86 protein-coding genes and 2 pseudogenes (2 of these 88 cut by a window edge) are annotated in these 115,343 nt (G+C 68.1%); 55 read left to right on the top strand and 33 right to left on the bottom strand.

What is annotated here, in order from left to right:
- Together CRT60_RS04565 and CRT60_RS04560 are read left to right on the top strand one after the other, a co-directional pair.
- A protein-coding gene (locus tag CRT60_RS04565) for an OmpA family protein (protein ID WP_244592266.1) crosses the window boundary here: on the top strand, nucleotides 1-904 show its 3' portion. The gene continues 134 nt to the left of window position 1, outside the view; the window shows 904 of its 1,038 coding nt (coding positions 135-1,038); the start codon falls outside the window, past its left edge; the stop codon is at nucleotides 902-904.
- Between the two features lie 168 nt (nucleotides 905-1,072).
- Nucleotides 1,073-1,741, top strand: a complete 669-nt coding sequence (locus CRT60_RS04560) for a response regulator transcription factor (RefSeq protein WP_098735273.1) — start codon at nucleotides 1,073-1,075, stop codon at nucleotides 1,739-1,741.
- Nucleotides 1,742-1,753: 12 nt separating this feature from the next.
- Here CRT60_RS04560 and CRT60_RS04555 read toward each other — a convergent pair whose 3' ends face one another.
- Both CRT60_RS04555 and CRT60_RS04550 read right to left on the bottom strand, forming a co-directional pair.
- Entirely contained in the window at nucleotides 1,754-2,473 is a 720-nt protein-coding gene (locus CRT60_RS04555; protein ID WP_098735272.1) for a hypothetical protein, read from the bottom strand.
- A gap of 197 nt (nucleotides 2,474-2,670) precedes the next feature.
- Nucleotides 2,671-4,077, bottom strand: a complete 1,407-nt coding sequence (locus CRT60_RS04550; protein ID WP_098735271.1) for an aminotransferase-like domain-containing protein — start codon at nucleotides 4,075-4,077, stop codon at nucleotides 2,671-2,673.
- A 204-nt stretch (nucleotides 4,078-4,281) separates the two neighbouring features.
- Between CRT60_RS04550 and CRT60_RS04545 the strand changes: the two genes are divergently transcribed.
- Nucleotides 4,282-4,977, top strand: coding sequence for a response regulator (locus tag CRT60_RS04545; RefSeq protein ID WP_098735270.1), 696 nt, complete (start codon nucleotides 4,282-4,284; stop codon nucleotides 4,975-4,977).
- Here CRT60_RS04545 and CRT60_RS04540 read toward each other — a convergent pair whose 3' ends face one another.
- The 4 genes from CRT60_RS04540 to msrB form a co-directional block, all read right to left on the bottom strand.
- On the bottom strand, nucleotides 4,978-5,871 hold the full coding sequence (locus CRT60_RS04540) for an alpha/beta hydrolase (RefSeq protein ID WP_098735269.1): 894 nt from the start codon (nucleotides 5,869-5,871) through the stop codon (nucleotides 4,978-4,980). It lies immediately after the preceding gene.
- Between the two features lie 76 nt (nucleotides 5,872-5,947).
- Complete coding sequence (locus CRT60_RS04535) at nucleotides 5,948-6,577, bottom strand: hypothetical protein (protein ID WP_098735268.1); 630 nt, start codon at nucleotides 6,575-6,577, stop codon at nucleotides 5,948-5,950.
- A 28-nt stretch (nucleotides 6,578-6,605) separates the two neighbouring features.
- Complete coding sequence (locus CRT60_RS04530) at nucleotides 6,606-7,169, bottom strand: hypothetical protein (protein WP_098735267.1); 564 nt, start codon at nucleotides 7,167-7,169, stop codon at nucleotides 6,606-6,608.
- A 241-nt stretch (nucleotides 7,170-7,410) separates the two neighbouring features.
- On the bottom strand, nucleotides 7,411-7,827 hold the full coding sequence (msrB, locus tag CRT60_RS04525) for a peptide-methionine (R)-S-oxide reductase MsrB (RefSeq protein WP_098735266.1): 417 nt from the start codon (nucleotides 7,825-7,827) through the stop codon (nucleotides 7,411-7,413).
- A 280-nt stretch (nucleotides 7,828-8,107) separates the two neighbouring features.
- Between msrB and CRT60_RS04520 the strand changes: the two genes are divergently transcribed.
- Nucleotides 8,108-9,301 carry a pentapeptide repeat-containing protein gene (locus CRT60_RS04520; RefSeq protein ID WP_098735265.1) on the top strand — a complete coding sequence of 398 codons (1,194 nt, stop codon included), beginning with the start codon at nucleotides 8,108-8,110 and terminating at the stop codon, nucleotides 9,299-9,301.
- Nucleotides 9,302-9,308: 7 nt separating this feature from the next.
- On the opposite strand, the gene CRT60_RS04515 is transcribed toward CRT60_RS04520, so the two are convergent.
- Entirely contained in the window at nucleotides 9,309-10,316 is a 1,008-nt protein-coding gene (locus tag CRT60_RS04515; protein WP_098735264.1) for a BMP family lipoprotein, read from the bottom strand.
- A 272-nt stretch (nucleotides 10,317-10,588) separates the two neighbouring features.
- Here CRT60_RS04515 and CRT60_RS04510 point away from each other — a divergent pair, with 272 nt between their 5' ends.
- From CRT60_RS04510 to CRT60_RS04500, 3 genes are all read left to right on the top strand, one after another.
- On the top strand, nucleotides 10,589-11,815 hold the full coding sequence (locus tag CRT60_RS04510) for a Bcr/CflA family multidrug efflux MFS transporter (protein WP_098735263.1): 1,227 nt from the start codon (nucleotides 10,589-10,591) through the stop codon (nucleotides 11,813-11,815).
- 110 nt (nucleotides 11,816-11,925) lie between these two features.
- Entirely contained in the window at nucleotides 11,926-13,008 is a 1,083-nt protein-coding gene (locus CRT60_RS04505; protein WP_098735262.1) for an ABC transporter substrate-binding protein, read from the top strand.
- Nucleotides 13,009-13,028: 20 nt separating this feature from the next.
- Nucleotides 13,029-13,331: a DsrE family protein gene (locus tag CRT60_RS04500; protein ID WP_098735261.1), complete on the top strand. Its 303-nt coding sequence runs from the start codon at nucleotides 13,029-13,031 to the stop codon at nucleotides 13,329-13,331.
- Nucleotides 13,332-13,348: 17 nt separating this feature from the next.
- On the opposite strand, the gene CRT60_RS04495 is transcribed toward CRT60_RS04500, so the two are convergent.
- Nucleotides 13,349-14,389 carry a 4-(cytidine 5'-diphospho)-2-C-methyl-D-erythritol kinase gene (locus CRT60_RS04495; protein WP_098735260.1) on the bottom strand — a complete coding sequence of 347 codons (1,041 nt, stop codon included), beginning with the start codon at nucleotides 14,387-14,389 and terminating at the stop codon, nucleotides 13,349-13,351.
- A 74-nt stretch (nucleotides 14,390-14,463) separates the two neighbouring features.
- Nucleotides 14,464-15,012: an RBBP9/YdeN family alpha/beta hydrolase gene (locus CRT60_RS04490; RefSeq protein WP_098735259.1), complete on the bottom strand. Its 549-nt coding sequence runs from the start codon at nucleotides 15,010-15,012 to the stop codon at nucleotides 14,464-14,466.
- Between the two features lie 167 nt (nucleotides 15,013-15,179).
- Here CRT60_RS04490 and CRT60_RS04485 point away from each other — a divergent pair, with 167 nt between their 5' ends.
- Nucleotides 15,180-16,406: a methyl-accepting chemotaxis protein gene (locus CRT60_RS04485; protein ID WP_098735258.1), complete on the top strand. Its 1,227-nt coding sequence runs from the start codon at nucleotides 15,180-15,182 to the stop codon at nucleotides 16,404-16,406.
- On the opposite strand, the gene CRT60_RS04480 is transcribed toward CRT60_RS04485, so the two are convergent.
- Nucleotides 16,391-17,200 carry a methyltransferase domain-containing protein gene (locus CRT60_RS04480; protein ID WP_098735257.1) on the bottom strand — a complete coding sequence of 270 codons (810 nt, stop codon included), beginning with the start codon at nucleotides 17,198-17,200 and terminating at the stop codon, nucleotides 16,391-16,393. The two genes, CRT60_RS04485 and CRT60_RS04480, sit on opposite strands and share 16 nt — an antisense overlap.
- 54 nt (nucleotides 17,201-17,254) lie before the next feature.
- Between CRT60_RS04480 and gloB the strand changes: the two genes are divergently transcribed.
- The 8 genes and pseudogenes from gloB to CRT60_RS04440 all read left to right on the top strand — a co-directional run.
- Nucleotides 17,255-18,022 carry a hydroxyacylglutathione hydrolase gene (gene gloB, locus CRT60_RS04475; RefSeq protein WP_098735256.1) on the top strand — a complete coding sequence of 256 codons (768 nt, stop codon included), beginning with the start codon at nucleotides 17,255-17,257 and terminating at the stop codon, nucleotides 18,020-18,022.
- A 38-nt stretch (nucleotides 18,023-18,060) separates the two neighbouring features.
- A complete protein-coding gene (locus CRT60_RS04470; RefSeq protein WP_098735255.1) occupies nucleotides 18,061-18,666 on the top strand; it encodes a glutathione S-transferase N-terminal domain-containing protein in 606 nt (201 codons plus the stop codon).
- Nucleotides 18,667-18,949: 283 nt separating this feature from the next.
- Nucleotides 18,950-21,559, top strand: coding sequence for a methyl-accepting chemotaxis protein (locus CRT60_RS04465; RefSeq protein ID WP_244592265.1), 2,610 nt, complete (start codon nucleotides 18,950-18,952; stop codon nucleotides 21,557-21,559).
- A gap of 200 nt (nucleotides 21,560-21,759) precedes the next feature.
- Nucleotides 21,760-22,827 (top strand): annotated as a pseudogene (gene pstS / locus CRT60_RS37730) (phosphate ABC transporter substrate-binding protein PstS).
- Between the two features lie 108 nt (nucleotides 22,828-22,935).
- Nucleotides 22,936-23,919: a phosphate ABC transporter permease subunit PstC gene (pstC, locus tag CRT60_RS04455; protein WP_098735253.1), complete on the top strand. Its 984-nt coding sequence runs from the start codon at nucleotides 22,936-22,938 to the stop codon at nucleotides 23,917-23,919.
- 5 nt (nucleotides 23,920-23,924) lie between these two features.
- Complete coding sequence (gene pstA / locus CRT60_RS04450) at nucleotides 23,925-24,806, top strand: phosphate ABC transporter permease PstA (protein ID WP_098735252.1); 882 nt, start codon at nucleotides 23,925-23,927, stop codon at nucleotides 24,804-24,806.
- Between the two features lie 2 nt (nucleotides 24,807-24,808).
- Nucleotides 24,809-25,672 (top strand): phosphate ABC transporter ATP-binding protein PstB, encoded by an 864-nt coding sequence (gene pstB, locus CRT60_RS04445; RefSeq protein ID WP_280177197.1) that lies wholly within the window; start codon nucleotides 24,809-24,811, stop codon nucleotides 25,670-25,672.
- A 186-nt stretch (nucleotides 25,673-25,858) separates the two neighbouring features.
- Nucleotides 25,859-26,845: pseudogene (locus CRT60_RS04440) on the top strand (IS30 family transposase); the annotation flags it as partial.
- A 159-nt stretch (nucleotides 26,846-27,004) separates the two neighbouring features.
- Here the strand turns inward: CRT60_RS04440 and CRT60_RS04435 are convergent.
- Entirely contained in the window at nucleotides 27,005-28,444 is a 1,440-nt protein-coding gene (locus tag CRT60_RS04435; RefSeq protein ID WP_244592263.1) for a ferredoxin reductase family protein, read from the bottom strand.
- On the opposite strand from CRT60_RS04435, the gene CRT60_RS35490 reads away from it, so the two are divergent.
- The 4 genes from CRT60_RS35490 (at nucleotide 28,412) to CRT60_RS04420 (ending at nucleotide 34,337) form a co-directional block, all read left to right on the top strand.
- Entirely contained in the window at nucleotides 28,412-28,678 is a 267-nt protein-coding gene (locus CRT60_RS35490) for a hypothetical protein (RefSeq protein ID WP_143273085.1), read from the top strand. The two genes, CRT60_RS04435 and CRT60_RS35490, sit on opposite strands and share 33 nt — an antisense overlap.
- A 15-nt stretch (nucleotides 28,679-28,693) precedes the next feature.
- Nucleotides 28,694-29,938 (top strand): TCR/Tet family MFS transporter, encoded by a 1,245-nt coding sequence (locus tag CRT60_RS04430; RefSeq protein WP_098735250.1) that lies wholly within the window; start codon nucleotides 28,694-28,696, stop codon nucleotides 29,936-29,938.
- Nucleotides 29,939-30,153: 215 nt separating this feature from the next.
- On the top strand, nucleotides 30,154-32,268 hold the full coding sequence (locus tag CRT60_RS04425; RefSeq protein WP_098735249.1) for a YgiQ family radical SAM protein: 2,115 nt from the start codon (nucleotides 30,154-30,156) through the stop codon (nucleotides 32,266-32,268).
- Between the two features lie 260 nt (nucleotides 32,269-32,528).
- Nucleotides 32,529-34,337: an ABC transporter ATP-binding protein gene (locus CRT60_RS04420; protein WP_098735248.1), complete on the top strand. Its 1,809-nt coding sequence runs from the start codon at nucleotides 32,529-32,531 to the stop codon at nucleotides 34,335-34,337.
- A gap of 22 nt (nucleotides 34,338-34,359) precedes the next feature.
- Here CRT60_RS04420 and CRT60_RS04415 read toward each other — a convergent pair whose 3' ends face one another.
- From CRT60_RS04415 to CRT60_RS04405, 3 genes are read right to left on the bottom strand one after another with little or no spacing between them, the layout of a single operon-like run.
- Nucleotides 34,360-34,761: a response regulator gene (locus CRT60_RS04415; protein WP_098735247.1), complete on the bottom strand. Its 402-nt coding sequence runs from the start codon at nucleotides 34,759-34,761 to the stop codon at nucleotides 34,360-34,362.
- Complete coding sequence (locus CRT60_RS04410; RefSeq protein ID WP_244592262.1) at nucleotides 34,758-36,641, bottom strand: sensor histidine kinase; 1,884 nt, start codon at nucleotides 36,639-36,641, stop codon at nucleotides 34,758-34,760. Before CRT60_RS04410 ends, CRT60_RS04415 begins: the two co-directional genes overlap by 4 nt.
- Entirely contained in the window at nucleotides 36,634-37,314 is a 681-nt protein-coding gene (locus tag CRT60_RS04405; RefSeq protein WP_244592261.1) for a chemotaxis protein CheC, read from the bottom strand. Before CRT60_RS04405 ends, CRT60_RS04410 begins: the two co-directional genes overlap by 8 nt.
- Before the next feature lie 377 nt (nucleotides 37,315-37,691).
- On the opposite strand from CRT60_RS04405, the gene CRT60_RS04400 reads away from it, so the two are divergent.
- A complete protein-coding gene (locus tag CRT60_RS04400) occupies nucleotides 37,692-38,492 on the top strand; it encodes a DUF2076 domain-containing protein (protein WP_098735244.1) in 801 nt (266 codons plus the stop codon).
- A 282-nt stretch (nucleotides 38,493-38,774) separates the two neighbouring features.
- Nucleotides 38,775-38,972 (top strand): hypothetical protein, encoded by a 198-nt coding sequence (locus CRT60_RS04395; protein WP_098735243.1) that lies wholly within the window; start codon nucleotides 38,775-38,777, stop codon nucleotides 38,970-38,972.
- A gap of 27 nt (nucleotides 38,973-38,999) precedes the next feature.
- Here the strand turns inward: CRT60_RS04395 and CRT60_RS04390 are convergent, their stop codons facing one another.
- From CRT60_RS04390 to CRT60_RS04380, 3 genes are read right to left on the bottom strand one after another with little or no spacing between them, the layout of a single operon-like run.
- Entirely contained in the window at nucleotides 39,000-40,130 is a 1,131-nt protein-coding gene (locus CRT60_RS04390) for an HD-GYP domain-containing protein (protein ID WP_098735242.1), read from the bottom strand.
- The gene (locus CRT60_RS04385; protein ID WP_098735241.1) at nucleotides 40,127-44,059 is read right to left on the bottom strand and encodes a PAS domain S-box protein; all 3,933 of its coding nucleotides are present in this window, start codon (nucleotides 44,057-44,059) and stop codon (nucleotides 40,127-40,129) included. The genes CRT60_RS04390 and CRT60_RS04385 overlap by 4 nt, the downstream gene beginning before the upstream one ends.
- A 4-nt stretch (nucleotides 44,060-44,063) precedes the next feature.
- The gene (locus CRT60_RS04380; protein WP_098735240.1) at nucleotides 44,064-45,224 is read right to left on the bottom strand and encodes an FIST signal transduction protein; all 1,161 of its coding nucleotides are present in this window, start codon (nucleotides 45,222-45,224) and stop codon (nucleotides 44,064-44,066) included.
- A 334-nt stretch (nucleotides 45,225-45,558) separates the two neighbouring features.
- Here CRT60_RS04380 and CRT60_RS04375 point away from each other — a divergent pair, with 334 nt between their 5' ends.
- Nucleotides 45,559-48,195, top strand: a complete 2,637-nt coding sequence (locus CRT60_RS04375) for a methyl-accepting chemotaxis protein (protein ID WP_098735239.1) — start codon at nucleotides 45,559-45,561, stop codon at nucleotides 48,193-48,195.
- Between the two features lie 587 nt (nucleotides 48,196-48,782).
- Here CRT60_RS04375 and ppc read toward each other — a convergent pair.
- Nucleotides 48,783-51,554 (bottom strand): phosphoenolpyruvate carboxylase, encoded by a 2,772-nt coding sequence (gene ppc, locus CRT60_RS04365; protein ID WP_098735238.1) that lies wholly within the window; start codon nucleotides 51,552-51,554, stop codon nucleotides 48,783-48,785.
- Between the two features lie 442 nt (nucleotides 51,555-51,996).
- On the opposite strand from ppc, the gene CRT60_RS04360 reads away from it, so the two are divergent.
- The 11 genes from CRT60_RS04360 (at nucleotide 51,997) to uxuA (ending at nucleotide 64,105) form a co-directional block, all read left to right on the top strand.
- Nucleotides 51,997-53,187 carry an extracellular solute-binding protein gene (locus CRT60_RS04360; RefSeq protein WP_098735237.1) on the top strand — a complete coding sequence of 397 codons (1,191 nt, stop codon included), beginning with the start codon at nucleotides 51,997-51,999 and terminating at the stop codon, nucleotides 53,185-53,187.
- A 112-nt stretch (nucleotides 53,188-53,299) separates the two neighbouring features.
- The gene (locus CRT60_RS04355; protein WP_098735236.1) at nucleotides 53,300-54,367 is read left to right on the top strand and encodes an ABC transporter ATP-binding protein; all 1,068 of its coding nucleotides are present in this window, start codon (nucleotides 53,300-53,302) and stop codon (nucleotides 54,365-54,367) included.
- A complete protein-coding gene (locus CRT60_RS04350; RefSeq protein ID WP_098735235.1) occupies nucleotides 54,364-55,266 on the top strand; it encodes an ABC transporter permease in 903 nt (300 codons plus the stop codon). The genes CRT60_RS04355 and CRT60_RS04350 overlap by 4 nt, the downstream gene beginning before the upstream one ends.
- 12 nt (nucleotides 55,267-55,278) lie before the next feature.
- A complete protein-coding gene (locus CRT60_RS04345; protein ID WP_098735234.1) occupies nucleotides 55,279-56,112 on the top strand; it encodes an ABC transporter permease in 834 nt (277 codons plus the stop codon).
- Nucleotides 56,113-56,395: 283 nt separating this feature from the next.
- A complete protein-coding gene (locus tag CRT60_RS04340; protein ID WP_098735233.1) occupies nucleotides 56,396-57,154 on the top strand; it encodes a GntR family transcriptional regulator in 759 nt (252 codons plus the stop codon).
- Nucleotides 57,155-57,312: 158 nt separating this feature from the next.
- Nucleotides 57,313-58,827, top strand: coding sequence for a mannitol dehydrogenase family protein (locus CRT60_RS04335; RefSeq protein ID WP_098735232.1), 1,515 nt, complete (start codon nucleotides 57,313-57,315; stop codon nucleotides 58,825-58,827).
- A 39-nt stretch (nucleotides 58,828-58,866) separates the two neighbouring features.
- Nucleotides 58,867-59,895: a Zn-dependent oxidoreductase gene (locus tag CRT60_RS04330; protein WP_098735231.1), complete on the top strand. Its 1,029-nt coding sequence runs from the start codon at nucleotides 58,867-58,869 to the stop codon at nucleotides 59,893-59,895.
- Between the two features lie 89 nt (nucleotides 59,896-59,984).
- Nucleotides 59,985-61,010 (top strand): TRAP transporter substrate-binding protein, encoded by a 1,026-nt coding sequence (locus tag CRT60_RS04325; protein WP_098735230.1) that lies wholly within the window; start codon nucleotides 59,985-59,987, stop codon nucleotides 61,008-61,010.
- Nucleotides 61,011-61,081: 71 nt separating this feature from the next.
- Nucleotides 61,082-61,585, top strand: coding sequence for a TRAP transporter small permease (locus CRT60_RS04320; RefSeq protein ID WP_098735229.1), 504 nt, complete (start codon nucleotides 61,082-61,084; stop codon nucleotides 61,583-61,585).
- Complete coding sequence (locus tag CRT60_RS04315; RefSeq protein WP_098735228.1) at nucleotides 61,585-62,859, top strand: TRAP transporter large permease; 1,275 nt, start codon at nucleotides 61,585-61,587, stop codon at nucleotides 62,857-62,859. Before CRT60_RS04320 ends, CRT60_RS04315 begins: the two co-directional genes overlap by 1 nt.
- A gap of 49 nt (nucleotides 62,860-62,908) precedes the next feature.
- Nucleotides 62,909-64,105 (top strand): mannonate dehydratase, encoded by a 1,197-nt coding sequence (gene uxuA, locus CRT60_RS04310; RefSeq protein ID WP_098735227.1) that lies wholly within the window; start codon nucleotides 62,909-62,911, stop codon nucleotides 64,103-64,105.
- A gap of 46 nt (nucleotides 64,106-64,151) precedes the next feature.
- Here uxuA and CRT60_RS04305 read toward each other — a convergent pair whose 3' ends face one another.
- Nucleotides 64,152-65,657, bottom strand: a complete 1,506-nt coding sequence (locus CRT60_RS04305; RefSeq protein WP_098735226.1) for a sigma-54 interaction domain-containing protein — start codon at nucleotides 65,655-65,657, stop codon at nucleotides 64,152-64,154.
- Nucleotides 65,658-65,876: 219 nt separating this feature from the next.
- Here CRT60_RS04305 and CRT60_RS04300 point away from each other — a divergent pair, with 219 nt between their 5' ends.
- The 4 genes from CRT60_RS04300 (at nucleotide 65,877) to CRT60_RS04285 (ending at nucleotide 70,035) form a co-directional block, all read left to right on the top strand.
- Nucleotides 65,877-66,080, top strand: a complete 204-nt coding sequence (locus CRT60_RS04300) for a con-10 family general stress protein (protein WP_098735225.1) — start codon at nucleotides 65,877-65,879, stop codon at nucleotides 66,078-66,080.
- Between the two features lie 196 nt (nucleotides 66,081-66,276).
- On the top strand, nucleotides 66,277-68,136 hold the full coding sequence (locus CRT60_RS04295; protein WP_244592260.1) for a sensor histidine kinase: 1,860 nt from the start codon (nucleotides 66,277-66,279) through the stop codon (nucleotides 68,134-68,136).
- A 79-nt stretch (nucleotides 68,137-68,215) separates the two neighbouring features.
- On the top strand, nucleotides 68,216-68,755 hold the full coding sequence (locus CRT60_RS04290) for a TRAP transporter small permease (protein WP_098735223.1): 540 nt from the start codon (nucleotides 68,216-68,218) through the stop codon (nucleotides 68,753-68,755).
- Complete coding sequence (locus CRT60_RS04285) at nucleotides 68,752-70,035, top strand: TRAP transporter large permease (protein ID WP_098735222.1); 1,284 nt, start codon at nucleotides 68,752-68,754, stop codon at nucleotides 70,033-70,035. Before CRT60_RS04290 ends, CRT60_RS04285 begins: the two co-directional genes overlap by 4 nt.
- Here CRT60_RS04285 and CRT60_RS04280 read toward each other — a convergent pair.
- Nucleotides 70,032-70,298: a DUF1488 family protein gene (locus tag CRT60_RS04280; protein ID WP_098735221.1), complete on the bottom strand. Its 267-nt coding sequence runs from the start codon at nucleotides 70,296-70,298 to the stop codon at nucleotides 70,032-70,034. The two genes, CRT60_RS04285 and CRT60_RS04280, sit on opposite strands and share 4 nt — an antisense overlap.
- Nucleotides 70,295-71,887, bottom strand: a complete 1,593-nt coding sequence (gene norR, locus CRT60_RS04275) for a nitric oxide reductase transcriptional regulator NorR (RefSeq protein WP_098735220.1) — start codon at nucleotides 71,885-71,887, stop codon at nucleotides 70,295-70,297. The genes CRT60_RS04280 and norR overlap by 4 nt, the downstream gene beginning before the upstream one ends.
- A gap of 134 nt (nucleotides 71,888-72,021) precedes the next feature.
- Here norR and hmpA point away from each other — a divergent pair, with 134 nt between their 5' ends.
- Together hmpA and CRT60_RS04265 are read left to right on the top strand one after the other, a co-directional pair.
- On the top strand, nucleotides 72,022-73,197 hold the full coding sequence (gene hmpA / locus CRT60_RS04270; protein WP_098735219.1) for an NO-inducible flavohemoprotein: 1,176 nt from the start codon (nucleotides 72,022-72,024) through the stop codon (nucleotides 73,195-73,197).
- Nucleotides 73,198-73,690: 493 nt separating this feature from the next.
- On the top strand, nucleotides 73,691-75,868 hold the full coding sequence (locus tag CRT60_RS04265) for a methyl-accepting chemotaxis protein (RefSeq protein WP_244592259.1): 2,178 nt from the start codon (nucleotides 73,691-73,693) through the stop codon (nucleotides 75,866-75,868).
- Between the two features lie 48 nt (nucleotides 75,869-75,916).
- Here CRT60_RS04265 and CRT60_RS04260 read toward each other — a convergent pair whose 3' ends face one another.
- Complete coding sequence (locus CRT60_RS04260; RefSeq protein ID WP_098735217.1) at nucleotides 75,917-76,759, bottom strand: fumarylacetoacetate hydrolase family protein; 843 nt, start codon at nucleotides 76,757-76,759, stop codon at nucleotides 75,917-75,919.
- A 211-nt stretch (nucleotides 76,760-76,970) separates the two neighbouring features.
- Between CRT60_RS04260 and CRT60_RS04255 the strand changes: the two genes are divergently transcribed.
- Entirely contained in the window at nucleotides 76,971-77,897 is a 927-nt protein-coding gene (locus tag CRT60_RS04255) for a MurR/RpiR family transcriptional regulator (RefSeq protein ID WP_098735216.1), read from the top strand.
- Nucleotides 77,897-78,550: a bifunctional 4-hydroxy-2-oxoglutarate aldolase/2-dehydro-3-deoxy-phosphogluconate aldolase gene (locus tag CRT60_RS04250; protein WP_098735215.1), complete on the top strand. Its 654-nt coding sequence runs from the start codon at nucleotides 77,897-77,899 to the stop codon at nucleotides 78,548-78,550. The genes CRT60_RS04255 and CRT60_RS04250 overlap by 1 nt, the downstream gene beginning before the upstream one ends.
- A 35-nt stretch (nucleotides 78,551-78,585) precedes the next feature.
- On the opposite strand, the gene CRT60_RS04245 is transcribed toward CRT60_RS04250, so the two are convergent.
- Entirely contained in the window at nucleotides 78,586-82,104 is a 3,519-nt protein-coding gene (locus tag CRT60_RS04245) for an ATP-binding protein (protein ID WP_098735214.1), read from the bottom strand.
- Between the two features lie 88 nt (nucleotides 82,105-82,192).
- Between CRT60_RS04245 and CRT60_RS04240 the strand changes: the two genes are divergently transcribed.
- Together CRT60_RS04240 and CRT60_RS04235 are read left to right on the top strand one after the other, a co-directional pair.
- Nucleotides 82,193-83,260, top strand: a complete 1,068-nt coding sequence (locus CRT60_RS04240; RefSeq protein ID WP_098735213.1) for a transporter substrate-binding domain-containing protein — start codon at nucleotides 82,193-82,195, stop codon at nucleotides 83,258-83,260.
- 212 nt (nucleotides 83,261-83,472) lie between these two features.
- A complete protein-coding gene (locus tag CRT60_RS04235) occupies nucleotides 83,473-85,188 on the top strand; it encodes an MFS transporter (RefSeq protein WP_098735212.1) in 1,716 nt (571 codons plus the stop codon).
- Between the two features lie 87 nt (nucleotides 85,189-85,275).
- Here CRT60_RS04235 and CRT60_RS04230 read toward each other — a convergent pair whose 3' ends face one another.
- Nucleotides 85,276-86,457, bottom strand: a complete 1,182-nt coding sequence (locus tag CRT60_RS04230; protein WP_098735211.1) for a calcium-binding protein — start codon at nucleotides 86,455-86,457, stop codon at nucleotides 85,276-85,278.
- Nucleotides 86,458-86,725: 268 nt separating this feature from the next.
- Between CRT60_RS04230 and CRT60_RS04225 the strand changes: the two genes are divergently transcribed.
- The 3 genes from CRT60_RS04225 to CRT60_RS04215 all read left to right on the top strand — a co-directional run bounded on the left by CRT60_RS04225 (nucleotide 86,726) and on the right by CRT60_RS04215 (nucleotide 92,205).
- Complete coding sequence (locus CRT60_RS04225) at nucleotides 86,726-90,241, top strand: hybrid sensor histidine kinase/response regulator (RefSeq protein ID WP_098735210.1); 3,516 nt, start codon at nucleotides 86,726-86,728, stop codon at nucleotides 90,239-90,241.
- A 279-nt stretch (nucleotides 90,242-90,520) separates the two neighbouring features.
- Complete coding sequence (locus CRT60_RS04220) at nucleotides 90,521-91,360, top strand: amino acid kinase family protein (RefSeq protein WP_098735209.1); 840 nt, start codon at nucleotides 90,521-90,523, stop codon at nucleotides 91,358-91,360.
- Between the two features lie 11 nt (nucleotides 91,361-91,371).
- A complete protein-coding gene (locus CRT60_RS04215) occupies nucleotides 91,372-92,205 on the top strand; it encodes an amino acid kinase family protein (protein WP_098735208.1) in 834 nt (277 codons plus the stop codon).
- A gap of 59 nt (nucleotides 92,206-92,264) precedes the next feature.
- Here CRT60_RS04215 and CRT60_RS04210 read toward each other — a convergent pair whose 3' ends face one another.
- From CRT60_RS04210 to gltA, 3 genes are all read right to left on the bottom strand, one after another.
- Nucleotides 92,265-92,915, bottom strand: a complete 651-nt coding sequence (locus CRT60_RS04210) for a response regulator (protein ID WP_098735207.1) — start codon at nucleotides 92,913-92,915, stop codon at nucleotides 92,265-92,267.
- Nucleotides 92,916-93,047: 132 nt separating this feature from the next.
- Nucleotides 93,048-94,061: an NUDIX hydrolase gene (locus tag CRT60_RS04205; protein ID WP_098735206.1), complete on the bottom strand. Its 1,014-nt coding sequence runs from the start codon at nucleotides 94,059-94,061 to the stop codon at nucleotides 93,048-93,050.
- A 46-nt stretch (nucleotides 94,062-94,107) separates the two neighbouring features.
- The gene (gene gltA / locus CRT60_RS04200; RefSeq protein WP_098735205.1) at nucleotides 94,108-95,439 is read right to left on the bottom strand and encodes a citrate synthase; all 1,332 of its coding nucleotides are present in this window, start codon (nucleotides 95,437-95,439) and stop codon (nucleotides 94,108-94,110) included.
- Nucleotides 95,440-95,703: 264 nt separating this feature from the next.
- Between gltA and CRT60_RS04195 the strand changes: the two genes are divergently transcribed.
- On the top strand, nucleotides 95,704-95,949 hold the full coding sequence (locus tag CRT60_RS04195; RefSeq protein WP_098735204.1) for a hypothetical protein: 246 nt from the start codon (nucleotides 95,704-95,706) through the stop codon (nucleotides 95,947-95,949).
- 46 nt (nucleotides 95,950-95,995) lie between these two features.
- Here the strand turns inward: CRT60_RS04195 and CRT60_RS04190 are convergent, their stop codons facing one another.
- The 3 genes from CRT60_RS04190 to CRT60_RS04180 all read right to left on the bottom strand — a co-directional run bounded on the left by CRT60_RS04190 (nucleotide 95,996) and on the right by CRT60_RS04180 (nucleotide 102,189).
- Nucleotides 95,996-99,805 (bottom strand): response regulator, encoded by a 3,810-nt coding sequence (locus CRT60_RS04190; protein ID WP_244592258.1) that lies wholly within the window; start codon nucleotides 99,803-99,805, stop codon nucleotides 95,996-95,998.
- Nucleotides 99,802-101,244, bottom strand: a complete 1,443-nt coding sequence (locus CRT60_RS04185) for a sigma-54-dependent transcriptional regulator (RefSeq protein WP_098735202.1) — start codon at nucleotides 101,242-101,244, stop codon at nucleotides 99,802-99,804. The genes CRT60_RS04190 and CRT60_RS04185 overlap by 4 nt, the downstream gene beginning before the upstream one ends.
- A 174-nt stretch (nucleotides 101,245-101,418) precedes the next feature.
- Complete coding sequence (locus CRT60_RS04180; protein ID WP_098735201.1) at nucleotides 101,419-102,189, bottom strand: FCD domain-containing protein; 771 nt, start codon at nucleotides 102,187-102,189, stop codon at nucleotides 101,419-101,421.
- Between the two features lie 478 nt (nucleotides 102,190-102,667).
- On the opposite strand from CRT60_RS04180, the gene CRT60_RS04175 reads away from it, so the two are divergent.
- The 6 genes from CRT60_RS04175 (at nucleotide 102,668) to CRT60_RS35485 (ending at nucleotide 110,412) form a co-directional block, all read left to right on the top strand.
- Nucleotides 102,668-104,344 carry an L-lactate permease gene (locus CRT60_RS04175; RefSeq protein WP_098735200.1) on the top strand — a complete coding sequence of 559 codons (1,677 nt, stop codon included), beginning with the start codon at nucleotides 102,668-102,670 and terminating at the stop codon, nucleotides 104,342-104,344.
- A 78-nt stretch (nucleotides 104,345-104,422) separates the two neighbouring features.
- On the top strand, nucleotides 104,423-107,284 hold the full coding sequence (locus CRT60_RS04170) for an FAD-binding and (Fe-S)-binding domain-containing protein (RefSeq protein ID WP_098735199.1): 2,862 nt from the start codon (nucleotides 104,423-104,425) through the stop codon (nucleotides 107,282-107,284).
- A gap of 40 nt (nucleotides 107,285-107,324) precedes the next feature.
- A complete protein-coding gene (locus CRT60_RS04165; protein WP_098735198.1) occupies nucleotides 107,325-108,074 on the top strand; it encodes a (Fe-S)-binding protein in 750 nt (249 codons plus the stop codon).
- Entirely contained in the window at nucleotides 108,064-109,488 is a 1,425-nt protein-coding gene (locus CRT60_RS04160; protein WP_098735197.1) for a LutB/LldF family L-lactate oxidation iron-sulfur protein, read from the top strand. Before CRT60_RS04165 ends, CRT60_RS04160 begins: the two co-directional genes overlap by 11 nt.
- Nucleotides 109,481-110,143: a LutC/YkgG family protein gene (locus CRT60_RS04155; protein ID WP_098735196.1), complete on the top strand. Its 663-nt coding sequence runs from the start codon at nucleotides 109,481-109,483 to the stop codon at nucleotides 110,141-110,143. The genes CRT60_RS04160 and CRT60_RS04155 overlap by 8 nt, the downstream gene beginning before the upstream one ends.
- Nucleotides 110,140-110,412, top strand: a complete 273-nt coding sequence (locus tag CRT60_RS35485) for a hypothetical protein (RefSeq protein WP_143273083.1) — start codon at nucleotides 110,140-110,142, stop codon at nucleotides 110,410-110,412. The genes CRT60_RS04155 and CRT60_RS35485 overlap by 4 nt, the downstream gene beginning before the upstream one ends.
- Here the strand turns inward: CRT60_RS35485 and CRT60_RS04150 are convergent.
- Nucleotides 110,355-111,656, bottom strand: coding sequence for a D-amino acid dehydrogenase (locus CRT60_RS04150; protein ID WP_098735195.1), 1,302 nt, complete (start codon nucleotides 111,654-111,656; stop codon nucleotides 110,355-110,357). The genes CRT60_RS35485 and CRT60_RS04150 overlap by 58 nt on opposite strands.
- A 260-nt stretch (nucleotides 111,657-111,916) precedes the next feature.
- Between CRT60_RS04150 and CRT60_RS04145 the strand changes: the two genes are divergently transcribed.
- Entirely contained in the window at nucleotides 111,917-113,446 is a 1,530-nt protein-coding gene (locus CRT60_RS04145; protein WP_098735559.1) for a sigma 54-interacting transcriptional regulator, read from the top strand.
- A 21-nt stretch (nucleotides 113,447-113,467) separates the two neighbouring features.
- On the opposite strand, the gene CRT60_RS04140 is transcribed toward CRT60_RS04145, so the two are convergent.
- Complete coding sequence (locus tag CRT60_RS04140; RefSeq protein ID WP_098735194.1) at nucleotides 113,468-114,262, bottom strand: zinc-ribbon domain-containing protein; 795 nt, start codon at nucleotides 114,260-114,262, stop codon at nucleotides 113,468-113,470.
- 168 nt (nucleotides 114,263-114,430) lie between these two features.
- A protein-coding gene (locus tag CRT60_RS04135) for an electron transfer flavoprotein-ubiquinone oxidoreductase (protein ID WP_098735193.1) crosses the window boundary here: on the bottom strand, nucleotides 114,431-115,343 show its 3' portion. The gene runs 737 nt beyond the window's last position; the window shows 913 of its 1,650 coding nt (coding positions 738-1,650); its start codon lies off the right edge, out of view; it ends in the stop codon at nucleotides 114,431-114,433.

The raw sequence follows: 115,343 nt of genomic DNA, 5'->3' as shown, positions 1-115,343 counted from the left end.
CCTCAGCAGCTATCCGGCTCCCGGCCTGGGCCTGAAGGAGGAATTCAAGATCGGCGGCATCGGCGACCTGTCGGTCGGCTATGCCACCGCGATGGGCCTGCGCGCCGAGCTGGAGGCCGCCTGGCGGTGGCGCAACAGCGTCGACGGCACCAGCAGCGCCACCCCCGGCCTGAACAATCTGGGCGGCAAGATGAGCTCGGTCGCCTTCATGGGCAACCTGCTGTACGACATCGACATCGGCCTGCCGATCACCCCCTATATCGGTGCCGGTGCCGGTATCGCCGGCGTCAAGCAGTCGCTGAACGGTGCCAGCGACCGTGACTGGGTCTTCGCCTATCAGGGCATCGTCGGCGCCTCCTATGCGATCAACAACAATGTCGCGCTGACGCTGGATTACCGGTATTTCGCCACCGTCGATCCGGAGTTCGAGCTGGGTCCGGTGACCTCGAAGGGCGAGTACCGCAACCATACGATCCTCGCCGGCCTGCGCTACACCTTCGGCGGGCCGGAGCGTGCGGCGCCCATCGCCGCCCCGGCGCCGGCAGCCCCGCCGATGGCCGCCCAGCCGCAGAGCGAGTATCAGGTGTTCTTCGATTGGGACAAGGCGGTCATCACGCCGAATTCCGACAAGATCATCGGCGATGCCGCCGACGGCGCCAGCCGTGCCCGCGCCGTCCGCATACAGGTGATCGGCCACACCGACACCTCTGGCGCACCGTCCTACAACCAGAAGCTCTCGCTCCGCCGTGCCGAGGCGGTGCGGCAGGCCATGATCAAGCATGGCACGCCGGCCAACATCATCACCATTGAAGGCGTCGGCGAGAACCAGCTGATGGTCCCGACCGGTCCGAACGTGCGCGAGCCGTCGAACCGCCGTGCCCAAATCATGATCAAGATCTCCTGAACGGCAAAGGGTGGGAGGGGCGACCGCCTCTCCCCGCAGGCCCCTGTAAGCCTTCCCTACGTCGCGGCAGTGGAACCAAGGTGCCGGACGTGCGAAGGAGGTAGCGCGGACCGTTGCGTCAGCGTATGACCATACGGTACCCAAGGCATCTTCGGTCCGAGACGTTACATGCAGGTTCTGATCGCCGACGATCATTCCATCGTCCGCAGCGGCTTGACCCATCTGGTGGGTGAACTGGACGAGCAGGCCACTGTGGTGGCCGCCACCAGCTTCAGCCAATTGAACGCCATCCTCGACGGCGCGATGCAGGACGGCGGGACCGCGTTCGACCTCATCGTGATGGACCTGCGCATGCCGGGGCTCGGCGGGCTGGAGGATGTCGAGGCGCTGGTCAAGCGCGTCGCGCCGGTTCCGGTCGCCATCTTCTCGATGATCGAGTCGCCCGACGAAATGCGCGCGGTGCTGTCGCGCGGCGTCCGTGCCTTCATTCCGAAATCGACCGACGACGTCCTGGTGGTGAACATCCTGCGGCTGGTGATGGCGGGCGGATCCTATGTGCCGCCGGTGCTGGGCATGCCGGGCGCATCGTCCCACGCGGCCGCCGGGACCCCGCGCGCCGTGCCCCCCAGCATCTTCGACGGGTTGACCCGCCGCCAGCTGGAGGTTCTGGACCTGCTGGCCCAGGGCCTGTCCAACCAGGAGATCGGCGAGCGGCTGGGCCTGAACCTGTCCACCGTGAAGACCCACGTCACCGGCGTGCTCAAGGCGCTGGGCGTCGGCAGCCGCACCCAGGCGGTTCTGCTGGTCAAGGAATCCGGCCGCGACCGTCTGGTCTGACGGGCGCGGCGATCACAGGAGCGCGTTCAGCAGCGATCCGCGTCCGCCATAGCTGCCGCCGGACCCGCCCAGCAGCATCGCCGAGGGGTTGAGCGAGGCGCTGCCCGCGCCCAGGATCGAGGCCAGACCCTGAAGCTTGGTGTTGCCGCCGAAGGGGTTGTCGCCCTTGGCCGGCTGCTTTGCGATGGTGTCGTAGTCCTTGCTGTAATTGCCCATGCGCAGCTGGACGCCGTAGCTCTTGGCATCCTTGACCGGGACATCCTTGTCGCGGGCGACGCGCAGGGTGTAGTCGCCCTTGTCCAGCGTCATCTGGCCGGATTTCAGCTTCTGGAAGGCGTCATAGCTGGCGCCGGCATCCTTGTTGCTGTCGGCGACGACCTTGCCGCCACGGTCCATCAGCTGAAGCCGCACGCCGGCATCGCCGACCGTTCCCAGCGTCACGGCGCCGGATGTGGGCACGTTGAATTTATAGAAATCGGCCGGATCGTTGGAGGCCAGCGAGCTGAAGACGTTCAGCCGGCTGGTGTCCTTCACCAGGGTGCCGATGCTCGTCGCGAAAGGGGCGGCGTTCATCGCCGACTTGTTGACGGTCTGCTCGTATTCCTGGACCTTGCCGGTCGCGCCACCATTGCCTGCCGCCTGCTGCTGCACGCGCTTGACCGCGGCGTCGATCGACTGCTGCAGGCTCTGGGCCATGCTGCCGACATCGGCGTAACTGGACAGGCTGACCATGGTGCGTTCCCCTCGTTCCACATTCCCGTCAGGAAATGACAATCAAGGGGTGTGCAGGATGCGGGCCAGAGCTAAGCCATTGACTTGACAGGGACTGTCGCAGAACCATCGGTGCCGGGCGGCAGGTTTGGACCGGCGGGGCGGCAGGATTTACCCAGCGGCGCTCCCATATCGCCGCCGCCGTGCCCGCACTCCGGTCAGACGATGGACAGCATCGCCGCCGCCGGCGCGTCGATCGCATCGGCGAGGGCGCGCAGGCCGCGGGCGGCCTCGTCTCGGCTGCGCGGCATGCACAGGCCGACACGCACCGCATGGGGCGCACTGGCGCGGCCGACGGCGAAGGCGTCGGCACCGGTGACGATCACCCCGCGGCGGCGCGCTTCTCCGATGAAGTCCTCGCGCCGCCAGGGTTCGGGCAGGACCAGCCACAGATGCTGCGCCGCCGGGTGGCCATAGACGGTCTCGGCCGGCAGGATGGAGCGGGCGAGCCGCTGTCGCGCCAGATCCTCTTCCCGCTGGGTGGCGACGATGCGGTCGGCGGTGCCGTCCTGGATCCAGCGCGTGGCCACCTCCGCCGGCAGGGCGGGAGCGGAATATTGCAGGGCCCGGATGGCGGTTTCCACACGGGTGCGCAGCTCCGCCGGGGCGACGACGAAGCCCAGCCGCAGGCCGGCGGCGAGGCTTTTCGACACGCTGGACACATAGAGCGTGATGTCGGGGGCCATGGTCTGGATCGGCACGGCATCCGGCACCATGAAGCCGAACACGTCGTCCTCGATCAGGATCACGCCATAGCGGCGGGCGATCTCGACGATCTCGCGCCGGCGGGCGGCGGGCATGACGACCGCCGTCGGATTTTGCAGGGTCGGCACCAGATAGGCTGCCTTCGGCCCCAGCCGGCGGCAGGCGCTGTCGAAGGCGTCGGGCACCAGACCATGCTCGTCGATGGCGACGCCTTCCAGATGATAACCCTGGGTGGCGGCCAGCGCCTTGGTGCCGATGTTGGTCAGCCGTTCCGCCAGGATCACGTCGCCGGGGCGGGCCACGGCGGCCAGCGCCACCGCCAGTGCGTTCTGCGCCCCGGTGGTCAGCAGCACCGACTCAGGCGTCGCCTTCACCCGGTGCTGGCGCTCCAGCCAGGACGCCGCGGCGGCACGATGGTCGGGCAGGCCGGCATGCGGGCCGTAGCCGATCAGTTTCGCCGCATGTCCCGATGCCGCGATGGCGGACAGCGTCTGCCCGAAACTCTGTACCGCCACGGCATGTTCGGGATGGACCGTCGTCATGTTGACGATGGCCGGACCCGCCGAGATCTCCCCGGCCGGCGGCCAGCCGAGCGGCAGGGGGGTGGTTGGCGGACGCTGTCCCTGGACGAAGGTCCCGCGGCCGACCTCGCCGCCGATCAGTCCACGCTTCTCAGCCTCCGTATAGGCGCGCGTCACCGTTCCCACCGTCACGCCGAGGCGGAAAGCGAGGTCGCGGTGCGTCGGCAGCCGCGTGCCGGTGGGCAGCACGCCCTCCGCGATGTCGTCGGCCAGCGCGTCGGCGATGACGCGATAGAGCGGGCCGGGGCGGCCCTCCAGGTTCGGGGTCCAGTTTGTCATGGGGACAAATGTGGCATTGTCCCGACCTGCTGGCAAGATCGCCTGCGATTGTCCCTATCGGCCACTGTGGCGGGACGGAACAATCTGCCAATGCCTGTCGCGGTTCCGTTACACTCCAGCTTGTGTCAAATTGCCGGAACCGATAGTTTCGGTGCTGGGTGTGGCAGACAATCCGCCACCCGTCTCAATCCGGTACGGGGGACAATGCACACCATCGCGGTGGTCGACGACGATCCCATCACCCGCGAGACCCTGAAGGCCTACCTGGAAGGGGAGGGCTATCGGGTGATGCTGGCGCGGGACGGCGACCAGCTGTCGGCACTGCTGGCGCGGGGGCGCATCGACCTGCTGCTGCTGGACATCCGGCTGCCTGGCAAGGACGGTCTGGCTGTGACGCGGGAACTGCGGGCAGCCTCCAACATCGGCATCATCCTGATCACCGGACGGTCCGACCGCATGGACCGGCTGATCGGGCTGGAGCTGGGCGCCGACGACTACATCACCAAGCCGTTCGAACCCCGCGAAATCCTGGCGCGCACCCGCAGCCTGCTGCGCCGCATCGTCAAGCCGACCAGGCCGGCGGGCGGGCGGGTGAAGCGGTTCGACGGGTGGGAACTGCATCTGGACAAGCGCCGGCTGCGCGGTCCCGATGGGGAGGACGCGCGGCTGACCTCCGCCGAATTCGAACTGCTCGCCGCCTTCGTCGAGAATCCGGGGCGAGTGCTGAGCCGCGACGATCTCCTCGACCTGACCTTGCGCGGCGATTCGGTGCCGTACGACCGCTCCATCGACCGGCTGGTCCGCCGCCTGCGCCGGGTGGTGGAGCAGGACCCGGCCGACCCCACCCGCATCGTCACCGTCCATGGCATGGGGTACATGTTCCAGGCTGCGGTGGATTGATCAGCTTCCGAGTTGCGACAGCGATTTCAGGAAACCATCGACATCGTCCAGCACCGGGTTCAGCCAGCGCAGGGGCGCGGCGAGGGCGGCGACGATGCGGGTGTGGCCGATATCGTCATACTCCACCATGCGCACGCTTCCGCCGACCTCGCGGGCCTTGGCCGCCAGGTTGCGGCTGTTGCGGGGCAGGACCGTCTCGTCGGCGGTGCCGGTGGCGAGGAACAGGGGCGGCAGCGGGGCGGCGACATGGGCGATCGGCTGGGTGTCCGGCCGCGTCTTCTCCGGGCCGAACAGATCCTTCAGCATGTCGCTCTGCAGGGGCAGGAAGTCGTAGGGACCGGCCAGTCCCACCGCGGCGCGCAGGTCGCGGGCGGGGTCGAGCCCCTGTTCGGCGAGCCAGCGGCGATCCATCGCCAGCATCAGGGCGTTGTAGGCTCCGGCCGAGTGGCCCATCACCGCCACCGGCCCGGGCTGCGCGCCGTGTTCGGCACCGTGGCGCCGGACCCAGGCCACCGCGGTGGCGGAATCGCGCAGGAACTCCGGATAGCGCACCTGCGGATAAAGCCGGTAGTCGGGGATGGCGACGCTGTAGCCGCGGCTGGTCAGCGCCTGGGCGACGAAGCGGTACATGCCCTTGTCGCCGGTCTCCCAATTGCCGCCATAGAAGAACACCACCGTCGGCGCCCCCGGCGCCGGCCGGTCGGGCCGGTAGAGATCCAGCCGCAGGCGCGGATCGTCGGAGAAGGGCAGGTCGGTAGTGACGGTGTAGCCTGACCGAGGGGTGAGCGCATCGACGATCTGCGGGCCGGAACAGGCACCCAGAAGCGGCAGGAGCAGGAGAGGGGCGAAAACCCAGGGGTTCGGTCCTGGTCGTTTCGGGGCACGTCTTGGCATGGCCCGACAGCAGATAGGGCGCGACCGGCGATGGGAAAGGGGACTGGAAAAGGGAAGGCTGGAAAGGGGATCGGACTCAGGACTGCGCGGGTGAGGTCCGGCGTTGCGGACGGGGGGCGGCTGCGCCGTCCTCCTCCGGCTTGGTCGGCTTGCGGAAGGTGCTGAGTTCGGAAATGCGATTGACGGTCAGGCCATTGATGCGGCAGCCGGCGACCTCGACGATTTCGAAACCGGCCTTGCGGGGATAGCGGGCGGCGACCCGCTCGCGGGCCTCGCGCTCACCATCGGCGATCAGCAGGAAGCGGCGCACGCCGGTCCAGCCGCGATATCCGTGCTGGTCGGACAGGCTGACGCCGATGGGGTGGCAGCGCACCGCGATCTCCCAGAAACGGCCGGGGCGCGGCTCGTTCCGGTCGAAGACGACGTAGCGCTGCATCGGGGCCGACTTCTTCTGGTCCAGTTCCAGAATGGCGGCCTGCATGTCGATCTCCGCCTTCTGGACGCGCTTTTCCATGTCCGCATAGTGGTGCGCCAGTTGGGCATAGTCGGAGGCGACGTCGGCGACCTCCTTGGTCACGTCCTCCACCTTCTCCTTCAGCTTGGACATGGCGATCCGCGTCACGACCAGCTGGCGGCGCCAGTAGCGGTTGGACAGGACGGTCAGCACCATCAGGCCCAGCGCGAAATACAGCATCATTCCGGTCATGGCGCCGTCCCCCTCATGAATCCCTCGATCATGCCGCGTCAGCCTCGACCTCGGGGTCGGGGGCGAGCGCCAGGGGGACCACGGGAGAGCAGATCACGCCGTTGCGCTGGGAAAAACTGGCCCGCACCGTGCCATGGGCCTGTTCGGTGGACGGAGCGGTGATGTGGGCGACGTTGCGGTATTCCCAAATCTGGCGCGAGAAGACGATGTCCTTGCGGTCCAGCTCGTTGAAATTGGGACCGACCGCCAGCTGCGACCAATAGATGTCGCCGTCGCTGTCCTGGTCGCCTAGCTCGTGGACCAGTTCGATCTTGGAGAATTCCAGGGCGCGCAGCTCGGTCAACGCCTTCTGGCGCCTGCCGTTGAATTCGGTCAGGCGGGCTTGCAGGGTCGTCAGATCGACGCGCTTGCGCTCCGTCTTCTGGCGCCATTCGGCGAGTGCGGCGCGTTTCTTGTCGTACTGGCGCTGGTTCATCGCCTCGCGGGTCTTTTCCGCGCTGACGCGGCCGACATCGACGACGATGGAGAGTCCGAGCGCGGCGGCGCTGGCGATCAGAAGCAGCATCCCCAGGAATTCGGCCGAAATGACCATTCGCCCTCCGCCAGCCGCACCCAATGCCTGCGCCGGTCCATCGACGCATGGTGCCACGACCGGCGAAGGGCGGCGATGCCCTCGCGACAACCCGTCGCACGGGGCGGATCATACCATCGCGCTCCGTGCCGGGGTTGTCATTTTTAGCCGAAATAAGGGCAAACCCGCCTTTTTTATTAGGGTTTATGACTGGACGCCGAACAGGCGAAGGAAAGCCGGCGGCCGGTCATAGTTCTGCCGGTCAGTCGGACTTTCCCTCCGGCTCGAAGCTCATGGCGACGCCATTCATGCAATAGCGCTTGCCTGTCGGCCGCGGCCCGTCGTCGAAGACATGGCCGAGATGGCCTTTGCAGGATGCGCAATGGACCTCGGTGCGCGGATAGGCCAGCTTGTAGTCGGTGGAGGTTTCGACCGCTCCCGGCAGCGGGTCCCAGAAGCTGGGCCAGCCCGAACCGCTTTCGTATTTGGTGTCGCTGGCGTATAGCGGCTGGCCGCAGCCGGCACAGCGGTAGACTCCGTGCCGCTTCTCGTCGTTCAGCGGGCTGGTGCCGGGATATTCGGTGGCGTGCTCGCGCAGAACCTTGAACTGGTTGGGCGACAGGTCCTGCTTCCACTCCTGTTCGCTTTTGGCCGATGCTGTCTTGTCCGATTCGGGCATGCCGCCGGTCTCCCATGCAGATGGTTGGTGTTCTGAGCCCACTATATTGGGTCGCCATTCCCCCTGCCCAAGCCGGAGGAGGCATCGATCACGCGGTCGTGACCGGCGGGCCGGCCTATGTCGGACCGGAAACGTCACCGCAACCAAAGATTCTTGCCCATCCGTCGAAGGTTCGACGGCTGGCATCTTCCGGAATTGAACCGATTTCGGTAACATCCAGCACGCCAACAGTCCTGGATAGCGTGTCCGGGACGGAAATGCCGGGGCAACGACGCGCCGCATGATGGATGAACGCTACCTCCGGGCGGTTCGCGATGCGCTGGTGCGCCACCAGCAGTGGCTTCTGCGCGACCCGGCAGGGAACGGGCGGCGCGCCAACCTCAGCTTCTACGATCTGGCCGGGCTCGGCCTCAACCGCGTCAACCTGTCGGGCGCCAAGCTGACCGGCGCCAGCCTGACACGGGCGCGGCTGGTCGGCACCCTGCTGTCCAAGGCGGACCTGTATGGCGCCGACCTGTCGAAGGCCGACCTGACCGGGGCGCAGTTGCAGGAGGCGGATTTGCGCGGCGCCAGGGTGGACGGCGCCCGGTTGCAGAATGCCAACCTCCAGGGCGCCGACCTCCGTCGCGGCATGGTTCTGGACAGCGGCGAGTTCCGGGCCGCCGGCAATACGGACGGCACCACCACCTTCGTCGGCTGCACCCTGTCCGAGGCGGTGCTGACCGATTGCCGGATGGCGCAGTGCGATTTCAGCGGCAGCGACCTGTCCGGCGCCGACCTCAGCGGCAGCGACCTCAGCGGCGCCATCCTGATCGGGGCCGACCTGACCGGGGCGACCATGCGCAAGACGACGCTGGATGGCGTGCTGATGTGCGGCGCCCGGCTGAACGACGAGCTGCGCACGGCGCTGGAGCGGCACGGCATCGACGTCGACGGCACCGGCCTGACCACCACCGCGGCGCGGATGAGCGAACTGATCGCCGAACATCAGATCTGGGTCGACAAGCTCGGCAAGGGCGGCGACCGCATCCAGCTCCAGCGGGTCGATCTGCGCGGCTACAATTTCGCCAACCAACTGCTGTGCGGGGCGGTGATGCGGTTCTGCGGGCTGCGCGGGGCCGATTTCTCGGGCGCCAAGCTGATGATGGCCGATTTGTCCTACAGCGACCTGCGCGATGCCGACTTCACCAGCGCCGACCTGTCAGGCTGCAATCTGGAAGGCGCCAATCTGGCCGGAGCGAAGCTGTGGCGGGCCAAATTCCGCAAGGTGGACCTCAGCGGCGACGGCAGCCGGCTGTGGCCGACCAGCTTCGCCAAGGCGCGGCTGAACGGCGCCGACCTGCGCGACGCCAGCCTTGCCGGCGTGGTGCTGCGCGGCACCGACCTGACCGCGATCAAGACCAGCTTCGCCACATTGAAGGGCGCCGACCTGACCGGTGCCCGCGGCTGGCAGCCGTTCGAGGCGCCGGCATAACCGTGGCTCAGCTTCCGTCGGCCACCGGGATGCGGCCGGAGACGATGCCGCGACGGGCGGCCTCCACCGCCTCCACCATCGCGGTCGTCACCAGATCGCGGTTGTTTTCGTCGAGCGCGTAATCGACCGCGGACTCGGCAAGGCCGAGCGCCACCGTGCCGGCGGTCCAGCGGCCCTGGCGGGCCGCCTCGAAGCTCGATTCAACGGCCAGATCGACCCGCTTCAGCATCGAGGTCAGGATGGAGCCGGGGTAAAGGTAGTTCTGGTTGCTGTCGACGCCGATGGCCAGCCGCCTTGCCTCGTTCGCCGCGGCGAAGATGCCGAAGTTGGAGACGCCGGCCCCGGCGAACACCACGTCTGCGCCGCGCTGGAACTGGCTGCGCGCCACCTCGGACCCGCTGGCCGGATCGTTGAAGGCGGCCGGCGTGGTGCCGACGAAATTCACCAGCACCTTGATGTCGCCGCGGGCATGGCGGGCGCCCTGCTCGTAACCGGCGATGAATTTGCGGATCAGGGGGATGTCGAGCGCGCCGATGAACCCGACGGTCCCGCTTTTCGACGCCAGCGCCGCCAGCACGCCGACCAGGAAGGATCCCTCCTGCTCCTTGAAGGTGACGCAGCGGATGTTCGGCCCCTCCGCCACCGCATCGATCAGCGTGAAGCGGACCGCCGGGTGCGCCGGGGCCAGCCGCGCCAGCGGTGTGGCGTAATAGAAGCCGATGGCGACCAGATCGGTCACCCCGCGCCGCAGCAGCGAGGCCGCCGCCTGATCGAACTGCACGGGCGTGGAGGGCAGATATTCGGTGACGGCGATGCCGGTGGCGTTCCTGAACCGCTCCGCCCCGGTGAAGGCGCCCTCGTTGAAGCTCTTGTCGAATTTCTGCCCGGCGGCATAGACGAGTCCGGGGACCAGACCGGGCTGGATGGCTGCCGCATGCGCGTGGTGCGGAAGCAGCGCCAGGGCGGTGCCGGCGGCACCGAGGGACAGGACCGACCGGCGGGTGGGGTGCGGCATGGCGCGGCCTCTGGCTGGGTGGAAGCCTGTGATCCGGGTTCAATTTTAGGCATGGATCATGGGAGCGAACCAGAATTTTGTTGCGCTGTGACCACGGTGATCTGGGCGGTGATTTGACCGGATCCCAGATTGTCGCGGCGGCGTTACGTCGCGGCCTGCTCAGGGCTGCCATGCCGAGACAGGACTTTGCGTCCAGCAGCGAAGGGATCAGCTTGAAGGCTGCGGATTCCGTCCGGCCGACTCCCCCCATTCATTCATATCCGGATTTCCCGATGCTCGCGCGCCTTGCCGCCGTCCGTTCCCGTTCGCCTGCCGAAAGCCCGTTCTTCATCGCAGCGCTGGGCGTGCTGATGTCGTTCGGGCCGATGGGCACCGACATGTATCTGCCCGGCATGCCGGCCATCGGCCGGGATCTGCATGCGGCGCAGGATCAGGTGCAGTGGACGCTGTCGGCCTTCTTCCTGGGCTTCGGAGTCGGGCAGTTGCTGTGGGGGGCGTTGAGCGACCGGTTCGGCCGGCGGATTCCGGTGGCGACCGGCATCCTGCTTTACGCCATCGGTTGCGTCGGCTGTTCGATGACCGTCGATGTCGGCCATCTGGCGGCATGGCGCTTCGTGCAGGCGGTGGGGGCCTGTGCCGGCCCGGTGCTGGTCCGCGCCATGATCCGCGATGTCTTCGAGCGCGACCGGGCCGCCAGCGTGCTGTCGATGATGATGCTGGTGATGGGCGCCGCCCCGATCATCGCGCCGCTGATCGGCGGCCAGATCCTGGTGTGGGCGAACTGGCGCTGGATCTTCTGGGCCCAGGCCGCCTTCGGCATCGTCGCCTTGCTGGCGCTTGCCAGCCTGCCGGAAACCCATCCCGACTCGCGGCGCACCAGCCTGCGCCCGATGGTGCTGGGAGAAGCCTACCGCAAGCTGCTGACCGACCGCCGTTACCTGGGCTATGCGGTGGGATCGTCCTTCATCTATGCGGGGATGTTCGCCTTCATCTCCGGCTCGCCCTTCGTCTACATCGAGCTGTTCGGCGTGCGGCCGGAGAATTACGGCTTCCTGTTCGGGCTGAACATCGTCGGCATGATCATCGTCAACACGCTGAACAGCCGCGCCGTGATGCGCTTCGGCTCTGACGTGATGCTCCGGATCGGCGTCTGGCTGGCCGCCGCCACCGGCATCCTGCTCGTCGCCTGCGTGCTGGGCGGCTGGGGCGGGCTGTGGGGCCTGGTCGGCTGCCTGTTCCTGTTCATGTCGGTGACCGGATTCTGCTTCGCCAATTCCATGGCCGGGGCGTTGCAGTCCTTCCCGCAGATGGCCGGCACCGCGTCGGCGCTTGCCGGCATGCTGCAATTCAGCACCGGTGCGCTGTCGGGCTGGGCGGTCGGGTTGATGGCCGACGGCACCGCCATGCCGATGGCAGGGGTGATCGGCGGTGCGGCGCTGGTCAGTCTGGCGCTGAACCTCTGGCTGATCCGCCCGGTCCGCCGCCGGTTGCTGGCCTGACGGTAAAACAGATGTGCAGTGTTGAATCGGGGTTCCTCCTGTCGGGACCGGCCGTGAATTGAAATTTGCGGCCGGCCCCACTAGGTTGGCGCGGCAAGAGGAGACCCGTGATGCCGCAGACCCCGTCGAGCCCGTTCATCGATTCCGACCGTCCGACCGGCCCCGACGTCAGCCGGCGCGAGCTTCTGCTGGGCGCGGCGGCCTTGGGCATCGCCGCAGCTGTGGCGTCGCTGCCGCTGCCGGCCTTCGCGGCGACCGGCCTGCGGGTCGGCTACATCCCGATCATCCCGATGACTCAGCTTTATGTGCTGACGGGCGAGGGCTGGGCCGCGGATGCCGGGCTGACGCTGCAAACCACCAGCTTCCAGTCGGGGCCGGCGATGATCCAGGCGCTCGCGTCCGGGACGCTGGACGTCGCCTATGTCGGCATCGGCCCGGCGATGATCGCCCGCTCGAAAGGGGTGAAGCTCAAGGTCGTCGCCGCCAACGTCATCGATCAGGTGGCGCTGATCGGCCGTGGCCCGCTGGTGAAGGCGATGGCCGGCGCCGCCAGCCCGGCCGAGGGGGTCAAGGCCTTCCGCGCCGCCAACGGCCGGCGGCCGAAGATCGGCTCGCTGCCCGCCGGATCGGTGCCGGACACGGTGCTGCGCTATTGGATGGCAGAGATCGCCCGCATCCCGTCGGAGGACATCGAGATCGTCGGCATGGGCGAACAGCCCTTGCAGCAGGCGCTGCTGACCGGTGCCATCGACGGCGCGTCGATCCTGGAGCCGATCCTGACGCTGGTGCAGTCGCGTCTTCAGGATGCCGCGATCATCGCCAAGGCCGGCAGCATGTTCCCCAAGCAGCCGGGTGCGGTGCTGGTTGTGACGGAGGACGCCATCGCCAAAAACCGCGACGCGGTGGCCGAGCTGGTCAAGCTGCACATCCGCGCCACCGCCTTCGCCAAATCCAACCCGGACCGCACGGCGGAACTGGTGACCGACATCATCGGCAAGGGGCTGGTCGAACGCGACGTGATGCGGGCGGCGCTGACCTCGGACGCGACGACCTTCATCGACGATCCGCGGGTGATCCTGGATTCCACCAAGCAGATGCAGGCCTTCCAGCAGACGCTGGCCCAGATCACCGAGCCGGTGGATGTCGACGCGCTGTTCGACTTCACCTTCCATGACGCGGCGAAGAGGCAGTGACGGACATGGCGTCTCCGCACATGGCATCTCCCCTGCGGCTGGTCATCCATGCCCCCACCCCGGCCGCGCTGGAGCGGGCGCGGAACAATGCCCGCAACCTGCTGAAGGCGCGGCCCGATGCGGAGGTGCGCATCGTCGTCAATGCCGGTGCGGTCGCCGCAGCCCTCGACAGCCCGGATGATGAGACCGACCGGCTCCTGCGGGTCTGCGGCAACACGCTGGCGAAGACCGGCCGGAGCGCCGAGGGGCTGACGGTGGTCGCCGCCGGCGTCCTCGACATCGCCGAGGCGCAGGCGGACGGCTGGGGCTACATGCGGGCGTAAGTTTTCGTCAGCCCTTCTTAGCCGACCCCCCAGCCGCCGGTGTCCGGAAAGGGGACCGGCGGCGGCGGGACGGCTGCCGCCGGATCGGCGACGATGCCGCGCGGCAGGGCGGGGGCGCCGGCGGGGGTGGGGAGCAGGCGGGTCGGCCTGACCCACCAGCCGGGCGATGCCGCGGCGATGGATTTGGCCGCGGAGTCGGCGGCTTCCGCTGTGGCGTAGAGGCCGAAGCAGGTGGCGCCGCTGCCGGACAGGCGGGGCAGCAGGCAGCCGGCGCTGCGCTCCAGCGCCGCCAGCACATCGGCGATCACCGGCGCCACCGTCAGGGCCGGGGCGGTCAGGTCGTTGCTGCGCTCCAGCAGCAGGGCCGCGAGGTCGGCCGCGTCGGCCGGCTTGCGGGTGAAGCGGGCCGGGGCGGAGAAGGCGCTGCCGCTTTCGGCGCGGGCGGCGGCCATCGCCTTGAACACCGCCGGGGTCGGCACCGGGACATTCGGGTTGACCAGGACCACATGGGTTTCCGGCAGGTCTGGCGCCTCGTCCAGCTCATCGCCGATGCCGCCGAAATAGCAGCTTCGCCCGGCGACGCAGACCGGCACGTCGGCGCCCAGCCCGGCGGCCACCGCGAACAGCGCCGCGTCGTCCGGCGCCACTCCCCACAGCCGGGCGAGCGCCCGCAGGCAGGCAGCGGCGTCCGCCGATCCGCCGCCGATCCCCGATGCGACCGGCAGCGCCTTGGTCAGGGCGATCATCACGTCGGCCTCGCGCCCCAGCCGGACGGCCAGGGCATGGGCGGCGCGCATCACCAGATTGCTGGCGGGACTCTCGCCCATCAGGGCCGGGCCGAAGGGGCCGGCGATGGCCAGGCGCGGGCCGGCCTGCGGCAGGCCGGCACCGCGCAGGGCCACCCGTGCCGCAGCCGGCGTCAGGGCGATGCTGTCGCCGAACTCGGCGAAGGCGACGAGACTGTCCAGCTCGTGATAGCCATCGGCGCGCCGGCCGATGACATGCAGGTAGAGGTTCAGCTTGGCCGGGGCGGCCTCGACGATGGGAAGACCGGTCATAAGCTCCAATCCGCTGGCGGGCGCGCGACGACGCTCCTGTGTCGCACCCTTTCGCCCGCAGCGGCAAGGGGAGGTTAGAGCTGGGCCAGCATGTCCTTCAGCAGCGTTTCTCCCATCGGCCAGGGACCGTGGCCGCTTGCGCCGTTGATGTGGCCGACCTCGCCCGCGTCGATGAAGTCGGCGCCCCACAGCGCGGCGAAGCCGCAGGCGCGGGCGGCGGTGCAGTAGGGGTCGTTGCGGCTGCCGACCACCACCGCCGGGAAGGGCAGGGGATCGGTCGGCACCGGGGCGAAGCGGCAGGCCTCGGCCGGCACGGTCCGGGGAGATTCGACATCCGGCGGGGCGACCAGCAAAGCGGCGGCGACCGTCTCAGTCCTGTCGCTGGCCGCGGCCCAGCGGGCGACGAGGATGCAGGCAAGGCTGTGCGCGACCAGAACCACCGGACCGGGGGCGGCACGGACCGCGGCGTCGAGCCGCTCCACCCAGCGGTCCGGCTCCGGCGCGTCCCAATCGCCCAGATCGACGCGGTTCAGAGCCGGCAGACGGCCTTCCAGCCAGCTTTGCCAGTGATCGGGGCCGGAGTTGCCAAGGCCGGGAAGCACCAGAACGGTCGGCTGCGTCATTCTTTCAACTCTTCGTTCGTAAATGTTGTGTGTACTGTCTGACAATTGCGTGCGGACGGAGCGATGCTCTCCACGCGGTAGTTGGACGGCCGGCATATCCCGTCATGGCGGGGCGTGCCGTAAGACTTCAATTGAAAACCATAATCGGGAAGAAGGGGAGAAGCGTCTTGGACATCAGCGCCACCATCGCACAGGATCTCTGCGATTCCATCGGCCGGGAACTGGACTCCGTCGTCTCCATCGCCGGCAAGAGCGGTGCCGTCATCGCCTCCACCGCGCGGGAGCGGATCGGCACCGGCCATCCGGTCGCCGGCGACATCGTAGCCCGCCGGCTGGATGAGCGCGCCGTCACCCGCGATGAGGCCGCCAAGTCGGGCGGCACGATGCGCGAAGGCTATGCCATTGCCATCGAGCTGGATGGAGAGCGGATTGGCGCCCTTGCCATCGCGGCGCCGGCCGATCAGGCCCGCCGGTTCGCCCGCCTCGCCCGCCATTGGGTGCTGGCGACCCTGCGGGCCGAAACGGCGGAAACCCGCCGGGTCGCCCTGATGCGTGAGTTGACGGAGCGGGTCGAGCGTGAAGTCGGCGGGTTCGCCACCGAGCTGGCCGATGCCGGGCGCAAACTGGAAACGGCGGTCGCGGCCGTCCGCTCCGCCGGGACGGATGGGTTGCGGCAGGCCGCCGATGCCGCGGGGGCGGCGCGTGCCGTGGATGGCTCGGTCAGCGCCATCGCCGGCATGCTCGACAGGCTGGCCTCGACCTCCGACCAGATTTCCGGCGACACCAGCAAGGCGCGGGAGATCAGCCTTGCCGCGGCATCGGACAGCGACCGCGCCACCACGGTGATGAACTCGCTGCGCTCCGCCGCGGAGCAGATCGCCAGCGTGGTGAAGCTGATCAATGCCATCGCCAGCCAGACCAACCTGCTGGCGCTCAACGCCACCATCGAGGCGGCGCGGGCGGGGGAGGCGGGGCGGGGCTTCGCCGTCGTCGCCAACGAGGTGAAGGCGCTGTCGCGCCAGACCGCCGACGCCACCAAGCAGATCGCCGATCAGGTCGCCAATCTGCAAAAGGAAACCGCCGCTGTGGACGAGGCGCTGGGCCGCATCCATTCCACCATCGGCTCGATCCAGGCGATCAACGGCACCGTCGCCGCCGCCATCGACGAGCAGGCGACCCTGACCTCGGACGTCGCGCGGTCGCTCGACCGCTCGCGTCAGGACGCCATGGCGGCGGAACAGCGGATCGGCGATGCCGAACAGACGCTGGGGGGCGTGACCCGCAATCTGGAGGAACTGACGGCGTTGAGCCGCAGCATCGCGGAGCGGGCGGGCAGCCTGGGCAGCGGTCTCGCCGGCCGCGTCACCGACGCGCTGCGTCAGGTGCGCGGATAAGGCTGCTGGCAATCGACGGAGTCGCCGCCGACAATGGTGGTGCGGGGACTGCCGCTTCGGGCGGCGGGGGCCGCACCGCCCGGCAGCGGCACGATCAGCCGGCGCTTCACCGGCTGTTGCGCCGCCCGGCGCGACACGCCGGCGAAGATCTGTTTCGACGCCTCGATCATCGTCACCCCGGCAAAGGCCTTGAACCAGCGCCCGCCGACCTCTTCCCAGGCAGGTGCCGTCTTTTGCAGGAAGTGCGAGCGCAGGGGCGGCATGAACAGGGCATGGCGGGTGCGTTCCGGCACGAACATGGTGTCGCGCAGCACCTGCTTCAGCTGCGAGGCGGAATAGGGGAAACCGTGGCCGAAGGGCGTCCAGTCGGCGCGCGCCCACAGGCCGCGGCGGTTCGGCACCACCGCCAGCACCCGGCCGCCGCCGGCCAGCACGCGCCAGATCTCGCGCATCATCGGGCGCAGCTGCTCGGTGCCTTCGAGCCCATGGACCAGAAGCACGCGGTCGATTGTGTTGTCGCCGAAGGGCAGGTCGGCCTCGTCGCCCAGCGCCACCATGCCCGGCCCCTCCGCCGGCCAGAAGCTGACGCCCTGGCTGGCCGGCATCACCGCCACCACCCGGTCAGCCTCGCCCATGAAGGGGCGCAGGTAGGGCGTGGTGTAGCCGACGCCGAGAACGATCTGGTCGCGCACGTCCGGCCAGATGGTTCGGATGCGTCGGCGGATCATCCGCTGGGCCGTCTGCCCCAATCCGGACTCGTAGAACTCCCTCAGATCGACGATATCTGTGTACATGGTATCCCAAGCGTAACACGGGTTTCGTATCGCAACAGCAGGGAGTCCGCTGCCGTGGAGGTCATTCTCGTTCCGGCTTTCGCCGACAACTATATCTATGTGCTGCGCGACGCGGCATCCGGCAAGGTCGGTGTGGTCGATCCCGGCGACGCAGCCCCGGTGCAGGCCGAGCTGGACCGGCGCGGCTGGTCCCTGACCCACATTTTCCTGACCCATCATCACGACGACCATATCGGCGGGGCGGCGGCGCTCAAGGAGCGCTATCGCGCCAGCGTGGTCGGCGCCCGCGCCGACGCCCACCGCATTCCCGGCATGGACGTGGCGCTCAGCGACGGCGACCGGATAGTGTTCGGCGAGCAGACCGCCCGCGTCTTTGCCGTGCCCGGCCATACCAGCGGCCATATCGCCTTCTGGTTCGAGGCGGCGGAAACCCTGTTCAGCGGCGACACGCTGTTCTCGCTGGGCTGCGGCCGGCTTTTCGAAGGCACGCCGGCGCAGATGTGGGATTCGCTGCAAAGCCTGCGGGCGCTGACCGACCGGACCCTGGTCTATTGCGGTCACGAATACACCCAGTCGAATGGCCGCTTCGCCCTGACCGTCGATCCCGCCAACGCCGCCCTGCATCAGCGGATGGAGGAGGTTGCGGAGTTGCGCGAGCGGAATCGGCCGACGCTTCCCACCACCATCGGCATGGAACGGCGCACCAACCCCTTCCTGCGCGCCGACGATCCCGGTGTCCAGGCCGCCATCGGCATGGCCGGCGCCCCGTCGGTGGAGGTGTTCGCCGAACTGCGCCGGCGCAAGGACCATTTCCGCGGGTGAAGCTTGCCGACAAACAATCGAATGCGGAAGGAGCATCCATGTTGACGCTGCGCTGGAGCCCCACCTCGCCCTATGTGCGCAAGGTGATGATGGTCCTGATCGAACGCGGGCTGGAGGACCGGATGGAGCGGGTGACGACCGATCCCTGGTCGGCCGAAACCGACCTGCCGACGGACAACCCGCTGGGCAAGGTGCCGGCATTGACGCTGGAGGACGGCACCACGCTGTTCGACAGCCCGGTGATCGTCGAGTATCTCGATTCGCTGGACGGCCGGGCGCCGCTGTTCCCGCCTGCCGGCCCGGCGCGCTGGACGGCGCTGCGCCAGCAGGCCATCGCCGACGGCATCTGCGACGCCGCCATCCTGCGCCGGCTGGAATCCATGCGTCCGGATGGCGAGAAATCGGCCAACTGGATGGAGCGCCAGCGCAAGGCGGTCGCCCGTTCGCTCGACCTGCTGGAGGCGGAGGCCGCGTCGCTGGAGGGGGAGCCCACCATCGGCAGCCTGTCGGTGCTGGTGGCGCTCGGTTACCTCGATTTCCGCTTCGGGCACGAGGATTGGCGCGAGGGTCGTCCGGCGCTGACCGGCTGGTTCACCAAGGCCTCTGACCGTGACAGCCTGCGGCGGACGGCGCCGCCGGTGTAACGTCGGCGCTCCTTCCAGATTTTACGCGGTATGCGTGCAGTAACGCGGCGCCCGGCCCAGTCGGGCGCCGCTATTCGTTTCACGCGCTGTTTACATTCGATTCACCATGACCGCCCGCAAGACCGATGATTTCCGGCCTCCGGCAATCTTTCGATTGTGCGTAGCGAAAACTTCATCCAACCGTCACCGATTCATCCAACCAGAAGGGCTACCCATGGCACCGGCCGGCTTGCGGAGAACCGCGGGCGCGGTACGGACAACCTCCAAGCCACGGGTGGCCCATATGGCAAAGCCTATCGACCAGCGCCGGCGGTCCGGCATCAAGTCGAAGATGCTGATCGCCTTCGGAACCGTGGCGGCACTGCCCTGCATCGCGGCGGTGGTCGGCTGGATGTCCTACGGCGCCGTCCGCGGCCATGTCGCCGACATCACCGGCACCCAGGTGCCGGTGCTCAGCGCCGCCCACGGCCTTGCCACCACCACGGCGCGGGTGCTGGCGCTGGGGCCGCTGATCGACGCCGCATCCTCCGAAGAGGATCTGCTCCGGCTGCGCAACGCGGCGGGCGAGCAGCGCCGGGCGCTGGACGGTCAGCTCGCCCGGCTGGCCGGCGGGCATGGCCATACTGGTGGCGATGCGGCCCACGTCGCCGAACTGACCGGAACCGCGCGTTCTCTGCTGGGCACCATCGATGCGCTGGGGACGGCGACCGGACGGCGGCTGACCCTGCAAGAGCAGCGCAGCGGCCGGTTGGCGGAGTTGAGCGACGCGCACGCCCGGCTGCTCGCCGCGCTGAAGCCGGACATGCAGGCCTCGCGAGAGCAGCTGGCCCAGGCGATTTCCGCGATGGTGCAGGCGACCTCCGAGTCCTCCGCGGTGATCGGCGCCGAGCTGGGGCAGACGGTGATCCCGCTGTTCCAGTTGCGCGGTGCCGAGGCGGCCCTTGCCAAATCGCTGCTGATCGGCGCCTTCGAGACCAACCGGTCCAAGGTGATGTCGCTCTCGACCGACTTCGACTCCGCCCTGTCCGACCTTCAGGGCGCGCTGCGTCCCCTGGCCAAGAGCGAGGCGGCGGCCCCGGTGGTGGCGACGATCAACGAGCTTGCCGCCTTCGGCGACGGCGATGCCAGCGTCTACACCCGCCGCGTCCGCCAGCTGACCCCCGGCATTCCGGAGGCGGAGGCGCAGAAGCTGGCCGAATCGCTGGCGGCCGGTGTCGACGACATCGTCCGGCTGGACCGCGACGCCAACGCCCGCATGCTGCCGCTGATGCTGAATTCGCGTGGCCGCATCGCCGAGGCCGGCAACGCGATCGCCGAGCGGATGCAGGATTTGTCCACCAACACGGTCCCGGCGGCGCAGCAGCGCTACACCGTGCTGAGCGGCCTGATGGCCGACGCCAATCTGCTGGCCGGCAAGCTGGCGGAAGCCGGCAACGCCGAGACGCCGGCCCGTCTGGCCGCCGCCCGCCGCATGCTGGACCCGCTGGCCGCGACGATCCGCGGCACCTTGACCGCCTCCGGCGACGATCTGGGCGCGGAGGTCCGCCGGCTGGCGGACCGGCTGCTGGAACTCGGCTTCGGCACCGACGGCATCCTGGCGCTGCGGGCCGGCGAACTGGCGGCCTATGCCGAGAATGCCACGCTGATCGACAGCAACCGCAGCACCGGCGCCACCCTGACCGCCATGGTCGACGGGCTGGTCCAGGCGGCGGAAAAGGCGACCGCCGACGGCGCCGCCGCCGCCCACGAGGCGCTGGAGCGCACCAATCAGGTTCAGATCCTGCTGGCGACCGCCGGCGTGCTGCTGGCCGGGCTGATCGTCTCGCTCTATGTCGGGCGCCGCGTCGTCGGCCGGATGGAGACGCTCGCCGACGCCATGCGCCGGGTTGCCGACGGCGACCTGACGGTGGAGCAGAAGGCCGACGGCAATGACGAGATCACCGACATGGCCCGCGCGCTGTTCGTCTTCATCGCCAACGCCCGCGCCATGGAAGAGGCGCACGAGAAGGTGGAGATCGAGCGCCGCAACGCCGCGTCGGCCCGCCGCACCAGCATGCTGGAGATCGCCGACCAGTTCGAGCGCAACGTGCTGAGCAGCGTCGAAACGCTGGCGGAGGCCGCGCGCCAGATGGCCGCCCGCGCCCGTTCGCTGACCGACATCGCCGCCAACGCCAACGACCGCGCCGATGCCGCGATGCAGCTGTCCGGGGAAATGGCGGCGGGGATCCAGCAGGTGGCGACCGCCGCATCGGAAATCTCCCAGTCCATCGCCGAGATCAGCAAGCGCACCGGCGAATCGGCCCGCATCATCGGCGACACCGCCGCAGGCGCGGAGCAGGTGAAAGCCACCGTCGCCGACCTGTCGAGCACGGCGGGAGAGATCGGCACCGTCGTCGGTCTGATCGACGAGATCGCCGGCCAGACCAACCTGCTGGCGCTGAACGCCACCATCGAGGCGGCGAGGGCAGGGGAGATGGGCCGTGGCTTCGCCGTGGTCGCCGGAGAGGTGAAGGCCCTTGCCGGTCAGACCGCCCAGGCCACCGCCGAGATCGCCCGCCAGATCGCCGCGACCCAGGCGGCCAGCCGCGAGACGGCGGAGGTGGTGGCGGCCATGGCCGGCAGCGTCCAGCGCATCGAATCCAACGCCTCGGCCATCGCCGCGGCGGTTGAGGAGCAGGCGACCATCACGTCGAGCATCGTCGACAGCTCCCACCGCGTTGCGGTCGGCACCCAGGCGGCGTCGGACCATGTCGCCGGCCTGTCGGAGGCCGCGGCCAAGGTGCGGACCCAGGCCGGCGACGTGCTGCTGGTGGCGGAAGGCCTGTCGCACGAGGCGACCAGCCTCGGCTCCGCCGTGCATCTGTTCCTCCAGGAAATCCGGGCCGCGCGATGAGCCTTCCCAGGACTTCGCGTTCCCGGCCTCGAACGGGTCGGTTTCATAAAACTGACACGTAAACAAAACAAACCCGTCACCGGCGGCGGCTATGGTCACCGCGACGAAGAAGGCGGGTTCCGACATCCGGCCAAGGCCGGGCTTTTCCGAAAAACCCAACCAAACCGTCCAAACCTATCGGGAGTTTAGCCGTGAAAACCATGACCTCGGCGTTCGTTCGCTGCGCCGCCTTCGGTGCCCTGGCCGTCCTGTCCGTGTCGGTCGCGCCGATTTCGGTCGCTTCGGCCGCCGACATCTCCGGCGCCGGCGCCACCTTCCCGTACCCGATCTATGCCAAGTGGGCCGACGCCTACAAGAAGGAGACGGGCACGGGCCTGAACTACCAGTCGATCGGTTCGGGCGGCGGCATCAAGCAGATCAAGGCCAAGACGGTCACCTTCGGCGCGTCGGACATGCCGCTGAAGCCGGAAGAGCTGGAGCAGGCCGGTCTGATCCAGTTCCCGATGATCATGGGCGGCGTGGTTCCGGTCGTGAACCTGAAGGGCATCAAGGCCGGCGAGGTCAAGCTGTCGGGCACCGTTCTCGCCAACATCTACATGGGCGAGATCACCAAGTGGAACGACGCGCAGATCAAGGCGCTGAACCCCAACGTCAACCTGCCGAACACCGCCATCGCCCCGGTCTACCGCTCTGACGGGTCGGGCACCAACTTCCTGTTCACCGACTACCTGTCGAAGACCAGCCCGAAGTTCAAGACCCAGATCGGCGCCAACACCTCCGTCCAGTGACCGGCCGGCATCGGCGCCAAGGGCAACGAGGGCGTTGCCAACATGGTCAAGCAGACGGACGGCTCGATCGGCTACGTCGAATACGCCTACGCCAAGCAGAACAACATCACCCACCTCGACCTGCAGAACAAGGACGGCAAGACCGTCTCGCCGAAGATCGAGGCCTTCCAGGCTGCCGCCGCCAACGCCGACTGGGCGAACAGCAAGGGCTACTACGTCCTGCTGACCGACGAGCCGGGTGCGGAGAGCTGGCCGATCACCGGCGCCAGCTTCATCCTGATGTACAAGGCTCCGCAGGACGCTGCGTCTTCGGCCGAAGCGCTGAAGTTCTTCGACTGGGCTTACAAGAGCGGCGGCAAGATGGCGACCGATCTGGACTATGTCCCGATGCCGGAAGCCGTGGTGTCGCTGGTCCAGAAGACCTGGTCGCAGACCATCCAGGCCGACGGCAAGCCGGTCTGGACCGCGTCGGCCAAGTAACGACGGCCAACCGACCTCGGGCGGGCCGCCGGCCGGCTCGCCCGAGGGCATGATCGCCGGAGGGGACGGAAATTGCGCCGTCCCCTCCGCACGCCTCACGGAGCGGCCATGACCGAGATCGCGCTGACCTTGACCGACGCACACGCCTCCACCGCCCGACGGGCCCGCCGCCAGCGCCTGCAGGATGCGGCTTTCCGCAACGCCACCCTCGCATTCGCGCTGCTCGTCCTGCTGATCCTGGGCGGCGTCACGGTTTCCCTGATTGACGGCGCGCTGCCGGCACTCCGCGCGTTCGGCTTCGGATTCGTCGCAACCGAAGTCTGGAACCCGGTGTCGGAGGAATTCGGCGCGCTCGCCCCCATTTACGGCACGCTGATAACGTCGGTCATCGCCATGGCTGTCGGCATTCCCGTCAGCTTCGGCATCGCCCTGTTCATCACCGAGATGTGCCCCGCCTGGCTGAAGCGCCCGCTCGGCGTCGCCATCGAGCTGCTCGCCGGCATCCCCAGCATCATCTATGGCATCTGGGGCCTGTTCGTCTTCGCCCCCTTCATGCAGTCGACCATCCAGCCCTTCCTGATCAATACGCTGGGCCAGATCCCCGGCATCGGCAACCTGTTCATGGGCCCGCCCTACGGCATCGGCATCCTGACCGCCGGCCTGATCCTGGGCATCATGGTTCTGCCCTTCATCACCTCCATCACCCGCGACGTCTTCGAGACGGTGCCGCCGATGGTGCGTGAATCCGCCTACGGGCTGGGCGCCACCACCTGGGAGGTGGTGTGGAACGTGGTGCTGCCCTACACCCGCACCGGCGTCGTCGGCGGCGTGATGCTGGGGCTGGGCCGCGCGCTGGGCGAGACGATGGCGGTGACCTTCGTCATCGGCAACGCGCACCGCATCAGCTCCTCGATCATGGCACCGGGCACGACGATCTCGGCCTCCATCGCCAACGAGTTCACCGAGGCGGTGGGCGACGTCTACACCTCCTCGCTGGTGGCGCTCGGCCTGATCCTGTTCCTGATCACCTTCGCCGTCCTGTCGATCGCCAAGCTGATGCTGCTGCGCCTGCAGCGCAAGGCCGGAGTCTGAGGCCCATGACGATGTCCAATTCCGCGACGCTGGCGACGCCCATCGGCGGGCTCTATCACCGCCGGCGCATCGCCAACAAGCTGGCGCTGTCCCTGGCGCTCGGAGCCGCCGGCTTCGGCCTTTTCTGGCTGGTCGCCATCCTGTGGACGCTGCTCTACAACGGGCTGTCGGCCATCAACCTCAGCCTGTTCACCGAGAACACCCCGCCGCCGGGCGGCGAGGGCGGCCTGCTGAACGCCATCTTCGGCAGCGTCGTCATGACCGCGGTCGCCACCGCGGTCGGCACCCCGGTCGGCGTCATGGCCGGAACCTACCTGGCCGAGTTCGGGCGCAACACGAAGCTGGCCGAGGTGGTGCGCTTCATCAACGACGTGCTGCTGAGCGCGCCGTCGATCATGGTCGGCCTGTTCGTCTACGAGGTTCTGGTCGTCCGCATGGGCCATTTCTCGGCCTGGGCGGGCGCCATGGCCCTGGCGGTTCTGGTGATCCCGGTCGTCGTCCGCACGACCGAGGACATGCTGAAGCTGGTGCCCAACAGCCTGCGCGAGGCCGCCGCCGCGCTCGGCGCTCCGCAATGGAAGGTGATCACGATGGTCGCCTACCGTGCCGCCCGCAACGGCATGATCACCGGCATGCTGCTGGCCGTCGCCCGCATCAGCGGCGAAACCGCACCGCTGCTGTTCACCGCCCTGAACAACCAGTTCTGGAGCGCGGACATGAACGCGCCGATGGCCAACCTGCCGGTGGTCATCTTCCAGTACGCGATGTCGCCCTATGAGGACTGGCGCCAGCTGGCCTGGGGCGGCGCGCTGCTGATCACGGTCGCCATCCTGCTCCTCAACATCGGCGCCCGGCTGCTGGCCGGTCTCGGCACGACGAGAAAGTAACCATGACGATGACCCACATGGACGCCAACAGCCACGCCCACGGCAGCCACCCGATGCCCCCCGGCATGATGGCCGGAGCCGCCGCCGAGCGTGCCATCGCCGGTGCCGGCCTGCCCGAGAAGATCACCGTCCGCAACCTGGACTTCTTCTATGACGGCTATCGCGCGCTGAAGAGCATCTCGCTGCCGCTGTACGACCGTCAGGTCACCGCCTTCATCGGCCCGTCGGGCTGCGGCAAGTCGACCCTGCTGCGCATCCTGAACCGGATGTACGACCTCTATCCCAAGCAGGTCGCCACCGGCGAGGTCATGCTGGACGGCGTCAACATCCTGTCGCCCAAGCAGGACCTGAACCTGCTGCGCGCCCGCGTCGGCATGGTGTTCCAGAAGCCGACGCCGTTCCCGATGTCGATCTACGACAACATCGCCTTCGGCGTGAAGCTGTACGAGAAGCTGTCCCGCGCCGACATGGACGAGCGGGTGGAGTTCTCGCTGCGCCGCGCCGCCTTGTGGGACGAGGTGAAGGACAAGCTGCGCCAGAACGGCATGAGCCTGTCCGGCGGCCAGCAGCAGCGCCTGTGCATCGCCCGCGCCATCGCGGTGAAGCCGTCGGTCCTGCTGCTCGACGAGCCGACCTCGGCGCTCGACCCGATCTCCACCGCCAAGTGCGAGGAGCTGATCGACGAGCTGCGCTCCGACTACTGCATCGCCATCGTGACCCACAACATGCAGCAGGCGGCCCGCATCTCCAACTTCACCGCCTTCATGTATCTGGGCGAGCTGATCGAATTCGGGAACACGGAAGAGATCTTCACCAACCCGACCAAGGAAAAGACCTCCGAATACATCACCGGCCGTTTCGGCTGAGGTGGTTTGTGCCGCCGGTCTTTCCCGCAATGGGGAGGGCCGGCGGCATTTTGTCTTGTCGGCGTTGAAAGCGCCCAAATGATTTCCATAATCATTATTATGTGTTTTTATTCGTGAGCGGGGGTGGGTTCTATCCTGAAGTGCAACTCTTGTTTTAGAACAGGAACTTAGGCTTTGGGGGCGGGCATGGGCGAACATTATTCCCACATCAGTTTTGCGGAACGGCGCCGGATCCATGATATGCGCGACGCCCAGGTTCCAGTAGCGGCGATCGCCGAGGCGCTTGGCCGGCATCGCTCGACGATCCACCGGGAAATCCGGCGCAATTTCTACCACGATCCGTTTCGTGACCGCTGGGGCAAGGAATACAAGGGCTACTACTGCACCAGTGCCCAGAAATATGCCCGAGATCGTCGCGCCCGCCGTCGGCTAAAGCTGACCTTGCACCCGACGTTGCGCGACCACGTCATCGCCAAGCTTCAGGAAGGCTGATCTCCTCAGCAGATCGCGGGCCGGCTCAAACGCGACGCCCTACCCGCCGGGACCGTGTCTCATGAGACGATCTACCGGTTCATCTATGGCCCCGAAGGGCGTGAGCAAAAGCTGTATGCGTTTCTGGCGGCCCGGCGTCGGCGCCGACAGCGCATGGGACGCAAACCGCGCAGCAGCCCGATCCCCGCGGAGCGCTCGATCGTCCGCCGCCCGGCCGACATCGCCACACGGCAGAGCTTTGGGCATTGGGAATGCGACCTGGTGATTTTCGCCCGCCAGTTCGGCAAAGCCAACGTCACCTCCTTGCAGGAACGCCAAAGCCGCTTCCACATCCTGCTCGCCAACGAGGATCGCCGCTCCGCGCGAGTGATCGGCCGGGTCGCCGAAGCCCTCGCCCCGCTTCCCCGTCAGGCGCGCCAGACCATCACTTTCGATCGCGGGACAGAATTCTTTGCCTACAAGGCCTTGCCCATGGACAGCTACTTCTGTGATCCGCACAGCCCTTGGCAAAAGGGAGGGGTCGAGAACGCCAATGGCCGTCTGCGCCGACATCTGCCGCGGGCCTCTCCAGAAGCTGACCGGTCTGCTCCAGCCCTCGCAGCCCTCGCCCAACACTTGAACAACATCCCACGGCGATGCCTGGATTATCGCACGCCGGCCGAAGTCTTCGCCGCAAACTTGGCCGCCCTCTCCAACTCAGCCTAGATGGCACCTCCCCCGCCCGGTCGTCCCGGTGGGTCCACAGGCTTGATCCGCCTTCGGCTATGGAGGCCCGTCGGATCAAGCCTGGCAGGTTCACGCGCCGTGAGGGTCTCGCTTCCCCCGTCTCCGCTGCGACGCTCATCGCATATCGAAAAGCTCCTGGTGGAAGCGCTGTTCCACCGGCATTCCTTGAGCCGCAAAATCCTGCCGCAGCGCCTGCCCGAATCCTGTCGGGCCGCAGAACCAGACGCTGGCGTCGCGCCATCCTGGCACGGCTGCGCGGATGCGCTCCCCGGTCAGTTGGCCATCGCGGCCATCGATCAGCAGGTGCAGGCACACGCCCGCGGCAGCGGCGTCGGCGGTCAGCTTGGCGATGGCGACCTCGTCATAATCGCGTGTGGTGTGGAAGAAGTGGATGGCTTGCGGATGCCGCTCCGGACGTATCGCCAGATACTTCATGCGGGCGATGAAGGGCGTCACGCCGATGCCGCCGCCCACCCAGATTTGGTGAGGGCATTGGTCGTCGAAGGTGAAACAGCCGTACGGCCCCTCGACCGTCACCGCCTGACCGACCTGCAGCGTGCTCGGCAGGCGCTGCGTATGGTCCCCCAGTTCCTTGATGATGAAGACGATGCGGTGCTCGGCCTCGTTCCAGGCGGAGGCAATGGTATAGGGATGTGCACCTTCCGCGGCGTCCGACACGGCGAAGGCGAACTGGCCCGCCTTGTGACCGGGCCATCCCTGCGGCACGTCGATTTCCGCCTCCAGCACGCGCAGGTCAGGATAGGTGTGGAGGGCGCGGATGGTGCCCGGAACCCGCCGTCCGGCACCGACGCGGCCTAGCAGGGACAGGACGGCGGCCCATGTGCCGCTGGCGAGCAACGCCCCGAGAACCCAGCCGATGGGCGCGGTCCAGTAAGCGAATTTGGTGAGGATGACCGTGTGGAAGACCAGCGCCAGATAGGCGATCGGCAGCAGGCGGTGAGTCCGAAGGAACAGCCGGTATGGAAAGCTCTTGATCAGTGCGAGCACGATCAGCAGCAGGATGGCATAGAACGCCCATTCGCCGACCGCTTCCGCAATGCCGCGCAGGTCGATGAATGTCTGGGCGACCGGGTTGTCCGGCGTTGCACCCGATGCCGCGCCCGGCGCTGCACGCGGGCCCCGCCGCGGCCGGTCCAGCCAGCCCCACCCCACCGCCCATTTCGTTCCCTGTGTCCAAAGCCAGTGGACGTCCGCAAATGCGAGGGCGCCGATACCCAGCCATTTGTGCAGGCGGTACATCTTGTCCAGACCGCCGAACCATGGTTCGGGCCAGCGTGGACGCAAAGCCAGGATCATGGCGACGCTCATGCAGCCGACGGCGATCACGCCGCTGTGCTGGACCATGGCGGCGCGGAATGCGAAGTAGCCGGTCCATTGCAGGATCGAGGGGTCGGCGGCAAGCCACAGCACGCTCGACAGCGCCAGAAGCCCCCAAAAGGACAGCTTGATCCTCTGCATGGCGACCTTCCTCCTGCTGTGCCGCCGAGGAAGCGGCAGTGCATGAATGATTTTACCGATGGCGACGGCGAACAAGTCGATTTCATGAAATGCAGCCATCCTCAGCCGGAGCAGGTGCAGAGTCCGTCGTGGTTCATGATGGATAAGGGCGCACGCTCACCCGGCAAAACATATCCGCCATCGGAAATATTTCGCTTCACAACAGGCCGCATGCAGCCTATGATCCGCCCCAACTTCGCGATGCCGCCCGGCCCGTCCATTCCGGCCGGGGCACGCCCGCGTCCCTTTTTGGGCGCTTACACCTTTTGAGTCCAAAGGCTTTCCATGTCGTCCGTTCGTCCGCGCAAGGCCGCGATAGCCTTCATTCTCGTCACCGCCGCGCTCGACATCGTGGCGATGGGCATCGTCATTCCGGTGCTGCCGGCGCTGATCGAGGAGTTCGCCGGGGCCGATGCGCAGGCCGGCACCATCAATGGCGCGCTGGTGGCGCTGTGGGCGCTGATGCAATTCTTCTCCTCGCCGGTGATCGGGTCGCTGTCCGACCGTTTTGGCCGGCGTCCGGTGATCCTGCTGTCGGCACTGGGGCTGGCGGCGGACTATGTGCTGATGGCGGTGGCGCCGAATTTGTGGTGGCTGGTGGTCGGCCGTGCCGTTGCCGGCATCACCTCCTCCAGCTTCACCACTGTCTTCGCCTATATGGCCGACGTGACGCCGCCGGAGCAGCGGGCGCGCGCCTATGGCCTGATCGGCGCCGCCTTCAGCGCCGGCTTCATCGCCGGACCGCTGCTGGGCGGAGTGCTGGGCGAGATCTCGCCGCGGGCACCCTTCTGGGGTGCCGGCCTGCTCAGCGGGCTTGCCTTCCTCTATGGTCTGGCGGTGCTGCCGGAATCGCTTCCGCAGGAAAGCCGCATGGCCTTTTCCTGGCGCCGCGCCAACCCGTTCGGAGCGTTCCAGCTGCTGCGCTCGCACCCGGAACTGTCGGGCCTGTCGATGGTCAATTTCATGCTGCATGTCTCCCATCAGGTCTTCCCCGCCGTCTTCGTGCTTTATGCCGCGCACCGCTATGGCTGGAGTGCCTGGGACGTTGGGCTTCTGCTGTCGATGGTCGGTGCACTCGACATGCTCATGCAGGGGCTGGTGGTGTCGCGCGTGGTGAAATGGCTGGGCGACCGCGGCACGATGATCGTCGGCCTGTTCGGCGGGGCGGTCGGGCTGGCCTGCATGGGGCTGGCGCCGGACGGCGGCTGGTTCGCCTTCGCCATCGTGCCGAATGCGCTGTGGGGGCTGGCGATGCCGACCATCCAGTCGCTGATGACGCAACGGGTCAGCCCGTCCGAACAGGGCCAGCTGCAGGGCGCCAACATGAGCGTGGCAAGCGTCGCCGGCATCCTGTCGCCGGTCTTCTTCGGCACGGTCTATTCCGCCTCGGTGGGCAGCGATCCGCTGTTCCCGCATCCGGGCGCCGCCTTCCTGATCGCGGCCCTGGTGATGCTGGTGGGCGCGCTGATCGGCTGGGTGGTGGCGCGGCGCAACGGCCGGGCGGGAGAAGCGGGCGGCGTTGCGGCCTGACTTCTCCACCGCCCTGCCCTCTCCCGTGGCTTGCTCCCTGGCGGCCCCCATGGCCGGCCCTTGCACCGGCTGTGGGGCGTCCCACATAGCTGTCGCGCCACGCCGCACAATGTCCCATTGCTCCGCTGCGTTATCAGCGGTGGGAATTTGCCGGCTGACAAGGTAAGACTGTCGGCTTATCCATCCGCATTGTTGATTGAGACCCGGAGAACGCGATGCTCGCGGCCCCCAACCTGTTCGCCCACCGCCCGGACCGGAGCGTGCGCCCCAAGGCGGCGCCCTTCCTGCCGATGTCGCGCGCAGAAATGGACCGGCTGGGCTGGGACCAGTGCGACGTCATCGTCGTCACCGGCGACGCCTACATCGACCATCCCAGCTTCGGCATGGCGATCATCGGTCGTCTGCTGGAATCGCAGGGCCTGCGCGTCGGCATCATCGCCCAGCCGGACTGGAGCAGTGCGGAGCCGTTCAAGATCCTGGGCAAGCCGCGGCTGTTCTGGGGCGTGACCGGCGGCAACATGGATTCGATGGTCAACCACTACACGGCTGACCGCCGCCTGCGCCACAACGACAGCTACACGCCGAACGACGAGGGCGGAAAGCGGCCGGACCGCGCCGTGATCGTCTATTCCCAGCGCTGCCGCGAAGCCTTCAAGGACGTGCCCATCGTGCTGGGCGGCATCGAGGCCAGCTTGCGCCGCATCGCCCAGTACGATCATTGGAGCGAGAAGATCCGCCGCTCCGTCCTGGTCGATTCCAAGGCGGACATGCTGGTCTACGGCAATGCCGAACGTGCGATCATCGAGATCGCCCAGCGTGCGCTGAAGGGGGAATCGCCCAAGGCGATGACCGACATCCGCGGCACCGCCATCATGCGCTCGTCCCTGCCGGACGGCTGGACGGTGGTGGACAGCAGCTCCATCGACGATCCGTCCGCCCCGGTCTCGCCGCGCGCCGCCGGTGCCGACCGCATGGCGGTGCGGCTGCCCAGCTTCGAGCAGGTGACGGCCGACAAGGTGCTCTATGCCCATGCCAGCCGCGTGCTGCACCAGGAGAGCAATCCCGGCAACGCCCGCGCACTGGTCCAGCGCCACGGCGACCGCGATGTCTGGCTGAACCCGCCGCCGATTCCGCTCGAAACCAACGAGATGGACGGCGTCTACGACCTGTCCTATGCCCGCGCGCCGCATCCGTCCTACGGCGATGCGCGCATCCCGGCGTGGGAAATGATCCGCTTCTCGGTCAACATCATGCGCGGCTGCTTCGGCGGCTGTTCCTTCTGCTCGATCACCGAGCATGAGGGGCGCATCATCCAGAGCCGGTCGGAAGGGTCGATCCTGCGCGAGATCGAGCACATCCGCGACAAGACCAAGGGCTTCACCGGCGTCATCTCCGACATGGGCGGGCCGACCGCCAACATGTATCGCCTCGCCTGCAAGGACAAGGAGACGGAGTCGGTCTGCCGGCGCCCGTCCTGCGTCTTCCCCGACATCTGCAAGAACCTCAACACCGACCATTCCTCGCTGGTCCAGCTCTACCGCAAGGCCCGTGCGGTGCCGGGGGTGAAGAAGATCCACATAGCGTCCGGCCTGCGCTACGACCTCGCCGTCCGCAATCCGGAATATGTGAAGGAACTGGTGACCCACCATGTCGGCGGTTACCTGAAGATCGCGCCGGAACACACCGAGCCGGGACCGCTGGGCAAGATGATGAAGCCCGGCATGGGGGCCTACGACGAGTTCAAGCGGATGTTCGACAAGGCTGCGAAGGAGGCCGGGAAGAAGCTCTACCTGATCCCCTACTTCATCGCCGCCCACCCCGGCACCACGGACGAGGACATGATGAACCTCGCCTTGTGGCTGAAGCGGAACGGCTTCAAGGCGGATCAGGTGCAGACCTTCCTGCCCTCGCCGATGTCGCTGGCGACCGCGATGTACCACAGCGAGCGCAACCCGCTGCGGCCGGTCCGCCGCGTCGGATCGGAAATCGTTTCGTCGGCGAAGGGGTTGAAGCAGCGCCGCCTGCACAAGGCCTTCCTGCGCTACCACGACCCGGAGAACTGGCCGATCCTGCGCGAGGCGCTGAAGCGCATGGGCCGCGAGGACCTGATCGGTCCGGGCGAGGAGCATCTGATCCCAGGCTGGCAGCCGGTCGGCGCCACCGCCAAGCCGCGCGAGAAGGGGGGCAAGACCTTCCTGACCCAGCAGGCCGGCCAGGGCCGCCGTGTGGTGCCGCCGGTGGGCAAGGCGCCGGGGGCGAAGCCGACCGCCGGGGCTGGCGGCAAGCCGTCCGGCATGAAGCCGCGCCAGACCAATTTGAAGGGCCGGTGACGCTAACGTAAGCCTCCGAACTGCCCTCTCCCGCCCCGGGAGAGGGAGGGGACCCGCCGCGAAGCGGTGGGGAGGGTGAGGGGTAACCCAAGACTCCCAAAGCGCATGGTTTCGTGCCTGCCCCCTCACCCTTCCCATGGCAATGCCATGGGCCCCTTCCCTCTCCCGGGGCGGGAGAGGGAATTCAACATCGCATTCCCCAATGGCTCCTTTGACGGCACCGCCGCCCGCATGGCCGGCCCTGCCCCGGTTGGATTCCCATGGCACAGTCGAAACGCACCCCGCGCCCGAACGCCATCCGCAGCGTCCTGGCCTTTACCTTCCGTCACTGGCGCCGCCAGACCCCGCTGGCCGTCGGCATCGCCGGCGCCATCGCCCTGTCGACGCTGGCCGACGTCTTCATGCCGCTGTTCGCCGGCCGGCTGGTCGATGCCCTCACCCTGCTGCCGGGCGACCGCGACGCGGCGCTGCATGCGGCGCTGACCGCCTTCGGCGCCATGGTGGCGCTCGGCGTCGGCATGGTGGTGATGCGCCACATCGCCTGGAGCAGCGTCATCCCCTTCACCCTGCGCATCATGGCGGATGTCGGCCAGGACAGTTTCCACCGCATCCAGCGCTTCTCCACCGACTGGCACGCCAACAGCTTCGCCGGATCGGTGGTGCGCAAGATCACCCGCGGCATGTGGGCGCTCGATACGCTGGACGACACGCTGCTGCTGGCGCTGTGGCCGTCGCTGGTCGTGCTGATCGGCACGATGGTGACGCTGGGGCTGCATTGGCCGGCGATGGGGCTGGTCATCGCGCTCGGCACCGCGGTCTACGTCGCGATGACGGTGCTGTTCTCCACCCTCTACATCGCGCCGGCCGCCCGGCTGTCGAACGCCTGGGACACCAAGCTCGGCGGGACGCTGGCCGATGCCGTCGGCTGCAACGCCGTGGTCAAGGCCTTCGGTGCCGAGCCGCGCGAGGACGACCGGCTGGCCGGCATCGTTGGCAAATGGAGCCGCCGCACCCATCGCACCTGGACCCGCCACACCCGCCACAGCACCGTCCAGCTGGTGGTGCTGCTGCTGATCCGCAGTGCCGTGGTCGCCACCGCGCTCTGGCTGTGGTGGCGCGGGCAGGCGACGCCGGGCGACGTCGCCTATGTGCTGACCACCTACTTCGTCGTGCATGGCTATCTGCGCGACATCGGCATGCACATCAACCACCTCCAGCGCTCCGTCAACGAGATGGAGGAGCTGGTGGCGATCCATGCCGAGCCGCTGGGGGTTGAGGACCGGCCGGACGCCACCCCGATCCGCATCCAGGCGGGCGAGGTGCGCTTCGACCGCGTCACCTTCCAGTATGGCGGCCACACCACGCCGCTCTACCGCGACCTGTCGCTGACCATCGAGGCGGGCGAACGGGTCGGGCTGGTCGGGCCGTCGGGGTCGGGCAAGACCACCTTCGTCAAGCTGATCCAGCGCCTCTATGACGTGACCGACGGCCGGGTGCTGATCGATGGGCAGGAGGTGGCGGAGGCGACGCAGCACTCCCTGCGCTCCCAGATCGCCATCGTCCCGCAGGAGCCGATCCTGTTCCACCGCACGCTCGCGGAGAACATCGCCTATGGCCGTCCCGGCGCGTCGATGGCGGAGATCGAGCGGGCGGCCAAGCTCGCCAACGCCCACGATTTCATCGCCCGCCTGCCCAAGGGCTATGCGACGCTGGTCGGCGAGCGCGGCGTCAAGCTGTCGGGCGGCGAGCGGCAGCGGGTGGCGCTGGCCCGCGCCTTCCTGGCCGACGCGCCGATCCTGATCCTGGACGAGGCGACCTCCAGCCTGGATTCGGAATCGGAGGCGCTGATCCAGGAAGCCATCGAGCGGCTGATGCAGGGGCGCACGGCGATCATCATCGCCCACCGCCTGTCCACCGTGCGTACGCTGGACCGCATCCTGGTCTTCAACCAGGGCCGGGTGGTGGAGGAAGGCAGCCACGCCGCCCTGCTCCACCGGCCGGGCGGGCTCTATCGCCGCCTGTTCGAGCAGCAATCGGCGCCGGAGCCGGTCCGGCGGATCGGGGGCTGAGGCGAGGGAAAGCCCCCTCCCCTCACACGAACAGTTCCATCGTCTGCGGCACGTTGCGCGGCGTCTCCCCCGCCAGGATGGCACGGGCGACGTCGACGGCGGCGAGCAGGCCGCTTTCGGTGAAGGGCTTGGGCAGGCAGCCGATGCCGGTCAGCGGGCCATCCTTCTTCAGCTCGTCGCGGAAGGAGGTGATGAACAGGCAGGGCACACCCAGCCTGGTCAGTCCCCGTGCGGCGTCGATGCCGTTGGTGCCCATGCCCAGATGCACGTCGACCAGGGCGAGATCCGGCTTGTCGTCCGCGGCGATTTCCACCGCCTCCACGGCAGTGACCGCCGGGCCGATGACGCTGTGGCCGACATTCTCCAGATAGAGCTGCTGTTCGAGCGCGATCAGCACCTCGTCTTCAACCAGCAGGATCTTCATCCCGAGATCTCCTCTGGCGAAGAGGTTTCCAGCAGCGGCACCTCGTCCGGCACCGGCAGCTCGATGCGGAAGGTGGTGCCCTGCGTGGTGGTGTCGATGTCGACGCTGGCCCGGATCTGGCCGGCGAGGCTGGAGATCAGGCGCATGCCCAGGCTGCGGCTCTTGCGGATGTCGAAGTTGGACGGCAGGCCCGGCCCGCGGTCCGAGACGGTCAGGCCGAGCTTTTCGCCTTCTCGACGGAAGTTCACCGTCACCCGCGCCGGGCCGTTGCCGCGATGTTTGACCGCGTTGGTGATCAGTTCGTTGGCGATCAGGCCGAGCGGGGCGGCATGGTCGATCGGCAGGTCGATCACGTCCGACCGCACGACGATGTCGCACATGCTGTCGCCGCCGGATGCCCGCGCCAGATCCTCGCACAGCTCGTTCAGGTAGGTGCCGAACTCAATGGTCTGGAACTGGTCGGCCTGATAGAGCCGGTTGTGGACGCGGGCAATCGCCTCGATGCGGCTGCGGGCATCCTGGAAATGCACCCGCACCCCCTCGTCGGGCAGGCTCAGCGTCTGCAGGGTCAGCAGGCTGGACACCAGCTGCAGGCTGTTCTTGACGCGGTGGTTGACCTCGCGAAGCAGGGTCGATTTCTGGCCGACCAGCTTGCGCAGCGCCGCCTCCATCGACTTGATCTCCGTCACGTCGATGTGCATCAGCACAGTGCCGCCGAAGGGGCCTGCCGGCATCGGGGCGGCGAGGCAGCGGAACCAGTGCTGGTTGTTGGTGACATATTCCGCGGACACCGGCGGTCCGCCTTCGCTCAACAGCCGGCGCAGGTTGTCCATCACGGGGTCGGCGCGCGGGTCGGCGGTCTCGCCCCGGCCGCAATGGTCGAGATAATCGTCGCCGACGATGCAGCCCTGGCCGAGGAAGGTCGTTTCCGGCCCGGCTTCGGCCCAGGCGCGGTTGACCGAGACGATGTGGCCGGAGCGGTCGAGCACCGCGATGAAGGCCGGCAGCGCGTCCAGCGTCGCCTTGGTCTGCTCGGCCAGCTGTCGCATGGCAAGCGCGCTGGTCCGCAGCTCCTCCCGGGTGCGGCGACGTTCGGTGATGTCGCGCAGGATGCCGGTGATGAAGCTGCGCCCTTCCGATTCCCAGCGCGCCATCGACAGTTCCAGGTCGATGTGGCTGCCGTCGCGGCGCCGGCCGGACAGCTCCACCGGCTGGGCTGCGGTATCCATGCCGACAGCCCCCGGCCCGCTGCCCTCCGCCATGGCAATCCAGTCGGGAGCATCCCCGCCCAGCAGCACCGCGACGCTCTGTCCGATCAGCTCGTCCGGGCGATAGTCGAACTGACGCGTGGCGGTGCCGTTCATCCACTGAACCATGCCGCGGGTGTCGGTGGTGATGATGGCGTCGGGCGCGGTGTCGACGATGGCGCGATAGCGCGCGTCGCGCTGTTCGCGCAGAACCCGTTCGCGGTTCACCGACGCGGTGACATCGGTCACCTGGATCAGGCAGCGCGCCTCGTTGCCCGCGGATTGCGCATGGGGCGAGGGTGCGTGCGACGGCAGCGGACGGATCACCACATTGTGGACCATCCGCCGCCCGTCCGGCAGGCGCAGCGGAAACAGCATCGGGTTCAGCGTGTGCGACAGGACGCCGGGCGCGCCGGTGGCCAGCGTGTCGCGCACGGCGATGTGCAGGCGCGATTCCCGCAGGTTGGGCAGGGCGTCGAACAGATCATGCCCGAGGATCTCCCTGGCCGTCAGGGTGGAGGCCTGCTCCATCCAGCCGTTCCAGTAGAGAACGCGGCAATGGCGGTCCAGAAGCAGGACGCCGGCATCCAGCGCGCCGAGGACATCCAGTGCCCAGGTGGGTTGTTCAGGCAATCTGGGAGCCATGAGGCGACGTTCCAGCGGATGTGGGTTCTTCGGCGGCGATGCCTTCGATGAAGGCGTGGATCAGTTGCTTCAGAGACTGCAGGGACGAAACCCCCATCAGCAGGGCGATGTAGCCGCGGATGCTGCGGCTGCGGATGGTGAAATCGATATAGAGGAACAGCACCAGCTCATCGCCGCCGCCGACCTTGTCCTTGAGGATGTTGGCGCCGTCGCCGCGCAGCACCGCCGGCAACGAGATGGTCAGCCGGTCCTTCAGCGCGTTGGCGACGACCACCAGGCAACCGTTCAGGATGATGTTGCCGATCTCAGCCAGGGCGTCCTGCTCCAGATCGACGATTTCCGCCAGGGTCAGGTCGCCGCCCAGGACCGCGCGGGCCAGTTCCAGGCTGTTGGCCTCCGGAAAGATCAGCATGGCGCGGCCGTCGAAGGAGCCCTGGAACTGCTGCTCCACCGCCACCAGCCCGCTGCGCTCGCGCGCAGACAGGAAATCCGACGCCTCCTGCCGGCTGACGATGTCCACGGTCGGCACGGACAGCAGAACCTGGTCGTTGACCATGCGGCTGAGATGGGTGGCGGCGCGGCCGACCCCCATATTCACCAACTCGGTCAGCGCATCGCGCTCCAGGTCGGTCAGTTCCACCATCTCTCGGCGCCTGTTCATCTTGGTCTCGGCTTCTCAACCGGCGCCGCCGGGCGGTCGCATCACAAATGTGGCCTATCGATGGGAAAAAAGGCACCCCCGTCAATGTCATATGTTAATTCCGGTACGCCATAGCCGATATAGCCGCCCACGTCCCACAATGGTCAGCCCGACGATCCACCATCCAAAGACCCAAGTTCGGAACCTTTGGCAAGTCTCTGGAATTTTTGCGCAATATTGCTTAAGACGCGAAACTAACTGACCGGCGCGGTGTTGTGGGGCGGGACAGTCTCTCAAGGCGGGGACACCTCACAAGGGACTTGTCCTGCGGGGGATGGCGACTCCACATGTAGGGGCGGTGTCCCCTTGCGATGGGCGCCATGTCTTAGGAGACGTCGATGACCCCCGAGGAACGCACGCTTCTGTCCGACCTGTTCCGCCGCCTGCGCGATGTGGAGTCCCAGCAGACCTCCCAGCCGCGCGACGCCGAAGCGGAGGACTTCATCCGCCGGTCGGTGCAGGACCAGCCGCTGTCGTCCTACTACATGGCGCAGACCGTCCTGGTGCAGCAGCAGGCGCTGACCGCGGCACAGACCCGGATCGAGGAGCTGGAGCGCCAGCTGCGCGAGCGTCCGGCCCAGCCGGCCCAGTCCGGCGGCAGCTTCCTGTCCAACGCGCTCGGCATCGGACGCAGCCCGTGGGGCCGTGGCGCCGAACCTCCCCCTGCCCCCTCCTATCCGCAGGCGCCCCAGGGACAGCCGCCCCAACAGCCCGCCGCCGGCCGCAGCCCGTGGGGGGCGGCGCCCGGTGCCGCCTATCCGCAGCAGCAATACAGCCCCTCGCCTTTCCCGCAGCCGGGCATGGCCCCGCGCGGCGGCGGATTCTTCGCCGGTGCGGCGCAGACCGCAGCCGGCGTGGCCGGTGGCATGCTGGCGGCGAGCGCCATTTCCTCGCTGCTGCACCATTCGCCCGGTCCCTTCGGCACGGCGATGGCCCAGCCCATGGCCGGCGAGACGATCAACGAGACGGTGATCACCAACAACTACTACGGCGAAGACCAGGGCCCGCAAAGCGATGCGGGCGGCGACACGGCGCAGGATGCCGCCTATGCGCCCGACCCGCCGCCGGCCGACGACGCATCGTACGACGATCCGTCCTTCGACGATGGCGGCAGCGGCGGGGACGATTCCTGGGTCTGAGCCCACGGTTACGGGCAGGTCCGGTCAGGCTCGCGATTCCGCATTCTGCGATTGCCTGCTGCGTCGCAGAATGCAGCGTCGGGCGACGGTTTCCGTCCGACGATCCCGGTCATGGTTAACAGGCGCGCGACCCGTGACGGGTGGAGGGGGCCGGTCACGACGGCGTGCCGCTCCAATCTTTCGTGCGCATAAGGTCTTTCCCTGATCGAGAGCTTTACCGCCCTACTTTGGTATGAGCCTTGCTCCCTTGGTCGCGGTTCAGTTCAAACGGAAACACCCTCCATGGCCATCACCGTCACCATCGCCCCCTGCCGCGCCGACCGGTTGCCGAATGGCCGGATGCGGCTGCCGATTCAACTGATTGAGATCGCCCAGGCGATGTCGGACGATTGCGATGGGGATCCGATCCACATTCTGGATTCGGACGGCCAGGAGGCTGCGGTGATCGGCCGGCGCGACGTCGAGATCGAACTGTTCTGAGGATGGGCGCCACATGGCGCGCGATCCTCACTCCTCGTCTTTATAACGGCTGGCGATGTCCGTGAACTCGTCTTCCAGAGCGTTGAAGGCGGCGACGATGGCGGGATCGAAATGGCTGCCGCTGCCGTCGCGGATGATGGAGGCCGCCTTTTCGTGCGGGAAGGGCGGCTTGTAGCAGCGGCGGCTGATCAGCGCATCGTAGACGTCGGCGACCGCCATCAGGCGGGCCGACAGCGGGATCGCCTCCCCCGCCAAGCCTTGGGGATAACCGGTGCCGTCCCAGCGCTCGTGATGGCCGTGGGCGATCTCCCGCGCGATGCGCAGGAACGAGCTTTCGCCGGCGATGGCGAGGTCGGCCTGCCCTTCGGCGGCGAAGATGGCGTCGTGCCCCAGCGCCGCGTGGGTCTTCATCACATGGAACTCGTCGTCGCTGAGCTTGCCCGGTTTCAGCAGGATCGAATCCGGGATGCCGACCTTGCCGACATCGTGCAGCGGCGCCGATTTGTAGAGCAGCTCGATGGTTTCCTCGTCCAACTGGCCGGCATAGCGCGGGTCGCGGCTGAGATGGAGGGCGAGCGCCAGCACATAGTTCTGGGTCCGGCGGATGTGGTTGCCGGTTTCGTTGTCCCGGGTTTCCGCCAGCGAGGCCATGGCGCGGATGGTGGCGTCCTGGGCGCGCAGCAGGTCGCGGGTGCGTTCCGCCACACGATCCTCCAACTGCCGGTTCTGGTCGGCGAGCGCGCGCTGCGCCTCGCGGAGCGCGATGTGGGTGCGGACGCGCGCCAGCATCACCGGCGGGGAGATCGGCTTGGTGATGTAATCGACGGCCCCCACCTCGAACCCGCGGGTCTCGTCATGGACCTGCCCCATGGCGGTGATGAAGATCACCGGCACGCCGCGGGTGCGGGCGTCGCCCTTCAGCCTCCGGCAAACCTCGACCCCGTCCATGCCCGGCATCATCACGTCCAGCAGAATCAGGTCGGGCAGCGGGTCGCCGGCCAGACGGGCAAGCGCCTGCGGGCCGTCCTTCGCCACGATCAGGCCGTAGCTGTCGCGCAACAGATCGGCCATGACCTTCAGGTTGATCGGCTCGTCGTCGACGATCAGGATGCGCGGCTTGTCGCCGTTCGACTGTCCAACCGGGTGCGGCAGGCTCATGTCGCGGTCTCTCTCAAATCGCGCAGGCGGTCGCGCAGTTCGGTCAGGGCAGTGGAGGCGTCGTCGAAATCGAAGGCCCCGGCATGGCGGTTCACCCGCTCGGCCAGGGACGTCACCGGGCTGCCGGCCAGCAGGCGGGCAAGAGCATCGGCCAGATCGCCCGCTTCCGGATCTCCGGCGATCAGCAGGCCGCCCAACCGGTCGGACAGCGACTGCGCGGCGCGCAGCATGTCGCGCGGAAGGCCGGCCGATGTCGGCGGTTCGGGCTGCGGGGTGATGTCCGCAACCGGCCGGGCGAGGGTGCCGATCCCCTCGACCACCCGCGCAAGAGCGTCGGCAAGCCGGTCGAGCAGGCCGTCCCCGATGGCCGGCGGCACCGTCATCGCGCCGGCCTCCACCCGACCGGCCAGACCGGACAGCTCCATGGCGCCGATGGTGGCCGCGGTGCCCTTCAAGGTGTGGGACAGCCGCAGCACGTCCTTCCAGCGGCCCTCGCAAACGGCGGTGGACAGCCGCACCGCCTCCCCCTCGTGGGTGGCGGCGAAATCGATCAGGATCCGGCGCAGCAGGGCAAGGTTGCCGTTCACATTGCGCCGGGCGACCGCGAGGTCGAGCGCCGGCAGGCTGTCGGGCAGCGCCTGGGCGGCCGATACCGGGGAGACCGCCGGCATTGCAGCAGTTCCGGTGGTCGCCGCGCCGCCGCCGAGTCCGCGCACCGGCTTCAGCCAGCGTGCGAGCGCGGCATAGAGCGTTTCCGGGTCGATCGGCTTGGAGACGTGGTCGTTCATGCCGGAATCGAGGCAGCGCTCGCGGTCGCCGGCCATGGCGTGGGCGGTCATGGCGACGATCGGCAGGCTCGACAGCTCCAGCTCGCGCCGGATCAGCCGCGTCGTCTCATAGCCGTCGAGGCCCGGCATCTGCACATCCATCAGCACGAGGTCGAACTTCACCTCGCGCAGGCATTGCAGGGCCTCCTCGCCGCTGCCGACGACGGTGGCCTCGATGCCGACCAGCTCCAACAGGCCGCAGGCGACCTGCTGGTTGACCAGATTGTCCTCCACCAGCAGCACGCTGCGGCCGACCAGTGCCGACAGCTCGGTCGACTGGGCCGGATCATGCACCCGGCGCGCGGACTCGGCGGGCCGGGCCGCAGCCCCGCCCAAGGCCATCATCACCGAATCGAACATGGCGGACGGCGTCACCGGCTTTTCCAGCACGGCGGTGACCGGCCGGTCGGGACCGGCAGTGCCATCGTTCTCCAGCGCGCAGTCCAGCGCCCCCTGAACCCCGTCGGCGCCGTAGGCGGTGGTCATCACCACCGGCGGCTGGGCGCCCGGCAGCGCGCGCAGGCGGCGCAGCGTCTCCACCCCGTCCAGGTCCGGCATGCGCCAGTCCAGCACCACCAGCTCCACCGGCGGCCTGATGCCGGCCTGCCCGTCCTCCAGCCGGCGCAGCGCCGACAGGCCGTCGCCGACCGCTTCGACGGTCAGGCCGAAGCGTTCCAGCATGTCGGTTAGAATCGAGCGGACGGCGTCGCTGTCGTCGACCACCAGCACGCGGCGGTCCATCAGGTCGCGCGGCAGCCGGTCGTCGGTGGTGTCGCCGGCTGCGACCCGGCAGCGGATGGAGAAGCGGAAGATGCTGCCCTCGCCCGGCCGGCTTTCCACCGACACGGTGCCGCCCATCAGCTCCACCAGCTGCCGGCAGATCGCCAGCCCCAGCCCGGTGCCGCCGAAACGCCGCGTCGTGGAGCTGTCGGCCTGGGTGAAGGGGCGGAACAGGGCGGCGGCCTGTTCCGGCGACATGCCGATGCCGGTGTCGCAGACCTCCACCTCCAGCCGGTAATCGTCGGCGGTGCCGATGCGCCCGCCGACCGTCACCGCCACCTCGCCCCGTTCGGTGAACTTCACGGCGTTGGAGACGAGGTTCAGGATGACCTGACCCAGCCGCAGCGGGTCGCCGACCAGCGTGCCCGGCACGCCGCCATGCAGGTCGACGATCAGTTCCAGCCCCTTTTCCCGCACCTTGGGCAGGACGACGGTCGCCACCTCCTGCAACACGTCGCCGATGTGGAAGGGGATCGTCTCGATCGTCAGCTTGCCGGCCTCGACCTTCGAGAAGTCGAGGATGTCGTTGATGATGCCGAGCAGGCTGCGCGAGGAGGCGTGGATCTTGTCGAGGTAATCGCGCTGGCGCGGCGTCAGCTCCGTCTTCGTCATCAGGTGGCTGAGGCCGATCACCGCGTTCATCGGCGTGCGGATCTCGTGGCTCATGTTGGCCAGGAAATCGCTCTTCTGCCGGTTGGCGCGGTCGGCCTCCTCCTTGGCGCGGGCAAGCTCATCCTCGGTCCGCTTGCGGTCGGTCACATCCTTGTGGATGCCGGTGATGCGGGTCGGCAGCCCGTCGGCGCCGCGGTCCGTCACCTTGCCGGCCGACAGGATCCAGACCCAGGCGCCCGACTTGTGGCGCATGCGGAACTCGACCTCATAGACCGGGGCGCGGCCGGCCACATGATCCTCCAGCGTCGCCAGCACGCGGTCGCGGTCGCCCTCGTGCAACAGCGCCAGCCAGGTGGCGCCCCTGCCCGGCAGTTCGCCGGGCGCATAGCCGAGCATGCCGAGCCAGAGGTCGGAGAAATAGGCATGGTCCGTCACCGGGTTCCAGTCCCACAGCCCGGTGATGGAGGCGTCCAGCGCCACCGTCAGCCGCTCCTCGCTTTCCTGCAAGGCGGTCAGCATGCGCTGGCGCTCGGTGATGTCCTGGAAGACGGTGACCGAGCCGACGATGCGGCCATCCTCGCGCAGCGGCACCGCGGTGATCGCGATGGGGAAGATCGTACCGTCGCGCCGGACGAAATGATCGGTTTCCGAGCGGTGGATCTCACCGCGCCGGACGGTGTTGAGGACGGTGCAGTCCTTGCCGGCGACCGGCCGCCCCTGCCCATCCTTGTAATGCACGGCGTCATGCAGGGTGATGCCGCGCAGCTCCTCCAGCGACCAGCCGAGCAGCCGTTCGGCTTCCGGATTCAGGAAGGTGCAGAAGCCGTTGCGGTCCAGCGAGAAGACGCCCTCGCCCATGCTGTCGGTGATGCTCTGCAGGAAGCGGCGGCTGTCCTCAAGCTCCGCCTCCATCCGCTTGCGCTCGGTGATGTCGGTGCGGATGGCGATGTACTGGTGCGGCTGGCCGTCGGCGGTCAGCTGCGGGACGATGGTCGCCGCCACCCAATACTCCTCGCCCGCCTTGGTGCGGTTGCAGATCTCGCCATGCCAGACCTGCCCATCCATGATGGTGTGCCACATCTCCGCAAAGAATCCGGAAGGGTGGCGAGCGGAATTGACGATGCGATGCGACCGGCCCAGCAGCTCCTCGCGGGGGAAGCCGCTGATCTGGCAGAACTTGTCGTTTGCGTAGGTGATGATGCCGCGGTGGTCGGTGATGCTGACGATGGCATGCTGGTCGAGCGCGAATTTCTGCTGTTCCAGCGCCCGCTGCGCAGCGGAGCGTTCCTCCACCAGCCCCGCCATCAGCTGGCTCAGCCGTTCCAGGCTGTCGGTCGGGCTGCTGTCGGCCGCATCCGGCAGTTCGGGGCGGCCGTCCGCCCGCAGCAGGCTGTTGGCAATGCCGCGCAGCCGGCGGATAGCATGGGCCTGCGCCGCCGCCTCGCGCCGAAGGCGCTCGTTGGTATCGGCCAACTCCTCCGAACTCAGCTGCAGGCTGCGCGCCCGGAGCGTCAGGTCGCGGTCGGCCTGCTCATAGCTCTGGCCGATGCGGTTGAACAGCGCCGGCAGCGTCTCCAGCATCCGCGCCGCCTCCGCCGACAGGCCGGCGGTGCCGGCGAGCGCCTTCAGCTCCGCCAGGACGGAGTCCGCCGCCTCGGCGGTCGGCAGGCCCAGCACCCGCTTGAACTGGCTTTGCAGCAGGCGATGCATGCGGTCAGCGTTCCGTCAGCAGGGCGACCGTCATCGTCTGGTTGTGCAGCCGGCAATCGACCAGATCGCGCATCGGACCGATCTCTCCATAGGAATAGAAGCCGGCAAGCACGGTGCCGGGCCCCATCCGGTCGGCCACCGCCTGCACCTCCTCCTCCACCCGGTCGCCCATCACCAGCTTGCGCCCGACGCAGCTGGTCAGCAGGGCGAGCCGGTCTCCCGCCGTTTCGTCGGTGGTATCGTTTCCCATGGTGCCGGCACTGGCGGCGGCGGCGATGGCGCCGGCCTGTTCCGCCCCGTCGACCAGCCCGTCGGTGCTGGCATGCATCAGCCGCAGATAGAAGCCTTCCTCCACCGTACCGGCCAGGATCAGCCCGCCGGCCGTCTCGTCGATGCCGAGGATGGTGCGGATCAACCCGACCGAATCGTGGTTGCCGTTCAGCAGCTCGAAGGGGAACAGCAGGCCGGATGCCGGCAGGTCGCAGGCATAATCGCCGAGATAACGCTTGTAGACGTTCAGCGCCGGCTCGCCGTCCAGCTGGAGCAGCAGGTTGCCGACCGCCTTTGTCACCTTGCGCGCCGGCCCGAACGGCTCCCAGCCGCCGACGGACCCGAGGCCCAGATGCACGGCATCGCCATACAGCCCGACCGCCACCGCCCGCCCGTCGGACACGCCGGACGGCCCCAGCACCAGCGTGCGGACGAAAGCACCGCCGTCGCCGGCCAGCCCGCCCGATACCGGCACGCCGGACGGCAGGCGCGAAGACAGCCCGTCGATCAGCGCACTGCCGTTGACCCCGACGCCGCGAGCGAACAGCAGCACCCCCGACAGGCCCGGCCGGGCGGTCAGCGCGTCCCCGAGCGCCTCGCCCGCGCGCTGGCTGTCGTCCGCGGATGCGATGCCGGCCTCCGTGGCGGTGACGGCGGTGCCCTTGCCGAAACGGATGGCGGTGGCGATGCAGGAACCGTCGAGGACGCTGTCCCCGGCGATCTCGCCCGCCGTGCTGCATCCAACCGCTATCGCGTCGGGATAGGCGGCGGTCAGCCGGGTGGCGAAGCCTGGACTGTCGAAGATGTCGACGGAGCCGAAAACCAGGACGAGATCGGCGGACTGCGGAGACAGTTCCACCCCCGGAGGTGCAAACGCCGACTGCCAGACCCGCATGCCTCTCCCCATCGTCGATGACTTCCGGTCTGAGACTATCATGCGGCCGGGAACGGGAAGAGGCCCTATAACGTTCGTGGGCTGCGGATGGTCATAATGACGCACACCGAGTCACCATCCGAACAGGGCGTGACGATTGGATTATGACCGATGCAGGCAGAAAATGCGAGTTCCCCCGTAAGGATCTGTCAACCACACTGCGGTATGGTTGGTCTGCCAAGCAGTGTGGATCGGGACAGTCCCTGGGAGCAGGGGAGCGGTTTGCAGCCGGCAGCAACGAACAAAGCGGGCAAAAAGCCCAGAGCGGACGCACATTCCGGGGAGCAGGACGCATATGACGATGAACGCGCGCGACGACACCTCGATGCCCCACCACCCAGCCGGTGCCACAGGCGGCCGCAGGCTGGGCGTGCGCGGCAAGCTTCTGCTCGCCTTCGCCGGCATGGCCGGCATGACGGTCGCCGCCAGCATGGTCGGGCTGACCTCCTTCTCGGCGGTGGAGCGGCCGCTGACGCAGATTGTCGGCACCGGCCTGCCGGAGATGGAACTGGCGAAGCGCCTGTCCGGTGAGAGCAGCGGCATCGCCGCCGCCGCTCCGGTGCTCGCCGCCGCCGAAAGCCAGAGCGAGCGCGAGCGCGTCTATGGCGAGATCATGGGCAACGGCAAGGCGCTGGGCGCCCTGGTGGAGGAGCTGGCGAGCCACCGGTCCGGCGATCCGCGGATCGGCGAATTGCGCGCCAAGACCCAGGGGCTGATCGCGACACTGGAACGCGGCAACGCCGCCGCCAACCTGCGCCTGTCCGTCCGCGGCACGCGCGAGACGATAGCGGTCGATCTGGCCAAGGCCTACGACGCCTTCCTCGCCAACCTCGCCCCGCTGACCGAGCGGGCCGGCGCCACGCTGCGCGGCAAGGGCGAGGCGCTGGACAGCAGCACCGAGCGCGACATGAATTCGCAGGGCGACGCCATCCGCTCGCTGATCACCATGTACGAGGTGCGCGGCGACCTGGGGCTCGCCTCGGAGGCGCTGACGCGCGCCGGGGGCGCCGAAACCGCCTTCGCCGTCACCCAGTTCCAGCAGAATTATCTGGAGGCGGCCGCCCGCATGGTCAGCGCCACCGCCCAGGTCGGCAGCCGGCTGAGCAAGGAGACCTCAGACGGGCTGGACGCCTTCTTCCTGCTGGGCGACGGCGCCGACGGTGTCTTCGACATGCGCCGCAAGGCGCTGGAATCGCCGGCCGGCAGCGCCGAGCGCGACGCCATCCGCCAGAAGACGACCGAGGTCCTGGCCGATGCCGCCCGCCGGCAGGCCGCCCTGCTGGACCAGATGGAATCGCCGCTGATGCGGTTGAAGGCCGAGATCAAGCTGTCGAGCGTCAACATCCGTTCGCAGACCCGTGACTCGATGCAGGATCTGCTGGGCGACGGTCTGGCCCGCTTCCGCACATATCTGGAACTGTCGACCTACGCCGCCGCCACCGTCGGCGCGCTGAACGAGGCGACGCAGGCGCCCAGCGCCGACCGGCTGGCCATGCTGGAAACCCGCTTCACCACCGCCGCCAAGGCGATGGAGGAGCGGTTGAAAGCGCTCCAGGCCGCCGGCGACGACGGGCTGCCGAAGCTGGTGAAGAGTGCCGAGCTGCTGGCCGGCTTCGGCAAGGGCGACAACAGCCTGTTCAAGCTGCGCCGCTCCGAACTCGGCGCCGCCGCCGAGAACGAGAAGGTGCTGGCGGAGAACCGCCAGATCGCCCAGCAGTTCGCCGGCATGGTCGACGGCCAGATCGCCGCGATGAAGCAGGAGGCGGACACCGCCGCCGCCGGGGCCACCGAGGCGCTGTCGGCCGGGCGCAAGATGCTGATCCTGTTCGCGGCCGGCAGCCTGATCGGCGCCGCGGCGCTGGCCTGGTTCGTGGTCGGCCGCAACATCGTCGCGCGCCTCAGCCAGCTGTCCGACGCCATGCGGGCGATTGCCGCCGGCAACCTGAACGCGCCGATCCCCGCCGCCGGCTCCGACGAGATCGGCGACATGACCCGCGCCCTGATGGTCTTCCGCGACACCGCCAACGAGGCCAGTGCCGCCAATGCGCGGGCCGAGACCGAACGCAGCCGTGCCGCCGGCGAACGCCGCCGCGCCATGGTCGAGATGGCGGAGAATTTCGAAAGCAGCGTGCGCGGCGTGCTGGACCGCGTCGCCCGCGCCGCCGGCGAGATGCAGGACATGGCCCAGCGGATGAGCCGCAATGCCGAGGCCACCACCGGCGAGGCGGCGACCGCCGCCAGCACGTCCCAGCAGGCCGAAGGCAGCGTCAAGGCGGTCGCCGCTGCGACGGAGGAGCTGTCGGCCTCGATCCAGGAGATCGGCAGCCAGGTTCACGCCTCCAGCCAGATCGCCCGCAAGGCGGCGACCGAGGCGGAGCGTACCGACCGCACGGTGGAGGGGCTGTCGCAGTCGGCCAACAAGATCGGCGAGGTGGTGCAGCTGATCAACGACATCGCCAGCCAGACCAATCTGCTGGCGCTGAACGCCACCATCGAGGCGGCAAGGGCCGGTGAAGCCGGCAAGGGCTTTGCCGTGGTGGCAAGCGAGGTGAAGAGCCTCGCCAACCAGACCGGCAAGGCGACGGAGGAGATCTCCAGCCAGATCCAGGCGATGCAGGCGGTGACCCAGGATGCGGTGGACGCCATCCGCTCCATCGCCGGCACCATCCGCGAGATCAACGAGATCGCTGCCACCGTCGCCGCCGCGGTCGAACAGCAGAGTGCGGCCACCCGCGAGATCGCCCGCAATGTCGGCGAGGCGGCGGACGGCACCCAGCATGTCCGGCGCAACATCGACAGCGTCGCCCGCGCCGCCGCGGAGTCGGGCGAGTCCGCCACCCGCGTGCTGACCGCCTCCTCCACCGTCGCGGACGAGGTGCGCTCGCTGGGCTCTCAGGTCGACAGTCTGGTCAACCGCATGCGGGCGGGCTGACCGGGCCGCCGGGTCCGCCGAAAACCACAAACGGAACCGAAAGAAAAAAGCCCCTCTCCCGTCAGCGGAGGGGGGCTTTTCTCATGCGGAGACCGTCGCTGGTCAGCGCCGGGTTTCGACCGTGATCGGGCGCCAGATCACCGCGGCGCCGGCACCGGCACCGCAGGCGCCGCCGCAGAATTCCTCATGGGTGTCGGTGGCGCCGCTTTGGGTGTTGCGGTTGCCCTGGGTGCCGGTGGCCGCACGCTATTGAGGCGGCTGGGCCATTTGCTGCTGCTGGGACTGAGTGGTCATACCATTTCTCCTCTCGGGGAGGCATGAGGTATCAAAATACTCATCGACGATCAACTGTGATTTTCGGCAGATCTGTCGTGACTTATTTTGGCCTCAACACCAACGACCGAGCTTTGTTTTGCGATGCCGAAGAGTTGATCGTGCATCGCACAAGAAAAGGACAAGACGGACCAAGCCGTTCGTCCGCAAACATAAAACGCCCTTCCTCGCAGCGGAGGAAGGGCGTTTTTGTCGGCAACCATGCGGCGGAACGTCGCCCGCCGCTGCGCTGCGGCAAGAAAACGGCAGGGATATCAGCCGCTGTTGCGCAGGCCGGCGGCGATGCCGTTAATGGTCAGATGGATGCCGCGGGCGATCTGCTCGCCGCTGTCGCTGGTGCGGTGACGCTTCAGCAGCTCGACCTGGACGTGATTCAGCGGGTCCAGATAGGGGAAGCGGTTGCGGATCGACCGCGCCAGCAGCGGGTTCTTCTCCAGCAGGGCCGATTGCTCGGTGATCGCCAGCAGGGCATCGATGCTGTCCTGCCATTCCGCCCGGATGCGGGTGAAGATGGCGTCGCGGAGAGCCGGATCAGACACCAGACCGGCATAGCGCGATGCGATGGCGATGTTCGACTTGGACAGCACCATGTCCATGTTGGACAGCAGCGTGCTGAAGAAGCCCCAGTCGCGATGCATGGCGCGCAGCCGCTCCATCCCGTCGGGATGCTGGGCCAGATAGGCCTTCACCGCCGACCCGAAGCCGTACCAGCCCGGCAGCATCAGGCGGCACTGCGCCCAGCTGAACACCCAGGGAATGGCGCGCAGATCCTCGATGCTGGTCGATTTCTTGCGCGAGGCCGGGCGGCTGCCGATGTTGAGGTTGGCGATCTCGCCGATCACCGTCGATTCCCAGAAATACTTCTCGAATCCCTCGGTCTCGTAGACCAGCCCGCGATAGGCCTTGAAGGCGTGCTCCGACAGCTCTTCCATGGTCTGGAGGAACAGGTCGGTGCAGGGAGCGGCCGATTCCGGATGCAGCAGCGTTGCTTCCAGCGTCGCCGCGGCCAGCGTTTCCAGGTTGCGGCGGCCGACCTCCGGGTTGGAGTATTTGCCGGCGATGACCTCGCCCTGCTCGGTGATGCGGATGGCGCCCTGCACCGCGCCGGCCGGCTGGGCCAGGATCGCCTGATAGCTGGGGCCGCCGCCGCGGCCGACCGAACCGCCGCGGCCGTGGAACAGCCGCAGACGCACGCCATGCTTGGCGAACACCTCGACCAGCGCGATCTCGGCCTTGTAAAGCTCCCAGCCGGAGGTGAGGAACCCGCCGTCCTTGTTGCTGTCCGAATAGCCGAGCATCACCTCCTGCAGATTGCCGCGGCTCTCCAGGAAGCGCCGGTAGGCCGGAATCGACAGCAGCCGGTCCATGGTGGCGGCGCAGTTGCGCAGGTCGCCGATGGTCTCGAACAGCGGGGCGATGTTCAGGTCCAGCGCCTTGTCCTTCGGGCGCAGCAACCCGGCTTCCTTCAGCAGGACGGCAACCTCCAGGATGTCGGACACGCCGTCGGTCTTGGAGATGACGCAGTTCACCACCGCATCGGTGCCGAAGCGGACGCGGGCTTCGGCGGCGGTGCGCAGGATGTCCAGTTCGGAACTGGTCTCTTCGGAATAGTCGGCGTAGCCGGAGGCCAGCGGGCGGTTGGTGTCCAGCTCGCGCACCAGGACCTCGATCCGCTCGTCCTCCGACAGCGCCGTGTAATCGACGCCGGCGTCGGCGAAGGACAGCAGCTCCGCCACCGAACGCTCATGCACGTCGGAGTTCTGGCGCAGGTCGATGCTGGCGAGATGGAAGCCGAACAGGTCGACGGCGCGGCGCAGGTGACGCAGCCGGCCCTTCGCCAGTGCCGCCGAGCCGTTGACGGTCAGCGAGCGGTCGATGATGTCGAGGTCGGCGCGGAATTCCGCCGGGGTCTGATAGGCCGGCGCGTCGCCCACGGCGTGGCGCGGCGCCTCCAGCCCGTCCAGCGTCCGCAGCGTCGCGGCGACCCGCGCATAGATGCCGGAAATCGCGCGGCGGTAGGGCTCCATCTTGCGGTGCGGCGACGGGTCGGGCGAACGCTCGGCCAGCTGGCGCAGCGGTTCCGACACGTCGATGACGCGGGTGCTGAGTGACAGCTCCGACCCCAGCGTGTGCAGCTCGTCCAGATAGAATTGCAGGGCGCGGGTGCTCTGCATTCGCATCGCCTGACGCAGCACGGGGGCGGTGACGAAGGGGTTGCCGTCGCGGTCGCCGCCGATCCAGCTGCCCATCCGCAGGAAGGACGGCAGCTCCGTCGTCGTCCAGGACGGGTCGGTCTTGCGCAGATGGTCTTCCAGCTGGGCATAGAAGCGCGGCATCTCGCGCAGGAAGGTATAGTCGTAGAAGGTCAGGCCGTTGGCCACCTCGTCCGTCACCGCCAGCTTGGTGGCGCGCAGGATCGCGGTCTGCCACAGGGTCAGCACGGCGCGCTGGAGCGATTCGAGGTTGGTGTCCTCCTCCTCCGGCGTCATCGGCCCATGGTCGCGCTCGGCCAGCAGCTTGGCGACCAGCATCTGCACGGTCAGGATGCTCTTGCGCTGCACCTCGGTCGGGTGGGCGGTCAGAACCGGGCTGACCAGCGCGCCGTCGAAGAACTCCTTCAGCTGCTGGGTGGTGATGCCGGCCTTCGCCGCCTCGTCCAGCGCATGGGCCATGGTGCCGTCGCGCGCCGCCGACCCGGCAAGCGCATGGGCGCGGGTGCGGCGGATGTGGTGCTGGTCCTCCGCGATGTTGGCGAGGTGCGAGAAGAAGCTGTAGGCCCGCACCACCCGCGCCGTCTGCGGCGGCGACAGGCTGTTCAGGATCGCCTCCAGCTCCTTGCGGGCGCCCTGGTCCTCTTCACGGTGAAAGCGGATCGAAGTCTGGCGGATGCGCTCGACGATGTCGAACACCGCCTCCCCTTCCTGGCTGCGGACGGTGTCGCCCAGGATGCGCCCCAGCAGGCGGATGTCTTCGCGGAGCGGCTGGTCCTTCGTCTCGGAACTTTCCTGCAGCAGGATGGCGGACATGGGCGACGGTTTCCTGGTCGAGGATGGACGGATAGAGGCGACGCGCGAACGGGGATGATCATTTTCCGTGCAGGGGACCTCCTTGCACGCGAAGTGGTCAGACCATCGGCGACAGCATGCCGATTCTGTCGGAAGTTTCAACCGTCCGTGTGCTGGTGCGAGATGATTTCCATAAGTCGCAGCGCTGAGAAATGCGACGTCGCATAACGACCTGTGCAAAGCCCGTCCGCTCTTCCGCCTCCTGCGCAAAATTGCATGCGCGGGGGACTACCATACAAGTTTCGGCTTGCGGGCACTCGGCTACCATACTAGCATTCGGATACACGAATCATCCGTATCATCAGCGACATCGATTGCAGTCCGGCCGGCACCTTTGGTGCACCGGCCGCTTCCAACCTGCCGGCCACACCCAAAAAATGCCTTGAAGGGGAGGGACCTCCAGATGATCGACCTCGGGATTTCAAGACGCGGTTTCCTTGCGGCATCCGCCGGCACTGCCGGTCTGCTGGCCGCTGGCCGGCCGGTATTCGCCGCTTTGCCGAAGCCGGCGAGCCCGGTCACGCTGAATGTGGTGGACGTTGCCGGCAATCTGGCGCTGACCCAGAAGGCCATCGAGAATTACCGCAAGGCCAAGCCCGACTGGGCATCGCGCATCGTCTTCTCCAAGGCGCCGGCGCCGGAACTCCCCGGCAAGCTGAAGGCGCAGCAGGACGCCAACCGGGTCGACATCGATCTGGTGCTGACCGGCACCGACGTGCTGTCCGCCGGCATCGACCAGAAGCTGTGGGTCAATCTGCTGCCGGACCGCGCCGGCGACCTGCCGAAACTGTCCGACATCTATCTGGAGCCGGCCGCCCGCATGCAGGGCCTTGCCGAAGGCCAGGGCGTGGTCGTCACCTATTACCCGTCGGGCCCGCTGTTCGAATATGCGCCGGAACGGGTGAAGCAGGTGCCGAAGACGGCGGCGGAGCTGCTGGCCTGGGCGAAGGCCAATCCGAAGCGCTTCGCCTATGCCCGCCCGGCCAACTCCGGTCCCGGCCGCACCTTCCTGATGGGGCTGCCCTACATCCTGGGTGACAAGGATCCCAAGGATCCGGTCAATGGCTGGGAAAAGACCTGGGCTTACCTGCGCGAACTGGGTGAAACCATCGAGGCCTATCCGGGCGGCACCACGCCGACCATGAAGGCGCTGGGCGAAGGGTCGCTCGACATCATCGTGTCGACCACCGGCTGGGACATCAATCCGCGGGTGCTCGGCGTGGTGCCGAAGTCGGCCGAGGTCTTCGCGGTGGAGAATTTCCGCTGGGTCGCCGACGCCCATTACATGTGCATCCCCAAGGGCGTGTCGGCGGAAAAGCTCGCCGTCCTCCTGGACCTGATGAACCATCTGCTGACCCCGGCGCAGCAGGCCTACACCTATGACGAGGGCTATTTCTATCCGGGCCCGGCGGTGAAGGGCGTGACGCTCGCCATGGCGCCGAAGGAGAGCCAGGACGCCATCGCCGAGTTCGGCCGCCCGACTTACGACAAGCTGATCGCCGACCACCCCATCGAACTGCCGCTCGCCGCCGACAAGCTGGTGCAGGCCTTCCGCCGCTGGGACGAGGAGATCGGCGCGCGCAAGGGCAAGTGACGGGCAAGTGACCGAGCACCCGCCGACGATGTGAAACGGAGGGTCCCGCCGCCCGGCCCCGGGCGACGGGACCCTCCGAAGACAGCGCCCCATCCAGCCACAGGACCCCGGAATGACCGTCGGAGCCACCACCTTCAAGCAACTGCATCTTCAGGGAGTGAGGCGGGAGTTCGACGCCTTCACGGCGCTGAAAGGGCTGGACCTCACCATCGAGCGGGGCGAGTTCATCGCCCTGCTCGGCCCGTCGGGATGCGGCAAGACAACCGCGTTGAACTGCATCGCCGGCCTGCTGCCGGTCAGCGGTGGACGCATCATGCTGGACGACCGGCGGGTCGACGTGCTGCGGCCGGAAGAGCGCGGTTTCGGCATGGTCTTCCAGAATTACGCCCTGTTCCCGCACATGACCGTGCGCAAGAACATCGGTTTCGGCCTGCGCATGCGCGGCGTGCCGAAGCCGGAACTGGAAAAGCGGGTCGACGCCGCCCTGGCGGCGGTGCGGCTGGAATCGCAGGCGGAGAAGCTGCCGGGCCAGCTGTCGGGCGGCCAGCAGCAGCGCGTCGCCATCGCCCGCGCCATCGTGGTCGAGCCGCCGCTGGTGCTGATGGACGAACCGCTGTCCAACCTCGACGCCAAGCTGCGGCTGGAGATGCGCCAGGAAATCCGCCGCATCCACCAGTCTCTCGGCTCCACCACCATCTACGTCACCCACGACCAGGAAGAGGCGCTGTCGCTGGCCGATCGCATCGTCGTCCTGCGCGACGGCGCCATCCGGCAGGTCGGCACCCCGGCGGAGCTTTACGCCCTGCCCGCCCATCTCGACGTCGCCGACTTCATGGGCTTCCGCAACCGCGTCAACGGCGAGCTGGTCGGAATGGAGGGCGAGGACGCCCTGCTGAACATCGAAGGCACGGTGATCCGCGGCCGGATGCGTGCCGCTTCCGCGAGCAAGGTGGCCGTCGCCGCGATCCGCCCCGACGATCTGGAGCCGACCGGCACCGACAGCGGCATCCCGGTGCGGGTGGAGGCGGTGGAGTATCGCGGGCGCGGCTTCCACGGCGTCGGCGTTACCGCGTCGGGCACCGAGCTGCATTTCGCCTCCCCCTATCCGTTGCAGCGAGGCGCCGCCGTCCGGCTCGGCGCCGATGCCGGCCGCGTGCTGGTGTTCGGAGACGCGCGATGAGCGCCGTCCTCGAAGGCCGCGCCGAGGGTCCGACTCTGCGCCAGCGATTGGCCGCCCGCGGCATCGACGGGGCGACCCTGCTGGTGCTGCCCTGCGTGGCGCTGATCCTGGGGCTGTTCATCTACCCGTTCCTCTACGGGCTGATGCTGTCCTTCGAGCCCAAGGACGGATCGCTGTTCGGCAATTATGCCCGGTTCTTCAGCGATCCCTTCCTTTACGGCACCATCTTCAAGACGCTGCGGCTGGCTTTCCCGGTCACCCTGCTGAATTTGCTGATCGCCATCCCCATCGCCTTCCGCGTGCGGCTGATGCGGCGCCAGCGTCTGCTGACCACCCTGCTGGTGCTGCCGATCACGCTGGGCACCGTTCTGGTGGCCGAAGGCATGCTGTTCTATTTCGGGCCGCAGGGCTGGTTCAACCGGGCCCTGATGGCGGTCGGGCTGCTGTCCACCCCGATCTCCGTGCTGAACGGCTATTGGGGGGTCTTCATCTCGCTGGTGCTGACCGGCTTCCCCTTCACCTTCCTGCTGACGCTGTCCTACGTCACCGGTATCGACCCGTCGCTGGAGAACGCGGCGGCGACGCTGGGCGCCGGCCCGGCCGCCCGCTTCCGCGAGGTCTTCCTGCCGTTGCTGATCCCCGGCCTCGCCATCACCTTCTGCCTGTCCTTCGTCCAGGCCTATTCGGTGCTGCCGTCGGCGGTATTGGTCGGCGATCCAGCCGGCGCCACGCGCGTCATCTCCATCGCCGCCTATCAGGCCGCGTTCGAGGAGTACGACTACTCCATGGCCTCGGCCATCGCGATGATCATGGGGGCGGTCCAATTGCTGGTGGTCGTCGCGGTTCTCGGCTGCCGCTCGCTGTTCTACCGCGGCCCCGCCGCGGGCGCCAAAGGCTGAGGAGAGGCGGCAATGCAGAAATCCATCATGTCCCGCCTGTGGGTCTTCGCCGTCTGGGCGGTGATCGGGCTGTTTCTGATCAATCTGTTGGGGCTGATCGCCTCGGTGGTGACCTCGTCGGTGGCGACGCGCTGGCTCGGCACCTGGCTGCCGGTGGGCTTCACCACCCGCTGGTACTTCGCCGCCTGGGACGAGTTCCAGTTGGGCGACGTGCTGTGGGTCACCTTCCAGGCGGTCGGGGCGGTGGTCCTGCTGTCCGGCCTGCTCGGCGTCCCGGCCGCCTATGCGCTGGCGCGGCGCGAGTTTCCGGCCAAGCGGGCGGTGATGCTGTTGCTGCTGCTGCCCCTGCTGGTTCCGCCGATCACCTACGGCATCCCGCTGGCGACGGTGTTGTATAAGGCGGGGCTGGGCGGCACGCTGACCGGCGTCATCCTGGCCAATCTGGTGCCCACCGTACCCTTCGTGGTGCTGGTGATGATCCCCTTCATCGAGCAGATCGACCCGCGGACAGAGGCGGCGGCCCGCGTGTTCGGCGCCAACATCTTCCAGATGTTCGTCCATGTGCTGGTGCCGATGCTGATGCCGGGCGTGCTGGCGGCGCTGCTGCTGGTGCTGGTCCGCACCATCGGCATGTTCGAGCTGACCTTCCTGGTCTCCGGACCCGGCAGCCAGACCCTGGTGGTGGCGCTCTACTACGCTGTGTTCGCCTCCGGCGTCCGGGCGGTGCAGTCGATCGACGCCATGGCGGTCATTTATATGGTGACCACGCTGGTCTGGCTGATCGTCGCCTTGCGCTTCGTCAATCCGACCCAGATCGTCGGCCGCGGCAAGCGTCCGGCGGCATAAGTCCGCCGTCCAGGCCTGCCCCGTTCAAGGCTGTGATGCCAACATCATGATCCTGAACGGGGTTCCCGTAATTTCCGCCGGCACAGGCCGGTATTTTGTTTGTGGAACTCTGACGAGGTCTCTTTGATCCGGACGAGCTTTCGTTGAGAAATCCGCATCGTATCAAGTGGGATCGGCGGGAAATACTCTTGCCGACCGCTTGGTATGGTAGTATCCTGATAGACCAATCATTCGCTCCGGCCCTTCGGGCAGGTTTCGAGGCGCCATAAACCATGACGTGCCGATGCTGAACAAGATCGACGTGGAATCCGGCGAGCCGATCGCGCGGCGCGTGTATCGGGTGCTGCGCCAAGCCATCGTGACGATGCAGTTCAGCCCCGGCCAGGCCCTGTCGGAGCAGGAGATCGCCGACCAGCTCGGCGTCAGCCGCCAGCCGGTGCGCGAGGCCTTCATCAAGCTGAGCGAAGCCGGCCTTCTCACCATCCGGCCGCAGCGCGGCAGCTTCGTCGTCAAGATCTCGGTCAAGCAGGTGCTCGACGCCCGCTTCGTGCGCGAAGCGGTGGAAACCGCCGTGGTGCGCAAGGCCTGTGAGACCATCACGCCGGCCGGCATCGCCGAACTGCGCGACCTTTTGAAGGCCCAGTGGGACATCGCCGACGAACCGGTGCCGGTGCGCTTCCTGGAACTGGACGAGGCCTTTCACCGCGCCATCGCCATCGGGGCGGAGTGCGACTATGCCTGGCGCATCGTCGAGGAGACGAAGGCGCAGATGGACCGCGTCCGCTATCTCAGCGTTCCCTACGCCACGCCGATCCGCCGGCTGATCTCGCAGCATCAGGCGGTGCTGGAGGCGATTGTCGCCCGCGACCCGGTCAAGGCGGAAGCGGCGATGGGATTGCATCTGCGCGAGATCCTGACCTCACTGCCCGAACTGGAAGGCAAGTTCCCCGACCTGTTCACCCTTGAGGAGGCCGGAACTCCGCCGGCATCGAAGGCGACCTCCAGAAGCAGCGGCCGGTCACGGGTTGCCGCCCTGCGCTGATCGGCACGGCATTTCCGAAGCCAGCTGCATGAACAGATGGCAGTAGCAGGACTATATGGTTCGCCAGGATGACAATCCGGGTTGCCCTTCTCCGCGCTTCTTGACATACTACCATACAAGAATGTGAGCCAACCGCTCGCCTGGAAGGAAATGCTCCCATGCAATCGTCCGCGTCCACCGTCCCTCCTTCCGGCGCCCCGTCGCGGCGCCTCGGCGCCTCCAGCCTGTCCACCCTGCCGGCGACGGTGGCCCGCCCCAGCTATGACCGCAAGGCGCTCGACATCGGGATCGTCCATCTCGGCGTCGGTGCCTTCCAGCGCGCCCATCAGGCGGCCTACACCGACGCCCTGCTGGAAAAACAGTTCGGGCCATGGGGCATCGCCGGTGTCAGCCTGCGCAGCCCCGACACCCGCGATGCGCTGGAACCGCAGGACGGGCTCTACACCGTCGCGGTGCGCGATGCGGAGGGGGAGCGGCTGCGGGTGATCGGCTGCCTGCTGGACCTGCTGGTCGCCCATGAGGATCCGGACGCGGTGTTGGAGCGGATGTGCCGCCCGTCGGTGCGCATCGTCACCCTGACGGTGACCGAGAAGGGCTATTGCCACGATCCGGCGACCGGCGCGCTGAACGAAAGCCATCCCGACATCCGCCACGACCTGGACAACCCGGACAAGCCGCGCACCGCCATCGGCTTCCTGGCCGAGGCGCTGGCCCGCCGCCGCGCTGCCGGACTGCCGCCCTTCACCGTGCTGAGCTGCGACAACCTGCCGAGCAACGGCGACACCGTCGCCCGCATCCTGCGCCGCTTCGCCGACCTGCGAGATGCCAGGTTCGGCGCCTGGGTGGCAGAGACGGTCGCCTGTCCCAACAGCATGGTCGACCGCATCGTCCCCGCCACCACGGAAGCCGACCGCGCCCGCGTCTCGCAGGCGCTCGGCATGCAGGATTCCTGGCCGGTGGTGACCGAGCCCTTTACCCAGTGGGTTGTCGAGGACCGCTTCCCCGCTGGCCGCCCGTCTTGGGAGACGGTCGGGGTCGAACTGGTCGCCGATGTCCATCCCTATGAGACGATGAAGCTGCGGCTGCTGAACGGCAGCCACTCCACCATCGCCTATCTCGGCTATCTGGCGGGCTACGAGACAGTGTCGGACACCATGGCCGATCCCGCCTTCGCCACGCTGGTGCGCAACCTGATGGACCGGGAGACGGGGCCGACGCTCCACATGCCGCCCGGTGCGGACATGGAGCAGTACAAGGACGCGCTGATCGCCCGGTTCCGCAATCCGGCGCTGCGCCACCGCACTTGGCAGATCGCCATGGACGGCACGCAGAAGCTGCCGCAGCGCCTGCTGAACCCGATCCGCGACCGACTGGCCGCCGGCTTGCCCATCGACCGGCTGACCCTGGCCGTCGCCGCCTGGATGCGCTACGTCGCCGGCACCGACGAGAAGGGCCAGCCCATCGACGTGCGCGATCCGTTGGCATCCCGTCTGGCGGAGATCGCCGCCGCCGCCGCCGGCAATCCCGACCGGCTGGCCGAGGCGCTGTTCGGCCTGACCGCCGTGTTCGGCGAGGATCTGCCGCGCGACCCGCGCTTCACCGTCCCGGTGACCACCGCACTCAAGCGCCTGCTCGCCGAAGGCGCCCGCGCCGTCGTCGCGGCGTCTGCCTGATCCCGTTTCACCGCATTCTCTTCAGTAGGGAGTAGTCCCGTGGTTGCCCTGACCGTCGAAAAGCCGCATGTGCTGGCGCTCCGTCCCGAGAACACCCCGTCTGCCGGGCCGGTCAAGGCCGGCGAGGTGCTGGTCCGCGTCCAGCGTGCCGGCATCTGTGGGTCGGACCTGCACATCTACCACGGCTCCAACCCCTTCGCGGTCTATCCGCGCGTGATCGGCCACGAGTTCGCCGGTACGGTCGAATCGGTCGGCGACGGCGTGACCAACGTCGCGGTCGGCGACCATGTGGTGGTGGATCCGGTGGTGTCCTGTGGCCGCTGCTATGCCTGCCGGGCCGGGCGCACCAATGTCTGCGCCAATCTGGAGGTGTTCGGCGTCCACCGCGACGGCGGGTTCCGCAACCATGTCGTCGTGCCGGCCGCCAATGCGGTCAAGGTGCGTTCCGATCTGCCGATCTCGATTGCGGCCTTGGCGGAGCCTCTGTCCATCGCCGCCAACGTGCTGTCGCGCACCGGCATCGGCGCCGACGACACGCTGCTGGTCTATGGCGCCGGCACGGTCGGGCTGACGATTGTGCAGGTCGCCAAGCTGCATGGCGCCCGCTGCATCGTCGCCGACCTCGACGAGAAGCGGCTGGAGCGGGCGAAGGAGTTCGGTGCCGATGTCGTCCTCAACTCGTCGCGGGTGTCGGTTCCCGATGCGGTGCGCGACGAGAATGACGGGCTCGGCCCCACGGTGGTGATCGACGGCGCCGGCGTGCCGGCCCTGCTGGAGGAGGCCTGCCGCCTCGCCAGCCCGGCGGCGCGCATCGGCCTGCTCGGCTTCTCGCCGGCCCCCTGCAACATCAGCCAGCAGGAGATCGTGAAGAAGGAGCTGACGCTGGTCGGCTCGCGCCTGAACCGCCGCCTGCTGCCGCAGGTCATCGAGTGGCTGGAAAGCGGCAAGCTGAAGCCGGCGGCGATGATCACCCAGGTCTTCCCGATCGCCGACGCGGCGAGCGCCTTCTCGCTGATCGAGACCGACCCGTCCAGCACCATCAAGGTTCAGCTCGACTTCGAAAGCTGATCGCCTGCCGGACGGCAGCCACCAGTCAAAGCAATGGCGGGCATGATCCGCTCAAAACGCCCGAGCAAAACAAACGGAGGGACACCAGCATGAACAGCAAGACCCCGATTTCGCGCCGCACGCTGGCCAAGAGCATCGGCCTCGGCGCCGGCATCGCCGCCGGTGCGACGCTGCTGGGCGGCATTGCCGCCCCGGCCATCGTCCGCGCCCAGGCCAAGACGACGCTGAAGCTCGGCCACCTCGCCAACGAGGACAATGTCTGGCACAAGGCCTCGCTGGTCTTCGCCGAGGAAGTGGCGAAGCGCACCAACGGCGCGGTCGAGGTCAAGGTGTTCCCCAACGAGCAGCTCGGCAAGGAAACCGACCTGATCAAGGGCATCCAGCTCGGCACCATCGACTTCACCATCACGGGTGAGTCCCTGCAGAACTGGGCGCCGGCCGCCGCACTGCTGGCTGTCCCCTACGCCATCCGCGACCTCGATCACCTCGACAAGGTCGTCACCGGCGAGCCGGGCAGGAAGATCGCCGAGGCCATCGAGCAGAAAACCCAGCTGGTCCCGCTGACCTACTTCGCCCGCGGCCCGCGCAACCTGACCAGCAAGCGCCCGATCAAGTCGCCGGACGAGCTGAACGGCCTGAAGATGCGCGTTCCCAACGTGCCGCTGTTCGTGTCCTTCTGGCAGGGGCTGGGCGCCAAGCCGACGCCGATGGCCTTCTCCGAGGTGTTCACCGGCCTGCAGAACGACACCATCGAGGCGCAGGAGAACCCGCTGGCGCTGATCAAGTCGGCGAGCTTCTACGAGGTCCAGAAATACGTGAACCAGACGGAGCACGTCATCAGCTGGATTTATCTGGTCGGCGGCTCGAAGAAGCTGAACAAGCTGCCGGCCGAACAGCGCGCCGCCATCATGGAGGCCGCCAAGTCTGCCCAGGCCGCCGAGCGCAAGCTGTTCATCGAGGACGAGGCCAAGCTGGCGGCCGACCTGAAGGCCAAGGGCATGGAGTTCATCGCCGTCGACAAGGCGGCCTTCGCCGAGAAGGGTCGTCCGGCCGTCGTCGCGGCTCTGTCGCCGGAGATCAAGCCGATCTACGACGAAATCCTCGCGGTGAAGTGAGCGGAGACTCTCCCTCTCCCCCCTGGGGGAGAGGGAGATAAATCCTCCCCCCAACCGCAAGAGCCATTCCAATGCGCAACCTCTTTGCCGCCCTGGTGTCGGCCGTCTCCGCCCTTTGCCGTTGGGGAACCCTGGCGGCCATCGGCGTCCTCATCGTCGTCGTGACCATCCAGGTTCTGGGCCGGATACCGGGCTTCCCCTCGCCGCCTTGGACGGAAGAGGTGGCCCGCTTCGCGCTGGTCCATCTCGTCGCCTTCTCCTGCGGGCTGGCGCTGTTGCGCGGCGAGCTGGTGAATGTCGACATGTTCATCCTGCTGCTGCCCAAGCCCCTGCAAACCGCCGTCGCCCGTCTGGTCGACGTGGCCATCCTGGTCTTCGCCATCGCGATCATTCCCGGTGCCTGGGACTATGTCGTCGGCAGCCTGGGTGAGCGCGCACGCTCCATCAACGTCCCGATGATCTGGGTCTATGTCGTAACGCTGATCATCCCGGTCTCGCTCGCCTTCTTCTCGATTGCCCGGCTGGCCGGGCTCGGGCGCGACTCCGCGCCGCCCAGCCATGGGGAAACCGTCTGATGGTCACCGCACTGTTCGTCACCTTCGCCGTCCTGCTGATCCTGGGCGCGCCGGTGGGCATCGCCTTGGGCGGCGCGTCGGCGGTCTATCTGGTCGGCAGCGACATCGACCTCGCGGTGGTTCCGCAGTTCATGTATGCGGGCATGGACAGCTTCGTCCTGCTCTGCATCCCCGGCTTCGTGCTGGCCGGCAACCTGATGAACGGCGGCGGCATCACCGACCAGATCGTGCTGTTCAGCAACCGGCTGGTCGGACATATCCGCGGCGGCCTCGGCCTTGCCAACGTCACCGGGTCGATGGTGTTCGCCGGCATCTCCGGCACCGCGGTGGCGGAAACCGCCTCCATCGGCGCCGTGATGATCCCGGCGATGCGCAAGTCCGGCTACGACGCGCCCTTCGCCGCCGCCGTGACCGCCGCCGCCTCCACCGTCGGCCCGATCATCCCGCCCAGCGTGCCGATGATCATCGTCGGCACCCTGACCGGCCTGTCCGTCGGCAAGATGTTCATGGCCGGCGCCATTCCGGGCCTGCTGCTGGGCATCGGCATGATGCTGACGGTCTGGATCCTGGCACGGGCGCGCAACTACCCGCGTGAGCCGTGGCAGGGCTTCGGCGCGCTGGTCCGCGCCAGCCGAGGCGCCTTCTGGGCGCTGCTGATGACGGCGATCATCCTGTTCGGCATCGTCGGTGGCTATTTCACCCCGACCGAGGCCTCCATCGTCGCGGCGCTCTATGCCTTCGTCATCGGTCTGTTCGTCTACAAGGGCTTCAAGCTGCGCCAGCTGCCGGCGATCCTGCTGGAAAGCGCCATCGGAGCGGGCGGTCTGATCCTGCTGGTCGGCCTCGCCAACGTCTTCGGCTGGATCCTGACCAGCGAGCAGATTCCGCAGGCCATCGCCGCCTCGATGCTGGCGCTGACCACCAACAAATATCTGATCATCCTGCTGATCAACATCCTGCTGCTGATCGTCGGCACCTTCATGGAGACGATTGCGGCGCTGATCATCCTGTTCCCGCCACTGCTGGCGGTGGCGACCCAGGTCGGCATCGATCCGATCCATTTCGCCACCTTCGCCGTGCTGAACCTGATGATCGGCCTGACCACCCCGCCGGTCGGCGTCTGCCTGTTCGTCGCGGCCAACATCGCGAAGATCTCGCTGGGCGCGATCACCAAGGCGATCTGGCCCTTCCTGCTCTGCAACATCCTGATCCTGTTCATGGTCTCCTACATCCCGGCCCTGTCGCTGTGGCTGCCGAGCCTGCTTTTCCGCTGATTTCTCCAGATTTCCAAAGCCCCCTCTCTATTCCAAGGAGTTCGCAGCCATGGAACAATCCTGGCGCTGGTTCGGTCCCGAAGACGCGATCAAGCTGAACCACATCCGCCAAGCCGGCGCCACCGGCGTGGTCACCGCCCTGCACCACATCCCCTACGGCGTGGTCTGGTCGGTCGAGGAAATCCAGAAGCGCAAGGCGATGATCGAGTCCGACAAGGAACTCGGCCTCAGTTGGACGGTCACCGAAAGCCTGCCGGTGCATGAGGCGATCAAGATCGGCGAAGGCGACCTGACCGAGCTGTTCGACAATTACCGCCAGTCGATGCGCAACCTCGCCGCCTGCGGCGTGACGACCATCTGCTACAACTTCATGCCGGTGCTGGACTGGACGCGGACCGAACTGGCGGCGGCGCTGCCGGGCGGCGGCACCTCGCTGCGCTTCAACGCCCATGAGCATGCCGCCTTCGACGTCTATATGCTGGAGCGTCCGGGCGCGGAGGAGGACCATTCGCCGGAGGTTCTCACCAAGGCCAAGGAGTGGTTCGACCGCTCGTCGGAAAGCGACCGCGCCAAGCTGCTTACCAACATCATGGCCGGCCTGCCGGGTGCGTACGACCGCTACGACATCCCCGGCCTGCGCAAGATGATCGCGCGCTTCAACGGCATGTCCGCCGACGGCCTGCGCGAGACGCTGGCCCGCTTCCTGCGCGAGGTCATCCCGACCGCGGAAGAAGTCGGCATCCGCATGGCGATCCATCCCGACGACCCGCCCCGCCCGCTGTTCGGCCTGCCCCGCATCGTCAGCACCGAGGACGACCTCGCCCACCTGATTAACGCGGTGAAGTCGCCCAACAACGGCCTGACCTTCTGCACCGGCTCGCTGGGGGCGGGACAGACGAACAATGTGCCGGCGATGGCGAAGCGCTTCGTCGAGGACATCCACTTCGTCCATCTGCGCAACGTCGCCAAGGATCCGGACGGGTCCTTCGAGGAAGCCGACCATCTGGGCGGCGACGTCGACATGGTGTCGGTCGTCACCACCCTGCTGGAGGAGCAGAAGCGCCGCCAGGACGCAGGCAACGACAACTGGCGCCTGCCCTTCCGCCCCGACCATGGCCACGAACTGCTGGACGACGTCGGCAAGCCGACCCACCCCGGCTATCCGATGATCGGCCGCCTGCGCGGTCTGGCCGAGATCCGCGGCGTGATGACCGCCGTCGCGGCGATGAAGCAGCTGCCGGTCTGAGCAGGCTGGCGTGAGCTGGCCGGTCTGGGCTGAATGTGCGCCGACCTCACCCGCCGGCGCGCATCCCCAGGCGGGCGAGCTTCTTGTAGAAGGCGGCGCGGGAGATGCCGAGCGCCTGTGCCGCCTCCGTCGCCCGGCCGCCGCTGGCCGCGAGCGCCCGGCCGAGCAGCCCGCGCTCGAACTCGTCGTAGGCTTGGTCATAGCCCGGCAGAGGCAGCGATTGCGGCCCCTGGTCCCTTCGGGCAGCCGACGGAACCGGGACGGCAAGCGCGTCGGCGGCGTTCGCCTCGCCCAGATCAGGCAAGGCCTCCGCGAGGTCCACGGCTGTCAGGCGGCGGTTGTCGGTCAGCAGGCAGGTGCGCTCCAGCACGTTGCGCAGTTCGCGCACATTGCCCGGCCAGCGGTGGCGGCCCAGCGCCTCGACCGCCTCCGGGGTCAGGCCGCGCAGGGGAAGTCCGGTGCGGGCGGCAATCTCCTGCAGGATGGATTCGGCGATGGCCTCCAGCCCGCCGCCCATTTCCGCCAGGGCCGGCAGGCGGATCGGCAGCACGTTCAGGCGGTAATAAAGGTCGGAGCGGAAGCGGCCGTCACGGATCCGCCGTTCCAGATCGACGTTGGTCGCCGCGATCACCCGCACATCCACCTTCACCGGCCGGTCGGACCCCAGCGGCTCGATCTCCTGCTCCTGCAAGGCGCGCAGCAGCTTGGCCTGAAGCCCGAGCGGCATGTCGCCGATCTCGTCCAGGAACAGGGTTCCGCCGTCGGCGGTCTTGAAGCGCCCCTCCCGCCCACGGCGGTCCAGCCCGGTGTAGGCGCCGGGCACCGCACCGAAGAACTCCGCCTCCAGCAGCGTTTCCGGGATCGCCGCCACATTGACGCCGACGAAGGACCGGCCGCTGCGTGCCGACAGGCCGTGGATGGCCTGGGCGATCAGTTCCTTCCCCGTGCCGGTCTCCCCCAGCAGCAGGATCGGCGCGTCGGTGCGGGCGGCGAGACGGGCCTTGCGCTTGACCTCCAGGCAGACCGGGCTGTCGCCGACATAGCTTTGAAGCGTGTAGCGCGGCTGCCGCCCCTCGTCGAGCCGGCGCTTGGTCGCCGCCAGCTCCGCCTCCAGCCGCGACAGTTCAGCAAGCAGCGGCTTCAGCCGGTGCAGGCTGTCATAGAGCACGAAGCCGACGGCGCCGATGATCGCGCCGCGGTCGTCGGTCAGCGGAAAACGCGTCACCACCAGCCGCTGGGTGCCGAACAGCATCAGGTCGAGCAGGATCGGCTGGCCGGTCGCCAGCACCTGGCGCATCTGCGAATGGGGGATGATCTCCTCCACCTCGCGGCCGATGGCGTCGGCAGGATCGGAGATGCCGAGCATGCGGGCGTATTTGGCGTTGATCCACACCACCCGGGCGTCGCGGTCGACCGCCACCGTGCCCTCGGACTGGGTTTCCAGCGCCTCGAACAGCGATGGCATCGCCCGGCTGCGCAGCAGCGCCGCCCCGCCGGGCAGCGCGTCGAGGAAGCGCCCGTCAACCTGGCGTCCGTCATCCCGATCCGTCACGCCATCGCTCCCGTCAGTCCCGTCACAGGCCCGTTATCGGACGGCAGGGCCGAAACCGCAACAGCACCGGCCCGTCCGGCGCCGGGCTTTGCTGGCGCCACTTGCGGACATGCCGGCTGTACCGATGGTAGACCCTGCGCAACCTGTCGGGGCAAGGCCTGTTGGGCTGGACGTGGTTGCGTTTTCAACAACCGCATCCAACAAAGGGAATCGAACATCATGGCGAACCAGAGCGACGGCCGCAGCGCAGGCGGCCAGCATTCCGGCGGCAACTTCAAGAATGATCCGGAGCGTGCGGCCGAGGCAGGCAAGAAGGGTGGCGATGCATCGGGCGGCAACTTCAAGAACGACCCGGAACGCGCCGCCGAGGCCGGCAAGAAGGGCGGCGAGCACAGCCATGGCGGCCAGGGCCAGAAGGGCTGAGGGCAGGGACCGGCCGCCCGTCCGCGGCCGGTCCATCCCATCCCGGAAAAGCGCGCCCTCGCGGCGCGCTTTTTCTTTTTGTCATGCGGTCTTGCGCCGGTTCGGCCGGAGGGTCCATTCTTCATCCGCTCCCGCCACCCGTGCCACCGCACACCTGACATTGTCCATTTGAGCGCACCGCCATGATTTCCCCGTGATGACCCTGCCGTCATTCCTCCTTCTGGCTGCGGTCATGGCAACCCTGTGGATCGCGGCGCGCAGCTGGACCCTGCCCGCCTTTCCCGGCCGCACCGATTTCGTGCTGATGCAGCTGTCGGCCGCCTGGTGGTCGACAGCCGTCGCCGTCGAGAGCATGGTCCCGGCCCCGGCCGACAAGCTGTTCTGGGCCGAGATGGCCTGGATGGGCATCGTCTGCACACCCAGCCTGTGGGCCTTCTTCCTATGGTCCTACACGCGGGGCGAACTGCCGGCACGCTGGCGGCTGGTGCTGGTGACCATCGGATTGGCGACCTGGGCGGTGGCCCTGACCAACGACGCCCACCACCTGTTCTACACCGCCGTCCGGCCGATCAACTCGGAGCCGGGGGCCGCCCTGGTATACAGCCACGGGCTGCTCTTCTACGCCGTCACCATCTACATCTACGCCTTCATGGTGATGAGCATCGTCGTTACCGCCAGCGGCATCCATCGGGCGACACCGGCCTACCGCACCCACTATCTCGGGTTCCTGGTGGTCATGGCGGTGCCGTGGGCCGCCAATGCCGGCTATGTCTTCGGCACCCTGACTCTGTTCGATCTGGATCCGACCGCCTTCAGCTTCCTGCTGATGGATGGGGTCTTCTATTGGCTGATCACCCGGCGCCGCCTGTTCGACCTGTTGCCGGTCGCCCGCGACGCCCTGCTGGACGCTGTGCCGGATCCGGTGCTGGTGCTGGATGGGGACGGCACCGTGGTGGAGGCCAATCCGGCGGCGCAGGCGCTCGCCGGTGCCCCTGCGGCGATCGGGCGGCGGCTGGCCGACCTGCCCGGCCTGTCGGCCCTGTCGGCCACCGCCGACGCCATGCCGATCTGGGGGCCGGCGAAAGGGCCCGGATCGCTGCCTGGGCCGGTGCCGCTGACGCTGGACTGCGACGGCGCCCTGCGCAGCTTCGAGGTGACGCGGGTGCCGCTGGCGGTGGGCGGCGGCGGGCGCGAGGTCGGCTGCCTGCTGATGCTGCGCGACGTCACCCACCGCCGCCGGGCGGAAGCGCGGCTGGAGGATACCGTGCGCCGCCTCGACCTCGCCCGGCTGGAGGCGGAAGAGCGGCTGGTGGCGGAGCAGGAGGCGAAGCGGGCGCTGAACGGCTTCCTGTCGATGGCGGCGCACGAGTTCAAGACGCCGCTCGCCATCATCGACGGGGCGGCACAGCTTCTGCTGATGGATGCGGAGGTGAAGGCCCCCGGCATGCTGCCGCGGCTGGAGAAGATCCGCCGCGCCGTGCGCCGGCAGATCAACATCCTGGAAACCTGCCTTGCCGACGACCGGCTGAACGATCCGGCCTTTGCGTTGCGCCGGGACCGGCTGGCGCTGCCGGCCCTGCTGCGCGCTGCCGCCTCGGCCCAGGGCGACGCCGCGCCCGGCCGGCGCATCGAGCTGGATCTGGACGGCTGCCCGCACTGGGTGGTGGGCGACGGCCCGATGCTGGAGCTGTGCGTCCACAACCTGCTGAACAACGCGCTGAAATACTCCCCCTCCGGCACTCCGGTCGGGCTGCGGGCCCGGGAAGAGGCGGCGGCGGATGGACCGTGGCTGGCGCTGTCGGTCGCCGACCAGGGCATCGGCATCCCGGACAGCGAGCGGAACCGGGTGTTCGACCGCTTCTTCCGCGCGTCCAACACCGGGACGGCGGCGGGGAGCGGCGTCGGGCTGAACATGGTCCGCCGCATCGCAGCACTGCATGGCGGAACCGTGACGGTGGACAGCCGGCTGGGCGAAGGCAGCATCTTCACCCTGCGGATCCCGCTGTCCCAGGAGACGCTCTGCAAAGACGGGATGGCCGAAATGCCGGCGGAGTAATCCGGCCGGGAGATCGTTTCTTGCATTGATTGCCCGGTGAAGGGAATAATCCCGCTCCCTCCCTCTGGACCCTGGCAATATGAGCGATCACGACCCCACCGTCGTCCGGCCGGTGCCGAAACCCCGCGTCCCCCTGGGCATCGAAGAAGTGCTGGTCGCCATCACCATGGCGGCGGTGGCCCTGATCACCTTCGCCAACGTCGTGGTGCGCTACCTGACCGACGTCTCCTTCGCCTTCACCGAGGAGTATTCGATTGCGCTGATGGTCATCCTGACCTTCCTCGGCGCGTCGGCCGCGGTGGTGAAGGACCGGCATATCCGCATCACCTTCGTCACCGACAAGATGTCGCCCGTCAACCGCCGCCGGGCCGAGCTGTTCGCCATGGCCTGCGTCGCGCTGATGTACGGGCTGCTGGTGGTCTATGGCGCCTGGGCGACCTGGGACGATTACCGGTTCGAGGTGACCTCGCCGGCGCTGGGGCTGCCGCAGTGGATCTACACGATCTGCCTGCCGGTCCTGTCGCTGGGAGTGCTGGCCCGCACTGTCGGCCGCATGGTGCGCATCCACAAGGGCACGGAGCCGCTTGAGACCGGACATATCCCGGAGGGCGAGCCGTGATCACCACCCTGCTCTTCGGATCTTTCCTGGTGATGATGGTGCTGGGCGTGCCGATCGCCGCCGCCCTCGGGCTGGCCGGCACCGCCGCCATCGCCTTCGCCCAGCTCGGCGTCATCTCGGTACCGACCAGCGTCTATACCGGCATCGCCAAGTATCCGCTGCTGACCATCCCGATGTTCGTGCTGGCCGGCACCATCTTCGACCGGTCGGGCGTGGCGCAGAAGCTCGTCCGCTTTGCAACCGCCATCGTCGGCCAGGGCAAGGGTGCGCTGGCGGTCATCGCCGTCGTGGTCGCGATGATGATGGGCGGCATTTCGGGTTCCGGTCCGGCCATCGCCGCGGCGGTCTGCGGCGTCATGGCGCCCAGCATGATCCGCGCCGGCTATCCCCGCCCCTACATCGCCAGCGTCATCGCCGCCGCGGCGGCCACCGACATCCTGATCCCGCCGTCGGTCGCACTGATCATCTACAGCGTGCTCGTGCCGGCCGCCCCGACCACCTCGATGTTCGCCGCCGGCATCATTCCCGGCACGCTGGCAGGCCTTGCCCTGATCATCCCGGTCTTCTGGCTGGCACGGAAACACAATCTGGGATCCAAGCTGTCGCACGAGCCGCGCCCGCCCTTCTGGCGCAGCCTGTGGGACGCGTCGCTGGGCCTGTTCGCCAAGGTCATCATCCTGGGCGGCCTGCGTCTCGGCATCTTCACCCCGACGGAAGCGGCGGTGATCGCCGTGGCCTACGGCCTGCTGCTGGGCATGGTGGTCTACCGCACCATCCGCTTCCGCGATCTCTATTCCATGCTGGTCGAGGCGGCGGAGATCTCCGCCATCATCCTGACGGTGATCGCGCTTGCCAGCGTGTTCGGCTGGGCATTGAGCACCCTGTCGGTGATCGACCCCATCGCCGACGCCATCATCCATTCGGGGCTCGGCGAATATGGCGTGATGGCGCTGCTGGTGGTGCTGCTGACCGTCGTCGGGACTTTTCTGGACGGCATCTCCATCTTCATCATCCTGCTGCCGCTGCTGATCCCCATCGCCACCGCCTACAAGTGGGACCTGACCTGGTTCGGCGTCATCCTGACCCTGATGATCGCGGTCGGCCAGTTCACCCCGCCGATGGCCGTCAACCTGATGGTGGCTTGCCGGATGACAGGCTGCACGATGGAAAGCACCCTGCGCTGGGTGATGTGGCCGCTGATCACCATGCTGCTGGTTGTGGCCGCGGTGATCGTCTGGCCGGAACTGGCACTGTGGATGCCGCGGCAGATGGGGTTCTAGAGGAGACGGGCGACGTCGCGGCTGGTCAGATGCAGGTTGGCCGCGGCGCCGTAGCCCCGCTCTGCGATCTTGCCGGCCGCCGCGGCCTCGAACGAGGCGCGGTGGCCAGCGGCGAAGGCGAGACAGTCCTCCGGCATCGGCTCCCGCCGATCCAGCAAGGCCCGGAAGGCCAGCCGGTGGACGGCGCACCAGCCGCCATGCCCGTCCGGTTGGAAGACCAGCGCGTCGATCTCCGCCCGCCAGGACAGCCCCTCCTTGCTCATTCCCGCAGCCCCAATCGCCGGGCAAGGCGGAACAGGTTGCTGCGGTCGAGCCCGAGCGACCGCGCCGCCTGCGCCCAATTGCCGTCATGGCGGTCCAGATGCTCGCGGATCATCCGGCGTTCCAGATCCTCCACCGCGTCGCGCAGCGGCAACTCGGGTAGGTCAGCCGGGCGGGGTTGCGGCACCGGGACGGTCGCTGGCAGGGTGCTCCCCTCTCCCTCGTCCAGCCCAAGATCGGCGGGCGTCAGGGTCAGCACGCCGCCGTCCGGCGGGCGGGCGACGCGGGCGCGGATGGCGCCGCGGCCGATGGCGTGCTCCAGTTCGCGCACATTGCCGGGCCAGGGATAGGCCAGCATGCGCCGCTCCGCCGCCGCCGACAGGCGCAGGTTGCGCAGGCCGAGCCGCGCCCGGTTGCGCTCCAGGAACAGGCCGGCCAACCGCAGAACGTCTGTGCCGCGGTCGCGCAGCGGCGGCACCCGAAGCGGATAGACGCTGAGCCGGTGATAGACGTCGGCGCGGAAGCGGCCCTCCCGCACCTCCGCGGCAAGATCGCGGTTGGTGGCGGCGATCACCCGCACATCGACGGTGATGTGGCGGTCGGAGCCGACGCGCTGGATCTCGCCATTCTGCAAGGCCCGCAGCATCTTCGCCTGCGCCGCCAGCGGCAGTTCGCCGACTTCGTCCAGGAACAGGGTGCCGCCGTCGGCCAGCTCGAACTTGCCGCGCCGGTCGGCCACCGCGCCGGAAAAGGCACCGCGCACATGGCCGAACAGTTCGCTTTCCACCAACGCGTCCGGCAGGGCGGCACAGTTGACGTGGACCAGCGGCCCGGCGGCACGAGGAGAACGGGTATGCAGCCGTCGCGCCACCAGTTCCTTGCCCACCCCGGTTTCGCCCAGCACCAGCACGACGAGGTTGCTGGCCGCCACGGTGTCGATCTCCGCCAGCAGGCTCGCCATCGCCGGGCTGGCGCCGATGGGGTCGAAGTCGAGCCCCTGCGGCGGATCGTCGAGGATCCGCAGGGCGGTGCCGCCATCGCCGACCAGGGCGGCACGCCGCTCCATTGCCGCCGCAAGGTCGGCGGCGAGACGGGCCCAGGCGGCAATCGCCCCTTCCCACCCTTCGAAACGACCCTCGTTCAGCGCATCCAGGGTCAGCATGCCCCACGGCCGCCCATCGACGCTGAGCGGCGCACCGACGCAGTCATGGACATGCAGCCGCTGGCGCAGGTCGGGGATCAGCCCGTCATAGGGATCGGGAAGCTCGCAGCCGGCGGGGAAGCGCAACGGTCCGTCCCCGGCCTCGGCAATCGCCTTCAGACGGGGATGCCCGTCCAGTTCGAAGCGCCGCCCCAGCGTGTCGGGACTGAGGCCGCGGGTGGCGAGCGGCACCAGCACCCCCTCCCCCGCCCGCCCGGTTCCGGCGCGGTCGTCCCGCCGCAGCAGCGCGCAGGCATCGCAAGGCAGGTGACGCGCCATCAGATCGAGCAGCAACGGCCACAGCCGTGCCGGATCGTTCAGCGCCTGCACCAGCGCCCCGGCCTCTTCCAGCGGGAGCCATGGTGTCGAAATGACCGCATCGTTGTCCATCCGACATCATACCGCGCGCGGTCACTTTGACAACGCGGCTTCTGTGCAGCGCGGATTCCCACGCTGCGTCGCTTTGGCACAGGGCTTGCGCTCTGGTTGCGACATCGTGACGCGCAAAAGGATTGCTCCCTCCCATGCTGACGCCTGCCCAGATCGCCGTCATCAAGGCCACCGCTCCCGTCGTCGCCGCCAACGCCAACAAGATCACCGGCACCTTCTATCCGCTGATGTTCGAGCGCTTCCCCGAGGTGCGCGCCGTCTTCAACCAGAGCCACCAGCGCAGCAGCGCCCAGCCGGAAGCGCTGGCCAATGCCATCATCGCCTATGCCTCCAACATCGACCGGCTTGAGGTGCTGGGTCCGGCGGTGGACGGGATCGTGCAGAAACACGTCTCGCTGAACATCACGCCGGATCAGTACAAGATCGTCGGCACCTGCCTGATGGACGCCATCGGCAAGGTTCTGGGCGACGCGGTGACCGCCGAGGTCGCCGACGCCTGGGGTGCCGCCTATTGGCAGTTGGCGGAGCTGCTGATCGCGGCGGAAGAGAAGGAATATGCCCGCAAGGCGGCATTGACCGGCGGCTGGCGTGGCCCCCGCCGCTTCCGCATCGCGGAGAAGACGCCGGAGAGTGCCGTCATCACCTCCTTCCGGCTGGCGCCGGTCGATGGCGGCAGGGTGATGGACTTCCATCCCGGCCAGTATCTCGGCCTGCGGCTGACCATCGACGGCGAGACCGTCCATCGCAACTACAGCCTGTCGGCTTCGCCGAACGGCAAGGACTACCGCATCTCGGTGAAGCGGGAACAGCAGGGGCTGGTTTCCGGCTTCCTTCATGACCGCGTGCAGGTCGGCGACGAGATCGACGTCTATCCGCCTGCCGGCGAGTTCGTGCTGCGCGAAGGCGCCGGTCCGCTGCTGCTGATCACCGGCGGCGTCGGCCAGACCCCCGCCCTGCCGTTGGCCGAACAGGCGCTGGCCGCCGGCCGCAAGGTCATCTACGTCCATGCGGCGCTCAACGGCTCGGTCCATGCCTTCCGCCGGCAGGTCGACGAACTGGCCGCTCTGCATGACGCGCTGAAGCCGGTCTATTGCTATGCCGACCCGCAGCCGGGCGACGAGCCGCACATGGTCGGCCTGCTGGACGAGGAGCGGCTGGGCAAGCTGTTGCCGCAGGAGCCGGGGGTCGCCGCCTATGTCGTCGGTCCCAAACCGTTCATGGCTGCGGTGGTCAAGGCGCTGACCGGGCTCGGCCTGCCGGAGTCGGCCATCGTGCATGAGTTCTTCGGCCCGCGCGAAGCGCTCGCCTGACGCGACGTCGGCACCACCTTGCCTCCGACTGGATGGGCCGGCCTTTTCGAAGGCCGGCCTTCTTTCTGCCGGTCCAGCGGAGCGCAAGGCCGTTTCGCCCGCCGGTTGTGAGTAAATCTGTTATATCACCAGTTTTATATATGCTGACGACCGACCTGGATCATCATTCCGGCTTGCGGCGGCCAAGCCATGCGCGCTTTTAGTGAAATCGAAACCGGGGCCGACTGGCCGATCATTGCGCTGCGGCACGATTCGCACGCCGTCACGGAAGAATCGTGGATTCTCCTTATTTCTTTCTTAAGCGATTTGGCGCTTTGCTAGTCACGGAACGGTCAAATTATTTGCAATTGTTCCTTTTCTGCGACATCGCCTGCGACCCGCCCGCGACCGTCGCAGGCAGGTTCGGTGGAATGAAGGTGCGGCGAGAGCCGGAACGGCCAGCCGCAATGACTTGTGGAGCGTCGGTGTCCGAGCACCGAAGGGGGAGGATGGGATGTCGAAGGATAGCCAGAGCATGATGCGCCATGGCGCACCCGCCAAGGGCGGTGCATGGTATTCCGGGCTGCGCGCCAAGCTGATGATGGCCATCGGCGTGGTGCTGTCCGGCACGCTGGTCGCCGCCGCGGTGGCGCTGATCGGCTATGCGAACGTTCGCACCACCATCGATGCCATCGTCGGCGAAGCGGTGCCTGCGATGACCGAGGGCATGGCGGTGGCGCAGCAGGCCGAACGGCTGGTGGCGCTGGCCCCGGCCCTGACCTCCGCCGACACCGCAGCCGCGCGCGAGGCGGTCTCCGCCCGCATCGCCACCGCGAAGGAGGAGTTCAACGCACGCCTGTCCCGGCTGCGGGCCACCGGTTCCGCCGGCGCTCAGCTCGCCGCGATCGAGGAGGCATCGCAGGGGCTGCTCGGCAATCTGGCGCAGCTCGATCAGGCCGCGGCCGAACGGGTGGCGCTCGGCGCCGAACGCATGGCGATGATGCCGAAGGTGATGGCGGCCGAAGCGGAAATCCAGAAATTCGCCGCCCCCTGGACCTCCGTCCTCAACAATGACGAGGAGCAGGCCCGATCGACCCTGGCGGAGCCGGATGCCGCCCCTACGGCGATGCGCGAGGCGGCGGCCACCCTGAACAAGGTGATGGCGCAGAAGAAGCCGCTGGCCATCGTGACGGCGGAAGCCGCCAACATCCGCAACATGCTGATGGAAGCGTCGACCACCAGGGACGACCAGCGGCTGGCGATCATCGAGACGCGGGTGGGCGTGGCGCTCGCCGGGCTTTCCAACAACGCGGAGACACTGCCGGAACGGCTGGCCGCCGTGGCCACCAAGCAGGCGGAACTGCTGAACGGCTTTTCCATCGGTGAAAACTCCATGGTCACCCTGCGCCAGAAGGAACTGACCATCGAGGGCTATTTCACCCAGCTGCTGGAGAGCAACCACGCCCTGACCACCACGCTGGCCAAGGGCATCTCCACCCTGGTGGACGGGCAGAAGAGCAGCATCGCGGAGGCCAGCGCCGCCACCACCCATATGCTGGACAACAGCCGCCTGACGCAGATCGCCGTCGCGGGGATCAGCATCCTGGTGTCGATCCTGGTGGTCTGGCTCTATATCGGCCGGATCGTCATCCGCCGCATGATGGATCTGAAGACCGGCATGGACCGCATCGCCGCCGGCGATTTGGATGCCGAGATCGCGCTGACCGGCAAGGATGAGATCGCGGAGATGGGTGCCGCACTGCTGGTCTTCCGCGACACCGCGCGCGAGGTGGAGACCGCCCGCACCGCTGCCGAGGCCGAACGCCAGCGGGCCGCCGGCGAACGCCGCCAGACCATGCTGTCGCTGGCCGACCAGTTCGAGAATGGCGTCAAGACGGTGGTGGAAACGGTGTCCGCCGCCGCCACCCAGATGCACCAGACCGCCGCCGGCATGGTGGCGACCGCCGACGACACCTCGCGCCAGGCCGGCAGCGCGGCAGAGGCGGCGGAAACCGCGTCCGTCAACGTGGATGGCGCCGCTTCGGCCGCGCATGAGCTGTCGCAGTCGATCAGCGAGATCGCCCGGCAGGTCACCGAATCGGCGACCATCGCCGCCAAGGCCGCCAATGAGGCGGAGCGCACCGACAGCACCATGCGCGACCTGAATGAGGCGGCCAGCCGAATCGGCGCCGTGCTGGACCTGATCTCCGACATCGCCGGACAGACCAACCTGCTGGCGCTCAACGCCACCATCGAAGCGGCGCGCGCCGGGGAAGCCGGCAAGGGCTTTGCCGTGGTGGCGAGCGAGGTGAAGCAGCTGGCCAGCCAGACGGCGAAGGCCACCGAGCAGATCGCCGGCCAGATCGGCGCCATGCAGCAGGCGACCGGCGAGGCGGTCGGCGCCATCCGCAGCATCGGCCTGACCATCGGCCGCCTGAACGACATCGCCGCCAGCATCGCCGCGGCGGTGGAGGAGCAGGGTGCCGCCACTTCGGAGATCGCCCGCAACGTCCAGCAGGCGGCGGGCGGCACCGCCCAGGCTTCCCAGAACATCGGCCAGGTGCGGACCGCCGCCGGCCAGACCGGCCAGTCGGCCCAGGAAGTCCTGTCGGTCGCCCAGGAGGTCTCCAGCCAGACCGGCCGCCTCCAGCAGCAGATCGACCGCTTCCTCAGTCAGGTGCGGTCGGCATGATGCCAATGAAGGGCCCCTCCTCCACGCAGGAAGAGGGGCCCTTCGTTTTTAACCCTGAACCACCGTCTGGCGCTGGATGCCCAGCCCTTCGACACCCAGCTCCACCACGTCGCCGGCCTTCAGGAAGACCTGCGGCTTCTGGCCCATGCCGACGCCGGGCGGCGTTCCGGTGGAGACGATGTCGCCCGGCTGCAGGCTCATGAAGCGCGACAGGTAGGACACCAGATAGCGCACGCCATAGACCATGGTGGCGCTGCTGCCGTCCTGATAGCGGTGGCCGTTGACCTCCAGCCACATCTTCAGCGCCTGCGGATCCTCGATTTCGTCGCGGGTGACCAGCCACGGACCGGTCGGGCCGAAGCTGTCGCAGCTCTTGCCCTTGGTCCACTGGCCCTGCCGTTCGATCTGGAAGGCACGCTCTGACACGTCGTTGACGATGCAATAGCCGGCGACATGGTCCATCGCCTCGTCTTCCGAGACGTATTTGGCGGTCTTGCCGATGACGAAGGCCAGTTCGACCTCCCAGTCGGTCTTTTCCGAGCCGCGCGGCAGTTCGATCGGATCGTTCGGGCCGACGATGGCGCTGGTCGCCTTCATGAAGATGATCGGCTCCGGCGGAACCGCCATGCCCGTCTCCGCCGCATGGTCGGAGAAGTTCAGGCCGATGCAGACCATCTTGCCCACCTGCCCGACGCAGGGGCCAAGGCGCGGGTTGCCCTCCACCAGCGGCAGCGAGGCCGGGTCGATGGCCCGCAGGCGGTCCAGCCCGTCCGGCAGCAGAGCCGTGCCGGCGATGTCGTCGACATGGACGGACAGATCGCGGATGCGGCCATCGGCATCCAGCAGGCCCGGCTTTTCCTGGCCCGGCGGGCCGTAGCGCAGCAGTTTCATGAAAAACCCTTCCAGATAAGGAGGTTGCCTCCGACAGGACGGCGGTGCCGGCCGATCCTGCCCGGACGGCGCGGAAAGTAAAGGGGGGAGCGAACGAATTGTAGCATTGCTTCACAGACGGGTCGACAAAGCGGTCCGTCTGTAGTAAAACTACATTCGGTTCCGATACGCCTCCATCCGCTGCCCATCCGGCAGCCACTCCGGTCCTCCCATGCTGGACAGCATCGCCTCCTCCCTCGACAGCCTGCGCCGCGCGGAAGCCGCGGTGGCTCGCAGCGTTCTGGCCGATCCCGGGGCGGCGGTGCGCGACAGCCTGGCCCAGCTTGCCGGCAAGTCGGGGGTCAGCGAACCGTCGGTCCTGCGCTTCTGCCGCTCCGCCGGTTTCGGCGGTTTCCAGGAATTCAAGATCGCGCTGGCCCAGCATCTGGCCGCCTCGGCCGCCCGGGAAGAGGCGGGCGACCGCCCGACCCCGCTGGTGCGCGACCTCTCTCCCGGCGACAGCGTCGCCAGTGCGGCGGAAAAGGTGCTGAACCGCTCCATCGACGCGCTGGTCCGCCTGCGCGGCCGGCTCGACAGCATGGCGCTGGAAAAGGCCGCCGGGGTGCTGGCACGGGCGCGGCGGGTGCAGATCGTCGGCGTCGGTGCGTCCGGTGCCGTGGCGCTGGACGCCCATCACAAGCTGTTCCGCCTGCTGCCGCAGGTCACCGCCAGCACCGACGCCCATCTCCAGGCGATGGCCGCCGCGACGCTCGGCCCCGGCGACGCGCTGCTGGCGATCTCCAAGACCGGCACCAGCGACGAGATCTTCGATGTCGCCGCCATCGCCCGCGATGGCGGGGCGACGGTGATCGCCATCACCGCATCGGCGACCCCGCTGGCCGAACGGGCCGACATCCGCCTGACCGTCGATGTGGACGAGGACACCGCGGTCCATACCCCGATGGCCTCCCGTCTGGCACAGCTGGCGCTGATCGACGTGCTGACCGTCGCCGTCGGCTTGCAGGCCCCGCCCGGCCTCGACCGCCGTCTCGCCCGCATCAAGGCCGTCCTGGCCGGGCACCACCGCGCACCGGAGCGGCCGGCTTCCGTTTCAAACTCCGCGTCTTCCCTCACCCGAAAAAAAAACGAGGAATCCTGATGTCCACCACGCAAACCCCGAACGAAATCCTGGATCAGCTCGTCGCGTACGGCGTCGTTCCGGTCATCCGCAACAGCTCCGCCGATCTGGCGCGCACTGCCGTGACCTGGCTGCGCGAGGCCGGTTACGGCACCTTCGAGATCACCATGACGACCCCCGGCGCCGTCGGCCTGATCGAGGAGCTGTCGGCGGAGGGCGGCGCCCTGATCGGCGCCGGCACCGTCCTGACCCCCGCCGCCGTCGCCGACGTGGTGAAGGCCGGCGCCAAGTATGTGGTGTCGCCCTGCGTCGTGCCGAAGGTGGCCGCCGCCTGCCGCGACCATGGCGTGGCCTGCCTGATGGGCGCCCTGACCCCGACCGAGGTGCATGCCGCCATCTCCGCCGGTGCCGACGCCATCAAGATCTTCCCGGCCTCCACCGTCGGCCCGGCGCACATCAAGGCGCTGAAGTCGGTCTTCCCCGGCGTCCGCTTCGTCCCCACCGGCGGCATCGACGCCACCACCGTGGCCTCCTACGTCGCGGCCGGTGTCGCCTGCGTCGGCGCCGGTGGCAAGCTGGTCGATGAAACGCTGGTCAAGAAGGGCGACCGCGAGAGCATCCTCGCCGCCGGCCGCCAGCTGATGGACGCCTATCGCGCCGCCAAGGGTGCCTGAGCGAACCAGCCTGAGGCGGGGGCCGCCCCTCCGCCTCAAACCCCTTCCAGCACCCCGCGCACGGCGTCCATGGCCGCGAGGCCGCGGCTGAAGGCCGATTCCGCGGTGGCGGCCAGCTCCTGTGCCTCCACCCGGCGGCCTTCGCGCATGCCGTCCTCCACCGCCCGCATCAGCCCGACGAAGGCGGTCAGGCCGAAATGGCTGGCGGCCCCGGCAAGCCGGTGGGCGATGTCCTCGATCTCGTCATCGGGGGTGTCGGCTGCGGTCAGGCGGGGCAGCCCTTCCCGGGCCGATTCCAGCAGCAGGCCGCGGATGGTGGCGAAGCGCGCGGGACCGAGGGAGCGGATGTAGCGTTCCAGAATCTCCTCGTTCACATCGTCCTCGACCACCCGCGGGCGGGGCGATGCTTCCGCCGGGAGCATTCCCGCTCCCGCCTCCTCATCGTCGTCGTCACGCGGGGCGACGGCGTTCGACAGCAGGTGCATCAGCCGCTCCGGGAAGATCGGCTTCTCGATCACCGCATCGATGCCGGCGGCGATGTAGCGGGCACGGTCGGCGGCGAAGACGTTGGCGGTCACCGCGACGATGGGCACCGCCGCACGGTCGGCATCCTCCAGGGCACGGATGCGGCGCGCCACCTCCGGCCCATCGATGTCGGGCAGGCGGATGTCCAGCAGAATGGCGTCGAAGTGCCGCCGGGTCGCCAGCTCCAGCGCGCTTTCGCCGGTTTCCGCGACGGTGATGCGGTGGCCGGCGTCGGACAGCAGCCCCAGCGCCACCTCCCGGTTGATCGCGTCGTCCTCCACCAGCAGCAGAGCCAGCGACCGCACCCGGCTGATCGGCAGCAGCCGTCCGGGCCGCGCCGGGAGCGCCGGCTCCTCCACCCGCAGCAAGGGGATGGTGACGGTGAAGACGCTGCCCAGCCCCTCCACACTGTCGACACGGATGCTGCCCTGCATGGCGTCCAGCAGATGGCGGACGATGGCGAGCCCCAGCCCGCTGCCGCCGAACCGCCGGGCAATGGTCGGATCGGCCTGCTCCAGCTTTTCGAAGATGGCGGCGCGGCGGTCGGCCGGCACACCGATCCCGGTGTCGCGCACGGCCAGTCGCAGCATCTCTCCGGCACCGGAACGTTCCGGATCCGGTTCGATGTCGACGCGCAGGTCCACTCCGCCGCGCTCGGTGAACTTCACCGCATTGCCGACGAGGTTCACCAGGATCTGCCGCAGCCGCTGACGGTCGATGACCACCTGTTCCGGAACCTCCGGCGCGATGTCGAGGTCGAGGTAGATCCCTTTCTCGTTCGCCAATCCTTCCACGGTCGCAACGACTTCCTCCAGCACCGGCAGCAGAGCGCAGGGAGCCGGGTCGAGGTCCAGCTTGCCGTCCTCGATCTTGCGCAGGTCGAGGATGTCGTTGACCTGATCGAGCAGCCCGTGGCCGCAGCGCATGATCGACATGGCATAGCGGCGCTCCCCGGCATGCAGCTGCCCGGTCAGCAGCAGCCGGCACAGGCCGAGGATGCCGTTCAGCGGCGTGCGCATCTCGTGGCTGACGGTGGCGAGGAACTCCGTCTTGGCGGCGTCGGCGCGCTCCGCCCGGTCCTTGGCCTGCCGCAGTTCCTCACGCGCCCGGCGCGACGCGGTGATGTCGTTGGCGACGCAGATGATGCGGCAACGCCCGTCGCCCGACCATTCGAAGGGATGGCGCTGCAACGCGAAGACGGTGTTCTCGCCGTTGCGGGGAAGAACCAGCTCCTCCACCCCCAGCGAGCGCATGGATCCCGGATCGCCGCCGGCGAGCGCCCGGCCGGTCTCCGGCCCCAGCACATCGGCCAGCGTGCGGTTCTCGATGTCGGCGCGGCGGGTGCCGAAGCAATCCTCCGCCGCCCGGTTCCACAGCAGGACGCGGCCGCTGTCGCCGTCCAGCACATAGAGGACGCTCGGCACATTGTCGATGACGGCGTCCAGGAAGGCCTGGGTCCGGCGCAGCAGCTCCTCCGCCTCGCGGCGGCGGGTGATGTCGACCACCGAACTGAGCAGCACCTCCTCGCCCTGGAATTCGAAGGCGATGCCGGACAGCAGGCCCCACAGCCGGCGGCCGGAGCGGGTCACCAGTTCGGTCTCCACATCCAGTGCCAGCCCGCTGGTGAAGACGTCGCGGACGAACTCGTCGCGCACCTGCGGGACGTACCAGACACTGGCGGCGGGGCGGCCCAGCAACTCGCCGGCCTCGTCCACCTCGAACAGGTCGGCGGCGCGGCGGTTGACGAAGCGGATCTGGCCGTCGGCGCGGCCGGAGATCACCAGCGGAACCGGGGCGGCCTCCAGCACCGTGCGCAGCCACTGCTCGTTGCGGCGCAGCGCCTCGCTCTTGTCCTCCGTTTCCTGGATGTAGAAGCGCAGGGCACGGGCAAGCTCGCCGATCTCGTCGGCGCCGGTCACCGGCACCTCCGCCCGGCCGCCGCCGGTGCGGTCGCGGATCGCTTCGCTGACCGCCCACAGCCGGGCCAGCACCTTGCGCCGCACATACAGCACCGACAGAACCATTCCCACCACCACGACGCCGACCGAGGCGAAGAACAGGCGGGTGTAGGTGGTCGACACCTCGATCACCTGCTGGCGGCTTTCCTCCGCCGCCTTGGTCTGCTCGACGAAGATGCCGGTGTTGAGTCCGGTGTTGACCAGCGACACCTGATTGGCGCGGTCGACCAGCCCGTTCAGCATCTCAGAGGCCTGCAACTCCGCCTGCCGCTGGCGGAAGACAGAGCGGTCGCCCTCCACCACCGAGCGCATGCCCTCCGCCAGCCGGGCAAGCCGGTCCGCCACATTGTCGCCTGAGCCGTCCGCCGGACCGACCGGGGCGGACCCGTCCAGCGCCGACAGTTGCGCCACCGCACTGTCGGCCAGCCGGGTGAGCGCGAAGCTGTTCTCCGCCTGATGGACCGAGGCGATCAGGAACAGCAGCCGCTCCGCCATCGCCAGCCAGCGCTGCACGCCTGCATCCTCCACCCCGCGCAGGGCCGGTTCGGCCAGGGCGTCGGCCATCCGCCGCACGTCGCGGTTGCGCTCGGCGAGGGCGCGGCGGGCGGTGATGCGGGCGGTCACGCCGCGGTCGATGGCGTCCCGCAGCCGCAGGATCTCGTCGCGCTGACTTTTCAGCCCGCTGATCCGCTGGGTCTGCCGGCCGTCGGAGGAGTCCATCTCCGCCAGCAGCCGGTCATAGCCGTCCAATTGGTCGGCCAACCCTTGCTTGATCGTTTCGCGTCCGAAATTCTCTTGCGACAGCGCCAATTGTTCCAGGGTCCGCATGATCCGCTGGTGCTGGCGCTCCAGCTTGGCAGAGGCGACGACCGCCGGGAACTGCTCCGACGTGACCTTGGTAATGCCGGCATGCAGCCCGTCGAAGGCGATATAGGCGCCAAGCCCGATCAGGAAGGCGACCAGACCGTTGAAGGCGAGCGCACCGAACAATCGCGCGCCGACACCGATCCTGACCACCCCGGCCTTCCCCGATCCAGAAGCGCCCGGCCCCGCCTTGCTGTCGCCCGCCATTCCCGTTCCCGCTTCCCTCGCCCGCACATCGTTTGCGTGGCGGCGCCGGCAGCGTATCATAGCGCGGCCGTCGGATAAGGGGAGAAGGATGGGGTCGAAGCCTGTTGCCGCCACAGTCGGACTGCTGCTGGCGCTGCAACCGTTCCTGTCCGCCGGAACCGTCGCGGCACAGCCGGACGCCGCCGGACGCAACGGCGACCGCCCGGTCCTCGCCGAGATCGAACGGCGCGGGGTCGTGCGCTGCGGGGTGTCCTTCAATCCCGGCTTCGCCGCCAACGACGATGGCGGGCGGCCGGTCGGCTTCATGGTCGATCTGTGCCGGGCGCTGGCCGCAACGGTTTTGGGCAAGGCCGACGCCATCGAAATCCGCCGTCTGTCCAAGCCGCAGGAGTTCGCCGCGGTCGCCACCGGCGAGGTCGACGTCTCCTTCGCCCAGACATCCTGGACGCTGACGCGCGACGCCACCTATGCCGTCGATTTCGGGCCGCCGATCTTCTACGACGTGCAGGGGATCGCCGCATGGCGGCTGCCCGACGGCCATTCGGCGCTGGATGGCGACCTCACGGTCTGCGTCCCGGCCGGAACCACCACCCAGGCCGAACTGGAAACCCTGATCGGCGGCGGCAAGCGGCCCTGGAAGCTGCGCAGCTTCCCCGGCTGGCCCGACACGCTGGAAGCCTTTCTCAGCCGCGACTGCGCGGCGATCAGCGCCGACCGCGCGCTGCTAACCACGGCGCTGCACATGCTGGAAACACCTCAGGACGCGGTGGAGATCGCCGACATTCCATCGTCCCTGGCCTCGCGCGAGCCGCTGGCCCCGCTGACGCCGAACAGCGACCGCAACTGGATGGCGGCGGTGCGCTGGACCATGTTCGCCCTGTTCCTGACCGACGATGCCGGGGTGTCCGGCGCCAACGCCAATTTCCAGCGCATCACAGGCACCAGCGAGATGCGCCGCCTGCTGTCCGGCATGCCGGAGGTAGCGGCGAAAGCGGGATTGCGGCCGGACTGGGCCTATCAGGCGGTGGTGCAGGTCGGCAATTACGGCGAGATCTTCGAACGCAATCTCGGGAACCGGTCGCCCTTCAAGCTCGACCGCGGCCTGAACCGGCCCTGGACTCAAGGGGGCCTGCTCTACGCCCCCGTGTTCCAGTAGGAACCGGTATCCGCCCAAAAGATTAGCGTAACCCATTACCGCGCCCCCGATACCCCCGACCATGGTCGGGGGTGACGCACACTGTTCGTGCACGCAACTATCAGTGACATAACCAAGACTTGGGCTCGGTCATCGAATCACGTGACCGACAAGCCCTGCACGCCAAAAAACCAACCAAAGTTGTGGATTATTCACTTGGGAGGGTGAAGACCATGGCCTATGCGGCTTCGACATCGGACGCCGTCCGACCGATGACGGGCGAGGAGAAGAAAGTCATCTTCGCATCCTCGCTCGGGACCGTCTTCGAATGGTATGACTTCTATCTTTACGGATCGCTCAGCGCGGTCATCGCCGCGCAGTTCTTCTCCGGCGTCAACCCGACCGCCGGCTTCATCTTCGCATTGATGGCGTTCGCCGCCGGCTTTGCGGTCCGTCCCTTCGGCGCCCTGGTCTTCGGCCGTCTTGGCGACATGATCGGCCGCAAATACACCTTCCTGGTCACCATCCTGATCATGGGCCTGTCGACCTTCATCGTCGGCATCCTGCCCAACTACGCCTCCATCGGCATCGCCGCCCCGATCATCCTGATCGGGCTGCGCCTGCTGCAGGGGCTGGCGCTGGGCGGCGAGTATGGCGGTGCCGCGACCTATGTCGCCGAGCATGCACCGCACGGCCGCCGCGGCAACTACACCTCCTGGATTCAGACCACCGCAACGCTCGGCCTGTTCCTGTCGCTCCTGGTCATCCTGGGCTGCCGCGTCGCCATGTCGCCGGAGGACTTCAACGCCTGGGGCTGGCGCATCCCGTTCCTGATCTCCATCGTGCTGCTCGGCATCTCGGTGTGGATCCGGTTGATGCTGAACGAATCGCCCGCCTTCAAGAAGATGAAGGAGGAAGGCAAGCATTCGAAGGCGCCGCTGACCGAATCCTTCGGTGAGTGGAAGAACCTGAAGATCGTCCTGCTCGCCCTGTTCGGCCTCGTCGCCGGCCAGGCGGTGGTCTGGTACACCGGCCAGTTCTATGCCCTGTTCTTCCTGACCCAGACGCTGAAGGTCGATGCCCAGGCGGCTAACCTGATGATTGCGGCGGCCCTGCTGATCGGCACTCCCTTCTTCGTGATCTTCGGCACGCTGGCCGACCGGATCGGCCGCAAGCCGATCATCATGGCCGGGCTGCTGCTGGCCTGCCTGACCTACTTCCCGCTGTTCAAGGGCATCACCCACTACGCCAACCCGGCGCTGGAGGAAGCCATCGCCACCTCGCCGGTCGTCGTCCTCGCCGATCCGAACGAGTGCTCGTTCCAGTTCAATCCGGTCGGCACCAGCCAGTTCACCAGCTCCTGCGACATCGCCAAGAGCGCCCTGGTGAAGCGCGGCATCCCCTACACCAACGAAGTCGCGCCCGCCGGCACCGTGGCGTCGATCAAGGTCGGCAGCACGGTCATCCCAAGCTACACGGCCGTGCCGCAGGCCAACACCACCGTGTCGCTGAGCCACGGCCCGGCCACCGCCGCCACCCCGACCGACGCGAAGGCCGCCGGCGCCGCCTTCGACAAGGGGCTGGGCGATGCGCTGAAGACCGCCAACTACCCGGCCAAGGCCGATCCGGCCCGCATCGACACGGTGATGGTCATCGCCCTGCTGACGGTGCTGGTCCTCTACGTGACGATGGTCTACGGCCCGATCGCCGCGATGCTGGTGGAGATGTTCCCGACCCGCATCCGCTACACTTCGATGTCGCTGCCCTACCACATCGGCAACGGCTGGTTCGGCGGCTTCCTGCCGACCACCTCCTTCGCCATCGTGGCGGCCACCGGCGACATCTACTCCGGCCTCTGGTACCCGATCGTCATCGCCGCGGCGACCCTGGTGATCGGCCTGCTGTTCGTCCGCGAAACCAAGGACGTGGACATCTACCAGCACGACTGACCGCGGACGCATGAACGCCTGACAAGGCAAACGGGCGGAGGGGATGACCCTCCGCCCGTTTGCCGTTCAGCCTCCGCCCGTTCGCCGTCAGGCGATGGTCAGCGTCGCGTTGCGCTGGGCGGCATCGTCCACGGCGAAGGCGGCGCCGGTGGCGGGGGCGAGCGGTGCGGCGACGCGGCCCTCCTCATAGCCCGCGGCGACATAATGGGCGGTCGCCGCCTGCAGGTCGCTGCCGAAGGCCGCCTGCAGATCCGGATAGCGCGCCAGATAGGACTGCGCGTCGAAGCCCAGGCTCCGTCCCTCGGTCCGGCCGATGGTGGCGTAATGCAGCGCCGCCGCCGTCGGGTCGTTGCCGAAGGCCTGGATCAGGTCGGGATTGGCGGCCAGATAGGACTCCGCATCGAAATCGAACCGGCGATTCTCGTTGCGGCCGGTCTCGATGTAATGGCGGGTGGCGTCGGCCGTGTTGGTGCCGAAGGCCGCGGCCAGATCGGGGTTGTCGGCCAGATAGCCGGCGGCGTTGAAGGTCAGCGTCCGCCCCTCGCTCCAGCCGAAGGACCGGTAATGGTCGAAGGCGGCCTCGCTGTCCGTCCCATAGGCGGCGGCAAGGTCCGTGTTGGCGGCGAGATAGGACAGGCCGTCGAACACCGGCGCCGAGGCCCCGGCCACCGTCTGGTCGGTGTACTGGATGAATTCGACGTTGGTCAGCCGGTCATAGCCGTTGGCGTCGATCACATAGATCTCGCCGTTGTGCTTGACGGCGCCGCTGTCGGCCAGCGAGGCGTGGCGGACGACCGTGTCGATGCCGTCGCTGCCGTCGATGACATTGACGCCGCTGCCGCCATCCAGCAGGTCGTCGCCCATGCCGCCCTTGATGGTGTCGTCGCCGGCATAGCCGCGCAGCGTGTCGTTGAGCTCCGACCCGGACAGGCTGTCATTGCCTCCCAGCAGGGCGGCGCGGATCGCCTCAGGGCTGGTGCCGTTGCTCGCCCAGTTCAGAGCCGTCGCCACCGGCAGGTTCAGATCCGACACCGCCACGTCGAGAACGCCGTTGCTCGCGTTGGTGACGCTGGTGATGGTGCCCCCGGTCAGGGCCTTGGTGAGGGGATCGTAGGTGAAATTGCCGCGCAAATCGGTGAACCGGTTGCCGGGATAAGTGATGACGAGCTGGTCGGGCGTGGCACCGGTGATCGTGCCGCCCTGGATGTTCGTCACATCAAGCGCGTCGGTGTTGAGGCTGGACTGGGAACCGGCACTGACCGAAACCATTCGGACTCTCCTTCACCTTTTCGTGTTCGACCAAAGGCTTTGCAGCCTTGCAGGAAGAACACCAAAGGAGGGGAAGTGTCCCGACGGGACCGGGCGGGCGGTCGGGCGGCTCCCTTTGCTCCCCGCGCCACCGGCCGCACCCCTTTGCGCTCGGCCGAAAGTGGAAACCGCAAGCGGATGCCGATTGCGGGCGCGGCGACAATGACGGGTTTGTGATAGGCTGCTGCCCGCAGGGAGCGAAAATCAAGAACCGGAGGCGCAAAGCCCCATGGAAAGCTGGTTCATCCTGGCCGCGTCGCTGGCCTATCTGCTGTCGCTGTTCGCCATCGCATGGTACGGCGACCGGACCGGCCCCCATGGCAGCGAGCGGCGCACGCCCTGGCTCTACGCGCTGAGTTTCGGCGTCTATTGCACCTCCTGGACCTTCTACGGCGCGGTCGGACGGGCGGCGACCGGGGGCTTCTACTTCCTGCCGATCTATATCGGGCCGATCCTGATGATCGGGCTGGGCTGGCCGGTGCTGGCCCGCATCGTCCGGGTGGCGAAGTCGGAGAATGTCGTCTCGATCTCGGACTTCCTGTCGGCGCGCTATGGCAAGAGCCGCAGCCTGGCGGCACTCGTCACCGTCGCCGCGGTGATCGGGCTGCTGCCCTACATCGCCCTGCAATTGAAGGCGATCAGCGTCAGCTTCGAAATCCTGGCCGGGGCGTCGCTGGGCACCGACCTCAGCCAGATGCCGGGCGGGACGGCGCTGATGGCAGCGCTGCTGATGGCGGCCTTCGCCATCCTGTTCGGCGTGCGCAGCGTGTCGGCCAACGAACATCACCGCGGCTTGATGATGGCCATCGCCGCGGAGTCGGTGGTGAAGCTGGCCGCGGCACTGGGCGTGGGCGGGGCCATCGCCTTCTCCGTCTTCGGCGACCCGGCGACCTTCTTCGACGCCGCCGTCCGCCATCCGGGCTTTCTGGAACTGATCCGGATGGACAGCATCGGCACCGACTGGTGGGTGGCCTGCCTGCTGTCGGGGCTGGCGATCCTGTGCCTGCCGCGCCAGTTCCACGTCGCCGTGGTGGAGAACACCCATGGCGGCGACGTGCGGTCGTCGGCGAAGCTGTTCCCGGCCTATCTGGTCGCCATCAACATCTTCGTCCTGCCGGTGGCGCTGGCCGGGCTGATGCTGTTCCCGGACGGCACGACGAACGCCGACACCTTCATGGTGTCGATCCCCTTGAGCCAGGGCTGGCCGTGGCTGGCGCTGGCTGCCTTCATCGGCGGTCTGTCGGCCGCCACCAGCATGATCCTGGTGGAGATGGTGGCGCTCAGCACCATGATCTGCAACGATGTCGCCGTCCCGCTGCTGATGGCGCTGCGCCCGGACGACCGGCGGCTGCGCGACGATCCGGCGGGGATCCTGCTGCTGGTGCGGCGGTCGGCGGTGATCGTGCTGGTGCTGCTGTCCTACGGCTGCTACCGGCTGATCGGTCCGGCCTTTCCGCTGGCAACCATCGGGATGATGAGCTTCACCGCGGTGGCGCAGTTCGCCCCGGCCCTGCTGGGCGGGCTGATCTGGAGCCGCGCCAGTCGCAGCGGCGCCTTCGCCGGCATCTGCGCCGGATTCATCGGCTGGGCCTACACCATGCTGCTGCCGTCCTTCGCCGACGCCGGATGGCTGGCCTCCAGCGCCCTGCGCGAGGGGCCGTTCGGCCTGACCGGCCTCAGCCCGGTGGCGCTGGCCGGCATCGCCGGCATCGACCCGCTGACCAATGCCGCCCTGTGGAGCCTGGGGCCGAACCTCCTGCTGTTCGTCGTGGTCTCGCTGCTGACCCGTCCGTCGACGCTGGAGCGCCAGCAGGCCGCCCGCTTCATGAGCCTGCGCCGCGCCTCCGATGGCGAGCCGCATGGGCCGCGCGGCGCCACGCTGGCCGACCTGCACGATCTGGCCCTGCGCTATGTCGGACAGTCGCGCGCCGATGCCGCCTTCCGCCGCTTCACCGGCGTGGACGACGGCGACCTGCGCACCGCGCTGCTGATGCGCACCGACGGCGAGGCGATCCAGCTGACCGAGCGTCTGCTCGCCGGGGCCGTCGGGTCGGCGTCGGCCCGAGTCGTGGTGGCCGGATTGCTGTCCGACCGCCGGCTGTCGCGCACCGACGCGCGGTCGATCATCGACGAAGCCTCGCGCGCCATCCTGAAACAGCACGAGCTGCTGCGCGCCACCGTGGAGAATGTGCCCCAGGGCATCGCCGTGTTCGACGAGGACTGGCGCGTCGCCACCTGGAACAACCAGTTCGTCGTCCTGCTGGAACTGCCGGACGGCTTCGTCCAGGTCGGCACTTCGTTGCAGGACATCGTCGGGCTGATCGCCCGGCGCGGCGAATATGGCCGCAACGGCGAGATCGAGACCCTGCTGGAGCGCCGGTCCGATCCGCGCCGCCGCAACAAGCCCGACGTATATGAGCGGGTGCGACCCGACGGCACGGTGCTGGAGATCGCCACCAACCCGATGCCGGGTCAAAGGCCCGGTGGACGGCCCGGCGGCGGCGGCTTCGTCGCCGTCTACACCGACGTCACCGAACGCCACCGCGCCGCCGCCGCCCTGCGCGAAGCCAACGAAACGCTGGAGCGCCGCATCGAGGAGCGCACCCACGCCCTGTCGGAGGCGAAGGCGGAGGCCGAGCGCGCCAACCGCGGCAAGACCCGCTTCCTGGCCGCCGCCAGCCACGACCTGCTGCAACCGCTGCATGCCGCCCGGCTGTTCCTGTCGGCTCTGGGCGAACGCAACGGCGACAGCGCCATCCGCCAGATCGACACCTCGCTGCGGTCGGTGGAAACGATCCTGGGCGACCTGCTGGACGTGTCGAAGATCGACAGCGGCGTGGTGAAGCCGAACCCGGTGCCGATGCGGATCGAGGAGTTGCTGAAGCCGCTGGGCGAGGAATTCACCGTGCTGGCCAGCCGCCATGGGCTGGGGCTGCGGGTGGTCGACTGTTCCGCCATCGTCCGCAGCGACCCGACGCTGCTGCGGCGCATCCTCCAGAACTATCTCGCCAACGCGGTGCGCTACACCCGCACCGGCCGCATCCTGCTGGGCTGCCGGCGGCGGGACAATTTCTTGTCCATCGAGGTGTGGGACACCGGCCCCGGCATCCCTGAACACAAGGTGCCGGAAATCTTCATGGAGTTCCGCCAGCTCGACAACGACGGCGACGATCGGGGCGACCGCGGCAAGGGGCTGGGGCTTGGTCTCGCCATCGTCGAGCGTCTGGCCGGCATCCTCGGCCACACGGTGCAGGTGCGCTCCAAGGTCGGGCGGGGCAGCGCCTTTTCCGTGCTGGTGCCGCTGACCGACGAGCCGGTCGCCGCCCGTGCCGTCGTGGTCCGCCCGCGCGGCCGCGACCTGCGCGGCGTGCTGGTTCTTTGCCTGGAGAACGAGCCGGCCATCGCCCGCGCCACCGAGGATCTGCTGTCCAGCTGGTCCTGCCGCGTCGTCACCGCCGTCGCCCCCGACCTTGCGCTGGCGAAGCTGGAGGGGCGGACGCCGGACGTGATCCTGACCGACTACCACCTCGACCGCAGCCTGACCGGCGTGGAGGCTTTGCGGACCCTGCGCGCCTCGCTGGGCAGCGACATCCCGGCCGCCGTCGTCACCGCCGACCGCGACGCCGCCGTGCGCGAGGACATCGAGGCGGCCGGCTGCCGACTGCTGTACAAGCCGGTGCGTCCGGGCGCATTGCGGGCATTGCTGGGCCAACTGCTCGCCGAAAGGCAGCGGATGGCCGGTTAGCCGCACCGAAATTAAACCGCATAGAAATTGAGATTATTGACGGTTGAGACGCGGAGCCATACGGTTCCGGGGCATCGACCGTCACGGCCAGCCTTGGAGCTTCCGGTCAACGGACTCCACGATCCGAACAGGCCCCGTCAGGCAGGATGCAAATACTGGGGAGGCGCTTTGCGGCTTCGTCCGGAACCGTCGGGAGGAAAAGGTTCCGCAAAAGGACGCAGCGGCGGCGCCGACGACAGGTATTGACGTGCAATGACGGAACGAAAGGATTGCCCTTCCATGGTGAATCCCACGGCGGCAAATTCCACGACACATTCGACTGCGGAACTTGAGGCGCTGCTGATGCAGCGCCCGCTGACCGACGCCGAGCTTCAGGCGACGGCGGAAGCGGCGGCGAATTTCCGCATCCTCCCCGATGCCACGGTGATCAAGATCGGTGGACAGAGCGTCATCGACCGCGGCCGGTCGGCGGTCTACCCGCTGGTGGACGAGATCGCGGCGGCGCGCAAGGCCCACAAGCTGCTGATCGGCACCGGCGCCGGCACCCGCGCCCGGCACCTCTACTCCATCGCCGCCGGCCTCGGCCTGCCGGCGGGCGTGCTGTCGCAGCTCGGCGCCTCGGTCGCCGACCAGAATGCCGCCATGCTGGGGCAGCTCCTTGCCAAGCACGGCGTCTCCGCGGTGGACGGCGCCGGGCTGTCGGCGGTTCCGCTCTATCTGGCGGAGGTGCATGCCGTGGTCTTCAGCGGCATGCCGCCCTACACGCTGTGGATGCGTCCTCCGGCCAACGGCGTCATCCCGCCCTACCGCACCGACGCCGGCTGCTTCCTGGTCGCCGAGCAGTTCGGCTGCAAACGGATGATCTATGTGAAGGACGAGAACGGGCTCTACACCGCCAACCCGAAGACGTCCAAGGACGCGACCTTCATTCCGAAGATTTCGGTCGACGAGATGAAGGCGAAGGGGCTTCAGGATTCGATCCTGGAATTCCCGGTGCTCGACCTGCTGAAGGCCGCGCGCCATGTCCGCGAGGTGCAGATCGTCAATGGTCTGGTCCCCGGCAACCTGACCCGCGCACTCGCCGGCGAGCATGTCGGCACCATCATCACCGCGAGCTGAGGAGCCGGGACATGTCCGAGACCATCACCACCATCAAGCATGTGGCCTCGCCGCTCGCGCGGCAGACCCTTCTCAACGACGACCTGACCCGTCCGGTCGCCGGCGGCCGGCCGATCGCGCTGCTGCCCTGGCTGCATGTGGTGAAGATCGGCGGCCGGTCGATCATGGACCGCGGCCGTGACGCGATCCTGCCGGTCGTCGAGGAAATCCGCCGCATCCTGCCGGAACACCGCCTGCTGATCCTGACCGGAGCCGGCATCCGCGCCCGCCATCTTTACAGCGTCGGGCTCGATCTCGGCCTGCCGGTCGGCTCGCTGGCGCCGCTGGCGGCGAGCGAGGCCGGACAGAACGGCCATATCCTGGCCTCGCTGCTGGCACCGGACGGCGTCTCCTATGTGGAGCATCCGACCATCGCCAGCCAGCTGGCCGTCCATCTGTCGGCCGCCCGCGCGGTGGTGGGCAGCGCCTTCCCACCCTATCACCATCACGAATTCCCGACCTCGCGCATTCCGTCCCACCGGGCCGACACCGGGGCCTTCCTGCTGGCCGACGCGCTGGGGGCCGCCAGCCTGACCATCGTCGAGGATGTGGACGGCATCCACAGCACCGATCCCAACGGTGCGGACGGTGCCGCGGCCCGTCTGCTGCCGGAGATCACGGCCGCCGATCTGGCCGCCCATGACGGTCCCCTGCCGGTGGACCGGGCATTCGTCGAGGTGCTGGCGAACGCCCGCCACATCACCCGCGTCCAGCTGGTGAACGGCCTGGTTCCGGGACGGTTGACCGCCGCGCTGCGCGGCGAGCATGTCGGCACCATGATCCACACCGGCGCCTGCCGGAATTGACGGCCAGGGATTGAAACCAGGGCAGCGGGCGTGCCGGCAGCGATCCGGTGCGCCCGCCTCTACTCCACCGGCGGCGGCGGTACGGCGGACAGCGCCAGTTGGCTTGCCAGCACGGCGGCCTGGGTGCGGGTCAGCACGCCCAGCTTGCGCAGGATCGTGGTGACGTGCGCCTTCACCGTCGTTTCGGCGACGTTCATCTCATAGGCGATCTGTTTGTTCAGCTTGCCTTCGGCGATGCCGGCCAGGACGCGGAGCTGCTGGGGCGTCAGGGTGGCGGCGCGCTGCGCCGGGTCGGGGGCTTCGGTTTCGGGGCCGCCGTTGATCTCCGGCAGCCACAGCTCGCCGTCCAGCACGGCGTGGATCGCCTCGACGATCTGGGTGTTCGGCGCCGATTTGGGCACGAAGCCGGAGGCGCCATAATCGATGGAACGTTGAATCGTCACCGGATCCTCCGATGCCGAGACCACGATCACCGGGATCGCCGGGTGTTCGGACCGCAGCATCATCAGGCCGATCAGGCCGCTCATGCCGGGCATGTGCAGGTCCAGCAGGATGATGTCCGGCGGCTCCCCGGTGTCCAGCAGCGGCTTGATCTGGTCGAACCGCGACGCTTCCAGAATCACGGCGCCGGCAATCGCCTGACCGATGGTCTGGGTCAAGGCGGTACGCATCAGCGGGTGGTCGTCGGCAATCAGGATGCGGTGCGACATTGATTTTCCGAGAATGGAATTTCCGGACAAGGATAGTCCGGGTTTAAAACGGTTCCACCAGTATCCCCTTGCAGCCACCCGTTGACAACTGCGCCCAATGCCGCGCGTCGACGTTTCCGGAGGATTTTCCCCTCATCCGTCCGCGGACGGAATGGCACCGGCGCTGGTGCGTTCGTGGATGGCCTGACGGCGGAAGCGGTACAGCTCGGCCGGCCGGCCGCCAGTCTGGCTTTCATACTGGCCGGTGGGCTCGACGAAGCCGCCGGTGATCATCAGGCGGCGGAAATTCTGCTTGTGCACCCGCTCACCCGACAGCGCCTCCACCACCAGCTGGAGCTGGTGCAGGGTGAAGGTCGGCGGCAGCAGTTCGAACACGATGGGGCGGTAGCGGAGCTTGCCGCGCAGCCGCTCCAGCGCGGTTGCCAGGATGCGCCGGCCGTCGCGCGCCATCGGCCGGCCGAGCGCGCGCGGCATCGGCCCGCCGGCCGACACCGACGGGTCGATCCGGGCGGCGAGGTCGCGGTCGCGGAAGGACTCCACCACCAGCCCGGCCTCGTAGAGCAGTTCGAACCGCTCCAGCACGCGTTCCATGTCCCAGTCGGCACCGTCCAGGCCGAAGGCCATCTGGGCGCGTTCGGCCCGGCGCAGCCGGGTCTCCTCGTCGGGGGCCGAGGCGATCCAACCGCCGAGTGCCGGGGCGATCACACCGTCCAGCAGCGGCGGGCGCTGGTCGCGCCAGTCCTCCCACGGGAAATGGTCGTAGAGATCGCGCCATTCGGCCGAGCCGTCGCCGCCCAGGGGACCGTCCCGGACCAGCGCCAGATAACCGACCACGACCGAGCGCGGACCGCCGAACAGCTCGTGCGGGTCACGGTAACGGTCGCCGAAGGTGTAGAGCTGCTCGACATAACGGAGCGTCAGGCCCGACAACCCCTCCGCCACCGCGCGGACGCCGTCCTGCAGGGTGCGGAAACGGTCGGGCTCGAAGGGCGCGCCGGGCAGCGCGTCGCGATGCGGCAACGGCTCGTCGCCGCGCCGGTGGTTGTCCGGCACGGTGAAGCCGCTGCGCACCGTCACGACGCGCGGCGTCCCGCCGGTCACCGCCACGATGGCGACCGACAGGCCCAGTTGAAGCGATTGTGTCACGGAGCGCCCCTCTCCTTTCGAAGAGGGGGCGTCCGACGGTGTGGGATCAACGCTTGTCCAACGGGACGAAGGAACGGGCGGCGTGGCCGGTGAAGAGCTGGCGGGGGCGGCCGATCTTCTGGGCTGGATCCTCGATCATCTCCTTCCACTGGCTGATCCAGCCGACGGTGCGGGCCAGCGCGAACAGCACGGTGAACATGCTGGTCGGGAAGCCCATCGCCTTCAGGATGATGCCCGAATAGAAATCGACGTTCGGATAGAGCTTCTTCTCGATGAAATACTCGTCCGACAGGGCGATTTTCTCCAGCTCCATCGCGATGGCCAGATGCGGCTCGTCCTGGATGCCCAGCCGGTCGAGGACCTGATAACAGGTCTCGCGCATGATCTTGGCGCGCGGATCGTAGTTCTTGTAGACCCGGTGGCCGAAGCCCATCAGGCGGAAGCTGTCGTTCTTGTCCTTGGCGCGGCGGACGAACTCGGGGATACGCTCCACCGAGCCGATCTCATCCAGCATCTTCAGCACGGCCTCGTTCGCACCGCCATGGGCCGGACCCCACAGGGCCGCGATGCCCGACGCGATGCAGGCGAACGGGTTGGCGTGCGACGAGCCGGCCAGACGGACGGTGGAGGTCGAGGCATTCTGCTCGTGGTCGGCGTGCAGGATGAAGATCTTGTCCATCGCCTCGGACAGGACCGGATCGACCTTCCATTCCTCGCACGGCGTGCCGAACGTCATGTAGAGGAAGTTCTCCGCGTAGGACAGGTCGTTGCGCGGATACATGAAGGGCTCGCCGACCGTGTATTTGTGGGCCATGGCGGCCATGGTCGGCATCTTGGCGATCAGGCGGTGCGCGGCGATCTTGCGCTGCACCGGATCGAAGATGTCGGTGGAGTCGTGATAGAAGGCCGACAGGGCGCCGACGACGCCGCACATGATCGCCATCGGGTGGGCGTCGCGGCGGAAGCCGCTGTAGAACTTGGCCAGCTGCTCGTGCACCATCGTGTGGTAGGTGATGGTGCGCTCGAAATCGGCCTTCTGCTGCGGGTTGGGCAGTTCGCCGTTCAGCAGCAGATGGCAGACCTCAAGGAAATCGCAATTCTCGGCCAGGTCGGCGATGGCATAGCCGCGGTGCAGCAGGATGCCCTCGTCGCCATCGATGTAGGTGATGGCCGAATCGCAGGCGGCGGTGGAGGTGAAGCCGGGATCGTAGGTGAAATAGCCGGTTTCGGCGTAGAGCTTGCGAATGTCGATCACGTTGGGACCGGTGGACCCGCCGAGCAGCGGCAGCTTCAAAGTCTTGCCGGTGGCGTCGTCGGTCAGCGTGACGGTGCCGACCTGGGTCACATCGCCATGCGGCGTGTGCTTGCTCGATTCCATGACCTTTTCACACTCCTTGCTGGCCGGCTGGGCGGCGGCTCGCGGCCACCGCTGCCGGACCTTGGTGGTTGGCCCGACTTTGGCACGCATTGTTACTGCGCGCTCCGGCACCCTGCAGGGCGCCGCGCCGTCTTCTCCCGGTCTCCTTGGATGGAGACGTCTTCCTTCAACCCTCCGAAGGATAGGCCGGACGCGGAACACGCACCCGTCCTGGTCGTTGACTCCTCCGGAAGATTGTAGAGGCAGAAGATAGCAGAGGACATCATGACCGACACGCCTCAAACGCGCACCCCCTCCGAAGGAATGCCCCAGCCGAAGAAATCCGGCGCGAAATCCGGGGCGGACACCCATGATCAGACCCCGGCCGGCGAGCGCTCCCCGCGCGAGGACATGACCAAGACACCGGGCGACGGCACGTTGCAGGACGCCACCCCGGCCGGACTGTCATCGAAGGAACTGCGGGAGCGCGCCGAGGATACCGACGGCTCGACCCAGCCCGGCACCGGCTGACGCCGGTTCCGGACAGCCGCGGCGCACCGGCCTAAGCCCGCCGGCCTCACACCACTGGCCGCGGCGCGCCGGTGCGCTCGCGCAAGCTCCGCTCCAGCCGCGCGGCCTCGCGCAACAGGACCGGCAGAAGCCGGGCCGCCCGATCCCTGTCGCCGTTGCGGCAGAGAACCTCCATGCGCCAGGCGATGTGCATGACCGCCATGCCGCCGAAGCTGCCGGCGAGACTGGACAGGTCGTGCGCCTCCTGGGCCAGTGCGCGCAGGTCGACGGTGCCGGCCGGCATGGCATCATCCATCGCCGACAGCCGTTCCAGCCTGTGCGAGACATCGTCAAGGAAGCTGTCGACGATCAGCGCCAGACTGTCGGCGCCTACCGTTTCCACCAGATCGTCCAGCACCGCCTCGTCCAGCACCTCGCCGTCCTCGCCGTCCTCGCCGCCGCCGTCATCGTTCCCGGCGGCGCTGCCCTTACCGCCTCCACCACCCGCCGCCTCCGCCGCAGCGGCCGGCGGTTCCGCCGTGCCGATCCAGCGATCCAGCGCGGACAGCAGGCCGGCGCGGCTGATCGGCTTGGTCAGATAATCGCTCATCCCCGCACGCAGACACAGCTCGCGCGTTCCGGGCATGGCATCGGCGGTCAGGGCGATGATGGGCAGGCCGGCCAGCGCACCGCCGCGCGCGCGGATCGCCTGGGCAGCCTCCAGCCCGTCCATTCCCGGCATCTGGACATCCATCAGCACCAGATCGATGCCGCCGCGACAGGCCGCCGCCACCGCCTGCTCGCCATTCTCCGCCACCTCCACCGTGTAGCCCAGCCGGCGCAGCAGGGTGGTGGCGAACAGCTGGTTGGTGCGGTTGTCCTCCGCCAGCAGGATGCGGCCGCGGCGGGGCACGTCCTCCACCTTCGCTTCGGCGGACGGAGCGGCAGACGCGGCGGGGGCCGCAGCGGCGAACAGCCCGGCCAGGCAGGCGGCCAGCGAACCCTGGCGCAGCGGACGGTTCAGGGTCGCATGGGCCAGACCGGGCGTCGGTCCGCTTTCGCTGCGCACCGCCGGCCCCAGCGTGACGATCAGCACGCGCCGCGTCCCGATCAGAGCCGGGTCGCCGGCGACCGTCGCCAGCAGCGTATCGCCGCCCATGCCGGGCATGGTCTGGTCGGCCAGCACCACGTCGAAGGGACGGCCGCCGGCCGCCCCGCGCCGCAACGCCTCCAGCGCGTCGGACCCGTTCTCTACACAGGTCGGCCGGGCACCCAGGCTGTCGAGCATCGAGGCCAGCACCCGGCGGTTCACCGCCAGATCGTCCACCACCAGCACGCTGCGCCCGGCCAACGGCTGTTCGGCCGGCGGCAGAGCCTCTTCCGACAGGGCCAGCGGCAGGTCGACCAGGAAACGGCTGCCGATGCCCAGGCTGCTTTCCACCGCGATGCTGCCGCCCATCAGCTCCGACAGCTGGCGGCAGATCGCCAGCCCAAGGCCGGTTCCGCCGAACTTGCGGGTGATCGAGCCGTCCACCTGTTGGAACTTGTTGAACAGGATCGGCATCGCCTCGGCGGGAATGCCGATGCCGGTATCGGTCACGGTGATGCGCAGCACCAGATGGGCGTCGGTGGCGTCCAGCACTTCCAATTCCACCGCGACGGAGCCCCGGTCGGTGAACTTCACCGCGTTGCCGACCAGATTGACCAGGATCTGCCGGATGCGCGTCGGATCGCCCAGCAGGGTGCGGCGCAGCAGCGGATCGATGTAGAAGCCGATCTCGATCCCCTTCTCGTGGGCACGGGGCGTCAGCAGTTCCACCACCCCTTCCACCAGATCGGCGGCGTCGAAGGGCAGCGTTTCGATGGTGACGCGGCCTGCCTCCAGCTTGGAGATGTCGAGGATGTCGTTGATGATGGTCAGCAGCGCATTGGACGAGCTGCGGATGGCCTGGGCGAACTGGCGCTGCTCGTCGGTCAGCGGGGTGTCGAACAGCAGCTCCGTCATGCCCTGGATGCCGTTCATCGGCGTGCGGATCTCGTGGCTCATCGCCGCCAGGAATTCCGACTTCGCCTGGGTCGCCGCCTCGGCACGGGCGCGCAGGGCGTCGGCCTCCTCGCGGGCGGCGTCGAGCCCTTCGGCCAGCGCGCACATGTCGGCGGCCTGGCGCTGCAACTCCGCCTCGAAGCGCTTGCGCTCGGTGATGTCGGTGCGGGTGCAGACCAGCGAGCCGTTGCTGGTCCGGTTCTCCGCCACCACGATCCAGCGGCCGTCGGGCAGCTCCCGCTCGAACGGCGCGCCGGGGTTGCGGTGCTGGGCCAGTTCGGCCTGGATCCAGGTTTCGTCGTTCGGCCCGTCCGGATTGCCGGCGAACTCGCCGTTCGCCACGGCGGCGCGCAGAATATCTTCGAACGGGCGGCCGGGGACCATCAGCGGCGCCGTAAGCGGATGGGCTTCGCGATAGCGCTCGTTGCACAGGATCAGCCGGTCGTCGGCATCGAAATAGGCCAGCCCCTCCGGCACCGCCTCGATCGCATCGTCCAGCGTCTGCTTTGCGAGCCTCAGCTCCTCTTCCGTCAGCTTTTCGCGCGTGATGTCGGTATGGGCGCCGACCATGCGCACGACGCGCCCCTCGGCGTCGCGGATGTGGATGGCGCGGCTGAGGATGTAGACGGTGTGGCCCTGCTTGTGGCGGAAGCGCTGCACCGCCTCGAACTTCGGGATCAGCCCGGTATTGTAGGCGCGGACCCTCTCCAGCGCGGCGACCCGGTCCTCCTCGAAGATCAGGCCGGCCCACATGTCCAGGCTGTTCTCCAGCTCGCCGTCGCGGTAGCCGAGTTGCTCCTTCCAGGTGGGGGAGAACCAGATCCCGCCGCCTTCCAGATTCCAGTCCCAGATGCCGTCCCGCGTCGCTTGGACGGTCAGGTCGAGAAGCTCGCGGTTCGACCGCAGCTCCGCCTCCTCCCGCTTGGCGTCGGTGATGTCCTGGACGACGCCGAGCAGTCCGACCGGCCGGCCGTCCTCCCCACATTCGGCCATGCCGCGGATGAAGACATGGCGTAGCGCCCCGCCGGGCCGAATGACGCGTGCCTCGATTGAAAACCCCTCGCCGGTTTTCCGCGCCCGTTCGACCAGATCGGCCAGAGGCTTGCGGTCGTCGGGGTGGTAACAGGCGCGCGACAGCTCGACAGTCGGCTGTTCCTGCTGCGGCGGCAGGCCCAGGATGCGATAGACCTCGTCGGACCAGCGGCGGGCATCGGTGACGAAGTCGATGTACCAGTGGCCGAACTGGCCGATCTCCTCGGCGAGATTCAGCAGGCGCGACCGGTCGCGCAGTTCCGCTTCCGCCCGCTCGCGACGGGCAACCTCGCGGCGCAGCGTCATCTCGTCCACCACCAGCCGGGCGAGCTGGGCCAGCGTCTCAGCCTCGCGGGCATCGAAGCCGTCACGGGGCCTGTCGTCGATGACGCACAGCGTCCCCAGCTTCCGCCCGTCCGCCACCAGCGGCGCACCGGCATAGAAGCGGATGTGGGGGTCGCCGGTGACCAGCGGATTCCCGGCGAACCGCCGGTCCTTGGTCGCGTCGGGCACCACCAGCACGCCGTCGTCCAGAATGGCATGGGCGCAGAAGGCGAAGTCGCGGTGGGTTTCCGTCGCCTCCAGCCCGGCGCGGCTCTTGAACCACTGGCGGTCGCGGTCGATCAACGACACCAGCGCAATGCGGGTCCGGAAGAAATGCCGGGCCAGCCGGGTGATGTTGTCGAACCCCGGCTCGGGCGGCGTATCGAGGATGCAGTAGGAGTGCAGAACCGCCAGCCGCCCGCCCTCATCGGGCGGCAGAACCGCCGGCACCGGCCCCTCGACCGGATCCGCACTCACGCAGCCGTCTCCCCGGCGCTGCGGCAGTCGGCGCTACGCCACTGCTGGAGCTTGCGGTAGATGGTGGAGGGGCTGATCTCCAGCATCAGGGCGGCGCGCGGCACATCGTCGCCGGTCAGCCGCAGCGCCTTCCGGATCATCTCCTTCTCAACCTGCCACAACGGCTGCACGGCATCGTCCCCGTCCGGCAGGTCGGCGGACGGCGAACCGCAGGAGGCGCAGGAGGCCGCAGAGCCATCCGGGCCGGCCATCGGCGGCAGCATCTCCAGGGTGACCTGCGGCCCGTCGTTCAGGACCACGACGTTGCGGATGACGTTCTGCAATTGCCGCACGTTGCCCGGCCAGTCATGGGCGCGCAGCCTCGCCTCCACCTCCGGCGTGAAGGCAGCCAGCGCCTTCCCCTCCTCCCGCGCATAGTCGAACAGGAAGGAGCGGGCGATCTCGATCACATCGTCGCCGCGGTCGCGCAGCGGCGGCAGGGCCAGCGGGATGACGTGCAGGCGGTAGTAGAGATCCTCGCGGAAACGGGCGGCCTGCACCTCCGCCAGCGGATCGCGGTTGGTGGCGGCGACGAAGCGCACGTCCACCCTCTCCTCCCGGCCGCTGCCGACTGGGTTGACCGTGCCGGTCTGGACGAAGCGCAGAAGCTTGCTCTGCAGAGCGAACGGCATCTCGCAGATCTCGTCCAGGAACAGCGTGCCGCCGTCGGCCAGCAGCGCCGCACCGGGCCGGTCGCCGGCCGCACCGGTGAAGGCGCCCTTCACATGGCCGAAGATCTCCGATTCCAGCAAATCCTTGGGGATCGCGGCACAGTTCAGCGCGACGAAGGCGCCGTCGCGCCTGGGGCTGGCGCGGTGGATGGCCTGCGCCGCCACCTCCTTGCCGGTCCCGCTTTCGCCGGTGATGAAGACGTTGGCCCGGCTGGCGGCCACGCTCTCGATCGTCCGGTAGACCGCCTGCATCTCGGGCGAGCTGCCGATGAAGCCATGGAAGCGCCCTCGGTCCAGATCCTTCCGGTATCCCTCCACCATGCGGGCCAGGGTCCGCCGTTCCAGCGCGTTGCGCAGGGTCAGGTTCAGCCGGTCCGCGTTGAAGGGCTTCACGATGAAATCGAAGGCGCCGAGCTTCATCGCCTCCACCGCCAGATCGATGGAGCCATGGGCAGTGATGATGACCACCGACACGCTTGCGTCGCGGGCATGCAGCGCCTGCAACACCTCCAGCCCATCCATGTCCGGCAATTTCAGGTCCAGGATCACCGCGTCGGGCGGCGAGGCCGCCGCCGCGTCCAGCGCTTCGCCCCCGCGGGTGCAATGCACGACCTCGTGCGCGTCGGCGCGCAGGAACTCGATGTAGAGCTTGGCGAGCGGGACCGTATCCTCGATCAGCAGGATGCGGCGCTTTTTGGGAGAGGACGAGGAGGTGGACGAGGAAGACAAGGGCGGCACTCGGGCAGAGTGGATAAGGCAAGTCCAGTCAGGCAGGCGGCGACACTGAGCAATGCCACAGTGTAACCCGGCCAAGGGCTTGCCGCCAGTCAGGGCAAGCCCACAGACATAGTACCTTCGCCATAACGCGCCACCGGGCAGAAATCCGGAGCGGTCCGGGTCTCTTCACACCCCGCTGTCGATCAGGTCGGTTCGGCCGATCCGCCGCAGCGAGACCTGAACACGGGCGTTGTGCTCGCGGATCTCGCGCAGGGTCTGCAAGGTGAATTCCACATGGCCCTCGGCCGCCGCACTCGCAGCATCCGCGTCGCCGTCCAGCACCGCATTGGCGATGGCCAGATGCTGTTGCAGCAGCAGCTCGCGCACGCCCGGCCGGGAATAGAGGTCCGTGCGGTTGTAGAACACGTCGTTGCGCAGCAGGTCGGACAGCGTCCGCATGATGTGCAGCATGACGACATTGTGCGCCGCCTCGTAGATCGCCAGATGCAGGTCGGCGTCCGAATCCGCCTCTTCCGAACTGTCGTCCTTGCCGTGGGCGGCCTGCATCCGGGCGACGATGGTGCGGATGCCGTCGCGGTCGAGGTCGGTCGCCCGCTGGGCCGCCAGCCCGGCGGCGGCCGCTTCGATGGAGCGGCGGAACTCCAGATAGTCGAAGGACGCGTCCGGCTTGTTGCGCATCAGCGTCATCAGCGGATCGGCGATCTGCGACAGGAAGCTGGCGACATGGGTGCCGCCGCGCCCGCTGACCAGCAGGCCGCGCTCCTCCAGCTTGGCGATGGCGTCGCGCAGCGACGGGCGCGACACGTCCAGCTTCACCGCCAGCTCGCGCTCGGCCAGCAGCTTTTCCCCCGGACGCAGCGCACCTTCCAGGATCAGCCGTTCCAGATGCTCGGCAATGGCGTCGGCCAGCTTGGCCGGTTTGATCGTCCCCTGCATTGGGTGGGCGGCCTCTCCCTGTGCGTCCCGATCCTCTTCAATAGCGATGGACGGAACAGGCGTCCAGAGCGGTGGCGACCGGCGAGGTCGCACCCCCCCTACCAAAGTTGGTCGGCTGACAAACGATTCAGCCATTGCACAGTCTGGTAAAATATTTTATCCAACACTCACCGTATGGATAAGAGATGTCCAACGCCGCGGACTGGCAAGGGGTTTTCCCCAAACCGGCCGGGGCGGAAAGTGCATCCACACAGTACCGGGACAGGACGGACCAGCACCCGCAAGGGCGCATCCGCACCGCGAGCATCGGGGCCGCAAGACCCCGGCGGCGGTGAACGCCTCCGCTTTGCCGAACATCCGGCCTTCCTCCCGCGCCGTCCTCCAGGCGCGGGCAGGCAGGATGCGTGCAAAATCGGCCCTCCTTCTCCCGGGACACCGTTCGGACCGACATCACTCCCCGAGAAGGAGACCCCTGACGATGAACTGGTCGCAAGTCTACGACCCGATGAACAACATCTGGCTGTCGACGCTGTTCGCGTCGCTGCCGGTCCTGGTGATGCTGGGCGGTCTCGGCATCTTCCACATGAAGGCGCACCGCGCGGCCTTGGCTGGCCTGGCGACGGCGCTGGCGGTGGCCGTCGCCGTATTCGGCATGCCGGTGGCGATGGCGGGAAAGACCGCGCTGCTGGGTGCGGCTTACGGTCTGCTGCCGATCGGCTGGATCGTCGTCAACATCATCTTCCTCTATCACCTGACCGAGCAGCGCGGGCAGTTCAAGATCCTGCAGGAGAGCATCACCGGCATCACCAACGACCGCCGGCTCCAGCTCCTGCTGATCGCTTTCTGCTTCGGCGCCTTCTTCGAGGGGGCCGCCGGCTTCGGCACGCCGGTCGCCGTCACCGGCGCCATGCTGATCGGGCTGGGCTTCACCCCGCTGGCCGCCTCGGGCCTGTCGCTGATCGCCAACACCGCCCCGGTCGCCTATGGCGCGCTCGGCACGCCGGTGCTGGCGCTGGCTGCGGTCACCGGCCTGCCGCTCTTGGACCTGTCGGCGATGATCGGCCGGCAGCTGCCCTTCTTCTCGGTCCTGGTGCCGTTCTGGCTGATCGTCGCCTTCGCCGGCTGGCGCGGCATGATCCAGATCTGGCCGGCCATCCTGGTCGCCGGCGTCTCCTTCGCCGTCCCGCAGTACTTCGTGTCGAACTATCACGGCCCCTGGCTGGTCGACGTCGCCGCCGCCATCGTCTCGCTGGTCTCGGTCACCCTGTTCCTGAAGGTCTGGCACCCGAAGGCGATCTGGCACACCGCCGGCGGGGCCTCCGCCCTGACGCAGGGTGTCGGCGCCGCCGTGGTCCAGGGCGAGGCCCGCCGCGACCATGGCTACAGCGCCGCGGAAGTCCGCCGCGCCTGGATGCCCTGGGCGATCCTCAGCGTTCTGGTCTTCCTGTGGGGTATCCCCGAGGTCAAGGCCTTCCTCGACGGCGTGTCGATCTTCAAGTTCCCGATCGACGGCCTGCACAACATGGTGATGCGCGTTCCCCCGGTGGTGGCCAAGGCCCATCCGGAGGCCGCCGTCTACACCCTGAACTGGCTGTCGGCCACCGGCACCGGCATCTTCATCGCCGCCGTCATCTCCGGCTTCCTGATGGGCTATTCGCCGGTCGAGATGGTGAAGACCTACGGCCGCACCCTCTACGCCATCCGCAACTCGCTGCTGACCATCTCGGCGATGCTGGCGCTCGGCTACACCACCCGCTACTCCGGCCTCGACACCACGCTGGGCCTTGCCTTCGCCAACTCCGGCTTCCTCTACCCGTTCTTCGGCACCTTCCTGGGCTGGCTCGGCGTGGCGCTGACCGGGTCGGACACGGCGTCCAACGTGCTGTTCGGCAGCTTGCAGAAGGTGTCGTCGGAACAGCTCGGCCTGCCGCCGACGCTGATGGCCGCCGCCAACAGCTCGGGCGGCGTGATGGGCAAGATGATCGACGCCCAGAGCATCGTCGTCGCCGCCGTCGCCACCAAGTGGCATGGGCATGAGGGCAAGATCCTGCGCTTCGTCATCTGGCACTCGCTGGCGCTGACCGCGCTGGTCGGCCTGCTGGTGATGGCGCAGGCCTATCTCTGGCCCTTCACCGCCATGGTCATCGGCCGCTAAGCGGCCTGTGGTGATCGGCCGCTAAAGCCGATCCCTCCACCTCCACGTCCTCCTTCCCCCAAGCAGGAGCCGCCGCCAATGCTGCCCGCCCCTTACGACCGTGTGCTGGCCGAGCTTCAGTCCGTCATCCCGCAGGCGAGGCTGGTCACCGACCCGCTGCGCACGCTGGCCTACGGCACCGACGCCAGCTTCTACCGGCTGATCCCGAAGATCGTGGCGCTGGTGGAAACGGAAGAGGAGGTGGTGCGGCTGCTGCGCATCACCCGCGGGCACGGCGTGCCGGTGACCTTCCGCGCCGCCGGCACCAGCCTGTCGGGCCAGGCGGTCAGCGACAGCGTGCTGGTGGTGCTGGGGGACGGCTGGCGGGGCTGCACCATCGGTCCGGCCGCGGCCACCGTCACCCTGCAACCCGGCGTGATCGGGGCGGAGGCCAACCGCCGCCTCGCCCCGCTGGGCCGCAAGATCGGTCCCGATCCGGCCTCCATCGCCACGGCGAAGATCGGCGGCATCGCCGCCAACAACGCCAGCGGCATGTGCTGCGGCACCGCGCAGAACAGCTACCGCACGCTGGAGTCGATGCGGCTGGTGCTGGCCGACGGCACGGTGCTGGACAGCGCCGACCCGGCCAGCCGCAGCCGCTTCCGCGACAGCCATGGCCCATTGCTCGACCGGCTGGCGGCGCTGGGTTCCCGCACCCGCGCTGACGAGGCGCTGGCGACCCGAATCCGCGACAAGTTCCGCATCAAGAACACCACCGGCTACAGCCTGAACGCCCTGGTGGATTACGAGGACCCGGTCGACATCCTCCAGCACCTGATGATCGGGTCGGAAGGCACGCTGGGCTTCATCTCCGCCATCACGCTGCGCACCGTGCCGGAGCATCCGCACAAGGCCAGCGCGCTCCTGTTCTTCCCCGACATCGCCGAGGCCTGCCGCGCGGTGGCCCTGCTGAAGGCCGCCCCGGTCGACGCCGCCGAGCTGATGGACCGCGCCTCGCTCCGCTCCATCCAGGACAAGCCGGGCATGCCGCCGCAGATCCGCGGCTTCGGTTCCGAGGTGGCGGCCGTGCTGGTGGAAACCCGCGCCGAGAGCGCCGCGGCGCTGGACTCCAACGTGGCGGAGATCGCCGCGGTGCTGGCCGGCTGCGTCACCATCGGCGATACGGGCTTCACCACCGATGCCAAGGCCTGCGAAGGCTTCTGGAAAATCCGCAAGGGCCTGTTCCCGGCGGTCGGCGCCATCCGCCAGACCGGCACCACCGTCATCATCGAGGACGTCGCCTTCCCGCTGCCCCGACTGGCCGACGCGACGCGCGAGCTGCAGGCGCTGTTCGAGCGCCATGGCTACCGCGAGGCGATCATCTTCGGCCACGCGCTGGAAGGGAACCTGCACTTCGTCTTCACCCAGGCCTTCGACACCCAGGCGGAGATCGACCGCTACCGCCGCTTCATGGACGATGTCGCCGAGCTGGTGGTCACCCGTTACGACGGCTCGTTGAAGGCGGAGCACGGCACCGGCCGCAACATGGCTCCCTTCGTCGAGATGGAATGGGGTCCGCAGGCCTATGGGCTGATGAAGGAGATCAAGGATCTCTTCGACCCCGACGGGCTGCTGAACCCGGGCGTCATCCTGAACGGCGACCCGCAGGCCCACCTGAAGAACCTCAAGCCGCTGCCGCCGGCCGACCCGCTGGTCGACACCTGCATCGAATGCGGATTCTGTGAGCCGACCTGCCCGTCCCATCGCTTCACCCTGTCGCCGCGCCAGCGCATCGTCGGCCGGCGCGAACTGGCGCGGCTGGAAGCCGCCGGTGACGATGCCGTGCGCCTGGCCGAGATCGCCGCCGCCTACGACTACCAGGGCATCGACACCTGCGCCGCCTGCGGCCTGTGCGCGACCGCCTGTCCGGTGGGGATCGAGACCGGGCTTCTGATCAAATCCATGCGTGGCGAGCGCCGTGGCGCCGTGGCCCGCAAGGCGGGGGCTCTGGTCGCCGACCATATGGAAGGGACGCTGGGCCTTGCCCGCACCGGCCTGCGTCTGGCCGATTTCGCCCGCCGCACGGTCGGACATGGGGTCGCCGAAGCCGCGGCCCACATGCTGACCGGCGGCGCCCTGCCCTCGCTGCCGCTCAGCCTGCCGACCGCTGCGACCTTCTCGCCGAAGGCGGAGACCGTCGTCAGGGACGACGACGTGCCGACGGTGGTTTACGCCCCCAGCTGCGTCAGCCGGACCATGGGTCCTGCCGCCGGCGATCCGCAGCAGCGCCCGCTGCCCGAGGTCGTCGAATCGGTGATGCGCAAGGCCGGCTTCCGCATCCTCTATCCGGAAGCGGCGGACGGCCAGTGCTGCGGCATGCCGCTGGAAAGCAAGGGGCTGATCGAGGCCGCCGACGCCAAGGCCGACGCCATGCTGGCCGCCCTGTCGAAGGCGAGCCGGGGCGGTCGGTATCCGGTGGTGATGGACACCAGCCCCTGCGCCCTGCGGCTGAAGAGGCGGTTGACCGACGCGGGGCTGCGCATCCTCGACGTGGCGGAGTTCCTCGGCGAGTTCGCCCTGCCCCGCCTGGACATCGCCAAGACGGCGGAGCCGGTGATGCTGCACCTGACCTGCTCGACCCGCCGCATGGGGTTGGACGGCACGCTGACCGCGGTGGCAAAGGCCTGCGCCGAGACGGTGGTCGTTCCGCCGGATGTCGGCTGCTGCGGCTTCGCCGGCGACAAGGGCTTCACCACGCCGGAACTGAACGCCCATGCGCTTCGCCACCTGCCGGCCACGGTGCCGGAAGGCTGCGCGTCGGGCTACTCCACCAGCCGCACCTGCGAGATCGGCCTGTCCGACAAGGCGGGCGTTCCCTACCGGTCCATCGTCTATCTGGTCGATGCCTGTGGCACCGCGAAGGCCGAGGCGACGGCACGGGTGGCGGAACCGGCCTTCTGAACGACGCCCGCCGACACGACTATTCCTGAGGAAGCGCCCGATGTCCGCGATCCCCAAACCCACCCGCGTCTATTACTTCGGCACCTGCCTCGTCGACCTGTTCTTTCCCGATGCCGGGATGGCGGGGATCGAGCTGCTGCAGTCGCAGGGCCTGACCGTCGTCTTTCCGCAGGGACAAAGCTGCTGCGGCCAGCCCGCCTACAATTCCGGCTACCGCGCCGACGCGCTGAAGGTCGCCCGCGCCCAGTTGGACCTGTTCCCCGGCGACGATCCCATCGTGGTGCCGTCGGGCTCCTGCGCCGGCATGATGAAGAAGCATTGGCCCGACCTGTTCCACGGCGAGCCGGACGAGGCCAAGGCGGTGCAGGTTGCGGCCCGCGTCTGGGAACTGACGCAGTTCCTGGTCCATGTCCTCGACGTGCAGCTCACCGACAAGGGGGAGCCGGTGCGCGTCACCTGGCACGCCTCCTGCCATGCCCAGCGCGAAATGGGCGTGGTCGAAGAGCCGAAGGCGCTGCTGCGCCAGCTTGCCAATGTCGAGCTGGTGGAGCTGAAGCGGGAAAAGGAATGCTGCGGTTTCGGCGGCACCTTCGCCGTGCGCCATCCGGAGATCTCCGCCGCGATGGTCGGCGACAAGGTGGCGGACATCGAGGACACCGGCGCATCCCGCGTGGTGTCGGGTGACTGCGGCTGCCTGCTGAACATCGGCGGCGCGCTGGAAGCCGGAACCAAGGCCGCGCGCGGCCAGCACATCGCCCAGTTCCTGAAGGAGCGCATCCATGGACGGTAACGCACCGGATTTCGCCGCCGCCTCGCACGCGGCGCTGGCCGATCCGCAGCTGCGCGGCAATTTCCGCCGCGCGATGGACGGGCTGATGAGCAAGCGCGCCGCCCAGTTCGCCGATGCCGGCGAATGGACCGGTGTTCGCGCGCTGGCCGCCTCGGTCCGGCTGCGCGCGCTGTCGAAGCTGCCGGAACTGCTGGAAAAGCTGGAGGAGACCTGCACCCGCAACGGCATCACCGTCCATTGGGCCGCCACGACGGATGAGGCCAACGCCATCGCGCTCGACATCCTGCACAAGACCAACGCCAAGCTGGTGGTCAAGGGCAAGTCGATGGTGACGGAGGAGATGCACCTGAACGCCGTTCTGGAAAAGGACGGTATCGAGGTTCTCGAAAGCGACCTCGGCGAATACATCGTGCAGCTGGACGGCACCATGCCGTCGCACATCATCATGCCGGCGATCCACCTGAACACCAAACAGATCGCCCATCTGTTCAAGCGCAAGATCAAGGACGCCGAGAGCCGCGAGGATGCGGCCTATCTGACCGACCTCGCCCGCCGGGTTCTGCGCGCCAAGTTCCAGGCCGCCGATGTCGGCATGTCCGGGGTCAACGCCGCGGTGGCGGAAACCGGCACCCTCTGCCTGATCGAGAATGAGGGCAACGGCCGCATGTGCACCACGGTGCCGCCGGTCCACATCGCCTTCATGGGTCTGGAGAAGGTGGTGGAAAAGCTGGAGGACGTGCCGCCGGTCATCAGCCTGCTGCCGCGCTCCGCCACCGGCCAGCCGATCACCACCTACGTCAACATGATCTCCGGCCCCCGCAAGGATGGTGAGAAGGACGGCCCGCGCGAGGTGCATCTGGTCATCCTCGACAACGGGCGGTCCAACATCTACGCAGACCCGGAACTGCGCGACACGCTGCGCTGCATCCGCTGCGGCGCCTGCATGAACCATTGCCCGGTCTACACCAAGGTCGGCGGCCATGCCTATGAGGCGCCCTATCCCGGCCCCATCGGCAAAATCCTGGTGCCGCAGATCGAGGGGCTGGAGAAGCGCGGCGCCATGCCCCACGCCTGCACCATGTGCAACGCCTGCGTCGAGATCTGCCCGGTGAAGATCCCCATCGTCGAGATCATGGGGCGCCTGCGGGTCGAGGCGGTGAAGCCCAGCGGTGCGGTGAAGGGCGGCGGCGCCAAGGCCAGCCGGACGGAAGCGATGGCGTGGAGCGGCTGGGCGGCGATGAACGCCTCGCCAACCGCCTACCGCGTCGCCACGCTGGCGATGAGCAAGCTCGGCAATGCGGCGCCGTCGTCACTGCCGATGCTGAAAGAGTGGACGAACGTCCGCACCAAGCCGCGCTTCGCCGGCCGCACCCTGCACGACCTCGCCCGCGCCAAGGGGGTTCCCGATGTCTGACGCCCGCAACTCGATCCTGACGAAGCTGCGCAAGACGCGCGACGCCCATCCGCTGACCCCGCCGGCCTCGGATTTCGCGCCGATCGAAGCGAAGCAGTGGGCGGAGGAGGAGCGGCTGCCCCGCATCCGCCGCCTGATGGAGGCGGTGCATACCGAGTTCCTCGACGCGGCCGAGGCCGATTGGCCGGCGGTGCTGCACGAGTTCCTGGCGCGCGAGGGGGTGGGGTCGCTGGTCTACGCGCCGGAGACTGAGGAGGGGAAGCGGCTGGTCGAGGGGTGGGGCGCAGGTTCCACCGCCCTCATCCCCTACGACCGCCCATTCGAAGACCTCAAGCCCCAGCTGTTCGACTCCATCGAAGCCGGCCTGACCACCACCCGCGGCGCCATCGCCGAGACGGGCAGCCTGATCCTGTGGCCGACGGCCGACGAACCGCGCACCCTCTCGCTGGTCCCGCACATCCACATCGCGCTGCTGCGTGCGGACGCCCTCTACGACACCTTCCTGCAGGCGATGCGCGAGCAGGGATGGGCGCAGGCGATGCCGACCAACGTGCTGCTGGTGTCCGGTCCCAGCAAGACCGCCGACATCGAGCAGACGCTGGCCTACGGCGTTCATGGGCCGAAGCGGCTGGTCGTCCTGGTGGTCCATCCGTGACGGCCCGTCCGAGCGCGGAGCCGGCGGCCCGGCTCTACGAGGCGATCCTGCATCTCAGGCGCCTCGGCCACCGGGTGGAGAAATGCGAAGGGCGGCGCGGGCGACACCGGCTGGATGGGGCCGAGATCGCCGACGCCGCCCTTCTTGAGCTGGCGATGACCCGCGTCCGCCGTGCGGCGCGGGTCACATATTCAAATCAGGCCGGCCCAGGTCAGGCGGGGCGGACGGCCGCCGGGCGCGAGACCGCCACCGACGGCTTGCGGCCGTAGCGGTCGACGCTGAGGCCTTCCATGTCGATCTCGGTCTGACGGCCGCTGACCACGTCGGCCAGCACGCGGGCGGAGCCGGCGGACATCGTCCAGCCCAGCGTGCCGTGGCCGGTGTTGAGGTACAGGTTGCGGACATTGGTCGCCCCCAGGATCGGCGTGCCGTCCGGGGTGTTCGGGCGCAGGCCGGTCCAGAACTCCGCCTTCGACAGGTCGCCGCCATTCGGGAACAGGTCGCTGACCACATGGTCCAGCGGGCCGCGGCGGCTCTCGCGCAGGCTGAGGTCGAAGCCAGACAGTTCCGCCGTGCCGCCGACGCGGATGCGGTCGCCCAGGCGGGTGACGGCGATCTTGTGCGTCTCGTCCATCACCGTCGATTCCGGGGCATGGGCGGCGTTGGTGATCGGCAGGGTCAGCGAATAGCCCTTCACCGGATAGACCGGCAGGTCGATGCCCAGCGGCTTCACCAGCTTGGGCGAATAGCTGCCCATGGCGACGATGTAGCTGTCGGCGGTGAGCGTGCCCTGGTCGGTCAGCACGCCGGTGATCTTGCGACCGTCGCTCTCCAGCCCGCGGATGGAGACGCCGTAGCGGAACTCCACCCCGCGCTTGGCGGCATAGTCGGCCAGCTTGCTGGTGAACTGGAAGCAGTCGCCGGTCTCGTCGCCCGGCAGGTGCAGCGCGCCGACCAGCTTGTCCTTCACATGGGCCAGAGCCGGCTCGACCGAGGTCAGGCCGTCGCGGTCGAACAGGCTGTAGGGAACGCCGTAGCGCTCCAGCACCGCCATGTCGTAGCCGGCGGCGTCCATCTGCTTCTGGGTGCGGAAGACCTGGAGCGTGCCCTGGGTGCGCTCGTCATAGGTGATGCCGGTCTCGGCGCGGAGCGCCTTCAGGCAGTCGCGGCTGTATTCGGCGACGCGGACCATGCGGCTCTTGTTCAGCTGGTAGCTCGCCTCGTTGGCGTTGGCCAGCAGCTTCAGGCACCAGGACCACATCGCCGGATCCAGCTTCGGCCGGATCACCAGCGGCGAATGCTTCATCATCATCCACTTGGCGGCCTTCAGCATCAGCCCCGGCGCCGCCCAGGGAGCGGAATAGCCCGGCGACACCTCGCCCGCGTTGGCGTAGCTGGTCTCCAGCGCCGGACCGGCCTGACGGTCGATCACGGTCACCTCATGCCCGGCGCGCGCCAGATAATAGGCGGTGGTGACACCGATGACGCCGCTGCCCAGAACGATCACGCGCATGAGACTGGCTCCCCCTAGGGATGGATGACTTCGCTTGGGTGAATGTTTCGCAAACACCGTGCCAGTCCGGGAAATGGCGGATTTGCTGCAATGCGGGCGGAGCGGCGGGTGAGCTGGTGTATGCGCATGTTTACAGAGAGGCGTCGTTTCTGGACTGAAGTGTTGAGGATCAACGGTTTGAAACGGTGTAAAGATTTTGATACGGCGTAACGATATGTGTACAGTGATTGCTGGTTGTCCCCACTGCCAACGCCAAGCTCATGCGCATCGAAGTCACCTTCACCGACCGTGTCGGCATCGCCCATGAGATCCTCGCCGTGCTGGCGTTGCGCCGGCTCAATGTGGTCGGTGTCGAGGTCGACCCGCCGCTGATCCACATCGACGCCCCCGGCCTCGATCCGGCGGCCCTGCCTGCCCTCTCCGATGCGCTGCGCGGCATTGTCGGGGTGCGGTCGGTGGCGGCCATCGACATGCTGCCCGGGACGCGGCGCCGGCTGCATCTGGATGCCCTGCTCGCCGCCCTGCCCGATCCGGTGCTGGCGGTCGACCGTACGGCCCGCGTCGTGGTGGCGAGCGCCGCCGCCGCCCAGGTCGCCGGACTGCCGGAGGTGCGCCTCGCCGGCCTCGATCTCGGCGAGCTGTTCGGCGAACCCGGCCTGACGGACGAGCTGACCGCGGGCGGTTTCCGCATGTCGGGGCGCGAGGTGACGCTGAACGGCCAGCCCTTCCTGCTGGAAGTCACTCCCATCGTCGATGTCGAGGCGGCGGGCGCCGTCATCACCCTGTTTACCCCGTCGCGCCTTGGCGAGCGGCTGGACGCCATCCAGAATTTCGACGAGGGCGGCTTCGACCGCATCCTCGGCGAATCGCCGCCGATCCGGGCGCTGAAGGCACGCGCCGCACGCGTCGCCGCGATGGAGGCGCCGCTGCTGATCCTGGGCGAGACCGGCACCGGCAAGGAGCTGATCGCCCACGCCTGCCACCGCGCCAGCCCGCGCCGGGACAAACCCTTCCTGGCGCTGAACTGCGCCGCCGTGCCGGAGAATCTGGCGGAGAGCGAACTGTTCGGCTACGCCCCCGGGTCCTTCACCGGGGCGCAGCGCGGCGGCAAGCCCGGCCTGCTGGAACTGGCCCATGGCGGCACCGTCTTCCTCGACGAGATCGGCGAGATGTCGGCCTATCTCCAGGCCAAGCTGCTGCGTTTCCTCAATGACGGCAGCTTCCGCCGGGTGGGCGGCGAGCGTGAGCAGAAGGTGGATGTCCGCGTCATCAGCGCCACCCACCGCTCGCTGGAGGCGATGGTCGCGGACCACAGCTTCCGCGAGGATCTGTTCTACCGCCTCAACGTGCTGACTCTGGATGTGCCGCCCTTGCGGGAGCGCGGCCAGGACATCCTGCTGCTCGCCCGCCATTTCATCGCGCGCGCCGCGGCTCAGGCCCGCCGCCCGCCCGGCCGGCTGACCCCGGTGGCGGCGGCGGCGCTGCTCGCCAACCGCTGGCCCGGCAATGTGCGGCAGTTGGAGAACGTCATCTTCCGTGCCGTGACGATGAGCGACGGCGGCACACTGGACGCCGCCGATCTCGAACTCGCCGGCGCCGGCATGCAGGCGGCCGAAGTGCCGGCGGAGGATGCCGGCAGCTGGGAGGATGCGGTGGACGGGTTCGAGCGGACGCTGCTGCGCCGGCTCTACCCGCGCTTTCCGTCCAGCCGCAAGCTGGCGGCGCGGCTGAACACCTCCCACACCATGATCGCCAACAAACTGCGGAAATACGGCATCCCGGAGCGGTGAAGAGCGACGCCCCGATCCGGATCAGTGGCCCTTGGCCGGGGCCGCGTGCTTTTCGGCGGCGGGTTTCGCAGCAGCCGGCTTTTCCGGGGCTTTCTCGGCAGGCTTCTCGGCAGCGGGCGGCTCCAGACCGGGAGGCGGACCGCCAAAGGTGATCGTCACCTCGGTCACCGGGCCGGGATCGGGCTGGCTGTGGTGGAATCCCGCCGCGGCACCGGGGCCGAGCGTTTCGGCGGACTGCTCGATGGCCCAGCTTTGCAGCAGCTTGTGCTCCGGTCCGAAGGTGTTGACGCGCAGCGGCGGCAGTGTGCGCTCGGTATCGGTCGTGTTGGCGACCTCCCCCTCCAACAGCAGGACGGTCTTCCCGCCTTCGAGCTTCTGTTCCGAGCGGATGTTGCGCAGTTCCAGCCCGAATCCCGGCGGTTCGGCCGGCATGCCGACGGCATCGAAGAGCAATGCCGCGGGCGGCCAACCGCGGACGATGGCGTCGCGGGCGAAATAGGCGCCGGCAGCGGACCCGGCGACCAGCAGCCCCAACACCGCAAAGCCGATCACCGTGCTGCGGGCCGGCTTGGCGCGCAGGGCCTTCGGTGACTTGGTCTTGGATTTTTCGGCGGATTTCCCGGCGGCCTTCGCTGCGGGCTTTGCCGGCCGCAGTTCGGTCAGAGCATCGGGAACGACCGGCTCAAGCTCCGCCCGGTCGGGCATCTGCCACCAGGTATGACCGCAGCGGGCGCAGCGAACCTTCCGGCCATCCTGCCCGAGCGATTCGTCGGACAGGGTATAGCGCGTCGAACAGGTCGGACAGGAAACGATCATCGCGCCGTCGCAGAGAGGTTACCACTTGCCTTATAGATAGGAGTGGCGCGCGGCGCAACCGGCACCCGCGGGGTGGTGCCGGTCATCCATCTGCATGTGGCCTCAGCGCATGCGCCTGCCCCCTCCGACCCGTGACGAAGCCAGGGGAGGGAGGGAAGCAAAAGCGTCTTACATGCCGCCCGGATAATTCGGCCCCCCACCGCCTTCCGGCACGACCCAGTTGATGTTCTGGGTGGGATCCTTGATGTCGCAGGTCTTGCAGTGCACGCAGTTCTGCGCGTTGATCTGCAACCGCGGATCGCTGCCGTCGTCGTTTCGGACGATCTCGTACACGCCGGCCGGGCAGTAACGCTGTTCCGGCGCGTCGTAGAGCGCCAGATTGACGCTGATCGGGACCGACTTGTCCTTCAGCGTCAGGTGCGGCGGCTGGTCTTCCTCATGGTTGGTGTTGGAGAGGTAGACCGAGGACAGGCGGTCGAAGCTGACCTTGCCGTCCGGCTTGGGGTAGGCGATCTTCGGCGCCTCGCTGGCCTTCACCAGGGTGGTGTGGTCGGCATGGTGCTTCAGCGTCCAGGGCGACTTGCCCTTCAGCCCCGTCTCGTAGGCGGCGTTCGCCAGACCGGCCCACAGGCCCTTCTGGAAGCCCGGACGGATGTTGCGGACGGCGTACAGTTCCGGCCAGACCCAGGACTGCTTCAGACGCTCCGGATAGGCGATGACCTCCGGACCGTTGTCGGCACCGCCGGTCAGGTGGTCGAACACCGCCTCGGCCGCAACCATGCCCGACTTCATGGCGGTGTGGTTGCCCTTGATCTTCGGCACGTTCAGGAAGCCGGCGCCGTCGCCGATGAGGAGGCCGCCGGGGAAGGTCAGCTTCGGGATCGACTGGAAACCGCCTTCCGACAGCGCGCGGGCGCCATAGGACAGACGCCGGCCGCCTTCGAAGGTCGGGCGGATCGCCGGGTGGGTCTTGTAGCGCTGGAACTCCTCGAACGGGCTCATGTGGGGGTTCCAGTAGTCGAGGCCGACGACGAAGCCGACCGACACCAGGTTCCCTTCCATGTGATACAGCCACGACCCG

The organism is Azospirillum palustre, from assembly GCF_002573965.1.
GTDB lineage: Bacteria > Pseudomonadota > Alphaproteobacteria > Azospirillales > Azospirillaceae > Azospirillum > Azospirillum palustre.
This window is presented reverse-complemented; position numbering and strand designations above follow the sequence as displayed.

Coding starts and splice junctions, on each gene's coding strand:
- CRT60_RS04560 (WP_098735273.1), top strand. CDS start 1,073: ATGCAGGTTCTGATCGCCGACGATCATTCCATCGTCCGCAGCGGCTTG.
- CRT60_RS04555 (WP_098735272.1), bottom strand. CDS start 2,473: ATGGTCAGCCTGTCCAGTTACGCCGATGTCGGCAGCATGGCCCAGAGC.
- CRT60_RS04550 (WP_098735271.1), bottom strand. CDS start 4,077: ATGACAAACTGGACCCCGAACCTGGAGGGCCGCCCCGGCCCGCTCTAT.
- CRT60_RS04545 (WP_098735270.1), top strand. CDS start 4,282: ATGCACACCATCGCGGTGGTCGACGACGATCCCATCACCCGCGAGACC.
- CRT60_RS04540 (WP_098735269.1), bottom strand. CDS start 5,871: ATGCCAAGACGTGCCCCGAAACGACCAGGACCGAACCCCTGGGTTTTC.
- CRT60_RS04535 (WP_098735268.1), bottom strand. CDS start 6,577: ATGACCGGAATGATGCTGTATTTCGCGCTGGGCCTGATGGTGCTGACC.
- CRT60_RS04530 (WP_098735267.1), bottom strand. CDS start 7,169: ATGGTCATTTCGGCCGAATTCCTGGGGATGCTGCTTCTGATCGCCAGC.
- msrB (WP_098735266.1), bottom strand. CDS start 7,827: ATGCCCGAATCGGACAAGACAGCATCGGCCAAAAGCGAACAGGAGTGG.
- CRT60_RS04520 (WP_098735265.1), top strand. CDS start 8,108: ATGATGGATGAACGCTACCTCCGGGCGGTTCGCGATGCGCTGGTGCGC.
- CRT60_RS04515 (WP_098735264.1), bottom strand. CDS start 10,316: ATGCCGCACCCCACCCGCCGGTCGGTCCTGTCCCTCGGTGCCGCCGGC.
- CRT60_RS04510 (WP_098735263.1), top strand. CDS start 10,589: ATGCTCGCGCGCCTTGCCGCCGTCCGTTCCCGTTCGCCTGCCGAAAGC.
- CRT60_RS04505 (WP_098735262.1), top strand. CDS start 11,926: ATGCCGCAGACCCCGTCGAGCCCGTTCATCGATTCCGACCGTCCGACC.
- CRT60_RS04500 (WP_098735261.1), top strand. CDS start 13,029: ATGGCATCTCCCCTGCGGCTGGTCATCCATGCCCCCACCCCGGCCGCG.
- CRT60_RS04495 (WP_098735260.1), bottom strand. CDS start 14,389: ATGACCGGTCTTCCCATCGTCGAGGCCGCCCCGGCCAAGCTGAACCTC.
- CRT60_RS04490 (WP_098735259.1), bottom strand. CDS start 15,012: ATGACGCAGCCGACCGTTCTGGTGCTTCCCGGCCTTGGCAACTCCGGC.
- CRT60_RS04480 (WP_098735257.1), bottom strand. CDS start 17,200: ATGTACACAGATATCGTCGATCTGAGGGAGTTCTACGAGTCCGGATTG.
- CRT60_RS04470 (WP_098735255.1), top strand. CDS start 18,061: ATGTTGACGCTGCGCTGGAGCCCCACCTCGCCCTATGTGCGCAAGGTG.
- CRT60_RS04465 (WP_244592265.1), top strand. CDS start 18,950: ATGGCAAAGCCTATCGACCAGCGCCGGCGGTCCGGCATCAAGTCGAAG.
- pstC (WP_098735253.1), top strand. CDS start 22,936: ATGACCGAGATCGCGCTGACCTTGACCGACGCACACGCCTCCACCGCC.
- pstA (WP_098735252.1), top strand. CDS start 23,925: ATGACGATGTCCAATTCCGCGACGCTGGCGACGCCCATCGGCGGGCTC.
- pstB (WP_280177197.1), top strand. CDS start 24,809: ATGACGATGACCCACATGGACGCCAACAGCCACGCCCACGGCAGCCAC.
- CRT60_RS35490 (WP_143273085.1), top strand. CDS start 28,412: ATGAATGATTTTACCGATGGCGACGGCGAACAAGTCGATTTCATGAAA.
- CRT60_RS04430 (WP_098735250.1), top strand. CDS start 28,694: ATGTCGTCCGTTCGTCCGCGCAAGGCCGCGATAGCCTTCATTCTCGTC.
- CRT60_RS04425 (WP_098735249.1), top strand. CDS start 30,154: ATGCTCGCGGCCCCCAACCTGTTCGCCCACCGCCCGGACCGGAGCGTG.
- CRT60_RS04420 (WP_098735248.1), top strand. CDS start 32,529: ATGGCACAGTCGAAACGCACCCCGCGCCCGAACGCCATCCGCAGCGTC.
- CRT60_RS04415 (WP_098735247.1), bottom strand. CDS start 34,761: ATGAAGATCCTGCTGGTTGAAGACGAGGTGCTGATCGCGCTCGAACAG.
- CRT60_RS04405 (WP_244592261.1), bottom strand. CDS start 37,314: ATGAACAGGCGCCGAGAGATGGTGGAACTGACCGACCTGGAGCGCGAT.
- CRT60_RS04400 (WP_098735244.1), top strand. CDS start 37,692: ATGACCCCCGAGGAACGCACGCTTCTGTCCGACCTGTTCCGCCGCCTG.
- CRT60_RS04395 (WP_098735243.1), top strand. CDS start 38,775: ATGGCCATCACCGTCACCATCGCCCCCTGCCGCGCCGACCGGTTGCCG.
- CRT60_RS04390 (WP_098735242.1), bottom strand. CDS start 40,130: ATGAGCCTGCCGCACCCGGTTGGACAGTCGAACGGCGACAAGCCGCGC.
- CRT60_RS04385 (WP_098735241.1), bottom strand. CDS start 44,059: ATGCATCGCCTGCTGCAAAGCCAGTTCAAGCGGGTGCTGGGCCTGCCG.
- CRT60_RS04380 (WP_098735240.1), bottom strand. CDS start 45,224: ATGCGGGTCTGGCAGTCGGCGTTTGCACCTCCGGGGGTGGAACTGTCT.
- CRT60_RS04375 (WP_098735239.1), top strand. CDS start 45,559: ATGACGATGAACGCGCGCGACGACACCTCGATGCCCCACCACCCAGCC.
- ppc (WP_098735238.1), bottom strand. CDS start 51,554: ATGTCCGCCATCCTGCTGCAGGAAAGTTCCGAGACGAAGGACCAGCCG.
- CRT60_RS04360 (WP_098735237.1), top strand. CDS start 51,997: ATGATCGACCTCGGGATTTCAAGACGCGGTTTCCTTGCGGCATCCGCC.
- CRT60_RS04355 (WP_098735236.1), top strand. CDS start 53,300: ATGACCGTCGGAGCCACCACCTTCAAGCAACTGCATCTTCAGGGAGTG.
- CRT60_RS04350 (WP_098735235.1), top strand. CDS start 54,364: ATGAGCGCCGTCCTCGAAGGCCGCGCCGAGGGTCCGACTCTGCGCCAG.
- CRT60_RS04345 (WP_098735234.1), top strand. CDS start 55,279: ATGCAGAAATCCATCATGTCCCGCCTGTGGGTCTTCGCCGTCTGGGCG.
- CRT60_RS04340 (WP_098735233.1), top strand. CDS start 56,396: ATGCTGAACAAGATCGACGTGGAATCCGGCGAGCCGATCGCGCGGCGC.
- CRT60_RS04335 (WP_098735232.1), top strand. CDS start 57,313: ATGCAATCGTCCGCGTCCACCGTCCCTCCTTCCGGCGCCCCGTCGCGG.
- CRT60_RS04325 (WP_098735230.1), top strand. CDS start 59,985: ATGAACAGCAAGACCCCGATTTCGCGCCGCACGCTGGCCAAGAGCATC.
- CRT60_RS04320 (WP_098735229.1), top strand. CDS start 61,082: ATGCGCAACCTCTTTGCCGCCCTGGTGTCGGCCGTCTCCGCCCTTTGC.
- CRT60_RS04315 (WP_098735228.1), top strand. CDS start 61,585: ATGGTCACCGCACTGTTCGTCACCTTCGCCGTCCTGCTGATCCTGGGC.
- uxuA (WP_098735227.1), top strand. CDS start 62,909: ATGGAACAATCCTGGCGCTGGTTCGGTCCCGAAGACGCGATCAAGCTG.
- CRT60_RS04300 (WP_098735225.1), top strand. CDS start 65,877: ATGGCGAACCAGAGCGACGGCCGCAGCGCAGGCGGCCAGCATTCCGGC.
- CRT60_RS04295 (WP_244592260.1), top strand. CDS start 66,277: ATGACCCTGCCGTCATTCCTCCTTCTGGCTGCGGTCATGGCAACCCTG.
- CRT60_RS04290 (WP_098735223.1), top strand. CDS start 68,216: ATGAGCGATCACGACCCCACCGTCGTCCGGCCGGTGCCGAAACCCCGC.
- CRT60_RS04280 (WP_098735221.1), bottom strand. CDS start 70,298: ATGAGCAAGGAGGGGCTGTCCTGGCGGGCGGAGATCGACGCGCTGGTC.
- norR (WP_098735220.1), bottom strand. CDS start 71,887: ATGGACAACGATGCGGTCATTTCGACACCATGGCTCCCGCTGGAAGAG.
- hmpA (WP_098735219.1), top strand. CDS start 72,022: ATGCTGACGCCTGCCCAGATCGCCGTCATCAAGGCCACCGCTCCCGTC.
- CRT60_RS04265 (WP_244592259.1), top strand. CDS start 73,691: ATGTCGAAGGATAGCCAGAGCATGATGCGCCATGGCGCACCCGCCAAG.
- CRT60_RS04260 (WP_098735217.1), bottom strand. CDS start 76,759: ATGAAACTGCTGCGCTACGGCCCGCCGGGCCAGGAAAAGCCGGGCCTG.
- CRT60_RS04255 (WP_098735216.1), top strand. CDS start 76,971: ATGCTGGACAGCATCGCCTCCTCCCTCGACAGCCTGCGCCGCGCGGAA.
- CRT60_RS04250 (WP_098735215.1), top strand. CDS start 77,897: ATGTCCACCACGCAAACCCCGAACGAAATCCTGGATCAGCTCGTCGCG.
- CRT60_RS04245 (WP_098735214.1), bottom strand. CDS start 82,104: ATGGCGGGCGACAGCAAGGCGGGGCCGGGCGCTTCTGGATCGGGGAAG.
- CRT60_RS04240 (WP_098735213.1), top strand. CDS start 82,193: ATGGGGTCGAAGCCTGTTGCCGCCACAGTCGGACTGCTGCTGGCGCTG.
- CRT60_RS04235 (WP_098735212.1), top strand. CDS start 83,473: ATGGCCTATGCGGCTTCGACATCGGACGCCGTCCGACCGATGACGGGC.
- CRT60_RS04230 (WP_098735211.1), bottom strand. CDS start 86,457: ATGGTTTCGGTCAGTGCCGGTTCCCAGTCCAGCCTCAACACCGACGCG.
- CRT60_RS04225 (WP_098735210.1), top strand. CDS start 86,726: ATGGAAAGCTGGTTCATCCTGGCCGCGTCGCTGGCCTATCTGCTGTCG.
- CRT60_RS04220 (WP_098735209.1), top strand. CDS start 90,521: ATGGTGAATCCCACGGCGGCAAATTCCACGACACATTCGACTGCGGAA.
- CRT60_RS04215 (WP_098735208.1), top strand. CDS start 91,372: ATGTCCGAGACCATCACCACCATCAAGCATGTGGCCTCGCCGCTCGCG.
- CRT60_RS04210 (WP_098735207.1), bottom strand. CDS start 92,915: ATGTCGCACCGCATCCTGATTGCCGACGACCACCCGCTGATGCGTACC.
- gltA (WP_098735205.1), bottom strand. CDS start 95,439: ATGGAATCGAGCAAGCACACGCCGCATGGCGATGTGACCCAGGTCGGC.
- CRT60_RS04195 (WP_098735204.1), top strand. CDS start 95,704: ATGACCGACACGCCTCAAACGCGCACCCCCTCCGAAGGAATGCCCCAG.
- CRT60_RS04180 (WP_098735201.1), bottom strand. CDS start 102,189: ATGCAGGGGACGATCAAACCGGCCAAGCTGGCCGACGCCATTGCCGAG.
- CRT60_RS04175 (WP_098735200.1), top strand. CDS start 102,668: ATGAACTGGTCGCAAGTCTACGACCCGATGAACAACATCTGGCTGTCG.
- CRT60_RS04170 (WP_098735199.1), top strand. CDS start 104,423: ATGCTGCCCGCCCCTTACGACCGTGTGCTGGCCGAGCTTCAGTCCGTC.
- CRT60_RS04165 (WP_098735198.1), top strand. CDS start 107,325: ATGTCCGCGATCCCCAAACCCACCCGCGTCTATTACTTCGGCACCTGC.
- CRT60_RS04160 (WP_098735197.1), top strand. CDS start 108,064: ATGGACGGTAACGCACCGGATTTCGCCGCCGCCTCGCACGCGGCGCTG.
- CRT60_RS04155 (WP_098735196.1), top strand. CDS start 109,481: ATGTCTGACGCCCGCAACTCGATCCTGACGAAGCTGCGCAAGACGCGC.
- CRT60_RS04150 (WP_098735195.1), bottom strand. CDS start 111,656: ATGCGCGTGATCGTTCTGGGCAGCGGCGTCATCGGTGTCACCACCGCC.
- CRT60_RS04145 (WP_098735559.1), top strand. CDS start 111,917: ATGCGCATCGAAGTCACCTTCACCGACCGTGTCGGCATCGCCCATGAG.
- CRT60_RS04140 (WP_098735194.1), bottom strand. CDS start 114,262: ATGATCGTTTCCTGTCCGACCTGTTCGACGCGCTATACCCTGTCCGAC.